Genomic DNA, 115,343 nt, shown 5'->3' on the forward strand with positions numbered 1-115,343 from the left:
CGGCGGGCGGCTGGGCTATGCCGCTTTCTACACCGGCGGCGACAGCGACCAGCCGAGCCTCTTCACCAATTTCACCCCCACCGAAACCGTTAGTTGGGACCTGCTTCGCCTGTGGGACGGCGGAATGAGTTTCCACGGCGGAGTAATCGGGGTGCTCCTGGCGATCACCTGGGTCGCATGGCGTGGCAATCTCAACTGGCTGCGCATTTGCGACTACATATCGGTCAACGTGCCAATGGCCTATATGCTTGGCCGGATCGCAAATTTCATCAATGGTGAGCTGTGGGGCCGGCCGAGCGACGTGTCGTGGGCGATGGTGTTCCCCGGCGGCGGCGATGTGGCGCGACACCCCAGCCAGCTCTATCAGGCGGGCTTCGAGGGCCTCTTGCTCGCTATTCTGGTGATGAGCCTCTTCTGGAAGACCCGCGCCCGTTATCGGCCCGGCTTGTTGGTCGGCATCTTCACCGTTGGCATGGGGCTCGGCCGCTTCGTCAACGAATTCTTCCGCCAGCCCGACGCACAGCTGGCCGATTTCACGGCGCAGACCGGCCTTTCGATGGGCCAGTGGCTCAGCCTGCCGATGATCGCGGTGGGCATCGCGGTGATGGCTTACGCCCTGATCCGCCCGCCCGTCGGGGGAACGCGAACCGGCGCGCCGCACCCGGCATGACCGACGGGGCCGACCGGTTCGTAAGGCTGATCCGCCAGTTCGGCCCGATCCCGGTCGCGCAATATATGGGCGAGAGTAACGCGCTCTATTACGCCGCGCGCGATCCGCTGGGTGCGGCGGGCGATTTCGTGACCGCGCCCGAAATCAGCCAGATGTTCGGCGAGATGATAGGGCTGTGGTGCGCAGACCTGTGGCAACGTGCGGGGCGGCCAGAGCAAGTCGCCTATGCCGAACTCGGCCCTGGACGAGGCACGCTGGCGGCGGATGCGCGGCGCGCCATGGCATCGCAGGGCCTTGCCGCCGATATGCGTCTCGTCGAAGGATCTCCGGCCCTTCGCGCCGAACAGGCGAAGCGCGTTGCTGCGGTTTTTCATGACGGGGTGGACGACCTGCCGGACAATCGCCCGCTTCTCATCGTCGCCAATGAATTCTTCGATGCCTTGCCGGTCCGCCAACTGGTCCGGACCGAGGAAGGATGGCGCGAACGCATGGTCGGCTTGAAGGACGGCGCCCTGCATTTCGAAAGCGGCACCAAGCCGATGGACGAAGCAGTGCCCCTTTCGATGCAGGATGCCGAGGTAGGAACGATCCTCGAGACGAACCCATCGGCAGCGGCCCTGTGGCGCGACCTGTGCGAACGCATCGCGAAGCAGGGCGGCGCGATGCTGGCGATCGATTACGGGCATCTCGACGCTCGTACCGGGTCGACGCTTCAGGCCGTGAAACGCCATGAAAAGGTCGGTGTGTTCGATGCACCCGGCGAGATGGACCTCACCGCCCATGTGGATTTCGCGATGCTGGCGGAGATCGCCGCTGAGGTCGGTTTGATCGGCAAGACTGCCGAACAGGGCGCATGGCTGAATGCGCTCGGCATGGGTCAGCGCGCCCGGATGCTCGCCGAGGCGACGCCGGAGCAAGCGCAGGACGTTGCCACAGCATACCGGCGCCTGACGGCGCACGACGAGATGGGCGCCCTGTTCAAGGTAATTGCCGTCACTGCAAACGATTGGCCACAGCCTTCCGGATTCACCTAGTTCATTTGCCATCCAGCGAAATTGTGCGACACATTGCGCACACTATCGGGAAAAGATCGTATGAAGAAAACTCTCGCCGCCCTCGCCTTGCTGGCCCTCGCATCCCCCGCATTCGCGGCCGACCCGATCGACGGACGCTGGATCACCGAAGAAAAAGATGCCGTGATCACCATCGGTGACTGCGGCAGTTCGACGTGCGGCAAGATCACCAAGTTTCTGAAAGCCCCGCCCCAGGGCGCTGGCCAGCGCGATGTGAACAATTCCAATCCCAAGCTGCGCTCGCGCAAACTGCTGGGCATGCCGGTGCTTACCGGCTTCACCGAAGAGAGCGATCTGTGGCGCGGCGAGATTTACGATCCGAAGGGCGGCAAGACGTACCGTTCGGTCATTCGGCGCAAGGGCAATACGCTCGAGGTGAAAGGCTGCCTCGGCCCGTTCTGCCAGACGCAGATCTGGCGCCGCGCGGGTTGATCAGTCGCGCGCCAATTCCCGCGCGGCTTCGTCGAAGCTAAGTTTGTTCTCCGCCCGGTCGACCGAATAGTTCGCCCGCCGCATCGCCTCGACCGAAATCGAATCCAGAAGCGGACGCAGCGCCGCCGTCAACCGCTCATTCCCGGCCGCCCGTTCGCTGAGCATCAGGACGGCATCGTAGCTCGGCAGGGCGCCTTCGGGATCCGCGAGGATGACGAGATCGTCCGCTGCGATCCGGCCATCGGAGGTGTAGGCGCTGATCACGTCCGCCTCGCCCGATTGCAGGGCGTTGTACATGAAGGTGGGCGAGAAATTGCGCAGGTTCGCAAAACGCAGACCATAGGCGCCGCGGACCGAAATCCATTCCGGCCGCTCGAAGAATTCGGGGTCGCCGCCCATGGTCAGGCTGGAGGATGTGCCGGCCAGGTCGGCCAGGCTTTCCACGGCGAGCGCCTGCGCCCGGTCCCGCCGCATGGCGAAGCCGTAGGCATTCTCGAACCCCAGCTTGCCGAACACGCGGGCCCCGCCTGCATCGCGCTCCCACGCAGCGATCGCCTCGTACATCGCATCGCGCCCGGGATTGTCGGTCCGGCCCATCTGGTTCGCCCATATCGTGCCGGTGTAATCGACATAGATATCGATCGCCCCGCTCGCCGCCGCGCTATGCGCAACCGCCGAACCCAATCCGTCGCGATATTCCACCGCGAAGCCTTCGCCTTCCAGCTGCTGCCCGATCAGACGGGCGAGCACGTATTGCTCCGAGAAGGTCTTCGCACCGATCACCACCGTGTCGCTTCGTTGCGCTCCGAACTGCGCGACCAGCGCAGCAGTGACGCCGAGCGCCGCGACGATCATGCCGCCTGCCCAGACCGGTTTGCGTCGTTCGCGAAATCCGCGCTCGACCACGCCCAACAGCAAGTCGGCAACTAACGCCAAGCCCGCACTCGCCACGCATCCGGACAGCACCAAGGCCCAGTTCTGGGTTTGCAGCCCGGCAAAAATGGGGTCGCCGAGGCTCTTCTGTCCTATTGTAGTCGCGAGCGTTGCCGCCCCGATCGTCCACACCGCAGCCGTACGGATGCCGGCCATGATGTACGGCGCGGCAAGCGGCGCCTCGACCAGCCGCAGACGCTGTGCAAACGTCATCCCCATCCCATCCGCCGCCTCGATCACGCCTGCATCGAGGTTCGCCTGCGCCGTCACCGCATTGCGCAGGATCGGAAGCAGGGCATAAAGCGACAGGGCAAGCAAAGCGGGCAGGAATCCGAGGGTCGGCAGCCCTTCGCCGAAAACGGCCCGCAGGCTCAGCAGGATCGGGAAGAACAGCGCCAGAAGCGCCAGCGCCGGGATCGTCTGCACCAGGCTCGCGAAGCCGAGCGCAAGGCGCGCCACCGTCCGGCTGCGGCTCGCCCAGACGGCCAGCGGCAGCGCGACGAGAATGCCGAGCGCAATGGCCGCCGCCGAAAGAACGACATGCGCCGTCAAGGTATCGCCCTGATCGAGCAGCGCGGACCAGAACCCGCCCATCAGCCGATCCCCGCCAGCCGCCGTGCCTGATGGCGCGGCACTTCGACCAGTTGCTGCGCCACCGGGCCGCCCTCGCCTGAAAGAAGCGCTTTCGGCGTATCGTCCGCGACGATCCGCCCATCATCCATCACCAGCACGCGGTCCGCCAGCAACAGAGCTTCGGCCATATCGTGCGTCACCATCAGCGTAGTGAGATCGAGCCGGTCATGAAGGTCGCGCACCCGGTCGCCCAGTGCATCGCGCGTGACGGGATCGAGCGCGCCGAAGGGCTCGTCCATGATCAGCAGCTTCGCCTCGCCTGCCAGGGCTCGCGCCACGCCGACCCGCTGGCGCTGTCCGCCCGACAGCGCATCCGGCATGCGGTTAGCCAACACAGGGTCAAGATCGACCAAGTCCAGCAATTCTGCGATTCGCGCATCAGGCAGCCGCTCGCCAGATAGGCGCGGGCCGATAGCGATGTTCTCGGCCACCGTCATGTGCGGGAACAGCCCGATGGACTGGAACACGTAACCGATCCTGCGCCTGAGATCGTACGGCGCGAAGGCACCTGCCTCTCGTCCGTCGAGAAAAACCGTGCCGGCGCTTGGTTCGATCAGGCGGTTGACGGTCTTGAGCAAAGTCGATTTGCCTGATCCCGATGCGCCGACCAGGGCGACGAACTCGTCTTGTCCTATGTCCAGCGTGACGCCGCGAACCGCCTCCGTGTCGCCGTAGGATTTGCGTACATCGCGAAACGCGATTTTCGGGGCGCCGGCCCCCATCACGCCGGCGCTTCGGCGTCCTCGACCGGGTCGTCTTCCGGCACCTCAGGCGCACTGTAATCGACCCGCTCCAACCGGATGCGCTGCGTTTCGTTGCTGGCGAACAGCGCCTCGCCGTCCATCGCGCCAGGCTCCCAGCACGTCTCCCGCGTATTCTCGCCATCCGGCGTGAAGCAAATCTGCCTTCCGTCTACGTCGTTGAAGGCCCATGACCCTTCCTGCCACGGTTCACCATTGCGCAGGTCGCGATACCGCCCACCCGGATCGAAATAGGTGGTGTAGCGAGCGCCGTCTTCCGCGATTGCACGCCACGCGGTCCCGGAAAACTGGTCCGGCGCGCTCGAGGTTTGTGGCACGGCAGCTTCGGCCTGCTCGCTCGTTCCGCTTGCCGCGGGCGCCGGGTCCTGCGGAGAAGAGCAGGCAGCCAGCATCAAGACGAGGACCGAAGCGACCCGCCGCATCAGGCGGACACCGTTTCGATAGGCACGGCGATTTCGACGTGCAGGCCCTTCTCGGTATAGGTCCGGTCGAAGTCTCCGCGCAGCTGGCTTCGAATAGCAAGATCGATCAGGCGCGACCCGAAACCCTTAGCCGCTCCATCGTCGGGCGAAACAAAGTTCGGACTGTCCTCGCTCCAGGAAAAGCAAAGATTGCCATCATCGTTGCATTCCGGATTGATGGCGATCTCGACCGTACCCTCGTTATGCGAAAGTGCGCCGTATTTCGCTGAGTTAGTGGCAAGTTCGTGAAACACCAAAGCCAGCGGCGTAGCGGCTTTGGAACCGATCGGCAGCGATTCTCCCTTCACCCTAATACGGGTCGAATCGCCGTTCTGGTAAGGCGCGACCAGTTCGCGCAGCATGGCCTTCAGGCTATCGGCGCTGCGCCCGTCGACCGGCCGCACGAAATCGTGCGCAATGCCGAGCGAGCGGATGGTTTCGGTGATGTCGGTTGCGAAGGCCTGCACATCGTCGTGGTTACGCGCGCGCATGGAAATCAGACTGGATACCACCGCGAAGATGTTCTTGATCCGGTGCGACAATTCACTGGCCAGCAGTTCGCGCGCGTCGGACTGGCGATGCGCCTCGTCGACATCCACAGCCGTGCCGAACCAGCGCGTCTCCGCGCCGCCTTCCTGTAGAACGGGAACGGCGCGTGCGAGGACCCAGCGATACGTGCCGTCAGCGTGCTTCAACCGGTATTCGTCACCATAAAGCGTGCTTTCGGCGAACGCCTTTTCCCATACCGCGAGCGCATCGTCCCAATCCTCCGGATGGAGAAACGGGCGCCATTCTTCGGCGTTTAGAGGCGGCTTCGCGCCCGTCAGTTCTTCCCAGCGGGCGTTGAACATGTCGAACACTCCGTTCGACCGGGCGGACCATGCGATTCCCGGTACGCTGTCGAGCATGTGCCGCAATTCCTGCTCGCGCTGCTTTATCGCCTGCATCGCCGCGCGGTCCTGCCGTTCGGTCAGCAAGCGTTGCATGACGCCGCGCGCCAGCACTTCGAGACCCTCCAGCTGAAGCTCGGTCAATCCCTGCGGGCGGGGCTCGGTATCGATGATACACAAAGATCCGAGCGGTGCGCCTTCCGCCGAAACCAGCGGTGCGCCCGCATAGAACCGTATATTCGGATGGCCGGTTACGAGGGGATTGCCGCTGAAGCGCGGATCCTCCGTCGCATCGGGCACAACCATCGTCTCGGATTCGAGCATGGCGTGCGCACAGAAGCTCGTCGCCCGCGGCGTTTCGGTTTCGTCGAGGCCAGCCCGGGCGAGGAACCGCTGCCGCTCCTCTTCGACGAGGCTGACAAAGGCGATCGGCGCGGCGCATAGTTTTGCCGAAAATTCGACAATGCGTTGGAGCTCGTCGTCGCCCGTAAGCGCGTCGAGCCCGTAGGATGCCATCACCGACAGGCGATCGCTTTCCCCGCACATGGCTGGGTCGGGCCCGGTGTGCGCCGGCCATAACGGTTTGAGTTCAAAAGGCATGTCCAAGGGCAACCGGATAAGCGAAGCGTTTCGCATTTCCAAGCCTTTCGCATTTCGATGCCGTCGCAATATCGACCGGAAGCGGGAAATTGCCCGTTTGCCCGCGCGCCGCCGCTTCGCTATCGCGCTCGGTATATCAACAGAGCCGCAGCAGGAGAGAGCATGCGCGCGACCCCCGAATTCGATTTTCAGCTCGGCGAAACCGCCAAGATGATCCGCGAGACCACCGGCCGCTTCGCCGACGAACAGATCGCCCCGCTGGCCGAGAAGGTCGACCGGGAGGACTGGTTTCCAAAGGCCGAATTGTGGCCCGCGATGGGCGAGCTAGGCTTGCACGGCATCACGGTGAGCGAGGCGGATGGTGGGCTCGGTCTCGGCTATCTGGAACACGTCATCGCGGTCGAGGAAGTCAGCCGCGCGAGCGCCTCCGTTGGCCTCAGTTATGGCGCGCACTCCAATCTGTGCGTCAACCAGATCGCGCGCTGGGGCAACGAAGCGCAGAAGGCGAAATATCTGCCGAAACTCATCAGCGGCGAACATGTCGGCAGCCTTGCCATGAGCGAGGCGAGCGCCGGATCGGATGTCGTCTCGATGAAGATGAAGGCCGAGAAGGTCGATGGCGGCTATGTGCTGAACGGCACGAAGTTCTGGATCACCAATGCGCCGTTCGCCGATACACTGGTCGTCTACGGCAAGACCGATCCCGAAGCGAAGAGCCGGGGGATCACCACCTTCCTCATCGAAAAGGATTTCGACGGTTTTTCCATCGGCCAGAAAATCGAGAAGGTCGGCATGCGCGGCTCGCCCACTAGCGAAATCGTGTTCGACGATTGCTTCGTGCCGGAAGAGAACGTGATGGGGCCGGAAAACGGCGGAGTCGGCGTGTTGATGAGCGGGCTCGATTACGAGCGCGTGGTGCTCGCCGGATTGCAGCTGGGCGTGATGCAGGCGTGCCTCGACACGGTCATCCCCTATCTTCGCGAGCGCACCCAGTTCGGGAAGCCGCTCGGCTCATTCCAGCTAATGCAGGCGAAGGTGGCGGACATGTATGTCGCGCTGCAATCGGCGCGCGCCTATACCTATGCGGTCGCCAAGGCGTGCGATGCGGACAAGACCACGCGCTTCGACGCAGCCGGCGCGATCCTGCTGGCGAGCGAGAATGCCTTCCGCGTGGCGGCCGAGGCGGTGCAGGCCCTGGGCGGCGCAGGCTACACGCTCGACTGGCCGGTCGAACGCTACATGCGCGATGCCAAGCTGCTGGATATCGGCGCGGGCACGAACGAAATACGGCGGATGCTGATCGGGCGCGAGCTGATCGGGGCGGCCGGTTAGGCGGAATGAGTCAAACGCTTCTCACTATCCTGCAATATTACGGGGCCGGAGCGGCGCTGCTGGCGGCCCTTGTCGTCTCGCTTAACCTCGGCGTCAGGCCGACCGGGTGGGCGTTTGTCGTATTCGTAACCAGTTCCATCGCTTTGATAGCTTGGGGTTTCCTCAACGCAGAAAGCGAAGGCATCGGCTATCAGAATATCGGGCTGCTCATCATCAATGCGATTGGCGTCTACCGCTATCTTCTCGCGGGAGCGCCGCCCGAGCCGGATGCGGAAACCTGATGAGCGCTGCACCTCTCGAAGCGCGCTGCCTTTGCGGGGCAACGCGATACCGTCTCCGGCCGCCCTACGATGGCGTAGTAATCTGTCATTGCCGTCAATGTCGACACGCGAATGGGAGCTATTTTCAACCGGTTGTGCCGGTGCAGGAAACGCAAGTCGAGTGGCTGGCAAAGGACGCCCTTTCCGAGCACGAAAGTTCGCCCGATAAGTTCAGGGCATTTTGTTCTCGGTGCGGAGCGCCGGTCTATAGCCGTCGAAACTATCGACCCGGCCAATTGCGGCTGCGGGCGGGACTCATCGATGAATTTCCGATGCCGGCTTCAATCGAGCAGCAGTTTGAAGAGAACGCGCTCGTTTGGTTGAAACCACTCACGGAATGCTTGGCAAACCTTAACGAAGAGACAGCATGACTGCCCCCACCCTCACATCCCAACTCGACCGCGACGCGCCCGATGCCAAGGCGCGTTTTGAGCATAACCAGTCTCTAGCTCAAGACCTGCGCGACAAGGTTGCCGAGGCGGCGCTCGGTGGGCCGGAGCGGCACCGCGAGAAGCATGTCAGCCGCGGCAAGCTGCTTCCCCGTGAGCGGGTCGAACGGCTGCTCGATCCGGGTAGCCCGTTCCTCGAGATCGGGCAGCTTGCCGCGAACGGAATGTACGAGGGCGACGTCAACGGCGCCTCGATCATCGCCGGGATCGGGCGAGTCAGCGGGCGGCAGGTCATGATCGCTGCCAACGATGCCACGGTGAAGGGCGGCAGCTACTACCCGATGACGGTCAAGAAGCATTTGCGTGCACAGGAGATCGCGCAGGAGAACCGCCTCCCCTGCATCTACCTCGTCGACAGCGGCGGGGCGAACCTGCCTTATCAGGCCGAGGTCTTTCCCGACCGCGATCATTTCGGGCGCATCTTCTTCAACCAGGCGCAGATGTCGTCGCTCGGCATCCCGCAGATCGCCTGCGTGATGGGCAGCTGCACGGCGGGCGGCGCCTATGTCCCCGCCATGTCCGACGAGACGGTGATCGTGCGCAATCAAGGCACGATCTTCCTCGCCGGACCACCGCTGGTGAAGGCTGCGACGGGCGAGGAGATCAGCGCCGAGGACCTTGGCGGCGGCGACCTCCACGCGAAGAAATCGGGCGTAGTCGATCATTTGGCCGAGAACGACGAACACGCGCTCACCATCGTGCGCGATATCATCAGCCATCTGGGTGAAAACACCGGCGCCGCGGCCGGCGTGAAGCTGCGCGAGCCCCGTTCGCCCAAGTTCGACGCCGACGATCTCTATGCGCTCATCCCGGAGGACGTCCGCGCGCCCTACGACGTGCATGAGGTCATCGCCCGGCTGGTCGATGGCAGCGAATTTCACGAGTTCAAGGCGCAATACGGCAGCACGCTGGTCTGCGGATTCGCCCATATCTGGGGCATGCCGGTTGCGATCCTGGCCAATAACGGCGTGCTGTTCTCGGAATCCGCGCAGAAAGGCGCACATTTCATCGAACTCGCTTGCCAGCGGCGCATTCCGCTGCTGTTCCTGCAAAATATCTCTGGCTTCATGGTCGGCGGGAAATACGAGGCGGAAGGCATCGCCAAGCACGGTGCGAAGCTCGTCACCGCCGTCGCCACCGCGACCGTGCCGAAGATCACCGTGGTCATCGGGGGCAGCTTCGGCGCCGGTAATTACGGCATGGCCGGCCGCGCCTACTCTCCGCGGTTCCTGTTCACCTGGCCCAATGCCCGCATTTCGGTGATGGGCGGCGAGCAGGCGGCATCGGTGCTCGCCACCGTCCACCGCGATGCCGATAGCTGGACCGAAGAACAGGCAGAGGAATTCAAGGCCCCGATCCGCCAGAAATACGAGGACGAGGGCAATCCCTATTATGCCACCGCCCGCCTGTGGGACGACGGCGTGATCGACCCGGTGCAGACCCGCGACGTCCTCGGCCTCGCCTTTGCAGCCACGCTCGAAGCACCGATCCCCGAGCGCCCGGCCTTCGGAGTTTTCCGGATGTAGGCTGGCGGCGCAGGAACGCCCCCTCCCTCGGCGCATTTGACTTCAAAAGTTATCCGGACCGCCAAGGAGAGTGCGATGCAGAACCAGGAAACCACGATTGCCATCGTCGCGATCGTTGTCGTTATCATCGCGCTCATCGTCTGGCTGGTCGTGCAACGCCGCAAGTCGCAGCGCCTGCGGGAAAGTTTCGGCGAGGAATACGACCGCACGGTCGAGACCAAGGGCGGCCGCCGCGATGCCGAAGCGGAACTGCTAGACCGGCAGGAACGCGTGAAAAGCCTGGAAATCCGTCCGCTTTCGCCGAACGAGCGGATGCGGTATTCCGCCGACTGGACCGAAACCAAGGCGTTGTTCGTCGATAGCCCGGTCGAGGCGGTCGCGCGCGGCGATCGGATCATCACCAACATGATGGACGATCGCGGATATCCGATGGGCGATTTCGAACGTCGGCACGGAGACCTTACCGTCGAGCATCAGGACGTGGCGAAACATTACCTCGCCGGCCATGAGATTGCCCGACGCTCGGGGGAAGCGACGACCGAGGAATTGCGCCGCGGGTTCAACCATTACGAGAACCTGTTCAAGGATCTGATCGGGACCGACGACGACACGCATGACGATCACGGATATGCGGAAGACCGTCCGGTAAAACCTGAAGCGGCTTCACGCCCTGCGACAACACATCGTACCGATTAGGTTTGGTTTCCCATAAACGCGCGGAGGGGGATAATCGTATCCCCGCTGCTTGCCCGGTCCACCGCGTTCGCCGAACGTAGCCTCATGGCGATTCTCTCAGACAAATGGATCCGCGAAGCGGCGACCACCCGCGCGATGATCGAGCCCTTCGTCGACCGGCAGCAGCGCGACGGCGCAATCAGCTACGGCCTCTCCTCCTTCGGTTATGACGCGCGCGTAGCGGACGAGTTCAAGATTTTCACCAACGTCAATTCCGCCGTAGTCGATCCAAAGGATTTCGATGGCGACAGCCTGGTCGATCGCAAGACCGATGTCTGCATCATTCCGCCCAACAGCTTCGCCCTCGCCCGCACGGTCGAATATTTCCGCGTGCCGGAAGACGTGCTGGTCATCTGCCTTGGCAAGAGCACCTATGCCCGCTGCGGCATCATCGTGAACGTCACGCCGCTTGAACCCGGTTGGGAAGGGCACGTCACGCTCGAATTTTCGAACACCACCCCACTGCCTGCGAAAATCTATGCCAACGAAGGCGCGTGCCAGTTCCTTTTCCTGCAGGGCAACGAGCGACCCGAAGTCACCTATGCAGATCGGGCGGGCAAGTATATGGGCCAGCGCGGCGTGACGCTTCCCCGGCTTTGAGGCGCGCCCGCCTTTGACACGGCTGCTGCCCGCGCGCACATAACGGCGCGAAAAGGAGCATGCGCATGGCAGAGGAACGGGAATTCGACATTATCGTCTTCGGGGCGACCGGCTTTACCGGCAGGCTCGTGGCAGAGCATTTCGTTCGCGAATACGCCTCGAGCGACGATGGGCCGAAATGGGCGATGGCGGGACGCAGCGAAGACAAGCTCGCCGCCGTCCGCCGCGAGATCGGCGCGCCCGATACGACGCCGATGATCGTGGCGAATGCCGAAGATCCCGCTGCTCTCGAACAGATGTGCGAGCGGACCCGGGTCGTCCTGTCCACCGTCGGCCCGTATCAAATTCACGGCGATGCGCTGGTCGCTGCCTGCGCGAAGATCGGCACCGACTATGCCGATCTGTGCGGCGAACCCGCTTGGATGCACGACAAAATCGCGCAGCATCACGACACGGCGAAACAAAGCGGCGCGCGTATCTGCTTTTCCTCCGGCTTCGATTCCATTCCCTTCGATCTCGGCGTCCTGATGCTTCAGAAAGAGGGCAAGGCGCGCTTCGGTGCCCCTGCGCCGCGCGTTCGCGGGAGGGTGCGCGGCTCGAAGGGAACCTTTTCGGGCGGCACGGCGGCCAGCCTCACCGCCACGCTGAAGGCGGCGGCGACAAGTCCGCGCATTGTCGGACTGCTGAACGATCCCTTCGCGCTGACGCCCGGTTTTGAAGGGCCGGACCAGCCGAACGGCATGATCCCGCATTACGAAGACGACCTCGGCAAATGGGCCGCGCCTTTCGTAATGGCACCGATCAACACCAAGAACGTCCACCGCACCAATTTCCTGCTCAACCATCCGTACGGCACCGATTTCCGTTACGACGAGATGATGCTCACCAGCCCCGGCGATGCCGGCCGAGCGGCGGCCGATGCCGCGGTCAAGCTCATGAAGAACCCGTTCGGCGCGAAACCGCCCAAGCCCGGCGAGGGGCCGAATGCCGAAGAGCGTGAGAACGGCTTTTACGATATTGTTTTTGTCGGCGAATGGCCGACCGGCGATCGGCTGCAATATGCCGTAAAGGGGCGCTACGATCCGGGTTACGGTTCCACCAGCCGGATGCTCGGCGAGACTGGGATGGCGCTGCTCCGAAGCGACGGGCCGGGCGGTTGCGGAACGCCGGGCGCGTTCCTCGGCGAGGACCTCGTGGAACGGTTGCGAAAGCGCGGCGCAATCACTTTCGAAGTGGAGGGCTGAGGAACCGGAAGCCACCTGTCCGACTTAACCTTCATTAGAATAATAAAATGGAGGGTGCGTTATGGCGACATTGGCAGGCATCATCGGGCGGATCCTGATTGCGATCCTGTTCGTGCTTTCGGGCGCGACGAAGATATTCGATCCGGCATCCACGGCGAAGATGATGAATGCGTCGTCGCCCTTCCCCGGGTCATGGGCGCTGGGCGTAGGTATTTTCGAGGTAGCGGCGGGGGTGATACTCACGCTCGGCTTCGCCACGCGGATGATGGCCATCCTGCTGATCGGCTTCACCGCCCTCGCCACACTGTTTTTTCACCGCGAGGTTACCGATCCGACGCAGGCAGCCATGGCCTTGAAGAACCTCGCAATCATCGGCGGACTGCTGATGGTGTTCGCCTACGGACAGGTGCGCGGGAAAATGGGCACATGGCGCGAACGCGACCGGGCGAACGACGCGGAATTGCGCGCCGCCCGCGCCGAAGGCCGGGTCGAGGGGGAGGAGGCCGCGACGACCGCGACCACCCGTGCCCCTGAAAGGCCCGGCGACCGTATCTGACGCCTAGAAGCTTGCGCGAATGCTGGCACTGAAATTGCGCCCGGCGAGCGGTACGAAGTCCTTGGTGAAGCTCGTCGCACGGCGACCGGTCACATCGAAGATGTTGTCGACCGCGACCAACAGACGGATGGCATCGTTGTTCTCGAAAGGACGCCATGCCAGCGAGGCGTTGACGAAGGTGAAACCGTCCGTCGGTGTTTCGAACGGCGCCACCTTCGTCTGATCGTCGAACCATTCGACTTCGCCGCGCGCGTCGAACTGTCCAACCCCTGCAGTCAATGCGCCCGACAGGCCGAGCGGCGGGATACGGGGGACGTCGGTGTCATCGTCGAGCTCGGCGCGTACATATTCCGCGCGCAGATCGGTGCCGAGCCGCAGGTTCTCGGTATCGATGAAGTTATAGACGAGCTGGCCCTCGACCCCGGTATAGGTCGCCCCCTGCTGGAAGAAGGCGTAGACCGGGAGATCGTCTTCCTCCTCACCCGTTTGCGCGAGGTAGATGTAGTCGTCGAACCAGTTGCGGAAACCGGCAATGCTGAATTCGGCATCGCCCAGACGGCCGCGTGCGAACAGTTCGACACCCCAAGCCTTTTCGGTTTCCAGATTAGGATCGCCAATCTCGAAGGCCTGCGTCGCGATGTGCGGTCCGTTGGCGAAGAGTTCTTCCGCCGCCGGGGCACGGGCAACGCGCGAGACATTGACGCCGGTACGGAAGGCATCGAGCGGCTCGTAAGCGATGCCAACGGCGCCCGAAAACGTATCGAACTGCCGATCGATGCCGAGCGCCGCGCTATCGACGGAAGTGTTCTCGTAGCGGACCGAACCCTCGAGCTGGATCGGACCGTCGCCATATTCCTGCAGCGCGAAAAGCGCGAACTGGTCGGTCTGGTTGGGCGCGATGAACGCTTCCTCGCCGATCGCTTCGAAGTCACGCGTGTAATACTGGAAGCCTAGCGAGCCCCGCAGCGCGCCGATCGGGTTCTGCACCAGTTCGGCACGCGCCTCGATACCGCTTACGTCGAACACGGTGCCGACCTCGTCGCCTTCGAATTCGGTGTGGGTGTAGTCCGAATAGCCGGCACGTAGCTTGAGGCGCTGGAAGAATCCGGTACCCAGATCGATATCGCCGCGGAAGTCGGCGCGATACTGGCGAAGGCCGATGCTGACGCGCTCTTCGCCTTCTTCCTCGCCGACTTCTTCCTCGCCGCCCTCTTCTTCACCGTGATGGTGGCCCGCGCCGGGCCGACCGGGCACGCCGTACATGGTATCGTAAACGCCGAAGGAGACGCCCATATTGCTGCCGTTCCGGAAGAAAGCGAAGCCGCCATTCGCGCTCCACGTTTCGGTGGCGCTGTTCGGCAGGAAGCCGCGCTGATTGGCCGCTTCACGCAGCTCGTCGGCTTCGTCGAGATTGCCTTCCTCCTGCTCTTCCGCCGCATCGGCAAGCAGGTCGGCGCGCAATTCTGGTGCGACAGTGAAGCCGGGCACTTCAAGGTCATCCGTCTCACGCCAAGATCCATCGGCATGGACGATGAAGCCGCCACCGAGCGGCGCATCGACGGATCCTCCGAACTGGCGCAGATCGGCAGCCGTATCGGCGCCTGCGAGAAGATCGACATGAATATTGCCATCCGCAGGCAGTCTACGCGGAATGCGCTTGTCGATGACGTTCACCGCACCGCCGATCGCCTGGCTGCCGTATAGAAGGACGGCCGGACCGCGCAGAACCTCGATAGCTTCGGCGGTCAGTGGGTCGATGGAGACGGCATGGTCATCGGAGGTGTTCGAAGCGTCGATCGCGCCGATTCCGTCGATCAATACCTTCACGCGCTCGCCGGAAAAACCGCGCAGGATCGGCCGCGAGGCACCGGGCGCAAAGCCCGAGGCGGAAACGCCGGGCTGGCTTGCAAGCACTTCGCCCAACTGCCCGTCGAGGTTGCGCTGGAGTTCTTCGCCTTCGACGACATCCGTCCCGGCAAGCAGATCGAGCTCACGCAGCCCCGAAGCGGTGACGACGATCCGACCTTGATAATTGACCCGTCGATCATGCAGATCCACCGTCTCGGGCTCGCCGTCCTGATCTACAGCATCTTCGTCGGCAACAGGGACATCCTGTGCCTGAAGCATGGGTGTGAGGGTAAAACCGAGCGCGATTATCGAAGCGCCGGTCAGCGCGCGAATAGATGAACGATACAACATATCGGTTCCCCTAGAAGTTTCATTCGAAGGGTCAACCGAAAGAATCACTGATTTAGCCGAAGAACGACGAACGACATCCATCTCCCGACCGACGACTAGTTCAGATGTGTTCGGAGAATAATGGAGCGGGCGAGGCGATTCGAACGCCCGACCCCAACCTTGGCAAGGTTGTGCTCTACCCCTGAGCTACGCCCGCTCACTGGCGCTACCGAAAGACACGCTTTCGGTGGGGAGGCGCGCAACTAGCAGCGGTTCCGGAAGGCCGCAAGCCGAAAATTCGCAACCTTGCCGCAAGCCGCAGGGTGCTTCACATTGCCGGCTGGCGTGCCCACATGGCGGGGCAGACGAAGACAGGCAGAAAGGCGGATCGCGTGGCGAGCATGGGTTTGAATATGGACGAGCAGAAAGCCGTCGAGCGGTTCAAGACCGAGGTGGTCGAACCCTCGATGACCAAGCTGGTCATCCTCGATTTCTATGCCGACTGGTGCGGACCGTGCAAGGCGATGGCGCCGATGCTGGAAAAGGTCGCCGCCGACTATGCCGACAAGGGCGTCGTCCTGAAAAAGATCGACGTCGATGCCGAGCAGTTCATCGCCGCGCAGTTCCAGGTGCAATCGATCCCCACCGTCTATGCGATGTTCCAGGGGCAGCCGGTCGCCGACCTAACGAATGCCCGGACCGAATCGCAATTGAAGCAGACGCTCGACCAGATCTTGGCGCAGGTGCCGGTCCAAGCGGGCAGCGACGATGCGGCGGACAGCGGACAGCCGCAGCAGGATGTCGCACAATTCGTCGAAATGGCGGAGCAGATCCTGACCGACGGCGATGCCGAGCGCGCCGCAGGCATCTTCTCGCAGGTCGTTCAGATGGCGCCCGATAATGCCGCGGCGCAGGTCGGATTGATCCGTGCCCTCGTGCAGGCCGACCGGACGGATGAAGCTCAAGCCGCTATTACCGCGGCGGAACAGAACCCCGCCCTTGCAAACGATCCGCAGCTAGAGGCCGCCCGCAGCGCGCTCGACCTCGCCGGCAACAAGGTCGACGACGGCGAGCTCGCCGCATTGCGCGATAAAGCGCAGGCCGACCCTGCCGACATGGAAGCGCGCCTTGCCTACGCCGAAGCCGCCTTCGCTGCCGGACAGCGCGACACGTCGGCCGACGAACTGCTAGCCATGGTGGAGCGTGACCGCGAATGGAATGACGGTGCGGCGCGCACCAAACTGATCGACATCTTCAACGCGGTCGGTCTCGAAGACCCGTGGGTTGTCGATACGCGGCGCAAGCTTTCGCGCATCCTGTTCGGATAAGCGGATGAGCGAACGCCTCTCCATCTTCCCCCTCCCCGGGGCGATTCTGTTTCCGGGACTGCAACTGCCGCTGCATATCTTCGAGCCGCGCTATCGCGATCTCGTCGGCAGTGCTCTCGCTAAGGATCGGCGCATCGCGATGATCCAGCCGCAGCGCGGCGGGGAGAACGCGCCGCTCTATTCGGTCGGCTGCGTCGGCAAGATCGGCGACGTCGAAGCGTTGGAAGACGGACGGTACAACGTGGTTCTGGAAGGCCAGCATCGCTTCCGCCTGCTGCGCGAACTCGACGTTACGACCAAGTTCCGCCAGATCGAGGCCGAGAAGATCGAGGAGCCGGAGGAGGAATATCTCTCCAGCGTCGAACGAGCCGGCTTCGAACGCGAGGCACGCCGGTTCGCGACGATCCAGGGCTATCAGGTCGACTGGGAATCGGTCGCACAGCTCGACGATGAAACGCTGATCAACGGCGTCTCGCAGATCGCCCCGTTCGACAGCGCCGCGAAACAGGCCTTGCTGGAAGCGAACACCTTATCCGAACGCTGCGAGCTGATGGTCCAGTTGATGCAGTTCTTCGCCCTTCGCGACGACGATGACGGCGATCATATCGTCACGCTGCAATAGCGGGCGCGAGGTTGAACGAGCCGCGCAGGCCGTCGATCACATATTGCGCAGCCAGCGCTGCCAGCAAGACGCCGAGTACGCGAGTGACGGCGGCCTCCACCTTGTCGCCGAACAGCCGCATCAAGGGACCGGCCGCGATCAGCGCCGCCATGGTGATGAGGAGGACGCTGGCAAGCGCACCCAGCACCATCAGCGTGCCGTTTAAATCCTGCGCCTCGTTCATCAGCAGCATGATTGCCGCGATGGCGCCGGGTCCGGCCAGCATGGGAATCGCCATGGGGAACACCGAAACATCCTCCACCTCGGGCGTGGCCGCCACTTTCTCCGCCCGCTCCTCGCGCCGCTGGGTGCGCTTCTCGAACACCATTTCGAACGCGATCCAGAACAGCATCAAACCGCCCGCGATGCGGAAGCTATCGAGATCGATGTGGAGCGCGCCTAGCAACTGTTCCCCGAACAGCGCAAATACCAGCAGGATGGCGGCCGCGATCAGACAGGCGCGGATCGCCATCGCGCGCCTGTGCACCGCATCCGCCCCCTTGGTCAGCCCTGCATAGATCGGCGCGCAGCCGGGCGGATCGATGACCACGAACAGGGTGATGAAGGCGGAGAGAAAAAGCTGCGACATCGATGCCCTCAGTTGCGCGGAGCCGGGATATCGCCCCGCAGTACCTCGGTCAGCTGACCGCCTTCCATGACGTAGAGCGTCCAATGGCGCGCCATGTCGGCTTCGGCGAACATGTTGAGGAATAGCGTGTTGTCGCGCGAAGAGTTGTCGTAAAGCTGGCCGGAGCCGCGCATCCGCCGGTCCTGCGCGGAGGCATTGGCGGCTTGCAAGGCAAGGCTCGGGTCTTCTTCACCCGTGGCGCAATCGGCGACTGTGGTCTGCACCATGTCGGGCGCGGTCAACGGCGCATCGACCGTATCGGCCTGCGTCTGCACCCACTTGTAGCTGTTGTCATCCTGTCGCCGCCAGACGGTGAGATACTGGCCGTTGCGGTTCTGTCCGATCTGCCAGGCCCCGCGCGTCACCGCGAGCGTTCCGTCGCAGCTCGACCAGACTTGATGTGGCTGCCATTGGAGCGGCGTCGCCGGGTTCTCCTGCTGCGCCAGCCATTCGCGCGCATTCACCGCATCGGGCACGAACATCACGGCATCGTCCGCCGCATATTCGCGATAGGCGGTCCACTGCCCGCTGTCGCGCGCGGCGCGCGAGAAGGCAATGTCGGTCGCGACCAGCTTGCCGGGATCTGCGAGCGTGCTGAGATAGCGGCCCTGCCGGTCGAAGGGGCTGTCGCTCGGCCCGGCACAGGCGGCGAGCGACAGAGCGCTTGCAGCGAGAATGGCGTAGGATAGGGATCGCATCGTGAAGTCTCCGTTCGCCCGGCCCCACCGGCGGACAGTGTGATGATAGGGGAATAGCGCAGGACCGCCCCTGCCGGTTCCACGCCGCGGTCAGAGATCCTCGGGCGGCTCCAGCCCTTCGTTGCGGTAGGCCGCGACCAGCGTATTGCGCAGCAGCACCGCGATGGTCATCGGGCCGACGCCGCCCGGTACCGGCGTGATCGCCCCAGCACGCGCCTTGGCCCCGGCATAGTCGACGTCGCCGACCAGCCGGCCTTTCTCTTCCCCCTCGGCAGGCGGCAGGCGGTTGATGCCGACATCGATTACGGTCGCACCGTCCTTAAGCCAGTCGGCCTTGACCATCTCCGCCCGGCCCACAGCGGCAACGACGATATCCGCGCGCCCCACAACTGCGGGCAGGTCCTTCGTGCGGCTGTGCGCGATGGTGATGGTGGCGTTCGCGTCGAGCAGCAATTGCGCCATCGGCTTGCCGACGATGTTCGAGCGGCCGATCACGACCGCTTCCAAGCCTGACAGATCGCCCAACCGGTCGGTCAGGAGCATCATGCAGCCGAGCGGGGTACAGGGCACGAAGCCGCTCTGCCCGACCGCCAGCCGTCCCGCATTGGTGACATGGAAACCGTCCACGTCCTTGTCGGGACTGATCGCCGCGATCACCGCCTGCTCGTCGATCCCGTCCGGCAGAGGAAGCTGGACGAGGATGCCGTCTACCGCATTGTCCTTATTCAGCCGTTCGACGAGAACCAACAATTCTGTCGCATCCGTATCGGCGGACAGACGATGCTCGTAGCTTTCCATGCCGGCCGCCACCGTCGCGCGGTGTTTGGAGCGAACATAGACCTGGCTTGCGGGATCCTCGCCGACCAGCACCACGGCGAGGCCGGCCTTACGGCCTGCAGCCTTAGTAAAAGCGTGGGCCTGTTCGCCCACACGCTCGCGCAGCTTCGCGGCGAAAGCCTTCCCGTCGATGATTTCGGCGGTCATGCGCTGGCCGAAATGATGCTCGAGAGGACGATGAGGAGGGCGTTCAGCGCCAGGATCAGCACGATGGGCGAAAAATCGATCGCGCCCGTATTGGGCAGGAACCGCCGAATAGGGCGCAGCAACGGATCGAGCAGCCGGTTGATACCTTCGTAGAAGCTCATCAAGAATTCGTTGCGGCTGACCACGTTGAACGCGAACAGCAGGCCGATCACGAACTGGATGATGATCAGCATGATCAACACGTTCACGATCATCGATACGATGTCATAAATTGCGACGAGCGCTTGCATGGGCCCTACCCGTTTCCGTCCTGCATGAGTGAAAGTGTCAGCGTCCTACACATGTAGCACGCCGAGCGCCAACCCCGAATGAACGCTATTCCGCGCGGATCAGCGTACCCGCCCCGCTGGCAGTGAAGAATTCCAGCAACATTGCGTGCGGCACCCGCCCATCGAGCACCACCGCCGCTTCGCAGCCTGCTTCCACCGCCCGGACGCAGGTTTCGAGCTTGGGAATCATGCCGCCGGTAATCGTGCCCTCGCGCCGCAGCTTGGCGATGGCGGCAGGCGTCAGATCGGTAAGAAGCTCGCCGTCCGCATCCAGCACGCCGCTCACGTCGGTCAGCAGCAGCAAGCGGGCCGCGCCGATCGCGGCGGCGAGCGCGCCCGCCATCGTGTCGGCGTTGATGTTGTAGGTATGTCCGTCCTCGCCTGCGCCGATCGGGGCGACCACCGGAATCATGCCCGCCGCCGCCGTCGTCTCCAGCACCGTGACGTCCACCGCGCTCGGTTCGCCGACGAAGCCCAGGTCCAGCACTTCCTCGATCGCGCTGCCCTCGTGCTTCACGGTGCGCGACAGCTTGCGCGCGGTCACCAGTCCGGCATCCTTGCCCGAAAGGCCCACCGCCTTGCCCCCTGCCTTCGCAATCGAGCCGACGATCGCCTTGTTGATCGCACCGGAGAGGACCATTTCGGCGATCTCCGCCGTCGCCTTGTCGGTGACGCGCAGGCCATCAACAAAGCGGCTTTCGACGCCCAGCTTGCTCAACATCGCGCCGATTTGCGGGCCGCCGCCGTGGACAACCACCGGATTGATGCCGACCGCCTTCAAGAGCACCACATCCTCGGCGAATTCGCGAGCTGCCCGCTCGTCGCCCATGGCGTTGCCGCCGTATTTCACAACGAAGGTGCGCCCGGCATAGCGCTGAAAGTAAGGCAACGCCTCGATCAGCGTTTCCGCTTTGGCATGGATGTCGGGTATCATAGACGTCTGCTTCGCGAGATTAGGTCGCGCGCGCCATATCGACCCGACTATCCACGCGCCAGCATCATCGGATAATTTCCGTCAGGTGCAGCGGTAAACGGTCAGACCCTGCGTATTGCTCAGGGCATTGTTCTGCCGACCACGAACGTTGAATGCGCTTTCGTACCGGATCGTCGGAGGATCGAAAAATGCCGTCGAGACGAGGGGCTGATATTTGTATTCGACCTCGACGAACATCACCGCAGTTCCCGTCGCAGCCGTTATTCGTGCCCCTGATCCGAGACCGTCCTTGAGGGATGCATTATTCGCGCCATCGCCTTCTTTCCCGTAAGCGGGTTTGACCGCGCGGTCCTCGCCCCAGCACCGTTGCCATCTGATCGTCTGCCCGCGTCTAGCATCGTTGGTTTGCCGGTTATCTTCCAGCGACGACAGAACCATCCGGCCATGTGGTTTGAAGTTCAGACCTTCGCCAATCACTTCCGCACCGGCGAAAACCTCATGAATATTTGCTTCGTCGATACCGGCGGTAACACGACCAGCGTTATCGGCAACGCTCATTGCCATCTGGCTCACTCGCATATGGCTCAATGCAAGATTGGCGAGTTCGAGACCCGTCAGAACGAGAGTCAGGAACAATGGAACAGCCATCGCAAACTCGATCAGTGCGACGCCATCCTCGTTACGCGAAATCCTCAAAAGCTTACGCACAAATCACCCCCGGTGCGACCTGATCGTCATAGGGCTGGTTGCGCACAGCCGTCTGAAAGCTGTACGAAAGTTCGTCCGGCACGGAAGGAAGAAAGGCATGGACGGGAAAGAGGCGCGGCATTGTCAGAGTCGCAGTATAAAACACCACGTCGTTCGCGCCGCGATTTCCTGATGATCCCGCATCCAGATCGTATTGTCCGTTGCCGTTTGCATCCTCCCAGCAATCGCCATCGCTCGCATCAAACTTCCCATTTTCATTATGGTCGGTCATCAACCGCTCCGGATTGCCGATATCGGAGAAGTCGAAATAGCTTTTCTGTGTAACCTTGATCTCCGAACCGGGCGCCACCACGCTTGCCCGGATCATGTTCTCGACTTGCTCTTCGATACTATCGCCATCGACACCGATGATCGGGTTCTCGACTGATGCAGTACGCGCAGCATCGTTGAGCGAACCCTGCATCATCGCACGCAGGTAGCTTTGATAACCGAAATCGAGGCCGCCAATTACCATCACCAGCATTGGCAGGGCGATGAGTGCGAATTCGACGATTGTGACGCCGGACTCGTCCTGAGCAAAGCGCCGAAGCGGTTTTGAAAGAAGGGTCATCGCGTCAACCTCAAGTTTCCGATACCACGACCGATCGTTTCGAAGACCTGTTCAAGATCGGATCCGTCGGATGTCCAGAAATGCGCGGGGCTCGTCGCGCAGCGTGCAATGTCGTCAGTGTTGTCCTCATCCAAGGCGATCACCCAGACGGTCACGCCGCGCGCACGAACGATGTTGCAGATCGACTGGAAACGCGAGATGTGGATGTCGTCGAGTGTCCCGCTCCCCCGCATGCGGTTTTGCAAAGCCTGGATACCGAAAGCGGAATAAAGGGTTTCGCCAGTGTCGAGAGCACCGTCGGTCATGAAGACGATATGTTGGTCGACAGGAAAATTATTGCGTTCTTCAGGGTTTAGACTGGCAAAGAATCCGGTCCGCGAAATTAAGCGCGCCCCCCAAAGCATACCGATATCGTGATAAGTGCCGCCCGTTACTCGGGCAGTTGCATTATTTATAGCAGTTTTGAAGTCGTTTTCGCTTCCATAAGTAAGGAAATGCGTTGCCTCACTTGGGCAGCCGGTCTGGATCCATCGATTCCCGATGTTCCAGAAAGCTGTTCCCCCGCTTGTCGCCGAACCGTCGTTTTCGTGACGTGAGGAATCCGTTCTCGCGCTGTCGTAGCGCCCGAACTGCCGCTCCGTGTCGTTGTCGGTGCGTGCACGAAGATCGATATCGTTGGTCGAGACACTATTCCCGATCCGGATCGGTGTGTCGCCGTTGCCGATCGACGAGCGCTCTTCGATACACCCATCACCACTCGTCCGGAATGCACTTTTGCTACGCCATTTCGAGATGTTGGCTGCAAACCGCTTCTCTCCCGGAATGAATTCGGCAGCGTAACGATACCCTCGATCACCATTGTAATACCCAGCCGGAGGCGGCTTGTTTTCCTGAACGACTGTCTCGCAGTACCAATTCGAATATGGGCGCTTGCAATCCGTGAACCGCCAGGTGCCATCGACGTATAGTTGGCGATCGATGATATCCCGATCATTCAGCATTCGACCGACATTGACTGTGTGGGAATAGGGCACGATGCCATATCGCGTAGTTGCTCCGGCCAAGGTATCGTCAAGCGCACGGTACAGGCCCATTGCCCCTTTACGTAGCCGTTCGATCTTGGATATCCCGCCGATTGCACTGGGGGGCTCCAGCATCGAGCCGGTCACGTCGAGGACAAGCATCACGTCGTTGTTACCGAAATCGCGCGTCGCGTCGCAGGCGACCGAAACATCGGCTTCGTCAAAGCCGAATATGGACATCAAAGGAGTCGGTACGGTTACGCTGGCGGAGCCATTGATCTGCGCCAGATCCTGATCCTGACTGATCCTGAAAACCAGGTCCTCGGTCCCGAGCGTGCCTTCCGGAAAGTTGAAATTGAAGAACTTGTTCGCTTCCTGCTTGACGCTGTTATCGAAGTTCGTCCCCTGCATGATCTGCCGCCCGGCGAGGGCGGCCGCGTCGCAGGCGTTCTGCAGTTTCGCCTTGGCCATGTAGGCGACCGAGAGGTCGACGGCGGTGCCGATGGTCATCAGCATCGGGACGAGGGCGCCGGCGAAAATCATGAGGGCGTTGCCGCTCACATCGTCGCGAATCTGCTTGAGAAAGTTCTTCATAAGGCCCTGCGCGAAGTGAATAACTCTGCGAAGGTGGGCCAAAGAGGTTGAGAATTTCCCCGCCGGATGTGGTTAACGAAGTCTTGCGGGCGGGGCCGCCCCATGCGTGTTGGACGAATGTCGGACCCGCCCCTCGCCAGGTCCTACCCGATGGAACACATGGAACACGGTCCAAGGGACGAAAACCGCCGGCCCCCGCGCGCGCCCTTTCCCCGATCCGCCCTACGCGCGCGACGCCACCGTAGGAAAGGCGCAGCCCCCGTCGTCGCCACGCAAAAAGGGGCGCCGACCCACGCCGACGCCCCCCTTCTTAAAGCTTGCCAAAATCACACCGTGCGGCGGCGCACTCTGGTGTAGCTTGCGGGCGAGGCGGCAGCCGCATCCCGGTAGATCACGTGGTCGCTGTGAATGTCGATATTGTCGACCGGCACCGTGCGCCCGTCGGTCAGGCGGAGGGCCAGCACGTGCTCGCCGTCCTTGTCGACCAGCATGTCCTCGACCTTGCCGTATTCCTCGCCGGTGGCGGAGCGGACGGGATAGCCGCGAATGTCTTGATCCTCGTTGACCAATTGCCAGTCCGACAGGCTTTCGAGCTTGCCGAACCGGTCGCTATCGAGATCGCTGTTGTGATTGTCGTGATGGGTCATTGTCTATCCTCTTTCAGTTTACGACGTTCACGCTCGATGCGCGGATCATGATTTGCGAATTGTCGCGGACTTCCTGGCTGACCGATGTCGGAACATCGCCTTCGTAATTCTCGACCATGCCTTCGATCGAGACGTTCGAACCGGGGTTCACGTCGACCTGGCCCTCGGTGGGCGTATCGGGCGTGGGATATTCGTCGAACATCACCAGCGTCTCGTTCGCGCCTTCGCCGACGGTGAAGCCTTCATCGCCCACCACTTCGTTCACGGCCACGCTATCGAGGCGGACCTGCCGCCCGACCAGTGCGGTGCCGCCCGAAAGCGCGGCGAGCGTGGTGATGACTTCGCCTTCGGGATTGGTCTGCGTATCGGCGGCCACGGTATCGGTCTCGGTCGCGGCATAATCGACCGCCTCGTCGTCGTTCGCCGCGAACAGCCACCACAGAAGGGCGAGGATGCCCAGTATCAGCAGCACCCACCAGATCCAGCTGGTGGAGGATTTCTTCTCTACGGGAATGTCTGCCATTACGGGTTCTCCTCTCGGAAGCCGCCCGCCGCCCTGTACGGCAGGTTTCGGTCAACCGATGGGAGACCAGCGGGTTGCAGGGCAGCGTTGTTCCGCAAACCTGAGAATGGCAGTGAGAAAGACCTACGGAGAAGGTCGCGCTTGCCCGGTCCGCGACCAGCGGACCGCAAGGGCGACCGCCCGCCCGCAGGCGCCCGCAGCGAAGCGAAGGAACAGCGCCGAGGACGAACCCGCAGATGCGGGTTCGCAAATCAAAAAACGCGCAGCCGGAACGCCAGCCGTCAGAGGAACGAATACAGCGCCAGACCTGCCAGTGACGCTGCCTGAAAGATCGCGATGACGTGAAGCTGGGTGGAGAAAGGCTGCTTGCGTGTCTTGTGCCGGAAGACCGCCCGCCCGCTATAGGCGCCGAGCGTGCCGCCGACGAGGGCGAGCGTAAGCAGATCGGACTCGCTCGTGCGCCGCTTGCCCCGACGCGGACCGGCACCCTCCGCCCGCGCCTTGTCGATCCCGAAGGCTGCGAAGGCCGCGAAATTTATCGCGGTAAGGTAGTAGGCGAGCAGTTCGAGCGTTGGCATGGGTTCTGGACCGGGATTGGCGGATAGTTTCGCGTAGCGTGGAATGATTAAGACCACGCTACCCGTTCGGTGCTCTCGGCTAGCTCAATCACGGCCCCTTCACGATGACTGCCCAGATGGATGACCCGACGGACCGCTGCGGCTGCGAACTCAGGATCATCACCCGCAAGGCGCCGGACGGAACCAGCGAGGCGCTGGCGGACTTTATGATAGCCTATGGCGACGCGCGGCGGTACTATTGGCTTGGGCGGCAGGGGTGGTGTTAGTTGCTATTCTCATCGGTCGGAAGAGACCGAAGGTAAAGCCGAAACACATTCATCATCTGGCTGATAGCAGCCACAATCAATAGGATAGCATAAACAAGAAGAAAATTACCTAAAAGTCCAAATAGCATGTTAGTCGTCTTAAACGCGAATTGACATTCGCCAACATAGATCGTTAAATTACAGAAATAAGGAACAGGCTTTGCAGAGAAGAATATAGCGAGTAATACAGCAAATATCTGTACGACGATAAACCAACAAAAATTTGCGGTAATAGTTGTCAGGTCCGACTCGCCTTTGGTAATCACATCAATCTTCGACATTTTACGACGAAATTGATCGTCTCCTATTGCTGTCAGGATAGCCAAAGCCGCAAAAGAAAACCCTAATACCGGCGGCAGGTAATCTGCAATTGTACGACTCCACGCGCCAGAGACAGCATCTCGCCATAGGAGAAAGCTTAAAAACATTGAGATTATGACGTAGGAGGAACTGCGAAAAGCTTTCCAACCTCCATAGAGAATGAAAATCTCTTTGAGATTGGCCAGCACGGCTTAGGCTCGATTCTCGCGGACTCTTGCAACAAGGCGAAGAGCGAGAGATATAAATTTAGAGATACCGGACACCTCGTCGGGATCGAACATCTCCTGCATTTGCATCGGGTGGTTTGCCGTTCTTATGGTTTTCATCGCCCCATCCTCCTGCAAATGGCCTTCCACGCTCCCATTTTCAGCTCCTACCTTAGCTAATGCCTCAGTCTTTTCATCGAGATTCAGGTAGCCGTCTTCTTGCGATTTGTATTCGATCTTCTCCTCGCGAGCGTTCAATGACGTCAGGCGTGCCTCAACTGCATCGAATTGGAGCGCGGTTAATTCGTCGGGGTTTGGCTTACGGATCGTAATTTCTATTCTTCGAAGCGTTTCCGACTCTAAGATACGGTCAAGGACACCATAGTCAGGGATAAGATCAACCTCTACGGGGCCAAATCTTTCAAGGGTTCGTGAGGATTTTGTGGCTTCTCTGAGCCATTTTAGTACATGGCGTGGGGATAGTCTTTCTGAGTCCGAAAACGTCTCGAATGTAAAAATATGTTCTTGAACGAACAAACCACAGTAAAATGCTTCGTAATTCGGCTTTAGGTTCTCTGGAATGTGGATTGCCGCCTTATCGTCATCGTCAGCCTCTTCAAGACTGTTGGTGTCCAACCAATCTGCGTCTTCAGGGATATCAGTGAAGCGACCCAGCGCGCCCTGAAGGCGCATCCGATCGACCCCTGAATTACCAAAGGATGTTAGAATAAGATAATCGTTATTGTAAACTCGCACCGGACGACGCTGGCGCAGAAGCGAGCGGAAAAGAGCTTCATAGTCTCTCTTATCTTTATCAACGATGCGTACATTTAATGCACTAACCGCTAACTTCTGCTCTTGAGCCAAATGCGCCCCCCAGTTTTCGGATTTGTCATCTCATGCGATGCGCACAGAAGGTCACTCCGCCGCCTCAACCTCACCGAACAGCCCCGGACCGTCGCTCTCCGCCACTTCCTCGTTCGCGGGCTTGGCCTTGCGGCGCTTGTCGAAACTCGACCACACGTCCTGCCAGTTGCCCTTGGTCGCGCCCTTGGAATATTCGGTTGCGCGGGTTTCGAAGAAGTTGGCATGCTCCACGCCGTTGAGCAGCGGGGTGAGCCACGGCAGCGGGTGGTCGTCGATCATGTAGAGCGGCTGCAGGCCCAGCTGGCCCAGCCGCCAGTCGGCGATGTAGCGGATGTATTTCTTGATGTCCTTCGCGGTCATCCCGCTCACCGGGCCCATCTCGAAGGCGAGGTCGATGAAGTTGTCCTCCAGCCGCACCGTCTTCTGGCAGATGTCGATGATGTCTTCCTTGACCGCCTTGGTCAGGCAATCGCGCTCGCGCACGAATTCGTGGAACATGCGCACGATGCCTTCGCAGTGCAGCGATTCGTCGCGGACCGACCAGCTGACGATCTGGCCCATGCCCTTCATCTTGTTGAAGCGCGGGAAGTTCATCAGCATGGCGAAGCTGGCGAACAGCTGCATCCCTTCCGTGAACGCGCCGAACATGGCGAGCGTGCGGGCGATGTCCTCGTCGTTGTCGACGCCGAACTGCTGCATGTAATTGTGTTTGTCCGCCATTTCCTCGTAATCGAGGAAGGCCGAATATTCGCTTTCCGGCATCCCGATCGTGTCGAGCAAATGGGAATAGGCGGCGATGTGCACCGTCTCCATGTTGGAGAAGGCGGTGAGCATCATCTTGATCTCGGTCGGCTTGAACACGCGGCCGTATTTGTCGTGGTAGCAATCCTGCACCTCGACGTCGGCCTGCGTGAAGAAGCGGAAGATCTGGGTGAGGAGGTTGCGCTCGTGCTCGGACAGCTTCTGCGCCCAGTCGCGGCAATCCTCGCCCAGCGGCACTTCCTCGGGCATCCAGTGAATCTGCTGCTGGCGTTTCCAGAACTCGTACGCCCACGGATATTCGAACGGCTTGTAGGTCTTGCGGGCTTCGAGCAGCGACATGTTGTGGTTCCCTCAGAATTCGCGTGAACGACTCATATAGGGATTCATGCCCGCAAAACGAAGGCATAAGGGGACGATTCGGCGGGGATAAGCGGTGGATCGCGGAACGGGTATGCGCCGCCGTCCGTATCATCAGCACACACCGATGGAGACGATACGATGGGCGAGTACGAACCGAAAGACAGCCGCAAGGTCCATGCCGGGCAGGAGTCCGGCGATGTCGGCAACGATCACAAGACCTGGCGCGAGATCGATCAGGTCCAGAACGAAGGCGGCAAGCTGACCGAGGACGAGGCCGGCAAGGCGCAGGGCGGCTACGGCAATGCACAGACCGAGCAGGGCACGAGCGAGCAGGACGCGGCGAAGAAGGACGGCGCCAAGGAAGCACGTCCCGCCGAAACCTCCGACCGGCCGGACGAGCGCGCGATGGGCGATGCCAACCGCCCGCTCGGCAAGGACTGAACGCGGAACGGATAGCGGGGCGCATCCGTTAACCAGTCATATTCACTCTCATACGAAGGACACGCAATGTTCGAGAAGCTACGCATCAAGGAACACATGGAAATCGCCGACGCGAGCGGCAATCACGTCGGCACGGTCGACGATACGCAGGACGACAAGATCAAGCTGACCAAGTCGGACAGCAGCGACGATATTCACCACTTCATCTCGCTGGAAGACGTCGATCGGATCGACGACAATCGGATTTACCTGAAGGAGGGCGCGCGTATTCCTGCCGGTCTCGGCAACAAGGCGGGCCAGGTCTAAACCTAGCTTTCCCGATTAATGGAAAGCCCCGCGGTCCCGTCCGGATCGCGGGGCTTTTTGTTTGCGTGTTAGGTCGTTCGTTACCTTTTCGACGCGCGTCGGGTTAACACATTGCGCCGTATCCATGCAGCATGGTCCCGGCCTCCCCTACCCTGTCTCCACTCCGCCGGATGATCGCCACCGCGCTGGCAGAACCGGCCATGTTGCACGAATGGCCGCCCCTCCTGCGCAGCGTTTGGGAAGAGGAGAAGCGGGATAGCGTCGCCGGTGAGCTCGGCTTCCTGTTGAAGCTTGGGTTCGCGCTGGCCGTCGCCGCGAGCGCTTCGGACGCCCTCATCGCCCCGTCGGTCACGCTGGCCGCGCTTGCCTTGCGCATCGCCATCCTGTTGCCGCTGACCTTGCTCGGCCTGCGCCTCGTACGACAGCTTCGCCTCGGCGAAGCAAAGGCGCTGATCACCGTCAACATGACCATCTTCGGGGCGATCGCCATGTGGGTGGCGGCGCATGGTTCGGCGGACGACATGGTCCGTTACAGCATGTCGACCGTCGTCACACTGCTGATCGGCCTCCTGATCCTGCCCTTTACCGTCGCGGAAAAGATCCGCGCCGCGCTGATCTTCTGCCTCGGCACGTGGGCGGCCACCCTCTATCCCGCCGCCTTTCCGGTGATCATCGTCTCGCAGCACATCGTCGCCTGCATCACCGCCGGGATCGGCGGCGTGCTTCTGGCGCGGCGGACCTGGCGGCTGGAATCGCGCGAATTCCTCTACGGCCTGCAACAGCGGTTCGACCGCGAGGAACTGGAAGAAACCAATGCCCTGCTGCGCGAATTATCGGAGAGCGATCCGCTGACCGGCCTCGCCAACCGGCGTAATCTGGAGCGGATGTTTGAACGCCAGATGGCGCAGGCGGCGAACGATTCCCTCGCTTTGCTGATGATCGATATCGATCACTTCAAGGCGTTCAACGACAAGCACGGGCACCAGGCCGGCGATCGCTGCCTGATGGAAGTCGCGCGCCTGCTCGAACGCAAGCTGCTCGCATGCGGCGGCCACGTCGCCCGGTTCGGCGGTGAGGAGTTCGTGGCATTCTTCCGCGAATGCGACCTGCGCGACGGACCTTCGATGGCGGAGGATATCCGTATGGCGCTGGCCGCGTTGCCGATCGCCACCGGACAGAAGCGCCCCAGCACGATCACTGCCAGTATCGGCGTGGCCCGGTCGCGAGGGAAGGACGATATGGGAGATTTGATCGCCCGCGCGGACGAAGCGTTGTATCGGGCGAAGAACCGCGGTCGCAATCGGGTGGAGCGCGCTTACGAACCTGTCCGTCAGACGACCGCCTAACTTGTAATAGGGCCGGCGACGATACTGCAGTCGGCCGCTTTAAGCTACGATAAGGTCGTAAACACCGAGGCCGACAGTCAGGGCCGCCAGCAGCATCGATGTCCTGCGCCAACGCGTCGCGCCGGGTTCAGGTCGCCGCCGCGAGAGGAGTACGGCGAGGAAGGTCAGCAGGGCGAGGACCACAACTCCGAAATAGATCGGCATGGTCCCGCCCTATCCGTTCCGCCTTACTGGCAGGCGAGGCATTCTTCGTAATCGGTCTGCTCGCCCATACCCGCGGTCAGCTCGTATTTCGCGGCATCGGCGGTATTGTCCGCTTCCACCCCGCCCGCGAAACCGGCGCGCTGCACGCTCTTGGAGCGAAGGTAATAGAGCGACTTGATGCCCTTCTCCCACGCCTGGAAGTGCAGCATCATCAAGTCCCACTTATCGACATCGGCCGGAATGAACAGGTTCAGCGACTGCGCCTGATCGATATACGGCGCACGATCGGCGGCGAATTCCAGGAGCCAGCGCTGGTCGATCTCGAAGCTGGTCTTGAAGGTCGCCTTCTCGTCCGGTGTGAGGAAATCGAGATGCTGGACGCTGCCGCCCTTCTCCAGGATCGAGTTCCAAACGTTGGTCGAATCCTTGCTCTTCTTCTTGAGCAGTTTTTCGAGATACGGGTTCTTCACCACGAAGCTGCCCGACAGGGTCTTGTGGGTGTAGATGTTTGCCGGGATCGGCTCGATGCAGGCGCTGGTGCCGCCGCAGATGATGCTGATCGAGGCGGTCGGCGCGATCGCCATCTTGCAGCTGAACCGCTCCATCGCACCCATTTCTTCGGCATCGGGGCAGGCGCCGCGTTCCTGCGCGAGCAGCATCGAAGCCTCGCTGGCGCGCGACTGGATATGCTTGAACATCTTCAGGTTCCACACCTTCGCCATCGGGCTTTCGAAGCCGATATTCTTGGCTTGGAGGAAGGAGTGGAAGCCCATGACGCCGAGGCCGACCGAGCGTTCGCGCATGGCGGAATACTTGGCGCGAGCCATTTCGTCGGGCGCGCGGTCGATATAATCCTGCAGCACGTTGTCGAGGAAGCGCATGATGTCTTCCACGAACTGCTTGTCGCCATTCCACTCGTCCCACTTTTCAAGGTTGAGGGAAGAAAGGCAGCATACAGCGGTGCGATCGTTGCCGAGATGGTCACGGCCCGTGGGAAGCGTGATCTCGCTACACAGGTTCGAGGTCGAGACCTTGAGGCCCAGTTCGCGGTGATGCTTGGGCATCATGCGGTTCACTGTGTCGGAAAACACGATGTAGGGCTCGCCCGTTGCCAGACGCGTTTCGACGAGCTTCTGGAACAGGCTGCGCGCATCCACCGTCTTGCGGACGCTGCCGTCGCGCGGCGATACGAGGTCGAATTCCTCGCCGGCGCGGACCTTTTCCATAAACTCGTCGGACAGCAGCACGCCGTGATGGAGGTTCAGTGCCTTGCGGTTGAAATCGCCGCTGGGCTTGCGGATCTCGAGGAACTCCTCGATTTCCGGGTGGCTGACATCGAGATAGCACGCCGCCGAACCGCGCCGCAGCGAACCCTGGCTGATCGCCAGCGTCAGGCTGTCCATCACGCGGACGAAGGGGATGATCCCGCTGGTCTTGCCGTTGAGGCCCACCGGTTCGCCGATGCCGCGCACATGGCCCCAATAGGTGCCGATGCCGCCGCCCTTGGAGGCCAGCCACACATTCTCGTTCCAGGTATTGACGATGCCTTCGAGGCTGTCGTCCACCGAATTGAGATAGCACGAAATCGGCAGGCCGCGATTGGTGCCGCCGTTCGAAAGGACGGGCGTCGCGGGCATGAACCACAGGTTCGAGATGTAGTCGTAAAGCCGCTGCGCATGCTCCGCATCGTCGGCATAGTAATCGGCGACACGGGCGAACAGGTCCTGGTAGCTTTCGCCTGGTAGCAGGTAGCGATCGGTCAGCGTTTCCTTGCCGAATTCGGTCAGGAGGGCATCGCGCGCGGCATCGGTCTTCACGTCGAAGCGGCGGTCGAGCACCTTCTTGCTGTCGGGCTCCTGCTTCTGGGCCTTGAGCACTTCGGTCATCGCGCCGGCGAGCGCGGCATCGGCCTTTTCGCCGACCAGATCGGCACTGGCGTCCGCCTTGCGCGGCTTTGATGCGATCAGCGTATCGGCAGTGTCGCTATCGGTGTCCGTCTCGAATGCCATTGCCGTCTCGTCTCCGCTCTTGAAATCCATCATGCCCTCACCGCTTTCGCGTTCGTATCGAGCGCTTCGAACGCCCGAATGTTCCATTTACGTTCGACTCGCGCCGCGAGCCGTTCGCCTACCATGTTCGCCCCTGCGGAGGTCGAAAACTTCTCCACGATTTGCCCACAGGCATCGTCGATCAGGCCTCTGTAATATATGGGCCGTCTCAGCAGAAACGCTAGGTCTTGTGGTCGGACCCCTCCAACCGACCACTAGATACTGAATCAGCAGGTCGGCACGTGCAAGAGGGTTTATGGATTTTTAACGGGTTCGGCGGGCAGTAGGCCTTCGTGTCTTACCCAGCCCAGACACTGCGACGCGTGGAGCGACCTACACTTCTCGGTTGCGCAAGCCCGAACATCGAAGCGGGGAAAAATTTTTGCGGGTGCCGAACCGCCTTCCTGCCCACGAATCGAAAGAATCGGGATCGGTAATTTTGTAATCCTGCGAAGCGCCTCATGCGGAATGCGCGTTCGCGTGGGACGCGATTTCCCGAGCCAGCTCGTCCACCAGTTCGAGCGGCAGGTCGTGCCCCCAGCCGGGAATGGTCCTGATCTTTGCACCCGGAATGCAGGCCGCCGTATCTCGGCCGCCTTCGCACGGTACCAGCGGATCGGCCTCGCCGTGCAGCACCAACGTGGGCACGGTGATATCACGGACCATTCTGCTGCGGTCGCCATCAGCGAGGATCGCGGAGAGATGCCGGGTAGGCCCTTCGGGATAATAACTGCGTCGGATCGTCCCCTCCACCCGCTCGCGCAAGCGGCCATCCTCGGTTGGATAAGCGGGGCTACCAATCGTGCGCGCCAGCATCATGCCGTGATCGATCAGCGCCGCCTCGTCCTCGCTTTTCGGACGGGTGACGAGCGCATTCAGCGCTTCCTTCTTCGCCTGCGGCAGCTTGGGATTGCCGGTGGTGGAGAAAACCTGTGTGAAGCTGAGGCAACGCGCGGGATACTTTGCCGCCATATGCTGGGCGATCATTCCGCCCATGCTAGCGCCCACGATGTGCGCTTTTTCGATACCGAGCGCATCGAGCAGGCCGACCCCATCCTTGGCCATGTCGGCAAGCGTGTAGGGGACCTTTGGCTTGAGACCGATTTTGGAAAGCAGCGTCAGCTTGATCGGGCCAGGCGCTTTCATCCCGTCGAACTTTTCCGAAAGTCCGATATCGCGATTGTCATAGCGAATAACGCGGAAACCTTCGTCCGCCAGCGCATCGACCAACTCGTCCGGCCATAGAGTCAGCTGCGCACCAAACCCCATGACCAGCAGCATGGCGGGTGCGGACGGATCGCCGCCCTCCTCGTAATGTAACTCGATCCCGTTCGCTTTGGCCTTTGGCATGGTCGTCTCCCTGTACCGCGGCATCAAAGCATGGCGAGGACTGCCCTGTCCATCGGTGCGGCACGTTTTCGCAGGTTGCAGGTTATGGCAGGCAACACATACGCAATCAGGGAAGGCGACGAATGCTGAACATCATCGGGGCGGTCATCACCGGGCTCATCGTCGGGGCGCTCGCACGGTTCTTCTATCCGGGCGAGGTCGATATGGGCTTCTTCATGACGATCCTGCTGGGCGTCGGCGGTTCGCTTCTTGCCGGGCTCGTGGTCCATCGCGGTCGGCCCGGCGTGCACCGTGCAGGCTGCCTCGCCAGCATATTGGGTGCGATGGCCCTGATCCTGCTGGGCCGCGTATTCCTTTAAGCCGCCGCGCGGTCCAGCCGGCGCACTGCGCGTTCCTGCCCGATAAGGGGCAGCAATTCTCCCATGTCCGGGCCGTGATCGCGGCCCGTCAGCGCGCGGCGTAGCGGCAGGAACAGCGGCTTGCCCTTCCGGCCCGTCCGCTCCTTGAGCGCGGCCGTAAGATCGCGCCAAATTTCGGGCGACCACTCAAGCGTGTTCAGCGTCGCCTTGGCTTCTGCCAGATAGGCCCTGTCGTCGTCTTCGAATGCCGGCGTGTCTACCGGACCCGTAACCAGGCCCCACCAATCGCTCGCTTCACCGACCGTGGTGAGGTTCGGGCGGATGGCATGCCAGCCGGCCTCGTCCATCCCGTCCGGCAGCCTGCCCGCCACCTCGGCATAATCGAGTTGGTGGACGATCGCCGCATTCAACCGGTCGAGCTCGGCATCGTCGAATTTGGCGGGCGCGCGCCCGAAAGTGGCGAGGTCGAACGTTTCGATCAGCGCGCTGCGATCCACGATGGGTTCGACGGGCTGCGAGGTACCCAGCCGCGCGAGCAGGGCGAGGATGGCTTCGGGCTCGATCCCGCGCTCGCGAAACGCATCGCAGCCGAGCGAACCGAGCCGTTTGGAAAGCTTGCCCTCCCGCCCGACCAGCAGCGCTTCATGGGCGAAACGCGGCATTTGCTGCGAGGAATAGCGCGCAGCAATAAGTGCGGTAAACATCTGAATTTGCACGGCTGTATTGGACACATGATCTTCGCCGCGCAGCACATCGGTGATGCCCATGTCAAGATCGTCCACCGCGCTCGGCAGCATGTAGAGCCAGCTGCCGTCGGCCCGGCGGATGACCGGATCGGAAAGTTGCGCGGCATCGAAAGCCTGCTTGCCGCGAACGCCGTCGTCCCACTCGATGCGCTCGCCGTGATCGAGCTTGAAGCGCCAATGCGGCGCCTCGCCGCCCGCTTTCTTCTCCGCGATCTCCTCGTCGCTCAGTGAAAGGGCCGCGCGGTCGTAGATCGGTGGCAGCCCCCTCCCGAGGGCGACCTTGCGCTTGAGTTCCAGTTCCTGCGCGCTTTCGAAGGCGGGATAGATACGGCCCGCTTCGCGCAAGGCATCGAACGCGGCCTCGTATATTTCCAGTCGCGCCGACTGCCGCTCTTCCCCGTCCGGTTCGATCCGCAGCCATGCGAGATCGTAGCGGATTATTTCGACGAACTCCTCGCGGCTGCGCGCAGCGTCGGTATCGTCGATCCGCAACAGGAAACGCCCCCCGGCTTGCTTCGCGAGCATCCAGTTATGGAGTGCGGTACGAATATTGCCGACATGTAGCCGGCCGGTCGGCGAAGGGGCGAAACGGGTGGTAACGGTCATGATGCCGCGCCGATAGCGCAGTGCCATGCCAATGGCGAGAATTGGTTCAGGCTTTGGCGGGCCGGGAATTGCGCCGGGCGTTGGCTCGTTTTAGCCCATAATCCACTACACCCGTGTGCGATGCGTTCGCGGCAGCGTCTTCTGCCGCGATGAGATCGACGCGGTCGCCCGGTTGGGGCTTGCCCAGATAGAAGCCCTGCGCCTCGCCGATGCCAAGCTTGCGCAAGGCTTCGAGCTGTTCCAGCCGCTCCACGCCCTCGGCGGTGGTCTGCATGCCGAGCGCCGCGGCCAATTGGACAACGCTCGATACGATGGCGCGATTGTCCGCATCGGTATCGACGTTCTCGATAAAATGACGGTCGATCTTGATCCGGTCGAACGGGAAGCGGCGCAGATAGCCGAGCGAGGAATAGCCGGTCCCGAAATCGTCGAGCGCAATCCCGACGCCGATTTCGTGCAGCCGCTCGAGCGTGACGAGATTGCTTTCGCGCGCATCCATCAGGACATGCTCGGTGATCTCGAACTCGACCTGTGCGGGCCGGATGTCGCTCACATGCAGGGCCTGCGCCACGGTTGCCAGAAGGCCGGGATCCTGCACCTGTGTCGGCGACAAATTGATTGAAAGCCGCAGGTCGGATGCGCGCATCGACATTTCGTGCAGCGCCTGCCGGATGACCCAGGCACCGATCGGTACGATCAGGCCGGTCGTTTCCGCTACCGGCAGGAAATTGGCCGGCGATACGAGGCCGCGGCGCGGATGGTGCCAGCGAAGCAAGGCTTCGAGCGCGGTCACCCGCCCGGTTTCGAGGCAGACGATGGGCTGGTAATGCAGCTTGAACTCGTTGTTCTCCAGCGCATCGGCCAGATCCGCCTCGATCTCGCGGCGTGCACGGGCCGACCGGTCGAGCTGCGTTTCGAACATGGCGAAACTGTCCCGCCCCTTCGACTTGGCAGCATACAGCGCCAGATCGGCGCGGCGCATGAATTCCTCGGCATCGCATTCGCCATCGGCGCAGCGTGCCACGCCAATGCTTGTGGATATGCGATAGGTCTGGCCATCTATGGTATACGGTTCGCGGATGGCGGCAAGAAAGCGGTGGGCTCGCTCGATCAGCAGGCTGTCCCCCGCCCGGGTCGCCATGCTGACCGCAAATTCGTCTCCGCCGAGCCGCGCGACCATATCGTTGCTGCGTACCTCGCCCTTCAACCGCTCACCGACTTGCTTAAGCAGCTGATCGCCGACCTGGTGACCGCGCGTATCGTTGATCGCCTTGAAGTCGTCGAGGTCGAGATAGAATAGCGCACAGTTGCCGCCGTGTTCGGCGGTGGGCAGCAGACTCTCGCGCAAGTTCTCGTTGAACAGGTGCCGGTTCGCGAGGCCCGTCAAATTGTCGTAATGGGCCATGAAGGCCACGCGTTCCTGGTTCCGCCGGTCGGCCGTGATATCGCGCGCAACACCGCTGAAACTGCCATCGGCCCGAGGCCGTGCGGAGATACGCCATTCCCGGGTCGTGTCGCCTGCGTTCACGCCGACCACCAGGTCACGGACGGTTTCGCCCTTTCCGAAGGCGGTCATCAAATTATCGTAGGCTGTATCCTTGACCAGCAGATCGGCAAGAAAGGTTGCCTCGAGTTCATGGGGATCGCGGCCACAGGCTTCGCCGAAGCGCTCGCCTATATCCCGCAACCGGCCTTCCCCATCGACCGTCCAGAGCCAGTCCGACGATTGCTCCTCATAGTCGTTGAGAAGCATGCGAACGGTCTCCGCAGCCTTTTCCCGATCGGTCTCCGTGCGCACGGTCTCGACGAGATCGCGCTCCATCCGGGCGACCGCCGTGACGAGGGTAGCCGCGTAAATTGCCAGCAATAGCTGGACGGGATGGGAGGAGAAACCGAGCGACATGGCCGCACCTGCGCCCAGCGCAATGGTCAGCATGGCGATATGGAAATAGGCCAGAAAGGGCACGGCCCGATGGATCAGGAGAACGCCGACGAAGATCGCGGTTCCGACGATCGCGATTACCGGGATTTCGATCCCGCGCGCGATGATGGACAGGCCGAGCAGGCCCGCTGCCCAGACGAGACTGGCAAGGGCAAGGAATATCCGTCCGACGTGTAGCGGTTGGGCAGGGTCGGAGCCGGGCGGGATCGGGCGGAGAAGTCCGCGAAGGCCGCTTAACGAAACAGCGGCATTGGTTAGTCCCCACAGGGCGACCGGGCCGAAATAATCGGAATTGCGAAAGGCGATGAGCAGGACGAGGATCGAAGCAATCGAGGAGGCGACGGTAAGCGGCGCGCCGCGTGCAAGGATATCGAGCCTGTGCGCCGTTAACGGATCCCCAGCCTCGGCGTTATCGGCCTGTCGCTTCGTCATTCACGTCCCCCGTCACCCTTCCCCTGGATGATCTTACGGATGCTCTAATCAAATATCTGGGGAAAAGTATACAGTTTCCTCAAATGTTGGAACGGGGTGGAAATACGGGTTGCCGGAGGACCACATGAAAAGCCCCGCCGGATCGCTCCGACGGGGCCAATCTTAGCGCCGCTTAGACTTCGGCTTATTCGCCGTCGGCAGCGCCTTCGTTCAGGTATTCGCCTGCATCGGCATCGGTGCCGTGCGTTTCGCCTTCCATCCGGCCGAGCGGATCGTCACCGATCGCCGCAGCGCTATCCTGCGCCAGTTCGGCTTCGTGCTCTTCCTCCGCCGTCTGCGCGGCGACGATGGCTTCCTGGGCCTTCTTCCATTGAGCGCGCAGGGCAGCGTCGCGGCTGGAGGCGGTGATGCGCATGCGGTTCATGCCCGCGCCGGTTCCGGCGGGGATGAGACGGCCCACGATCACGTTTTCCTTCAGACCGACCAGCGTGTCCTTCTTGCCCTCGACCGCCGCCTGCGTGAGCACGCGCGTGGTTTCCTGGAACGAGGCGGCCGAGATGAACGAACGCGTCTGGAGCGAGGCCTTGGTGATGCCGAGCAGGATCGGGTTGCCCTTCGCAGGCTCCTTGTTCCGGCCTAGCTTCGCATTGGTCTCGTTCAGCTCTTCCAGATCGACCTGTTCGCCCGGCAGCAGCACGGTATCGCCGCTATCGGTGATCTCGACCTTTTGCAGCATCTGGCGAACGATCGTTTCGATGTGCTTGTCGTTGATCTTCACGCCCTGCAGTCGGTACACTTCCTGGATCTCGGTGCAGAGATACTCGGCCAGCGCCTCGACCCCCAGAACATCGAGAATGTCGTGCGGGTTGGGCGAGCCCGAAATGAGCGTATCGCCCTTCTTGACGAAGTCGCCCTCCTGCACGTCGATGATCTTGGTCTTCGGGATCAGGTACTCGACCGGATCGCCCTCTTCCGGAACGATCGCGATCTTGCGCTTGGCCTTGTATTCGCGGACGAATTCGATCTTGCCGGAAATCTTGGCGATGATCGCATTGTCCTTCGGCACGCGGGCCTCAAACAGTTCGGCAACACGCGGCAGACCGCCGGTGATGTCGCGCGTTTTGGCGGCTTCGCGCGAAGCACGGGCGAGGATGTCCCCCGCCTCGACCTGCTGACCGTCCTCGACCGACAGGGCCGTGCCGGGCGCGAGGAGGTAGCGCGCGGCTTCCGTCTCGTCGCTCTGGCCTTCGCCTAGCAGGGTAAGGCGCGGACGCAGATCGTCCTTCTTCTTGCGGCCTGCAGTACGGATTTCCGTCACCACACGCTGCGCGATACCGGTCGCATCGTCGACCCGCTCTTCCATCGAAGTACCGTCGATCAGGTCCTGATAGCGCACGGTACCGCTGGTTTCGGTGATGATCGGCAGCGAGAACGGATCCCATTCCGCCAGCCGGTCGCCTTCCTTAACCTTCTCGCCATCCTTGTGCATCAGCACCGTACCGTAAGGCACCTTGTGGATTTCGCGCTCGCGGCCCTCGGCATCGATCACCGCCAGTTCGCCATTGCGCGCAAGCGAGAGGATGCGGCCCTTCTTGTCGGTGATGGTGGGCATGTCGCGATATACGACCTTGCCGTCCGATACCGCTTCCAAGTGGCTCGTCTCGTTGAGCTGCGCCGCACCGCCGATGTGGAAGGTCCGCATCGTCAGCTGCGTGCCCGGCTCCCCGATCGACTGAGCGGCGATAACGCCAACCGCTTCGCCGATATTGACCGGAGTACCGCGGGCAAGGTCGCGGCCGTAGCAGGTCGCACAGACGCCCTGCTTGGCTTCGCAAACCAGCGGCGAACGGATCTTGGCGACCTGTACTTCGGCCTCCTCGATCAGCTTCACCAGCGGCTCGTCGATCAGCGTACCGGCCTTCGCGATGACCTCGTCGGTCGCTGCGTTCTTGATATCCTCGGCCACGGTACGGCCCAGGATACGCTCGCCGAGCGAGGCGATCACGCTGCCGCCCTGCACGATTGCACGCATTTCGAGCGCGTTGTCGGTCTTGCAGTTCTCCTCGACGATGACGCAGTCCTGCGACACGTCGACGAGACGGCGGGTGAGGTACCCCGAGTTCGCCGTCTTCAACGCCGTATCCGCGAGACCCTTGCGGGCGCCGTGGGTGGAGTTGAAGTATTCGAGGACGTTCAGGCCTTCCTTGAAGTTCGAGATGATCGGGTTCTCGATGATCTCGCCCGAAGGCTTGGCCATGAGGCCGCGCATACCGGCGAGCTGCTTCATCTGCGCGGGGCTACCACGCGCACCGGAGTGGCTCATCATGAAGATCGAGTTGATCTCGGCCTGCTTGCCGTCCTTGTCGATCGGGCGGGCCTTGATCTCTTCCATCATGGCATCGGCCACCTTGTCGCCGCACTGGCTCCAGGCGTCGATGACCTTGTTGTACTTTTCCTGCTGCGTGATCAGCCCGTCCTGATACTGCTGCTCGTAATCGGCGACGAGGCTCTTGGTTTCCTCGACCATGCCTTCCTTCGATTCCGGAATGATCATGTCGTCCTTGCCGAACGAGATGCCGGCCTTGAACGCGTGGCGGAAGCCCAGAGTCATGATGGCGTCGGCAAACAGCACCGTGTCCTTCTGGCCGGTGTGGCGATAGACCTCGTCGATCACGTCGGCGATGTCCTTCTTCGTCAACAGACGGTTGACGATGTCGAACGGCACCTTGTGGTTCTTGGGTAGGCATTCGCCGATCAGCATGCGGCCGGCGGTCGTCTCGAAGCGCTGCATCGAGATGTTGCCCTTCTCGTCGGCCTGCGGAACGCGGGCGAGGATCTTGGTGTGGAGCGAAACCTGCTTCGTCTCCAGCGCCTGATGCACCTCAGCCATGTCGGAGAACATGGGCAGCTTCTCGTGCTCGTTGCCGTCGTCGTCCTTGACGAATTCGGGCGTCTTTTCCTGCCGTTCCATCGACAGGTAATAGAGACCCAGAACCATGTCCTGCGAAGGCACGATGATCGGCTTGCCGTTGGCGGGTGAGAGGATGTTGTTGGTCGACATCATCAGCACGCGCGCTTCCAGCTGCGCCTCGAGGCTCAGCGGAACGTGAACGGCCATCTGGTCACCGTCGAAGTCGGCATTGAACGCGGCGCAAACCAGCGGGTGAAGCTGGATGGCCTTGCCCTCGATCAGCACGGGCTCGAACGCCTGGATGCCGAGCCGGTGCAGCGTCGGCGCGCGGTTGAGGAGGACCGGGTGTTCGCGAATGACTTCATCCAGGATATCCCAGACTTCCTTGCGCTCCTTCTCGACCCACTTCTTCGCCTGCTTGAGGGTCATGGAAAGACCCTTGGCGTCGAGGCGGGCGTAGATGAACGGCTTGAACAGCTCGAGCGCCATCTTCTTCGGCAGGCCGCACTGGTGCAACTTAAGTTCCGGGCCGGTCACGATGACCGAACGACCCGAATAGTCGACGCGCTTGCCGAGCAGGTTCTGACGGAAGCGGCCCTGCTTGCCCTTGAGCATGTCGGAGAGCGACTTCAGCGGACGCTTGTTCGCGCCCGTGATCACGCGGCCGCGCCGGCCGTTATCGAACAGCGCGTCGACGGCTTCCTGCAGCATGCGCTTTTCGTTGCGGACGATGATGTCCGGCGCGCGCAGTTCCATGAGGCGCTTCAACCGGTTGTTGCGGTTGATGACGCGGCGATAGAGGTCATTGAGGTCGGACGTCGCGAACCGGCCGCCATCGAGCGGGACGAGCGGACGCAGCTCCGGCGGGATGACCGGCACGACTTCGAGGATCATCCATTCCGGACGGTTGCCGGACTCAATGAAGCTTTCGACGACCTTCAGGCGCTTGATGATCTTGGCGGGCTTGAGCTTCGACTTGGTGGTCGCGAGCTCTTCCAGAAGATCCTCTTTCTCCTGTTCGAGATCGAGGTCCATCAGCATGAACTTGACCGCTTCCGCGCCGATGCCGGCGCTGAACGCATCTTCGCCGTACTCGTCCTGCGCTTCGAGCAGTTCGTCCTCGCTAAGCAGCTGGAACTTCTCTAGTGGGGTCAGGCCCGGCTCGGTGACGATGTAGCTTTCGAAATACAGCACGCGCTCAAGCTGTTTGAGCTGCATGTCAAGCAGCAGGCCGATGCGGCTCGGCAACGACTTCAGGAACCAGATATGCGCGACCGGAGCGGCCAGCTCGATGTGGCCCATGCGCTCGCGGCGGACCTTGGTCACGGTGACTTCGACGCCGCACTTCTCGCAGACGACGCCCTTGTACTTCATGCGCTTGTACTTGCCGCACAGGCATTCGTAGTCCTTCACCGGACCGAAGATGCGCGCGCAGAACAACCCGTCACGCTCGGGCTTGAACGTGCGGTAGTTGATCGTTTCCGGCTTTTTGATCTCGCCGAAGGACCACGAGCGGATGCGCTCGGGGCTGGCGATGCCGATCTGGATCTCGTCGAAGGTTTCGGGCTTCGCGAGCTGGTTGGTGAATTTGGTCAGTTCGTTCATTTTTTTGATTCCCTTGAGGGAGAAATTTCAAGCAGCGTGCTGGTCGGTCGACGGCGGGATTTGAACCCGCAACCTCGTCCACTCCGACGTCTGTCTACCAATTCCAGCACGCCGACCGATAAAGCTTACTCCGCCGCGATCGCCAGACCGTCGTCGTCCTCATCTTCGGCGAGGTCCTTTAGTTCGACGTTCAGGCCGAGGCTGCGCATTTCCTTGACGAGCACGTTGAAGCTCTCCGGAATACCCGCCTCGAACGTATCGTCGCCCTTGACGATGGCTTCGTAGACCTTGGTCCGCCCGATCACGTCGTCCGACTTCACGGTGAGGATTTCCTGCAAGGTGTACGCCGCGCCGTAGGCCTGGAGCGCCCAGACCTCCATCTCGCCGAAGCGCTGGCCGCCGAACTGCGCCTTACCGCCCAGCGGCTGCTGGGTGACGAGGCTGTAGGGGCCGATCGAACGCGCGTGGATCTTGTCGTCGACCAAGTGGTGCAGCTTGAGCATGTAGATGATGCCCACGGTCACCTTGCGGTCGAACGCCTCGCCGGTGCGCCCGTCGTAAAGGACGCTCTGGCCCGATCCGTCGAGCCCGGCCTTTTCGAGCTCGACCGTCACGTCGCCTTCGCGCGCGCCGTCGAACACCGGGGTGCCCATCGGAACGCCCGTGCGCAGGTTACCGGCCAATTCCACGATCTCTTCGGTCGAGCGACCGTCGATCGCGCCGTGATACTGCTCGCCGTAAGCATCCTTAAGCCGTTCGATCACGGCTTCGGGCGGCTTGGCGTTGGCGTAATCCTCGGCTGCATTCGGATTGGCGTCGCGCCAGTCCTCGAGCGCGCCCGCAATCTGGTGGCCCAGATTGCGCGCTGCCATGCCAAGATGGGTCTCGAAGATCTGCCCGACATTCATGCGGCTCGGCACGCCTAGCGGGTTGAGCACGAGATCGACCGGCGTCCCGTCTTCGAGGAACGGCATGTCCTCGATCGGAAGGATGCGGCTGATGACGCCCTTGTTCCCGTGACGACCGGCCATCTTGTCGCCCGGCTGCAGCTTGCGCTTCACCGCGACGAAGACCTTGACCATCTTGAGTACGCCCGGCGCGAGTTCGTCGCCCCGTTCCAGCTTCTCCCGGCGATCTTCGAACTTGTCGTCGATGATCTTCACGGCTTCGTCGTATTGCGACTTCACCGCCTCGATCTGCTGCTGCCGGTTGTCGTCCGCCACGGCGAACTTGAACCATTCGTGCCGATCGATGCCGTCGAGCACCTCGTCGGTGATTTCGCTGCCCTTCTTCACGCCCTTGGGCGCAGCCGACGCGGTCTGGCCGGTCAGCATGTCGCGCAGGCGATTGTAGGTCGCACGGTTGAGGATCGCGCGCTCGTCGGCGGCGTCCTTGCGCAGGCGCTCGATCTCGTCGTTCTGGATCGCACGGGTACGGTCGTCGATCTCGATGCCGTGGCGGTTGAACACCCGCACCTCGACAACCGTGCCGGCGACGCCCGGCGGCAGGCGAAGCGAGGTGTCGCGCACATCGCTCGCCTTTTCGCCGAAGATCGCGCGCAGGAGCTTTTCTTCCGGCGTCATCGGGCTTTCGCCCTTCGGCGTGATCTTGCCTGCCAGGATATCGCCCGGATGCACTTCGGCGCCGATATAGACGATGCCCGCCTCGTCGAGGTTGCGCAGCGCTTCCTCGCCGACATTGGGAATGTCGCGGGTAATGTCTTCCGGCCCAAGCTTCGTGTCGCGCGCCATCACTTCGAATTCCTCGATGTGGATCGAGGTGAAGACGTCGTCCTTCACGATGCGTTCGGAGATGAGGATCGAGTCCTCGTAGTTATACCCGTTCCAGGGCATGAACGCGACAAGGCTGTTGCGGCCCAGCGCCAGTTCGCCGAGATCGGTCGAGGGACCGTCGGCGATGACGTCGCCCGGCTCCACCGTCTCGCCCACCTTCACCAGCGGACGCTGGTTGATGCAGGTGTTCTGGTTGGAGCGCTGGAACTTCTGCAGCGTGTAGATGTCAACGCCAGACTGGCCGGCCTCGACGTCGCCGATCGCACGGATCACGATACGGGTGGCGTCCACCTGGTCGACGATGCCGCCGCGCTTCGCGGTGATCGCCGCGCCGGAATCGCGCGCCACGGTTTCTTCCATGCCCGTGCCGACGAACGGCGCCTCGGCCTTCACCAGCGGCACGGCCTGACGCTGCATGTTCGAACCCATCAGCGCGCGGTTGGCGTCATCGTTTTCCAGGAACGGAATAAGCGAGGCGGCGACCGAGACGAGCTGCTTGGGGCTGACGTCCATCAGCGTGATCTGCTCGCGCGGAGCCATCAGGTTGTCGCCATTGTGGCGGGCCGACACGAGTTCTTCCACGAAGCTGCCGTCCTCGGTCAGCTCGGCGGAAGCCTGCGCCACGGTGTGCTTCTGTTCTTCCATCGCGGACAGGTAGATCACGTCGCTAGTGACCTTGCCGTCCTTGATCTGGCGGTACGGCGTTTCGATGAAGCCATACTTGTTGACCCGCGCAAACGTGCTGAGCGAGTTGATCAGGCCAATGTTCGGGCCTTCCGGCGTTTCGATCGGGCAGATGCGGCCGTAGTGCGTCGGGTGAACGTCGCGGACTTCGAAGCCGGCACGCTCACGCGTCAAGCCGCCCGGGCCGAGTGCGGAGACGCGGCGCTTGTGGGTGACTTCCGAAAGCGGGTTGGTCTGGTCCATGAACTGCGAGAGCTGGCTGGAGCCGAAGAACTCGCGCACCGCAGCCACGGCGGGCTTCGCATTGATGAGATCGTTCGGCATCACGGTGCTCACGTCGACCGAGCTCATCCGCTCCTTCACGGCGCGCTCCATGCGCAGCAGGCCAACGCGGTACTGGTTTTCAAGCAGCTCGCCGACCGAACGGACACGGCGGTTGCCGAGATTATCGATATCGTCGACTTCGCCCTTGCCGTCCTTCAGATCGACCAGCTCCTTCACTACGGCAAGAATATCTTCCTTGCGCAGCGTGGTGACGGTGTCTTCAGCGTCGAGGTCGAGGCGCATATTGAGCTTCACGCGGCCGACGGCGGACAGGTCGTAGCGCTCGCTATCGAAGAACAGGCCTTCGAACAGCGCTTCGGCGGTTTCCTTGGTCGGCGGTTCGCCGGGGCGCATGACCTTGTAGATGGCCTCGAGGCCCTCGTCGCGGTTCTCCGCCTTGTCGACCTGGAGCGTGTTGCGCATCCAGGCGCCAGTGTTGATGTGATCGATGTCGAGCAGCTCGAGCGCGTCGATGCCGGCATTGTCGAGTACTTCGAGGTTCTCGGCCGAGACTTCCTCGCCCGCTTCGATGTAGATGCGACCGGTGCCTTCGTCGATCATGTCGTGCGCGGCATAGCGGCCGAAGATTTCCTCGGTCGGCAACAGCAAGGTTTCGAGACCGTCCTTGGCCGCCTTGTTCGCGGCACGCGGGCTGATCTTGTGACCAGCAGCGAACACTTCCTCGCCCGTCTTCGCATCCACGAGCGGGAAGGCCGGCTTCTGGCCACGCCAGTTTTCCGGCACGAACGGGATCTGCCACCCGTCCTTCGCGCGGTTCCAGGTCACGGTGTCGTAGAAGTGGTCGAGAATGTCTTCGCTATCGAGGCCGAGCCCGAACAGCAGCGAGGTGACCGGCAGCTTGCGCTTACGATCGATGCGGACGTTGACGATGTCCTTCGCGTCGAACTCGAAATCGAGCCAGCTGCCGCGATACGGAATGATGCGCGCCGCGAACAGCAGCTTGCCGGAGCTGTGCGTCTTGCCGCGGTCATGGTCGAACAGGACACCCGGCGAACGGTGCATCTGCGATACGATGACGCGCTCGGTGCCGTTGATGACGAAGGTGCCGTTCTCGGTCATGAGCGGCATGTCGCCCATGTACACGTCCTGCTCCTTGATATCGAGGACGGAGCGGGTTTCGGTTTCCTGATCCACTTCGAACACGATGAGGCGCAGCGTGACCTTCATCGGCGCGGCGTAGGTAATCCCGCGCTGACGGCACTCGACGATGTCGTATTTCGGCGGTTCAAGTTCGTAATGCACGAAATCGAGTTCGGCCGTACCGGCGAAGTCGCGCAACGGGAAGACCGAGCGCAGCGTCTTTTCCAGACCCGAGACGTACCCCGTTTCCTTGTCGGAACGCAGGAATTGCTCGTAGCTTTCGCGCTGCACCTCGATGAGATTGGGCATGTCGACGACTTCGTGAATGTCGCCGAAGATCTTGCGGATGCGGCGCTTCGCCGTGCCCGAAGCCATTTCGCGGGGTGCCTTAGCCTTGGTAGCCATGAAGGAGCTGTGCCTCTTTTTATCGTGTGCTGCGTGCCCGACCTGCCGGACGAGGCAGTGGGGCGAAATTTTGTCTCATGCGCGTGAGAACCTTATCCGACGCAGAAAAGCTGCAGCGAATGCACACCGGTAGCGGAGGCAGCTGCAGCTCGTAAAAAGCGTCGCGATATGGAAACGCCGCTTCCATCCTGTACCCGGTCCCCGCGCATGGACCGGATTCGCTCGAAGCGTGCGGTTGCGATGCATGTAGGATTGTGGGCAGGGAAAGTCAAACGACATGCGGGAGGAAAGGGTGGCGCAACAAACCGACCGGGCGAAGCGAGTTCGCTTGGGCTCAGCCCTCACCTACACCCTTGGACGCAGCTTCGCCTTCGTCGCGCGATTCCCGGTGCTGACCGCTCTCCTGTTCCTCGTCCAACTGGGCCGGCATTTCGCAGAGGCCATGGTCCGGGAGGAAACCGCACTCTCGCTCGTCTCCCTGCTAGCGGCGCTCACCTTGACCCTGCCCGCCTATCCGATGGTGCGCTGGCTGCATTCGGGCGGAGACCGAACCTACGCGCGCCGATTGGAGACGAAAGCCGTCGCCTGTTTCGCATTGGTGATGGCATTGCAGGCCGTGTTCCATGCGCTGGCGCTGTTCGTCTGGACGCGGGGGCCTATGGCGGTCGGCTTTGCGGGGTTCGGCCTCTTGTTCGTTCCTTTGATCGTGCGCTTCCTGGTCGCGGCGCCGCTCGGCATTCTGATACCGCCACGCGATTCCATGCGGGTCATGGTGCGCGATTATGGGTTCGCACTGGCCTTCACGATCTTCGCCCCTCTACCGCTCTTGTGCCTGCAATTCTTACTCGATTGGATCGCCAGTGAGACGACATCGGAAAACTTGCACTGGATTTTGTTCGCCGCTGAAGCCGCCGCGACCGTTGCCCTCGCCCTGGTCACGATCATGTCGCAATATGTTGTCGCAACGCGCCCTGCCCCTCTAGCCCCCGTTTCCAAACAAAATGAGGGCGCCGTATAGAATGTGTTTGCATCATAGCGAGAATGAGGCCATTTTATGGCGGCCATATTGAGGCACAAAGGAATCACTCATGAAAAAGTTTGCTCTTCTCGCTCTCCCGCTCGCTCTCGGCGTCGTCGCTTGCGACAACTCGGCCGAAACCGAAGCCACCGATCCGATGGCGACCGACACGATGGCTGCCGATCCGATGGCCGCTGATCCGATGGCGACCGATACGATGGCTGCTGATCCGATGGCGACCGACACGATGGCCGCCGATCCGATGGCGACCGAAGGTGCGATGACCGACGACACGATGACCGAAGACAACACCATGACCGACAGCGAAATGTAATCGGTTTGGCGGGGCCGTCTGGTCTTGCCGTACGTGTAATTCGCGAAACAAGGGGTCCGTCGCTGATGCGGCGGGCCCTTTTTCTTTACCCGTTCATCCGAACGCAGGAGTACGACCCATGAAACCGTCCTTCCCGATCCTCAGCCTCGCCCTGGCATTCTCGCTTGCCGCATGCGGCGGTCAGTCCGAAAGCGTCACCGTCGAAGAGGAAGATGCCGCCATGCCGATGGACGGCGGCGGCGACCAGGCCGAACAATACGGCGAGGTGGTTGCCGAAGAAGCGGCCGCCGGTGAAGCGACGCAGGATACCGCCGAGCCGGGCGATATGGAGACGGTCGAGTCCGAAGACACCGGCATGTAAACCCTACGGGTCGAGCCTTGACTCGGCCTGTGATTGCTTTAGAGGCTCGCCCCGACCGGTAGCCGGTTCGCTCTGTGCGATCCGGCATGCCGTTCGACCGTCCAAGACAGCTGGTGGCAGGGATTTGGTCCTGCCTTAATTTCCGGCCTAGACGGGGAAATGAGATTTTTCGGGCAGCCCCGCTGCCCTTCGCGCTGATTGCGCACCTCCTTCCCTGATCGACGGACTCGCTCGTATGCGGAGCCTTGCGGCTCCGCGTGCGGACACATGGAGCCGGCCGTATCGGGAGCCATCCCGGCGCGGCCATAGTGAAGGAGTATGGCATGGATCGTTCGCAGAAAACCGATGCGGTCGCCCAGCTCAACGACGTCTTCAACCAGGCGGGCGTGGTGGTTGTCACCCGCAACCTGGGCCTTTCGGTCGCGCAATCGACCGAACTGCGTTCGAAGATGCGGGAAGCCGGTGCGTCCTACAAGGTTGCGAAGAACCGTCTCGCCAAGCTCGCCCTGAAGGACACCGACTACGAGGGGCTCGACGAGTTCCTCACCGGTCCGACCGCTCTCGGATATTCCGAGGATCCGGTCGCCGCGGCGAAAGCCGTGGTGGACTTCGCCAAGACCACCGACAAACTCGAAATCGTCGGTGGATCGATGGGCGCGCAGAAGCTCGACGAAGCAGGGGTGAGGTCGCTGGCCTCGATGCCCAGCCTCGACGAACTTCGTGGCACGATCGTGGGTCTGGTCAACGCGCCGGCGACGAAAGTCGTCCGCACGATCAACGAAGCCCCGTCGATGCTTGCCCGCGTCTTTGCCGCCTACGGCGCCAAGGAAGCGGCATAAGCCGAGACCATTCGCACGAAGCACGAATTCATCGGGGCCGCATTCGGTGCACCCCGGCCTAGTTACTGGAGTGAAATATCATGGCAGACATCGCCAAGCTTGTTGAAGAACTTTCCAAACTGACCGTCATGGAAGCCGCCGAGCTCGCCAAGGCGCTTGAAGAAGAGTGGGGCGTTTCCGCCGCCGCTGCCGTCGCAGTTGCCGGCCCCGCCGGTGGCGGCGATGCCCCGGCCGCCGAAGAGAAGGACGAATTCGACGTCATCCTCACCGGCGACGGCGGCAAGAAGATCCAAGTCATCAAGGAAGTCCGCGCGATCACCGGTCTCGGCCTGACCGAAGCCAAGGCGCTCGTCGAAGGCGCGCCGAAGCCGCTCAAGGAAGGCGTGAACAAGGCGGAAGCCGAAGAAGTGAAGGGCAAGATCGAAGCCGCCGGCGGTACCGTCGAGCTCAAGTAAGCTTCGTTCGAGCTATCGCTCGCAAACGGAAAAAGGGCGGTGCCTCGCGGCACCGCCCTTTTTTCATGCGTTCGAGCAATCCCGGATCAGCCGAAATCGATGTCGATCGAAACCTTATCCGTCGATACGCCGGCGAGCTCTGCGATAGTAGAACGACTATGTGCTATCGTTTCCGCCAGGTTCGCCGTCTCTTGCGAACCAAGGCCTGCTTCTCCGTCACCGATGCCGAACAGAAGATAGGATTCACTGACGTTGAGTACGCTAGCCAGATTAGCGAGTGCCTTCTGACGCGGGCGCACGCGCTCGGTTTCCCATTTCCACAGCGTCGGCTTCGTCACACCGGTAGCGGCGGCAAGACCGACCATCGAATAACGGGAGGCCATTCGAAGCCGCTTGAGGCGCTGGCCGAAAGTTTCGTCGTTCATTTGCTGAGGCTGTGTTGGCTTCTTACTTTCGCTGATGGGTCGGCTTCGCAGTTCGATCGCACTCAATTCCGCCTTGGTAAGCTTTTGCGCGAAGCGGCAGCCGTAAAGATCTTCCGAAGTCCAGACGATTTGCGCTTCGCGCTCGCCTGCCTCGGGCAGCACGACCATCAGACCTTCTTCGATTGAGAGCCGGGCATCCGTCTGCAGCAACATGCCGCTTGCCGAAATATTCAACACTTCGACACGAGGGCCGACCTGTTCCTGTATTGCAGTAGTAGTAAGAGCGAGCGTACGACGCGGTTCGCCGCGTCTCGTTTGGGTATCCAGCGGTCGATCCAATTTGCCGACGGCGATCACACCGAATTTCGATTGCCCCGGGGGGCCCGCTGATACCATGTAAATTTTCCCACCATGTTAAATAATGTCAAAAGCTAAACATTGAGTTCCGGTTCCGCAACGGTAAACTTTTGATTTTCCACCTTTTGACATTTTGTCGCATCGATCCAACAGCATGTGGATCGCTTTTGCACGAGCCTAAGCGATACCTTACTGCGCCCCAGCAAACCCGCTATCCGGGCCGGCTTTATGCCTGATTCGCACCCCTCCCCGTCCCTGCCGATCGACCGCCGCGGATGGCGCGGCGAACTCGGAGCGATGCTGCGGCTGAGCTGGCCGCTGGCGGCGGCGAACCTGTTGCAGATGCTCACCTATGCGGTCGACGTGATCTTCATCGCACGGCTCGGGGAGGAACCCCTTGCCGCATCGGCGCTTACGGTCGCCCTGTTCGGGCTGGTGCTGTGGGCCTTGAGTGGCCTGACTGCCGCGGTCGCTCCGGTGATAGCGGCGGAGCTCGGTGCGCGGGCGCCCGCGCTACGCCCCGTGCGCCGCGGTGTGCGCATGGCGCTGTGGCTCAGCGTCTTTTCCGGCGTGTTCGGCATGGGACTATGCCTTCTCCTCGATCCGCTTATGCGCGCAACGGGGCAGGCACCAGGCATTCGCAGCCTTGCGAACGAGTACAATCTCGTCGTCATCTTTTCGCTCATTCCCATGTTGGCGAACAATGTTCTGCGCAGCTTCGTCTCCGCGCTCGATCGTCCGGTGGTCGCCACGCTGATCACGGCGGGCGGCATCGGGGTGAACGCGCTGGCGAACTACGCCTTCATCTTCGGCAATTTCGGTGCGCCGGAGATGGGCCTGCGCGGTGCGGGTATCGCCACGATTCTCACCGCACTCACAACCGTTGCCGCCTATGTCGCCGTGATCCGGTTCGATACGCGGCTCCATCGTTACCGCATCTTCGGGCGATGGTGGGCGCCCGACTGGCATCGCTTCATGGAAATCTTGCGCATCGGCACGCCCATAGCGCTGACGATCACGGCGGAAGCGGGCATATTCGGAGCGGCGGCGTTCCTGATGGGCAATATCGGCGCAAGCCAGCTCGCCGCGCATACCGTCGCGCTCCAGATTGCCGCTCTCGCCTTTCAGGTGCCGTTCGGCGTGGGTCAAGCCGCAACCATCCGGGTCGGCTATTTCTACGGCGCGCGCGACCGGGTCGGGATGGCCCGGGCGGGATGGAGCGCGATCGCGATCGGAACCGGCTTCATGGCGTTCACGGCGATCCTGATGCTTACGATCCCGCGATACCTGCTGGCGATCTATGTCGACCCGTGGGCCCCGTCCAATGCCGTGCTCGTCGGCTTCGCGCTGCAATACATCGTGGTCGCTGCCGCGTTCCAATTGGTTGACGGCGTGCAGGCGGTGACGGCGGGCGCGCTGCGCGGATTGCAGGATACGCGCATTCCGATGTGGATCGCCGCCTTCTCCTATTGGGTGCCGGGGATCGGCACGGCGCTCGTGCTCGGTTTCGCCAGCCCGCTCGAAGGGATCGGCGTGTGGATCGGCCTCGCCACGGGCCTGACCTTCGCGGCGGTCCTCCTCGGCTGGCGCTGGGCACGTCGCGAGCGCTTGGACCTGACCGTGAGAGAGGACATCGTCCCGCTCAGGCCGAGCGCTGCGTGACCTCGCGCTGCGGGAAGGGGATGGTGATGCCGACATCGTCGAAGCGGGCCTTGGCCTTCTCCGTCAGGTCCCACGACAGCGCGAGATAATCGCCGGTCGCGCACCAGCAGCGAAGTCCGATGCCGACCGAACTGTCGTCGAGCGAACTGACGAAGGCCTGCGGGGCGGGATCGTCCAGCACGCGCTCATCCGCCGCAGCCAGCGCCAGCAATTCCTCGCGCGCCTGAGCCATGCTGTCATCGTAGCCGATGCCGACGATCAGTTCGAACCGGCGGGTCGGATGGCGATTGAGATTGACGATCGCCTGGTTCCACAATTCGGAATTGGGCACCATCACGAACAAACCGTCGAACTGCTTCAGTTCGGTGGTGAACAGGCCGATCTGCTGCACCGTCCCCGTGATCGATCCGGCCGTAATGCCCTCGCCGATACGGAACGGACGCTGCACCAGGATCATCACGCCCGAAGCGACATTGCTCAACGTGCCCTGCAGGGCGAGCCCGACCGCCAGTGCCAGCCCGCCGAGCGCGGCCAGAATACTTGTCGTCTGCACCCCGAACTGCGCCAGCACAGTGACGATGACCAGCGCCCACAGCGAATATTTTACCAGGTTGGAGAGGAAGGTGCTGACCGTCGGATCGAACTTCGGATGGCGGGTCAATGCCCGGTCGACCAGACCCGAAACGATCTTCGCCACCAGCAGCCCGATAATTAGCACGGCGAAAGCGCCAGCGATCTCGACGATGTTGTTCTTCACCCATAACAGGGCCTGTTCGGGTATCGATAGGTTGGCGAAGGTGTTGCCGCTTGCCATAGAGCGCTGATCCTCGTGGTACGAATGGCGGATTTCGGCGGCTCTTAGCGGTTCGAACCCAGTCTGGCCACCCTCGCGCACGCTTCGAGGAACACCGACAATTTTTTCGCATCGCCCCCGTTGACTCGGCATTGCCGCATTCACATATGCGCCGCGCTGGCACTCTCGATCGGGAGTGCCAAGTTCATCATTCACACCTTATTCGAAGAGGTTCAAACATGGCATTTCGTCCGCTGCACGACCGCGTGCTGGTCCGTCGCATCGAAGCCGAGGAAAAGACCGCCGGCGGGATCATCATCCCCGACAGCGCCAAGGAAAAGCCGAGCGAAGGCGAAATCGTCGCCGTCGGTTCGGGCGCGCGTTCGGAAGACGGCAAGGTCACCCCGATGGATGTCAAAGAGGGCGACCGCGTCCTGTTCGGCAAATGGTCGGGCACCGAAGTCAAGGTCGACGGAGAAGACCTGCTCATCATGAAGGAAAGCGACATCATGGGTGTGATCGGCTGAGCCGACACCTCTGACGCTTTCCCAGTTACAGTTACATTCCAGGAGAAACACCAATGGCAGCCAAGGACGTAAAGTTCAGCCGCGACGCGCGCGAAGGCATTCAGCGCGGCGTCGACACCCTCGCCAACGCCGTGAAGGTCACGCTGGGCCCGAAGGGCCGCAACGTCGTGATCGACAAGAGCTTCGGCGCCCCGCGCATCACTAAGGACGGCGTCACCGTCGCCAAGGAAATCGAACTCAAGGACAAGTTCGAGAACATGGGCGCGCAGATGCTCAAGGAAGTTGCCTCCAAGTCGAACGACGCGGCGGGTGACGGCACCACCACCGCCACCGTGCTCGCCCAGTCGATCGTGACCGAGGGCATGAAGTCGGTCGCGGCCGGCATGAACCCGATGGACCTGAAGCGCGGCATCGACCTCGCGGTCGATAAGGTCGTAGCCGATCTCAAGAACCGTTCGAAGGACGTGTCGGGCTCGGGCGAAATCGCTCAGGTCGGCATCATCTCCGCCAATGGCGACCGTGAAGTCGGCGAAAAGATCGCCGAAGCCATGGACAAGGTCGGCAAGGAAGGCGTGATCACCGTCGACGAGAGCAAGGGCCTCGAATTCGAGCTCGAAACCGTCGAAGGCATGCAGTTCGATCGCGGCTACCTCTCGCCGTACTTCATCACCAACCCGGACAAGATGACGGTCGAACTCGAAAATCCGTACATCCTGATCCACGAGAAGAAGCTGTCGAACCTCCAGTCGATGCTTCCCGTGCTCGAAGCTGCGGTCCAATCGGGCCGTCCGCTGCTGATCATCGCAGAAGACATCGAAGGCGAAGCGCTGGCCACCCTCGTGGTCAACAAGCTGCGCGGCGGCCTCAAGGTCGCAGCGGTCAAGGCTCCGGGCTTCGGCGATCGCCGCAAGGCGATGCTGCAGGATATCGCGATCCTGACCAAGGGCGAGATGATCTCTGAAGATCTCGGCATCAAGCTCGAAAACGTTACGCTCGGCATGCTCGGCGAAGCCAAGCGCGTCACCATCGACAAGGACAACACCACGATCGTCGACGGTGCCGGTGATGAGGGCGACATCAAGGCCCGCGTTTCGGAAATCCGCACGCAGATCGACAACACCTCCAGCGATTACGACCGCGAGAAACTGCAAGAGCGTCTTGCCAAGCTTGCCGGCGGCGTTGCCGTGATCAAGGTCGGCGGTGCTACCGAAGTCGAAGTGAAGGAGCGCAAGGACCGTGTCGACGATGCGCTGCACGCGACCCGCGCTGCGGTGGAAGAAGGCATCGTTCCGGGCGGCGGTACCGCGCTGCTCTATGCCTCGAAGGCCCTCCAGGGTCTTTCCGGGGAAAACGACGACCAGACCCGCGGCATCGACATCGTCCGCCGTGCGCTGACCGCTCCGGTTCGCCAGATCGCCAGCAATGCCGGCCATGACGGCGCAGTCGTTTCGGGCAAGCTGTTCGACGGCAACGATGAAAACCTCGGCTTCAACGCGGCGACCGACACGTACGAAAACCTCGTACAGGCCGGCGTGATCGACCCGACCAAGGTCGTGCGTACCGCGCTGCAGAACGCCGCTTCGGTTGCCGGCCTCTTGATCACCACGGAAGCTGCCGTGGTCGACAAGCCGGAAGACAAGTCGAATGGCGGCGGTGCCGGCATGCCCGATATGGGCGGCATGGGCGGAATGGGCGGCATGGGCTTCTAAGCCTCACCCGTTCCTCTGCGAACAATAAGAAGCCCGGCGGGAGCGATCCTGCCGGGCTTTTTCGTATCTTTGGTCAGTCCGTAAGCGCAGCGGCGAGAAGATCGGCTATTCGCCTCACCCCGGCCTCGTCTGCCAGACAGTCCTGCCGGACCTCGATCTCGATATAGGGCAGATCGCGCGGATAGGCGTGGCGCGGCACGGTGTAGTCGGTTTCGTCCATGTCGTACGGTTCGTTGTCGCCGACGTGCAGGCCTTCGACGTCGCGCAATCTCTCCAGAACCTTCAGCGCCAGCGCATCCTCGCGCCCGTCATGCAGAATGCCGATTTCCCACGGCCGGTCCCCGCCGTTCATGCTGGGTGTGAAGCTGTGCAGGGAGATCAGCGCGGTGCTCGCACCGTAGAAACGCCGCGCTTCCAGTGCCTGCTCGATCGCTAGGTGATAGGGTTCGAAGATCTCATCGAGCCGCTGTTGCCGCGCCCCGTCCGACAGATCGGTATTGGCGGGGACCTTGGTCCCATCACTCTCGGCTGCGGCCCAGCTAGGGTCGTCGGGATGGCGGTTGCAGTCGCACACCAGCCGCGAGAAATGCTGCGCGAGGAACGGCGCCTGCAAACGCTCGCCAAGGACCAGCCCGAGCTCCCGCGCGCCGAGATCGACTGCGATGTGCCGCCCCCGGTCTTCCTCGCTCAAACCCATATCGCCAAGCGACGCCGGGATCGCCCGCCCGGCGTGATCGCCGATCAGCAGGAACGGGCTGCGGGTGATCTCGATACCGTTGGTGCGGACCGGATCGCCGTCTTGTTCGTTAAGCAGCATGTGATTTCGTCCAAATAACTGAAAAGGGTCGCTCGCGCGCCGCAGCGCACCGTCATGCCCACCGTATCGATCAACCATGTCACCCGCTACCGCTATCGCCGCGACGTGGCGTTCGGCGAACATCGCATCCTCGTGCGTCCGCGCGAAAGCTACGACCAGCGCGTGCTGGAAGCGTCGCTGGAAATAACGCCCGAACCGCTCGCCCTGCGTTGGCTGCAGGATGTCTTCGGCAACGCCGTCGCCGTCGCCACCTTCGATGAGCGCGCGGACGAACTGGAAGTGCGCGGCACGGCGGAGGTCGAACATCTGCCGCTGGCGGAAGAGGATATCGCGGTCGAGGAGTACGCCGCAACCTATCCCTTCACCTATTCGGCGGAGGACATGCCCGACCTGTTGCGGTCGATCGAACGGGAATACGCCGATAGCGGCCGCACGATCGATGCCTGGGCGCGTGGGTTCGTAGGCGAAGGGCAGACCGGCACGCTCGACCTGCTGCGCCGCATGACGCAGACGATCCATACCGAGTTCGAGTACGAACCCCGTTACGACAAGGGCATTCAGGACCCGCTCGATACCCTCGCGCTGAAGAAGGGCACCTGCCGCGATTACGCGGTCCTAATGATGGACGCGGTAAGGGCGCTGGGTTTCGCGGCTCGCTTCGTTTCGGGCTATCTCTATCAACCGGACAATGAGCGCGCGCGGATCGGCGGGCATTCGACCCATGCCTGGCTGCGCGTGTTCCTTCCGGGCTCGGGCTGGATCGAGTTCGACCCTACCAATGGTATCGTCGGCAATCGCGGGCTGATCCGCGTCGCCGTCGCACGCGATCCCGTGCAGGCCATCCCCCTATCCGGCACGTGGGTCGGCATGAAAGGCAGCCACATCGATATGGAAGTCGACGTACGCATCAAGCAGCTCGATCTCAGCACCAGCCACCCCCCGCAGCCGGCAAAGGAACCCGCATCATGCTGATCCGCACCGGATACGATTTGCGCTTCGAATGCGACGTGCCCGTCCCCATGCTGGCGCTGCTCAATGTCAGGCCGGAGCGGCAAAGCGACTTGCGCACGCCTGAAATGCTGAAGACCGATCCGCCGATCCCGGTGCATCAATATATCGACCATTTCGGTAACGTTTGCAGCCGCTTCGTCGTGCCCGAAGGCGGCGTCACCCTGTCGGCGGATTTCGTGATCGAGGACAGCGGCGAACCCGATCCGGTGGCGGAGGATGCCGCGCAGGTACCGATCGAGGACCTGCCCGACGACGTCATGCAGTTCCTTCTCAACTCCCGCTATTGCGAGGTCAGCAAGCTGATCGACCAGGCTTGGAATGTCGCGAAGGATCATCCGCCCGGCTGGGCGCGGGTACAGGCGCTGGTCACTGCCGCGCATGAACGGATCGAGTTCGATTACATGAAGGCGAGCACCGAGCACAGTGCGGCCTCGGTCTTCGATCAGCGCTTCGGCGTATGTCGCGACTTTGCGCATCTCGCGATTACGTTATGCCGCGCGGCGAACATTCCGGCGCGCTACTGCACCGGCTATCTCGGCGATCTCGGAATCGAACCGGTGGACTATCCGATGGATTTCTCCGCTTGGTTCGAAGCGTATCTGGGCGGGAAATGGTATACCTTCGACGCGCGCCACAATACGCCGCGGATCGGCCGGATAGTGATGGCACGCGGGCGGGATGCGACCGATGCGGCGCTCACCACGCAATTCGGCGCGGCGACGCTCGCAAAGTTCCACGTCCATACCGACGAGGTGGCGGACACCGACCTTTCGCGTCCGCCGGAAGAAACCGCCCTGCCACAGTCGGCCCGTTAGGACGCGGGCGTGTCCACGCACACGGTCGCAATCAGCGGCAAGTGATCGGAGCCGACATCCGGCCCGCGTTCGAATTTCGAAACGTGGACGCCGCTGCGGACCAGCAATTGGTCGAGCGGCCAGCCTGCCAGCGTGTACGGCACCGGAAACGTCGCGAAAGTCCCCCGGCCCGCCCGCGGATCCAGGAAGTCGCCTTCCTCGCGGAAGCGAGTGGTCGTGCGCGACCATGGAACGTCGTTGAAGTCCCCGATCACCAGCACGTTCTCCAGCCCGTCCGGTGTGCGCGAACCTGCGCGGGCGATGTTCTCATCGCGGCTCTCGCTGCTCTCTCCGGGGCGCGGCGGGCGCGGGTGCAGGCCAACCAGTTCGAACCGTGCATCGTTCGGCATGCGTAGGGTGGCGTAAAGCGTCGGCGTATTCGCGCTGGTATTGGCGACCATGCTCGCATTCTCCACGGCAAGGCGGGTAGCGAAGATCTTTCCGTAGCGATTCTCAAGCGGCATCGTCCGCATGTTCGGATAGCGCGCCAGTTCCGGCTGCAGCGCCGTCAGCCAGTCCCGATTGGTCTCGGTCAGGAACAGGATGTCGGGATCGACGTCGCGGATCAGCGCCGCGGTCCGGTCGTATTGGTCGTTCGCCTGCTTCACGTTGAACGACAGGACCCGAACGCAAGCTTCCTCTTCCGCCGGAGTTAGCGCGAGCGTCGTGGGCGCGAACAGGGAATAGGGCCAGATGCGAACGAAATTCACCAGCGCCGCAGTGCCGAACAGGCCGATCGCCAGCCACTTCCCCCGCCCCGCAAAGAACAGTGCCAGCACGCCGAGCAGCGCCGCGAGATAAATCGATGGTTCGCGCACGAAATCGAGCACACGCACGAGCCCGCGGTTGGTCGGCCATAACGATACCAGCGCGAGCGCCGTCATAACGAGGCCGAGCGCGACGAACGCCCAGCCTCTCCACCCGAATGTCTTCATCTGCGGCCCCCTTTTCGCAAGGCCGCGGATGTGCAGCCTTAGCCGCCCTTGCGGCTCGCCTCCGCCGCGTCAACCGCAGCTTGCGGCCAGGTTACCTGCGTCTGGGTCTGCGGGTTCAGCACGTCGCCCGGATATTGGGCCTGTTTGGCAGCCTCGATTTCCTCGGCGGTAAGGAACTCGCTCGGCTCCAGTGCGAAAACGTCGAGCCCACGGCTGATCTCGGTCGCGTAGATATGGCCGTTATACCAGTAGGCCGACCAGTAGCCGCCGGTCACGAGTTGGTCCTCATCCACCGGGCCGCGGTCGAAATAGGCGATTTCGACCGGGTTCTTCGCATCGGTAAAATCGATCACCGAAATGCCGCCCTGATACCACGCCTGCACGAAGATATCGCGGCCCGGCACCGGGATGATCGAGCCGTTATGCGCGACGCAATTCTCCTTGTCCGTCTGCGGCGCGGGCATCTTGTAGAGGCTGGCATAATCGAGTTTGCCGTCCTTCAGTTCGTAGATCGCGTCCGCGCCCCAATCCATCGGATCGCCGGCTTGGCACCGCGGTCTTCCGCCGCCGCCCCACTCGTCGGTGAAGAGCACTTTCGTGCCGTCATTGTTGAACGTGGCGGAATGCCAGTAGGCAAAACCGGTTTCGGTTACGTCATCGATCCGCGTCGGGTTGAGCGGATCGGAAATGTCGAGAATGATACCGTTCCCCGAACATGCACCGGCGGCAATGTTCTTCGCGGGGAAGACGGTGATGTCGTGGCAGTGATCGGTGATACGGGTGTCCTGCGTACCCTCGCCGTGGTCTCCGCCGAGCCAGAGCCCCGCAATCCGTTCGTCTTCGGCAAATACGCGGGCCGACGAAGTGATCCGCGAAGCGCCGGGATTGGCAACCGGCACCTCGATCACGTCGATGCTGAACAGCGCGGTGTTGTCGCCGCCTGTTTCGAAGCAGCCCGCAAGCTCCTCGTTCGGGCGGACATAGGACGTACCCGAATTATAGACGACGACCCGGTCCGCATCCGCGCTTACGATCGAGTGCGTGTGGCTGCCCCGGCATGTCTGCACCTGACCAACCTGAACCGGGCGCGCGATATCGGAAATATCGAAGATGCGAAGTCCGCGGAACCGTTCGTCGCTGACCCGCTCTGCCACTCCGCCAAGGCCGCAATCGACCCGGGCACGGCTGTCCTGCACGCTCATGAAGAGAAGATTGCCGACGATCGAAACATCGCCCTGCCCGCCCGGACAGACGACGGAGCTGACAAGCGAGGGCATACCGTCTTCGCCGAGACGATAGGCATTGAAGCCATGGTAATTGCCCGCCACCATCATATCGCCGGAAAATGCCATGTCCGTATTGGCAAAGCTGAGGAGCGACGAGCGCTGGCCGAACCGATCCTGATCGTCCTCATCACCTTCCGGCTCGGTCGAACCTTCGGCATCGACGCGCTCGCCGTCCGCGGCAGCATCTTCGCCCGCATCCTTATTCTCGAGTGCCGGCTGCAATTGCGCGGGGTTCTGGGGGTCGAAGAAACCGGTCGGCTTCGGCAGCGCCGCAATGAGGCGCATATTGCTGATCGCCTCGCCTGCATCGCGGAAGCCTGCCGCCAAACCGACGCGCGGATCGCCGGAAAGCCCGGCCAACAGCACGTTCATCCGTTCGATCTCGGTTTCCTGATCGTTTACGATATCGTTGGTGAACTCGAACATGACCGGATCGTAGGCGCTGCCCGGTTGACGATGGAGATCCTGAACCATTTCGATCGCGCCCTGATGATGGCGGATCATCAGATTGAGGAACATGCGGTCGAATTCGGCACCGTCGGCATCGGCCAGTGCAGCCATCTGTTCGGGGCTCGCCATGCCCATCATGTCCATGTGCTCGGCATGGTTCATGCCCGCATGGTGCTGCATGCCGCCCATGCCCTGCATCGCAATCGGCTCACCCCGGCTCTCGAGCCACTCGGTCATGAACGCGATCTCGTCGGCCTGCGAACCATCGATCCGGTCCGCGATCGCACGGATCTGTTCGTTGCTGGTTCGCTGATCGACCAGCGCCGCCATCTCAACCGCCTGGCCATGATGGACGATCATGCCCTGCATGAACGAGACGTCGGCCGGCGAGTACCGCGTATCTGACAGGGCAATCGCTTCGTCCGCGCCGATCACCTTGGATTGCGCACCGGGCGCCCCCGGCAGAACGATGGACGCTTCCTGTGCCAGGGCCGGAACCGATGCGGATAGAAGGAGGCTGCAAGCGAGCGCACGAAGCGGATGTGTCATGATGTCGATCCCCGAATAATTTCGTGTCATAGCAAGGCCCGCAGAGGCGGCGGGTCAAGGGAATTCTCTACGAACGGCCGTCATTGTCGCACCAAGGAGGCTACTTCGCTTGCAATCGGCCACCATTCCCGATTTCACTGCAGAAGCAGCCAATTCGTCGAAGGATCACGAGATGAGCGAATTCGAAACTATCAAAGCCTCGCGCGATAACGCCGTTCTCACGGTTACGCTGAACCGTCCCGAGCGGCTTAATGCCTGCCCGCCGCAAATGGCCGAGGAACTGTTCGCCGCCGTCACCGATCTCGGCGATGCGCGGGCCGTTCTCCTGAAGGGCGAAGGGCGCGCGTTCTGCTCGGGTGCCGATCTCGCGAGCAATGCGCGAAGCACGCAAACCGGCGGCGAACGCGCGAAAGCCTCGCTCAGCCGGTACTACAACCCACTGATACAGGCGTTGACAAACCTTCCGGTTCCTGTGGTCGCGCAAGTCCAGGGGCCGGCGGCGGGCGTGGGCTGTTCGATTGCGCTAACGGCGGACTTCGTCATCGCCGGAAAGAGCGGCTACTTTCTTCAGGCCTTCGTCAATATCGGGCTTGTTCCCGATGGCGGATCGAGCTGGATGCTGCCGCGCCTCATCGGCAGCGCGCAGGCGGCACGGATGATGATGCTGGGCGAGAAGGTTCATGCGGAAGAGGCCGAGCGGATCGGTCTGATCTATCGCTGCGTCGAGGACGACGCACTCGAAAGCGATGCACGCGCCTTGGCCGAACGGCTGGCGAACGGCCCTACGGTCGCGCTCGGCGCAATGAAGCAGGTCATGCGGCAGGGTCTGCAAGCCGACCTTGCGACCACGCTGTCCGCAGAAGCCGAAGCGCAGCGGCAGGCCGGCAATACCCAGGATGCTGCGGAGGGTGCCATGGCCTTTCTTCAGAAACGCAAAGCCGAATTCAAAGGCGCCTGACCACCAGCCCATTGATTTTATGTTAGCGCTCTCATACGAGATCCCGAAAGAGCGGGATCCGCCGGGAGGATTGCATGGGGAATATCAGTCGTACGTTCTGTCTGCTCGCGTCGAGCGTTTCGCTCGCCGCGTGCGCCACCATGGCGCAGGACGATATGGCCACGTCCGTACCGGCCGCGGATGCGCCCGATGCCGCGACGCAAGCGAATGGCGTCGCCAATCCGGAAATCTGGCCATCCTACGATTACCCGGTGCCGGTAGTGCCTGCACAGGAACAGCGCATCGCCGACATTATCTCGCGCATGACGCTGGAAGAGAAGATCGGCCAAGTCGTGCAAGCCGATCTGTGCTGCGTCACGCCGGAAGACGTTAAGACCTACAATCTCGGTTCAATCCTGGTGGGCGGCAATTCCGGCCCGTATGGCGACGATTTCGCTCCCGCCCCGCAGTGGTTGAAAGCGGCGGATGAGTTCTACGAAGCCTCGATCGACAAGAGCGACGGCGGCGTGGGCGTGCCCGTGGTCTGGGGGACGGACGCGGTTCACGGGCACTCGAACATCATCGGGGCGACGCTCTTCCCACACAATATCGGGCTCGGCGCGATGCGCGATCCCGCGCTGATCGAGAAGATCGCGCAGGCGACCGCCAAGGAAATCCGCGTCACGGGGCAGGAGTGGACCTTCGCGCCCACCGTCGCCGTGCCGCAGGATTTCCGCTGGGGCCGCGCCTATGAAGGTTATTCCTCCAACCCGCAGCTGGTTGCCTCCTATGTCGGCGCGATGGTGCGCGGACTGCAGGGTCCTCCGACAAACACCAACCTTCTGGCTGGCCCCTATGTGATCGCCTCGACCAAGCACTTCCTTGCCGATGGCGGCACGGATCGCGGCGTCGATCAGGGCGATGCCTCGATCAGCGAAGCGGAGCTGCGCAACATTCACGGCGCACCCTACGGCCCCGCGATCGCAGAAGGCGTGGCCACGGTGATGGCGAGTTTCTCCAGCTGGCAAGGCGTGAAGATGACGGGCAATGAAAGCCTGCTTACCGGGGTCCTGAAAGACCGGATGGATTTTGGCGGCTTCGTCGTTTCCGACTGGAATGCCCACGGGCAGGTCGAAGGCTGCACCAATGAAAGCTGTCCCAAGGCTATCGAGGCTGGGATCGACATGTACATGGCGCCCGATACGTGGAAGGCGATCTACGACGACCTTTTGACCAAGGCGCGTGCCGGAACCGTCCCGATGGAACGGATCGACGACGCCGTCGCTCGTATCCTGCGGGTGAAGATGCGGCTCGGCCTGTTCGAGGCGGGTAAGCCTTCGACCCGGCCGCTGTCGGGGCAATACGAGCTGCTCGGCGCGCCTGAGCATCGCGCGGTTGCGCGCGAGGCGGTGCGCAAGTCGCTGGTGCTGCTCAAGAACCAGGGCGTCCTCCCGATCGCGCCGGGCGGCCGCCTGCTCGTAGCGGGTGACGGCGCGGACGACATCGCGCGTCAGAGCGGCGGGTGGACGATCACATGGCAGGGTACAGGTCTCGAGAACGATCTCTTCCCCGGCGCGACTTCGATCTACAGCGGTCTTAAGCAGGCGGTCGAGGCGGGCGGCGGCACCGCCACCCTGTCGGCCGACGGCAGCTATATGCAAAAGCCCGATGCCGCCGTGGTGGTGTTCGGCGAAGAACCCTATGCCGAATTCCAGGGCGACCGCGCACAGCTGACGCTCGATCCGCAGCTTACCGCGCCGTACGAAACGATGGCGAAGCTGAAGGCGGAAGGCATTCCGGTCGTCGCGGTGATGATTACCGGCCGCCCGCTCTACGTGAACCCTGCCCTGAATACCGCCGATGCTTTTGTGGTCGCTTGGCTGCCGGGTAGCGAAGGAGGCGGCGTGGCCGATTTGCTGGTTGCCAGCGCCGACGGGAATGCCGCGTACGATTTCACCGGGAAGCTGCCCGCCGCCTGGCCCCGCACACCCGATATGAGCGACGGCGCGTTGTACGAGTACGGCTACGGCCTCAGCTACGCATCGGGCGCACAAAGTGCCTGGAGCGCCCTTCCCGAAGTCGACATGACCGAGGCGGAGGGCGACAGCCGCGTGTGGTTCCGCGCCGGTTCTCCGGCAGCGCGCTGGTCGCTGCTGGTGAAGGGTCCGGCCCAGGCCGACCAGACCCGCATCACCACCGTGCCCGCCGAGGCGCTAGGTGGCCGGGCGCGCGTGACGGCGGAGAACTACATCGTGCAGGAAGGCGCACGCCGCTTCGCCATTTCCGGCGGCGATGCCGAAGTGTCCCTCAGCAATCTGGAAGCGCAGGATATCGACCGCGAAACCAATGCCGACGTGCTGCTGCTGACGACGCTGAAGGTTTGGGACGCACCCGATACCGCGCAGCTCGGCGCGATCGGCCCGGACAGCCGCGGGTTCACGGCCATCGATATGCCGGTATCGGACGATTTCGTGACCTACGGTCTGCCGCTGAAGTGCTTGCGGAGCAAAGGTGCGGACGTCGCCAATCTGACCGAACCCTTCGTCATCCGCACCACCGGACAGGCGGACTATGCCATCGGCGAAGTTCGGTTGGGTACGGATGCCGACGTGACGCTGCCCTGCAATTGACGTCATGACGCCGGTCGCCCAAATCGACCCGGTCGATGCCGAAACCTTCGAGCGGGACATTCGCCCGCTTTACAGGCCGGTGGTCATGCGCGGTCTTGCGCAGGACTGGCCGGCGGTTTCGGCCGCGCGACAGGGGAGCGATGCGGCACTGCGCTATGTCGAAGAGTGCGACAGCCGCCAGCCGGCGGACATCATGCTCGCCCCTGCAGCGGAAAAGGGGCGGTTCTTCTACGCGCCCGATATGCGGGGGTTCAATTTCCGCCGCGAAAGGCTCGACCTAACGGGCCTTGCCGAACATTTGCGCAGGATCGCCCATCAAGACGATCCCATCGGCATCTATGCGGGCGCGGTCGATGCGCGCTCCCACCTCCCCGGTTTTGCCGAGGCCAATGCCCTGCCGCTGCTGGATACGGTCGAAGCGGTGCCGCGTATCTGGCTCGGGAATGCGAGCCAAGTCGCGACCCATTTCGACCTGTCGGACAATGTCGCGGTCTGCGTGCTCGGCACGCGCCGCTTCACCCTGTTCCCGCCCGAACAGACGGCGAACCTCTATGTCGGCCCGCTCAACGTGACGCTGGCGGGCCAGCCCGTCAGCATGGTCGATCCCCTCGCGCCGGATACGGATCGCTATCCCCGGTTCGAGGAGGCGGAAGCGCATGCCCAGACGGTCGAGTTGGAGCCGGGCGATGCGCTCTATATCCCGACGCTGTGGTGGCATCACGTCACGGCCACCGCGCCGGTCAACATGCTGATGAATTACTGGCACAATGATGCGACGCGCGGCGGCGGCTTCCTCGCGCTGATCCATGCCATGCTCGCGATCCGCGAACAGCCCGCCTACCAGCGCAAGGCGTGGCGCGCATGGTTCGACCATTTCGTGTTCGACGATGATGCGTCCGATGCCGCCGCGCATCTGCCCGATCACGCGAAAGGGGTGAACGGCCCCGCTACGCCCCAGCGCGAGGAGCAAATTCTGCGCTTCCTCGTGCAGGTCCTCACGTCACGATAAAACCGAAAGGGAGAGCCCGATGTACAAACAGATCCTTCTCGCCGCCGCTTTTGCTAGCGCTATCATTCCCCTGCCCGCCTTGGCGCAGCAGCCCGCGGAAGTCACCGCTCCGGCCACCCTGCCGGTCGGCACGTGCATCAATATGGGCAATTCGCTCGAGCTGGAAGACGAGGGGATGCACGGCACGAAAAGGATCGATGCGGCCGATTTCGAGCGCATCGCGGCAACGGGCTTCCAGACCATCCGCCTGCCGGTGCGCTGGGATACGCATAGCAGCAGCGAGGCGCCTTATACCATCGAACCGGCTTGGCTCGACCGGGTGACCGAGGTGGTCGACATGGCGCTGGCGTCCGGCCTCAACGTCATTCTCGACAGCCATCATTTCAATCCGATCCACGAAGATCCCGCTGGGGTCGCCCCGTGGCATGGCGGCGTGTGGCGGCAGGTCGCAGCCCGCTTCGCGGGCTATCCCGAAGACACACTGTGGTTCGAGCTGGAGAACGAACCGCATAACAAGTTCACCAATGACAATCTTCTCGAAACGCTCGCTCCGGCGCTTGCTGCCGTGCGTGAGACGAACCCGACGCGGCCGGTCATCTATGGCGGCGGAAACTGGAGCGGGGTGGATTCGCTCGCGACCCTGCCGCTGCCCGAAGACCCCAACGCCTATCCGACATTTCATTATTACGAACCCTTCGCTTTCACCCATCAGGGCGCATCGTGGGTCGAGCCCGAAGCTCCGCCGGTCGGTCGCAGCTACGGCGAAGCGGGCGATGCGGCGCAGCTCGCCGGCGATGTTGCCAAAGTCCGCGCCTACGCCGAACGGACGGGCAAATTGCCCTTCATGGGCGAGACGGGCGCGTATGAGGAACACGTGCCGCTCGCGCAGCGGGTCGCCTATGCAAAGGCGGTGCACGAGGCTTTTGCGCCGCTCGGTGTCGGCATCTGCACTTGGGCCTACACCAACACCTTCCCGTTCTACGACGCGCAGAAGGGCGAATGGCTCGCGGGCATGCGCGGCGCGCTCGGGCTTGCGGACGACACGACTGCCCCGCCCATGTCCACCGCTGGCCCAGCTCCGGCTTTCGATACGAGCAGGGAACCCAAAGCCCGGCGGCTGCCTTCCGAACTGGCAGCGTTCGACGACCAATTGCCTGGCTGGCTGGTCAACGATCCCTCGTCCTTGGAATGGACGAGCTACGGCCCCGCGCTGAAGCGATCGGTAAACGCGCAGGCGGAGGTTCCGAACGGCGGTGTCGCCTTGACGTTCGAGGTCACCCGCGCAGGCGATCCGTGGTCGGCAGGCGCGAACATCCCGCTGATCGCCGACATCGAAGAGGGTCGCCGATACACGATCGGTTTCTGGGCGCGGGCGGTGTCGAGCGAGGCACCGGATGGCAAGGGTATGGTACAGGTACGCTTCCAGCGCGACCGCGAACCTTATCCCGGATTCGGCGATACAACCGTATCGGTCGGCCCCGACTGGCAATTCCATGAAGTCAGCGCCGTTGCCGATGCCGATATCCCGCGCAAGGATGCCCTCGCCGTGATGCAATTCGGAAGCGCGGTGCAAACGCTCGAAATCGGGCAGGCTATCGTGGTTGCGGATGCCGCCTCCATCACGCAGTAGAAACAGAAACACGAGCATGGCTTGCCGGGCGCAAGTCTCCCGCATATGGTAGCGGTATCAAAGGGAGTGGGGCCAAGTGGCCGAGACATTGCACGACATTCTGCCCGGCGATTTCGCCGAAGGGCGTTTCATCGGACGGGTGCATACGCCCGCCGGGCCCTGCGTGGTGGCGATCCGCGGGGGCGTTCTTTTCGACCTGACCTGCGAAGTTTCCAGCGTGAGCGGCGCAATTGTGCGGCGAGCGTTCGACGGCGGTGAACGGATCGGGGCGATCGAGGATGGCTTGCCTGAAGGATGGTCGCTCCTCTCCCCGATCGATCTCCAATGCATCAAGGCGAGCGGCGTCACCTTCGCGCTGTCCGCCCTCGAGCGGGTGATCGAGGAACGCGCGCGCGGCGATGCGGCGAGGGCGGCTGAAATACGCGGCCAGCTCGAGGACAAGGTCGGCTCCGGCATCCGCTCGGTCGTGCCCGGCAGCCCCGAAGCGATGCAACTGAAGGACGCGCTGATCGCGGAAGGCATGTGGTCGCAATATCTCGAAGTCGCAATCGGGCCGGATGCGGAGATCTTTTCCAAGTCGCCCGTGCTAAGTTCGGTCGGCGCAGGACAGGAGATCGGCGTCCGCTCCGATTCCAGCTGGAACAACCCCGAACCCGAAGTGGTGCTGGTCTGCGATGCGCACGGGGAAGTCGTAGGTGCGGCGCTCGGCAACGATGTGAACCTGCGCGATTTCGAAGGGCGCTCGGCGCTGCTGCTTTCGAAAGCGAAGGACAACACCGCAAGCTGCGCCATCGGCCCGTTCATCCGCCTGTTCGATCAAAGCTTTGGGATCGACGATGTGCGAAATGCAGTGGTCGAACTGACCATCGAGGGGTCGGAAGGCTATCGGCTCGAAGGGACGAACGAGATGGCGCAAATCAGCCGCGATCCGCTCGATCTGGTGGCGCAGTGCCTCTCGGAACATCATTATCCCGACGGCTTCGTGCTGTTCTGCGGTACGCTGTTCGCGCCGACGCAGGACCGCGACGAGCAAGGTGCCGGCTTCACCCATAAAATCGGCGATCGCGTTACCATCGCATCGCAGCGTATCGGCCGGCTGACCAATACCGTCACCACATCGCGCGATGCGCCTGCCTGGACGATGGGTATCGGCGCATTCGTCCGCAATCTGGCGAGCCGCGGGCTCGTCGACACGATCTGAACCTTCGGAGGTCATGCTGGAGAATCTGGACACCCGCGCGCTCTATCCGAGCCTAAAGGACAAGCGCGTCATCATCAGCGGCGGCGGCTCCGGCATCGGGGCCGGACTGGTCGAGGGCTTTGCACGGCAGGGCGCACGCGTGGCCTTCGTCGATATCGCCAAGGATGCGAGCCGCGACTTGTGCGAAAGCCTCTCCGGCGCGGCCCATGTACCGGTGTTCCGCGCCTGCGACATCACCGATGTCTCGGCCTACACCGATGCGCTCGGCGAAATGGTGGAGGCGATCGGCGGCTGCGACGTCCTCCTCAACAATGCGGCGAGCGACGACCGGCATACGGTCGCCGAGGTGACACCCGAATACTGGGACCAGCGCATGGCGGTGAACCTCAAACACCAGTTCTTCGCCGCACAAGCGGTCGCGCCGAAGATGAAAGCGTCGGGCGGCGGCAGTATCGTCAATCTCGGTTCGATCAGCTGGCATTTGGGGCTGGAAGACCTAGCTCTCTATCAGACGGCGAAGGCCGCCATCGAAGGTCTGACGCGCAGCCTCGCGCGCGAATTCGGGCGCGACAATATCCGGGTCAACACCATCGTGCCGGGCAATGTGAAGACACCGCGACAGGAGAAGTGGTATACGCCCGAAGGAGAGGCGGAGATCGTCGCCGCACAGTGCCTCGACGGGCGCATCCTGCCGATCGACATCGCGGCGATGGCGCTGTTCCTCGCCAGCGACGACGCGCGGTTCTGCACCGCGCACAATTACTGGGTGGATGCGGGATGGCGATAGATAGGAACGTTCGGCAAGCGCTCGCGCTAGACGCCAAGCTCGGCGAAGGCGTCGTGTGGGATGCCGGACGACAGGTCGTCTGGTTCGTCGACATCAAGCGCCAACAACTCTGGCATTTCGATCCGGCGACCGGCAGCAATGCGGTGAGCGAAGCGCCGGGCCAGATCGGCTGGGCGCTTCCGGCGGAAGGGGGCCTGCTGCTGTGCGGCTTGCAGGAGGGGCTCTACACGTTCGATCCCGAAAAGCAGCGTTTCGATCGCCTGATGGCCGTGCCTGGCGAGCCATCCGGCAACCGCCTCAACGACGCGTGCACCGATCCGTGGGGCCGGGTGTGGTTCGGCTCGATGGACGATGCGGAGGGCGATGCGAGCGGACGTTTCTATGTCTTCGATCGCGGTGATATCCGCCCCGCCGGTCCGAGCGGCATCACGATTACGAACGGCCCTGCGGTGAATGTGGACGGCTCGCGCATCTATTTCACCGATACCGCCAAGCAGACGATCATGGTCGCCGACCTTTCGGCCAACGGCGTAAGCGAAGCGCGCGATTTCGTCCGCACCGCAGATCGCTTCCCCGATGCCTTTCCCGACGGCCCCGTGGTGGACGCGGAAGATAATGTGTGGACCGGTCTTTACCTCGGCGGCCATGTCGCGCGCTATTCGCCCGACGGAGAGTTGGTCGAACGGATCGAGATGCCGGCGCGCGACATAACCAAGCTCGCATTCGGCGGTGCGGACCTGCGCACCGGATACGTCACAAGCGCGACCAAGAACATGGAACCCGCCGACATGGAACGGCATCCGCGAGCCGGCAGCCTTTTCGCCTTCGACGCCCCCGTCGCAGGCTTCGCGCAGCCTCGCGTAAAGCTCGGCTAGGCCCGCGGGATCAATGATTGTGCCGCGGCAGTTTCCGTGCGGTGCCGCGATATTTCAGGGCAAAGTCCATCACGCCCCCTTCGCCGAGCTGCCCGCTTTTCTCGCGGAACAGCTCCTCCCACGGCGTATTGCTTTCCGGATAAGGCGGAGCGGGCTCTTCCTCCAGCCGTCGCCTGATTTCCGCATCCTCGACCAGCGCATTGCATGATCTCGCATTGAGGTCGACGCGGATTGTATCACCGGTCCGCAGCCAGGCGAGGCCGCCGCCCACCGCGCTTTCGGGCGAGACGTTGAGGATGGAGGGGCTGTCGCTGGTGCCCGACTGGCGGCCGTCCCCCAAGGTAGGCAACCACTGAGTCCCGCTGCGGATCAGCGCGTCGGGCGGTTGCATGTTGACCACCTCGGCGCTGCCCGGCCAGCCGACCACGCCCGATCCGCGCACGACGAGGATGCAGTTCTCGTCGATCCGAAGCGTGGGATCGTTGATGCGGTGGTGGTAATCGTCCGACCCGTCGAACACCACGGCGCGCGCTTCGAAGATGCCTTCGTTCCCAGGGCGGGAGAGGTAGCGCTGGCGGAATTCGTCGGAGATCACCGATGTCTTGAGGATGCCGAAATCGAACAGGTTTCCGGAGAGAACAAGGAATCCCGCCTTCTCCATCAGCGGATCGGCGAAGGGCCGGATCATCTCCCTGTCCTTGCTTTCGCGCCCTTCGAGGTTTGCCGCCAGCGTCGTGCCGGTGCAGGTGCGCACGTCGCCGTGCAGCCTGCCCGCCTGCAGCAACTCCCACATTGCCGCCGGTACGCCGCCCGCGCGGTGAAAGCGCTCGCCGAGATAGGCGCCTGCCGGCTGCATATTCACGAGCAGCGGCAGGTCGTAGCCATGCTCCTGCCAGATCGAAGGGGGGAGCGGCACGCCGGCATGGGCGGCCATCGCCTGGATATGCGGCTGGGCGTTGCTCGATCCGCCGATCACGCTGACCGTGGCGATTGCATTGAGGAACGCCTCGCGCGTCAGGATGTCGGAAGGCTTCAGATCCTCATGTACCATTTCGACGATCCGGCGACCGGTGCGATAAGCCATCTGGCCGCGCTCGCGATAGGGCGCGGGAATGGCGGCGCACCCGGTAAGGCTTAGCCCCAGCGCTTCGGCGACCGCATTCATCGTGCTCGCCGTGCCCATCGAATTGCAATGCCCGGCGGACGGCGCGCTGTCGGTCGCGCGGTTGAGAAATTCCTCTTCGTCGATCTCGCCCGCGGCAAGCTTTCTGCGGCTGCGCCAGATTACCGTACCACTGCCGACCAGTTCGCCTTCGTGCCACCCATCCAGCATCGGCCCGCCGGACAGGACGATGGCGGGAATATCGACCGTGCTTGCCGCCATCACCTGGCTCGGCGTCGTCTTGTCGCAGCCGGTGGTGAGAACGACGCCGTCGATCGGGTAGCCGTTCAAGAGCTCGACCAGCCCGAGATAGAGCAGGTTGCGATCGAGCGCGGCGGTGGGGCGGCGACAGTTCTCGAAGATCGGATGGACCGGAAATTCGATGGGAATGCCGCCCGCATCGCGAATGCCGTCGCGCGTGCGTTTGGCGAGTTCGAGATGGATGCGGTTGCACGGGGACAAGTCGCTGCCCGATTGCGCGATGCCGATAATGGGCTTGCCGCTACGCAATTCCTCTGGCGTAACGCCGTAATTCATGAAGCGCTCGAGATAGAGCGCGGTCATGTCCATGCGTTCGAGATTGTCGAACCAGTCGCGGCTGCGCAGGCGCTTGGGAGACTGGTTCGTATCTGTCATCGCGGCGGTGTTTCCGATCTGTTGGCGAGCGAGGGGCCGGCGTCCGAATTGCGGCGCACCAGCTTGTAGGGGAATGAAACGTGTTCGGCCTTCGTCCGCTCGCCATTGCGACGCGCGCGGCTGATGCCGGCGATCATGGCTACCGCCTTCGCCGTCATCTCGCGGATCGGCTGGCGGATGGTTGTAAGTTCGGGCCAGATCGAACTGGCAAGGTCGGTATCGTCGAACCCGCACACCGTGATATCGCTCGGTACGTCGAGATGCAATCGATGGGCGACGGCGACGGTCGCCGCGGCCATATCGTCGTTCGAGGCAAAAATGGCCGTTGGGCGCTGCCTGGCCGAAAGGAGCTTTTCCGCGGCCGTCATACCGGATCGGTAGGTAAATTGGCCTTGGGCCACGAGGCCGTCCGAAACGTCGAGACCCGCTTCCTCCATGGCCGTGCGATATCCCTTCAGCCGCTGCCCACTCGCCACTTGTTCAGGATTGCCAATGATGAAGCCGATCCGCTCATGGCCCAAGGAAAGGATGTGCCGGGTCATGTCATAGGCCGCGCGATATTCGTCGATCAGCACCGCGCCGCAGGTGCCGCTCGCCCGGCCGGGGCCGACCGCGATGGCGATGCCGCCTGCATCGCGGATGAGGTCGAGCACGCCTTGGTCGTCGCATAATGGCGGCGGCAGGATGAAGCCCGTGATACCGCCTTCCACCATCTTGGAAATCAGCAGCGCATTATCGGGCGCATTGTCGCAGCTCTGCACTTCGAGATGGATGTCGCGCCGGGTCGCCTCTTCCAGCGCACCCATCAGGAATTCCGCCAGATAGGATGAAGACGGATTGTCGAACAGCATCCCGATCCGCACCTGGTCGCCCCCTGCGAGCGAGCGCGCCGCGCGGTTGGGCGAATAGTTCAGCTTGGCGATCGCCTCGCGCACGGTCTCGCGCGTTGCTTCGCGAACATTGCCCTCGCCGTTGATCACACGGCTCACCGTCATGGGCGAACACCGTGCTTCCCGCGCAACATCCGCAATTGTGGGAGCGGTATTACTGCGCCGTGTCGCGCGCTTGCGCGAAGGGGCGTCTGCTTTTGCGGAGGATGCGGTCATGAACATTCGCATACCGCGTGTTCCGAACTTCCGGCAAGAGGGCTTGGCACAGCCGTGCCTTCCTCGGTCAAACCACCGATACGTATCGCGCTGCTGATAGGTCGACGGATACTTGACAGGCTTCCCCCCGCTCATCATGGTAGCGCTAACAGATACAAAGCCTCAGTCAAGCGACCGGGGTCAGGGAGAGCTTCGATGAACTTTGCAATCCGCGCGGCGCTTGTAGCCAGCGCAGCCGCCATGGCGTTCACCGCGCCGCTCGCTCCGCAGGCATCGGCACAGGACATAACGGCAGATATTAGCACCGAAAAGCCGATGGCGGATGCGCCGTACTGGGACGCATCCCTGCCGGTGGAACAGCGCGTCGCCGATCTGATGCAGCGCATGACGCTTGAGGAAAAGCTCGCGCAAATGATCGCAACCTGGACCAACAAGGCCGAGATACAGGACGACGCGAACTTTTTTGATCCCGCCAAGGCGAGTGCGCGATATCCCGACGGAATCGGCTTCTTCACCCGCCCGTCGGACCTGAAGGGCCCCGGAAGTCCGCGGCAGAATACGCCGCGTTCGATCGAGGAAAGCATCCGGTATGTGAACGCGCTTCAAAGCTGGGCGCGGCAGCAGCGGCTCGGCATCCCGATCATGACGCATGAAGAATCGCTGCACGGTCTTGCTGCGCTCGATGCCACCAGCTTTCCACAATCGATCGGCCTCGCCTCGACATGGGATCCGGACCTTGTGCGCGATGTGAACGATTACATCGCCAGCGAGGTTCGCGCGCGCGGCGTCCACCAGGTGCTCTCTCCCGTGGTGGATGTCGCGCGCGACCCGCGCTGGGGCCGGATCGAGGAGACCTTCGGGGAGGACCCGTACCTCGTTTCGGAAATGGGCGTCGCCGCGGTGGAAGGGCTGCAGGGCGTTGGCACCGGTCGCAAACTCCGGCCCGGCCAGGTGATGGCGACGTTGAAGCACATGACCGGGCACGGCCAACCGGAAAGCGGCACCAATGTCGGCCCGGCGCAGATCTCGGAACGCACCCTGCGCGAGGATTTCTTCCCCCCGTTCAAGGAAGTGATCGACCGTACGGGGATCGACGCGGTAATGGCGAGCTACAACGAGATCGACGGCATCCCCTCCCATTCGAACCGCTGGCTGCTGGGCGATATCCTGCGCACGGAATGGGGCTATCAGGGCGCAGTCGTATCGGATTATTTCGCGATCGAGGAAATGGCCTCGCGCCATCATATCGCGGAAGATCCGGCCGGTGCCGCAGTCTTCGCGCTGGATGCCGGAGTCGACATCGATTTCCCCGACGGGGTGGCCTACCGCAATCTTGAGCAATTGCTTGCTCAAGGCAAAGTGTCGCCGGAGCAGATCGACACCGCCGTCGAGCGCATCCTCACGATGAAGTTCAACGCCGGGCTGTTCGAACAACCTTTCGTCACCGACGCCGCGCCTGCCATGGCTTCGAACGGGCCCGAAGGCGTGGCCTTGGCGCGCAAGGCCGCCGAGAAATCGCTGATCCTGCTCAAGAACGACGGAGTTTTGCCGCTCGCCATGCCTGACGGCAGCGCGAAGCCGACCATCGCGGTGATCGGACCCAATGCCGATGTCGCGCGGCTCGGCGGCTATTACGGCATACCGAGGGACACGGTCACGCCGCTGGAAGGCATCCGCGCGCTGGTGGGCGATAGTGCGAACATCGTCCATTCGCCCGGTGTGAAGATCACGCTCGACGACGACTGGTGGGAAGACGAGGTCGAGCTTGCCAATCCCGAAGAGAACCGCCGCATGATCGCCGCCGCGGTCGAAGCGGCCCGCGACGCCGACACGATCGTCCTCTTCATCGGCGATACCGAACAGACCAGCCGCGAGGGCTGGGCTGACGAGCATCTCGGCGATCGCACCAGTCTCGATCTCGTAGGGGAGCAGAACGAGTTGTTCGCCGCCATGAAAGCGCTCGGCAAACCGATCGTGACGGTGCTGATAAACGGCCGGCCCCCGAGCTATCCGGCGGTGGCGGAACAGTCGGACGCCATCCTCGAAACCTGGTATGCCGGCGAACAGCAAGGCACCGCCATCGCCGATGCATTGTTCGGCCGCGTCAATCCGGGCGGCAAGCTGCCGGTTACTGTCGCCCGCAATGTCGGCCAGCTACCGAACTTCTACAATTACAAACCGAGCGCGCGGCGCGGCTATCTGTTCGACGAGGTGACCCCGCTCTACCCCTTCGGTTACGGGCTGTCCTATTCCAGCTTCACCATGGGCGCGCCGACGCTTTCGTCTGCCACCATCGCGGCAGGGCAGGGCGTGACCGTCCGCGTTTCCGTCACCAATACCGGCGCCATGGCAGGCGACGAGGTGGTGCAGGTCTATTTGCGCGACGAGATCAGCTCGGTCACCCGCCCGGTAAAAGAGCTTGCCGGCTTCAAGCGCGTCACCCTCGAACCCGGCGAGACGCGGCAGGTCGATGTCGCGATCCGTCCCGATGCCTTTGCATTCTGGGATCGCGACATGAAACGCGTGGTCGAACCCGGCAGCTTCCAAATCATGGTCGGACCGAATTCGCAAGATCTTCAGACAGTCGAACTGACCGTTTCCGAATAAGGGGCAGGATCATGGTTGATATCTCACGCCGCGCCGCGCTTGCAGGCCTGTGCAGCCTTCCGCTGGCCGGTTGCGCCACATTACCGTCGTCACGCAGCGCCGCAAACGTGCCCGCCGGCCCCAGCCTCGATGCCATCGCCCGGCGCAGCGACCGGCGGTTCGGCAGCGCGGTCGCCTGGAATGCGGACGGCACCGGAATGTCGATCACCAATCCGCGCTATGCCGATCTGGTGAAAGCGGAATGCGGGGTGGTGGTGCCGGAAAACGAACTGAAATGGCAGAGCCTGCGCCCTTCGCCCGATACTTACAATTTCAAACCGATGGATGCGATCGCCGAATGGGCGCGGGCGAACGGGCAGGACTTGCGCGCCCATGTCCTGCTATGGCACCGGCCCGAATGGTTTCCCGAATGGCTCAACACCTATGATTTCGGCGCGACGCCGGTGCGCGAGGCGGAGCGGTTGCTCGGCGAGCATATTCAAACCGTAACGCAGCGCTATGGCAGCCAGATCAAGAGCTGGGACGTCGTCAACGAAGCGATCGATCACGATGCGCGCAAACCCATCGAAACCAGCCTGAGCCGTGTAATGGGCAGCCCGGAAGCCGTGATCGACTATGCGTTTCATCAAGCGCGCGAACAGCTTCCCGACGCGCAGCTCGTCTATAACGATTACATGAGCTGGGAGCCGCAGCACGAAGGCCATGTCGCCGATGTGCTGCGCCTGCTCGAAGGGATGAAGGCACGCGGCGTTCCGTGCGATGCGCTCGGCATCCAGTCGCATATCGAGATGTTCGAACTCGATCAGGCGACCGGCGTCGGGGTGTACGACGAGGCGGGATGGCGCCGCTTCCTCGACGAAGTAACCGGCATGGGCTACCGGCTTGTCATCACCGAATTCGACGTGAAGGACACCGCCCTGCCCGCCGATCTCGCCGCGCGAGATGCGGCGGTCGCGGACTATACGCGGCGCTATTTCGACGTAATGATGGATTACGACGGCATGCTCGACGACGTACTGGTCTGGGGCATGGTCGATGCCTTCAACTGGCTCCAGTATTTCGAGCCGGCACGACGGGCGGACGGCCTCGAAGTGCGCGGTGCGCCTTACGACAACCAGTATCGCCCCAAACCGATGCGCGGTGCATTGGCCGACGCCTTGGCAACCTCTTAGGTCAGGCTTGTCGCGCGCCGAGCCGCTGCATCATCCATTGGCCGTAAGGCGGAAGCTGCGCGAGGGCAGCCTTTGCGGACCGTTCGAACTCCGCTTGCAGTGCCGCCACATGGCGAGCATCGCCGCTGCGTTCCTGCGGCGGTATGCCGCGCGTAAAGCCAAGCGCCTCGTAAAGGCCGATCCGTTCCTCGGCCTCGAACGCATATTCTTCGCGAAAGGGCAGTCGGCCCCGACGCGTATACTGGTCGATGGCAGAAAGGACGGCATCCGGCGGATCGTCTCCCGCGAATACCTGCCGCGCGAACGGTGCGGCGCGATGGAGGGCAAGAGATTCGTGCACGCCGTCCAACATCAGGCGGGCGCGGCGGTTGAACTCGGATCGTTCGCGCGGATCGATAATGCGGCCGGGAAGAAGTTCCAGCAGCAGATCGAGCATCCGGTGCGCGAGGTCGATCGGCAGGAAGGCGAGCGGTTCCATGCACGCCGCGGCGTCCCCGATTGCAATCACATTGCCGATCCAGGGCTCGCGCACGGCATCCTCGTGCAGCGCGACCTTCGCCGCCGGTTGCGTTTGCAAGGCCCGCGCCGCCGCTTCCTCGTGAATATCGGCTCGGGCCCCCAAGATGGTTTGCAGACCGCTCCGGCTCGCCAATTCGAGCAGCCAACCTTCCGGCAACAGGGACAGGCGGTCCTCCAGAGCGAGCATCCCCTGCCCCAACGGTGCGTAGTAGAGAGTTCGTTCGGTGCCTTCGCGCCATTCGGCCTCCGGATGCGCACCAATGACGCTGCGTGCGATACCGCTGCAATCAACATACAGGTCTGCCGTCATGCGCTCGCCTTGCGTCGACGATATCGCCGCAACTCCGCCCGCGCCCATCTCGACCCTCGCGATGCCTCCGGAAACGAGCCGCACTCCGATCCTCTGCGCCTCGGCTGATAGAAGTGCGCGATAGGCGGCGGGATCCCAGCGCATCGCGTAATCGAGCTTATCGACGGGACCGGTCCCCTCGCCCTGGTGCACAGCGAAGCGGCCCGCATTCGCAAGAACTTCCGCCAGCGAGCCCGGCGCTCGCGCGGCTCCCGCACTGCGCGAACCCCCGCCCCATTGCGCCGCGAACCGCGCCTGCTGCGGCACGCCGCTCGCAGAGCCGTAGGCCATAGCGCCGTGCTGCCCCGCCCCGCCCCAGCCGATGTAGCGCAGTATCAGCCGGTGGCTCCCACCAGCCTGCCCGATAAGGACGTCCTCCGTAATGCCGAGCCGGTGATGCAGGCGATTGGAGAAAGGCAACGCGCTGGCCGCATGGTCCGCGAAATCGCGCGGGTCGCCCTGCGTGACCAGCACAACCACTTCGCACCCGGGCACCGCGCGCTTCAGTCCGATCGCGGTCAGGATGGCAACCTGGCCCCCGCCGACGATCGCGATGCGGCGCAGCGGTTCGCCGGCGGCGCTCACGCGGGCTGCGCCGCCAACCGTGCGGCCTCGCGTTTCAGGTAGGCGACATGGACCGGCATGCGGGCGACTTCCCCATCGATCTCCTGCCGCAACCGCTCCAGCGCGGCTGCGACCCGGTGCGGGTCCGCGAAGGCGGTGCGAGTATCGTGCTTGTCCGGCAGCAGGCCCTGCCCGACATAGACCGCAATCCAGCTCGCATCGTAGAACAGGCCGTCGGCGTATTTCTCTATCCGCCCGGCCTTGCGCCAAAGGTCCATCTTGGCGGCGAGGCTATCGGGCACCGCCATCGTTCGCACGTGGTTCCAGAACTCGGAATCGTCGCGCGTCGTCACGTGATAATGCAGGATGAGGAAATCCCGCACCCGGTCGTATTCGATGTCGACCAGCCGGTTGAACTCGTCGCGGTCCCGCCCATCGATCGCACCGCCTTCGGGGAACAGTTCGATCAGATAGGTGATCGCCATCTGCGCCAGATAGATCGAGGTGGATTCGAGCGGTTCGAGGAATCCGCTGGCCAGCCCGACGCCTATGACATTGTGGCTCCAGCTGTGCTTGCGCCGCCCGGGTCGGAAGCGGAGCACGCGGGGATCGGCGAGCGGCTCGCCCTCCGCCGCAACGCGGATCGCTTCGCAGGCCTCATCCTCGCTCAGATGTGCGCTCGAGAACACGTAACCGTTGCCCATGCGGTGCTGGAGCGGGATCTGCCAGCGCCAGCCGGCCGGCATCGCGGTCGCGGTTGTATAGGGCCGGATGTCCTCCGTTTCGTGCGTGCACGGCATGGCGGCGGCCCGGTCGCAGGGAAGCCAGTGGGTCCAGTCCTCCCATTCTTCGCCCAGCGTTTCGCCCAGCAACAACGAGCGGAAACCCGAGCAGTCGACGAACAGGTCGCCTTCGATCCGACGCCCGTCTTCCATGACCAGCGCGCGGACATCTCCGCTGTCCCCGTCGCGCTCGACCGATGTGACGCGGCCTTCGTGCCGGGTCACACCGTTGGCGAGGCCGAACTCGCGCATGAACGGGCCGAACAGCGTGGCGTCGAACTGATAGGCGTAGCCATAGGTCGAGGCCAGGCTCGTTCCCTCGGCGGGCGGGGCGAAGCGGTTGGCTTTGGCGGCGGCGACGGCGAAGGAATAGTCGCCCAGGGGCGCGGCCATGCCTTGCCGTTCAAGCTCGAGCCACCAGTGGTGGAAACCCACCCCGGCCACCTCCTCGCCGAAGCTGCCGAAGGGATGGATGTAGCTCGTCCCGATGCTGCCGAAATCGCGGAAATCGATGCCGAGCTTGTAGGTTGCATGGGTGGCGCGCATGAACGTCGCCTCGTCGATCCCCAGTCGTTCGACGAAGCCGCGGATGTGCGGCAGCGTTGCCTCGCCCACGCCGACGATGCCGATATCCTCGCTCTCGACAAGCGTCACTTCGGCAAGGTCGGGCAGAAGCTTGGCAAGCCCGGCCGCCGTCATCCACCCCGCCGTCCCGCCACCGAGGACGACGACGCGGGTTTTCGGTTTCCCTTCGCGCTGCATCGGCCGATCCTAGCGCATCGACGAAGGAGCGCACACCCGCGGCGCTTGCAAGTTCATTTGATGCGCGTCGTCGGCGCGATCGCGTCGCCGACGCTAGCCGGTGCGTCCCAGCCTTCCATTTCCTCCAGCTCCTTGCCTTTGGTCTCGTTGATGAACCGTTTGACCAGAAAGAAGCTGATCGCCGCACTGATCGTATAGATCGCATAGGTGACCGCAAGGCCGAGACCGTCGGCCATCAGCGGGAAGGTCTGCACGACCAGAAAGTTCGCCCCCCACTGTGCGAGGCCCGCCACCGCCAGTGCCGACCCGCGGATCTGATTGGGGAACATCTCGCCCAGCATCACCCACATCACCGGGCCCCAGCTCATGTTGAAGAAGATGACATAGAGATTGGCGGCAACCAGCGCGATGTTGCCGGCCATCCCGCTGAGCACGAGGTTGCCGGACGCATCGGTACCCGCGCCGGAAAAGGCGAACGTCATCGCCCCGAGCGATACGGCCATCCCTACCGATCCGATCATAAGGAGCGGCTTGCGCCCAATCTTGTCGATGAACAGGATCGCCACGAACACCGCCGCGATCGAGACCACGCCCGAGACGATATTGATCAGCAGTGAGTCGCTTTCGGTGAAGCCGGCGAGCTGCCACAGCGTTTCGCCGTAATAGAAAATCACGTTGATGCCGACGAATTGCTGGAACGTCGCCAGCAGCAGCCCGGCCCATACGATCGGGCGGAAGATCGTTCCGCTTGCGGTCACATCAGACAGGCGGGGGCGATGCTCGTCGCTGAAGCTCGCTTCGATCTCGCCGATCTTGCGATTGGCGGTTTCCGTGCCGAACAGGCGGGTTAGAACCTTCCGCGCATCCTCGCTATGGCCCCGGCTGACGAGATAGCGCGGGCTCTCCGGAATGAAGAACAGCGCAACCAGGAAGATCGCGGCGGGAACGGCTTGCGCGAGATACATCCAGCGCCATGCCGGCGTCCCGCCGATTTCGGCCAGCGAGTCTCCGGCGGCTGCCGCGAGAAAGTAATTAACGAGGAAGGCGGCGGTGAGACCGGTGATGATCATTACCTGCTGCACTGTCGTCAACCGGCCGCGGATATTCGCGGGCGCGACTTCCGAAATATATAGGGGCGAGAGCACGCTTGCCGCACCCACCGCCATGCCGCCGGCGAACCGCGCGATGACGAAGAATGTATGATCGGCCGTCGTCCCTTGGATGAGCGCGCCGACGACGAAGAGGACCGCCGAGACGATCATCACGCGCTTGCGTCCGATTACATCCGCCAGCCGGCCGGCGAAGAAGGCACCGAACGCACAGCCGATGAGCAGCGATCCGACGGTAAACCCGAGCTGTGCCGGACTGAGATCGAACGCCGCGGTCAGGCCGCCTTGCGTTCCGTTCACCGCGCCGCTGTCGTAACCGAACAGCAAGCCGCCGATCGTCGCGACGGCGACGATTGCCGATATCAGCGCCATGTTGACGCCGCTGCGTGTCGTATCCATGTTCCCTCTCCCTCACCCATTTCCATAACGGGCCGCTTATGTTAGCGCTAACTATGACGTAAACATTGGCGAACGCAAGCGCGGTTTTAATCATTTCAGCCGCGCAAACCGAAAAGGAATTCCATGCTTACAGGCACCAATCTCATCGCCGGCGAACAACGCCAATCCGGACAGACCTTTCAGGCCGTCGAAGCTGCTTCGGGCACCAAGCTCGATCCCGCCTTTCATGAGGCTAGCGAACAGGACGTTGCAGATGCCTGTGCGGCTGCCGCCGAAGCGCAGAAAGTTTTCGGTGCACTCTCGCCCGCGAAGCGCGCCGCCTTCATCCGCCTCGTCGCCGAGAAGATCGACGCGCTGGGCGATATGCTGACGCAGCGCGCGATGCAGGAAAGCGGCCTTCCCGAAGCGCGCCTTAACGGAGAGCGCGGGCGCACAGTCGGCCAGCTCCGCCTCTTTGCGGACGAAGTGGAACAGGGCGAATGGCAGCGCCTGCGGATCGATCATGCCGATGGCGGCAAGACCCCGTCCAAGCCCGATCTACGCTTGAGGATGATACCGCTGGGCCCGGTCGCCGTGTTCGGGGCGAGCAATTTCCCGCTCGCCTTCTCCGTCGCGGGCGGCGACACCGCCTCGGCCTTCGCTGCAGGGTGCTGCGTGGTGGTGAAGGGCCACCCGGCGCATCCCGGTACCTCCGAACTGGTTGCGGGCGCGATCAGGGAGGCGGTCTCTGAAAGCGGTCTGCCTGCCGGGGTCTTCTCGCTCGTCAACAGCACCAGCAACGCGATCGGCGAGGCGCTCGTGACCGACCCGCGCATTGCCGCTGTCGGCTTTACGGGATCGCGCGCGGGCGGCCTCGCCCTTATGCGCCATGCGGCAGAGCGACCCGTGCCGATCCCGGTCTATGCCGAGATGAGCAGTATCAATCCTGTCGTCCTCATGCCGAACAAGCTTGCCGCCGACGCGGAAGCCCTTGGACAAGCCTATGTCGGCTCGCTTTCGCTTGGTGCAGGTCAGTTTTGCACGAATCCCGGTATCGTCCTCGGTGTGGAGAGCGACGCGCTCGATACCTTCGTCCGTACCTCCGGCAAGGCACTTGAAAGCGTCGCTGCACAGACCATGCTGACGTCCGCGATTCGTGGGAGCTACGATGAAGGCATCGGCAAGCTTGGAAAGCTGAAAGGCGTCGAGCTGGTCGGAACCGGAGCGGAAGGGTCCGGCAATTGCGGCAGGGCTCAGGTTTTCACCGTATCGGGCGACGATTTCCTCGGCGACGACACGTTCTCGCACGAAGTCTTCGGTCCGAGTTCGGTCGTCGTGCGGTGCCGCGATCTTGATCAGGTGCGGGAAATCCTCACGAAGCTCAAAGGCCAACTCACCACCACCCTTCACATGAACGAAGCGGATCACGATGCCGCGCGCGAACTTCTTCCGGTTATGGAGCAACTTGCAGGCCGCATCATCGCCAATGCCTGGCCGACCGGTGTCGATGTGACCCATGCGATGGTCCATGGCGGGCCATTCCCGGCGACTTCGGACGGACGCAGCACCTCGGTCGGCACTTTGGCGATCGATCGCTTCCTGCGTCCGGTTTCCTATCAGGACATGCCGAGCGATCTCCTGCCGGAAGCCCTGCGCGAAGACGGCGGTTCCGCGCCGCGCCGCGTCGATGGACAGCGTGCCGGCTGATCGCGCCACTCTGCGACAATGAAAAAAGGCCGCCGCATCCGAAAATGCGGCGGCCTTTTTTTTGCTGAGTTCAGTTAGAAATTGCCGCGAACGATGAACGAGAACCTGCGGTCGTTCACAAAGAAAGAACGCGGCGCGAGCCGGTCCGGATCTCCGGTAAAGGCCTGCGAAGTCTTGGTGACCTCGTTCAACAGGTTCACGCCCTGTACCCCGACCTTGATCGCGTCGCTCACGTCGAAGAAGATCGACGCATCCAGCTGTCCAGTCGGCTCGTTGAAGATCGAATAGAACGGGAAGATTGCATCCGAAGCCGTAAGCAGGAAGCGAGAGCGCCAATTATATGCTGCACGCGCCGAAATCGGACCTTTCTCGTAGAACACCGTGGCGTTCACATTATGCTTCGAAAGCTGTTCGAGCGGCAAATTACCCGGCGCAACAGTGGATGGGCTTTCCACCGTATTGTTCGCGATATTTCCACCGTTCAGGAAGCTGCTGGGCAGGCCTTCGCTGTCGATATAGGTATAGTTCGCCGCCACGCCGAGACCGTCGAACGGCGCGGGGAGGAAATCGTACGTCTGCTGGTAAGCCGCTTCGAAACCCTTGATCTTTCCGGTGCCATCGAAGTTTTCCGGCCGGCGGGTTGGTACAACGACTTGCGTTCCGTTGAATTCATACGCGATGTCCGTCACGTTCTGGAAGAAGAACCCTTCGACTTCCTTGTAGAACGCATTGAACGTCAGCGAGCCCACGGTATCGAAATACCATTCAGCCGAAGCATCGAACTGCCACGCTGTTGCGGGCCTGATCGAGGGATTTCCGGCTTGTGCAAACAGGCCACCGCTATTCGCATCGAGCTGCGTATTGAGGAAGTTTCGGATATAGGCATTATCCGGCCGGGTAAGCACTTTCGAAGCCGCAAACCGCAGCACGAGATCGTCGCCAACGCCGAAGCGCAGGTTCAGGCTCGGGAGCCAGTAATCGTATGTGTCGCGCGAAGGCACATAGATTGGATCCAGATCGGCGATCGCCTGTAGCGCCGCATAACCGTCCGGCCCGAGGTTGCAGATGCCGCCCGGTGAGACTTCCGTTCCGTCCGGCCGGGTAATCGGGGTGAGGCACCGTGTGTCGAAGTCTTGTGTAAGGTTCAGGCTCTCTCGCGTACCGAGATCGAACGAACCCGGCGAACTTACGTCGGTTCGAACGTAGCGAACGCCGGCATTACCGCCGAACCGGACGTCGCCGAAAATCGGATCGTACGGTTTGCCGAACGAAAGCATCGCATAGCCGGCATAATCGTTCTGCTTTATGTTCTGGATATCGGTCGGGAGGAACGGCGTTCCCGCGATCACGCCTCCACGCTGTTCAAGGGGCACGAACCCGGTCAGCGTATCATTGTCGGGATCGTTCTGACGGTCCCATTCGCGGATGATGCCTTGGGTGAAATCCTGGAAACCCTGATAATCGTCGATCAGGTCGCCCGAATAATAGTAACCTCCGACCGGTCCGTTGGTATCGCCGCGGAAGAAGTCGGGGAATTCGTAGAATTCCTGCTGGTCCTGCCCGAATTCGTCGAACGAGACCGCCGTCCCGGCCCATACTTCGCTGAGTACGCCCCAGTTATAGGTCGTATAGCGGACCTGCTGGTCCTGCCGTTGGTACCGGCCGCCAACCTTCGCGTAGCGCAGGAAGGAATCGTCGTCGAATTCGTAATTGAGGTCGGCCCGGAAAGCGAACTGATCGCCTTCACTGTCCTCGATGTGATCCATGGCCGCACGCCAGTATTGCGAGCGCGGATCCATGAAATATTCCGCATCGGTCTGGTTCGCCAGCTCCTCGTTGACGCCGCCCCAAGTGTAGGTCGTGATGTCGGGGCGATGCGGGATGACGGTCGGCAGATCGCCCGTCAGGTCGAGCTCCTGATCGGCGAAAGTCGAACCGAAGATGCTGACATCGAGGTTTTGCTTCTTCGAACTCGCATATTGCGCATCGAGTTCGAGTGACAGGCGGTCGGTGAACTTTTGTGAGAAGTGTACGCCGTAATCGTAATTGGTGGTCTCGTCGTCCACCTGACGCCGCGCGAGATGCTGCTGCATGCCGCCTGCAGTTACGAAACCGCCATTGGCGTCGTTTCCGCGAAAGGCATCGCTGGGACGCGTGATGTATCCTGACTGGAACAGCCCGTCGTCGTCGTAAAGATAGTCCTGGAATTCCCCGATCGGACATTCAGCCCGCGGCGTCGGATCGCCGCTGACGAATCCTCCACGGCCATCCGGCGTAAGAATGTTCGGACCATTTGCGTTTTGAAGGCAGCCCTGCGGAAACGTATTGTACTCGGACTGGTCGGGTAGGGTTTCGAACGTGTATTCACCCCAGCGATTGGTCGAATGCGAACGGATGAACTGCGCCGTCAGCAAGGAACGTTCGTCGTTCGACTCCCACTGGAACGTTGCCGCGACACCGTCGCGCTTGCGGTCGAATTCCTGCGTGCGGAATTGTCCGCCAATGGGTGCGTAGCGGACATCGGCGTAGTCGGCGAAGCCATCCGCTCCGGGAGTTCCCGCCGTTCCGCATGCCGAGTTCGGCGGCGGGAGAGTGTTGTTGTCCACGCCGGCAAGCGGCAACGGATTGCGGCAGACCCGCGCGCCGTCGGCAAACGCCTGTTCGACCAGTTGCCCGTCGCGCGTCTGGAAGTTGGTGATCTGCAAGCCGTCCGCACGGCTCTTGATCTGGGAGTAGGATGCACTGACCAGGAAGCCAAACGTGCCCGCATCGGTTTCCCATGTATTGCTGATCAGGCCGGAAACCGTCGGCGTCCACTTCTCGCGGAAGTCGCCGTAGTTCGCTTCGGCGCTGAAGGCGATCTTGAGACCGTAATCGTCGAACGGCTTGCGGGTGTTCAGATTGACCGTTCCGGCAAGGCCGCCTTCGATCATGTCGGCGGTCGAGTTCTTGCTTACGATTACCGATCCCAGCAGTTCGGACGGGACATCGGCGAAGTTCAGTGCCTGCCCGCCGACCCCTGCGACGAACGCGGTCCGCCCGTTGAATTCGGACCGCACGAAATTGAGGCCGCGCACAACGACGCCGGAACCTTCGACCGAGAAGTGATCCGGATCGCTCGACCCGGCAAAGCGGTTGATGGCGAGACCCGGCACCCGCTGCAGCGCTTCGGTAACGGAGCGGTCGGGAAGCGCGCCGATATCGGCGGCGGTAATGGCATCGACCACGGTATCGGCTTCGCGCTTGATGTTTTGCGCATTTGCCAGCGATTGGCGGATGCCGCTGACGATGATGACGTCGCCGTCGGTCTGATCCGCGTCGGGCTCACCGGTTTCCGCATCGACCGGATCTTCGACCGGAGCGGTCTGCGCATAGGCGGCATTCGCGGCCAGCAGCCCGGACAGCGCCATGGTCGACGCACCTGCACGCAGCAGGTTGCGGAATAAAAATTCGTTGCCTGCGCCCAAGCGGCCGCGCGGCGTGATCGCCTTAGTCACTGTATCCCTCTCCCTGTTAGCGCTACCAAACAATGTTAGGCGCGCATTACTTTCGGGTGGCGGGGAATATCCAACGGGGGCAGCCTTTGCAATACCCTGCGGTAAAGATAGAGGGAGGTGTTGCAAAAATACGCAAGTCGCGTGGGAGGCGCACGATTCCATATGGCCGCAGGTAACGGTAACAGTCGACGGATCGAACGCGTCGTTGTGGTAGGAGGCGGTACGGCCGGCTGGATGGCGGCAGCGGCCCTTTCGCGGTTCTTCGCCGATGGGACGCGGCGGATAACGGTCGTGGAGTCGGATGCGATCGGCACCGTAGGCGTGGGAGAGGCGACGATCCCGCCGATACGCAATTTCAACGCGATGCTGGATATCGACGAGAATACCTTCCTTCGCGAGACCCGCGGCACATTCAAGCTCGGCATCGAATTCGTGAACTGGGGCCGCCAAGGCGACCGGTATTTTCATCCCTTCGGCACCTATGGCCGCGACCTTCACGGCATCCAGTTCCACCAGCTATACCTGCGCGAGGCGGCGCGCGGCGGTTTGGCCGCCGGCTCGATCGAAGACTATTCGATGAGCACGGTCGCTGCGAAACTCGGCCGGTTCGCGCGTCCCTCCGCCGCTGCGAAATCGGCGGTGTCGGAGATGTTCTTCGCCTTCCATTTCGACGCGGGCCTATACGCCCGCTTCCTGCGCCGCATGGCCGAGCGACAGGGGACCGAGCGCATCGAAGGTAAGATCGTCGAAGTGCTGCGCGATGACGAAAACGGCGATGTCACGGCCGTTCGCTTGGAAGGCGGCAACACGGTCGCGGGCGATCTGTTCATCGACTGCTCCGGCTTTCGCGGCCTCTTGATCGAGGACACGCTCGAAACCGGATACGAGGACTGGAGCCATTGGCTGCCGATGGACCGTGCCATCGCCATGCCAACGGCAAATGTCCGGTCGCCCGATCCGTTCACCCGCGCAACCGCGCACGGCGCAGGCTGGCAATGGCGCATCCCGTTGCAGCACCGCACTGGCAACGGCCACGTCTTCTCATCCTCTTACATGGGGGAAGACGAAGCACGCGACATCCTGCTGCGCAATGTCGAGGGCGATGCCATCGCCGAACCGCGCACACTCCGGTTCACCACCGGTATGCGCAAGCGGCTCTGGTCGCACAACGTCGTCTCGCTGGGCCTTTCGGGCGGCTTCATCGAACCGCTGGAATCGACCAGTATCCACCTCATCCAGAACGGTATCGCGCGCCTGTTCGCGCTGTTCCCCGATTGGCCGATCAACCCGCTGGAGCGAGACGAATACAATCGCGGCATGCGTGAATTGTACGAGGATGTACGGGATTTCGTGATCCTGCATTACAAGGCGACCCAGCGTGACGACACACCCTTCTGGCGCTATGTCCGCGATATGGACGTGCCAGACAGTCTCGCCAGACGCATGGAATTGTGGCGCCGGCGCGGGCGGGTGTTCCGAGAGAATGCCGAACTGTTCTCGCAGCCGAGCTGGGTTGCGGTGATGCTCGGCCAGAACGTCTGGCCCGAAGGGCACGATCCGATCGCCGACACGCTCGACGAGCGCAAGGTCGCCGCCGCCATGACGCAAATGCGCGAGGGCTACCGGGCAACGGCAGAGCGCCTGCCGACGCAAGAGCAATTCCTGCGGCAGGCCGGCGCTTGGCACGAAGACACTCCGCCGCAAATGACTGCGCAGTGGTGAGCGCACCACCGATCCGCAGGATCGTCATCGCCGGCGGGGGGACCGCCGGATGGATGACCGCTGCCGCGCTCGGCAAGGTGCTGGGCGGCATCCCCGGCCTGTCGATCACCCTGATCGAAAGCGAGGCGATCGGCACGGTAGGCGTGGGCGAAGCGACGATCCCGCGCATCCACGCGTTCAACGCGATGCTCGGCCTCGACGAGAACGCCTTCGTCCGCGAAACCTGCGCGACGTATAAACTCGGCATCGAATTCGTCGACTGGCTGCGGCCCGGCCACCGCTACGTCCACCCGTTCGGACGCTACGGGCTTGATATGATGGGCATCGAATTCCATCATTTCTGGCTCAAGGCGCAGGAGGCCGGCGAATCGGAACCGCTCGACAGCTTTTCGATCGCGGCGATGGCCGGGAAGGCGGGCAAGTTCGCGCGCCCGCGTCCCGATCAGCCGAATTCGCCCCTGTCCAAACTTGCCTATGCTTTCCAGTTCGATGCCAGCCGCTATGCCCACTTCCTGCGTGGCTATGCCGAGAAGCTCGGCGTGCGGCGGATCGAGGGCCGGATCGTCGATGTCGTGCAGGATGGGGAAAGTGGGTTCGTCGATGCGGTCCGGCTGGAGAACGGCGAAACCGTCGCGGGCGAATTGTTCGTCGACTGCTCCGGCTTTCGCTCGCTGCTCCTCGGGCAAACGCTTGGTGTGCCGTTCACGGACTGGACCAAATGGCTTCCCTGCGACCGCGCGATTGCGGTCCCCTGCGAGCTTGGCGGGGATCACGAACCGCTCACCCGCTCAACTGCGCGGCCCGCCGGCTGGCAATGGCGCATTCCGCTCCAGCACCGGATCGGGAACGGGCACGTCTATTCCTCGGCGCATATGGATGACGGCGAGGCCGAAGACCTGTTGCTAGCCAATCTCGATGCAGCACCGATCGCCGAACCAATTCGCCTGCGCTTCACCGCAGGCTATCGCACACGGGCGTGGGAAAAGAACGTCGTGGCGCTGGGCCTTGCCGCCGGCTTCCTCGAACCGCTGGAATCGACTGCGATACATCTGGTCCAGGTCGGTATCGCGCGGCTCCTGACACTGTTTCCGACCACCGCGTTCACACCGAACGAGATTGCGCGTTACAATCTCGAACACGAAAACGAATATCGCGACATCCGCGATTTTCTCGTGCTGCATTACCTCGCGACCGAGCGCGACGATACCGAGTTCTGGCGCTATTGCCGGAATCTCGAACCACCGCCGGCCGTCGCGGAAAAGATCGCCATGTTCGAAAGTTCGGGCCGGGTATTCCGCGAGAACAACGAGCTTTTCACGGAAACGAGCTGGCTGTCCGTAATGGCGGGACAGGGCATTACGGCGGGCGGCTATCATCCGATGACCGACACGCTCGGCCTCGACGAGACCCGCAAGCGGCTCGCTCATATACGGCAGGTGGTTAGCGCCGCAGTCACGCAGATGCCGACTCAGGAGGAGTTTCTCACGGTCAATGGCGGCGCGATCCGATGAGCCCCTTGCCTATTCCGGCTCCAGTCCGCGAAATGGAAGGTCCGGTTTCTGCAGAAATCCTCGCAGATATCCGGGAGCGTCGCCAACCGGTCGTGATGCGCGGCCTCGTCGCCGATTGGCCGGCGGTGGCAGCGGCCCGGCAGGGGGATGAGGCTTTATGCGCGGCGATCGCGCAAGGTGGCTCGACGCGCCCGGTGCAGGCCATCGCGGCCAAGCCCGAGGAAGGCGGCCGCTTCTTCTACACCCCCGGTCTGACGGATCTGAACTTCATTCGCGGCAAGGGCCGCTTGGAGACGTTTCTCGGCGATCTCCTGCGGTTGGCAGGTCGGGACGCGGTACCGGCCATGGCCGTTCAGTCCGAAGATATCGGCGAAGTCATCCCCGCTTTTGCGCACGCCAACACGCTTGGCCTCCTGCCCGGTGTACGGCCACGCATCTGGATCGGCAATCGCATCCGCGTCGCCCCGCATTTCGACGTGAAGGAAAACATCGCCTGCTGCATCGGCGGGCGCCGCATCTTTACCATTTTCCCGCCCGACCAGACCGCCAACCTCTATCCTGGTCCGTTCGAGCTGACGCCGGCCGGCACGCCGATCAGCCTGGTCGATCTGTCCGCCCCCGATCTTGATGCATTTCCACGCTTCGCCGATGCGCAAGCAGCGGCGCAGGAAGCGACGCTGGCGCCGGGCGATGCGATCTACATCCCCTATTGCTGGTGGCATGGCGTCGCATCGCTGGACGACATGAACGTGTTGGTGAACTACTGGTGGAACGACGGCGAGCCCAAAGGCATAGGCGGCGGGTACGAAGCGATGCTTCACGCCCTCTACGCCTATCGCCACCTACCGCCCGAGCAGCGCGACGTGTGGCGCGACCTGCTCGACTATTACGTGTTCGAGCGCTCCGGCGACCCCGCGGCCCATCTGCCTGACGATGCGAAAGGCGTACTGGGGCCGCCCTCGCCCGGCCTGTTCGCCCGGATGCGCGGCACAATCCGGGACGCACTCGCCCGCTGATCAGGCGACGGCGGGCAGCCGGTCGAGATACTTGTCGAGCGTGAGGGGATAATCGCGAACGCGAATGCCGGTCGCATTGTAGAGCGCATTGGCGATTGCTGCGCCAGGGCCGCAAATGCCGAGTTCGCCCACACCCTTCGCCTTCAGAGGCGAAATCATCGGATCGAGCGTATCGAGGAAGATGCATTCCTGCGGCGGGATGTCGGCATGGACCGGCACTTCGTAGCTCGCCAGATCGTGATTGGCGAAATAACCGAAGCGCTTGTCGACATGGAGATCCTCGGTCAGCGTGGCGCCTGCCGCCATCACCATCGCACCGATCACCTGGCTACGCGCTGACAACGGGTTGAGGATACGCCCGGCATCGCAGACCGAGAGCATCCGGCGGATACTGGCCTCGCCGGTGTACATATCGACCGCGACCTCCGCGAAATGCGCGGCGTAAGTGCCGATGTCGTAATCCTTCTGGAAGTCGCCGAACTCCATCTCTCCCGTGGCGGTCACCGCACCGGCATCGGTCAGCGCATGGCTTTCACCATCGATGCTGGCCTTGCCGCCGGAAAAAGTCGCGGCATCGCCGTCGAAGCCGAGCTTGTCGCCGATCATGCGGCGCAGATTGACGCAGGCCGCATAAACCCCGGCGGTTGAACTCGCCGCGCCCCACTGGCCGCCCGAACCGGCGGACACGGGGTAGAGCGAATCGCCCAGTTCGACGCGCACCCGATCGAGCGGGACGCCCATCGCCTCGGCCGCGGTCTGGGCGATGATCGTGTAGGTCCCGGTGCCGATATCGGTCATGTCGGTCTCGACCGTAACCGTGCCGTCCGCGCCCAGCTTTACTCGTGCCGCCGATTTCATCGTCGGCGCTGCGCGATAGCCTGCCGCGACGCCCATGCCGACCAGCTTGCGCCCATCGCGTATCTGTGCGGGTGTGGCATTGCGTGCGGACCAGCCGAAGCGATCCGCGCCGGTGCGCAGGCAGCGTTCGAGATTGCGGTCCGAAATTTTGGTCTCCGGCTCGCCCGGCACATTGGCCTGTGCATCGTTGACGATCCGCACTTCGACCGGATCCATGCCAAGCGCCTCGGCCAGTTCGTCCATCGCGACTTCGAGCGCCATGTGCCCCGGCGCCTCGCCCGGCGCGCGCATCGCGTTGCCTTCTGGCAGATCGAGCTGCGCGGTCCTATTTTCCAGCAGCCGGTTCGCACCGGCATAGAGCTTGGGGGTTTGCAGCGTGCCGTTCTCCCCATCCTTGCCGGTGATATTGCCCGACCAGTTCTCATGCGCGATCGCGGTGATCCGGCCATCGCGCCCCGCGCCCAGCCGCACACGCTGGATCGTCGCGGGGCGATGGGTCGAATTGTTGAACATCAGCGACCGATGCATCGCGATCTTTACCGGGCGACCGACCGCCTTGGCACCGAGCGCCGCCATGACGGCATCGGAGCGTACGAACAATTTCCCGCCGAAGCCGCCGCCGATATAGGGCGAATCCACGCGTATTTTCTCTGCGGGCATCCCGAGGATCGAACCGAGCGCGCGCTTGGACCATGCGACCATCTGGTTCGAGGTCCAGACGGTCAGCTCGTCGCCTTCCCATGCAGCGATCGTGGCGAACGGCTCCATCATCGCATGGGCTTCGTCCGGAGTGGTGTAGCGCTGGTCCACTTTCACCGCGGCGTTGGCGAATGCCGCATCGAAATCGCCGAGGCGGTTGTAATCCGGCAGTTCCTCGCTCGCGAGGGGCGCGCCCGGCGCGACTTTCGCCAGATCGAACGCGCCTTCGCTGTCCGCATATTCGGTGCGGATAAGGCCCGCCGCTGCGCGTGCCTGTTCGAAGGTCTCGGCGACAACCACGGCGATCGCCTGATGGTAATGCGCGATCTCGCTACCGCCGAACAGCGGAGCGTGATTGAAGCTACTGGAGCCGACGGGCTTGTGCTCGGTCGCCGCGACGATGCCCAAGACACCCGGCGCGCGGCGGGCATCGGCAAGGTTCATGGAGCTGATGCGGCCCTTCGCAATGGCCGATCCCACGATCCAGCCATAGGCCTGGTTCGGCGCGACATCGTGGCGTTCTGCGGCATAGGGCGCCTGACCCGAAACCTTGAGCGGGCCGTCTATCCTTGGGGTGGACTTGCCCACCACAGTCGCCGTGTCGAAAAGGTTTTCGCCTGCGGGTGCTTCGAATTTCATGGGTGCGGCTCCGATCAGGCTTTGGCATCGGCGAGCACGCCGGCGAGGGTACGCTCGGCGAGCGGAATCTTGAAGGCGTTGTCTTCGGTCGGCCGGGCATCGGCGAACGCGGTACGAATCACGGCGGTGGCTCCGTTGGGCAATTGTGCGTCGGCCTCCGCCAACCGCCACGGCTTGGGCGCCATACCGCCGAACGCGACGCGTCCGGTACCGTCGGGCTGGATCACCGCGGCAACCGATATCAGCGCAAAGGCATAGGAACGCCGGTCGCGGACCTTGGCGTAGAAATGCTTGCCGCCGAGCGGCGCGGGCAGGCGCACATGGGTGATGATTTCGCCCGGCTCCAAGGCGGTCTCGATCTCCGGAGTATCGCCCCACAACCGGTGAAAGTCCGCCGCCGGGATCGCGCGGGTCGTGCCGTCGGCCTTTACGGTTTCCACCGTCGCATCCAGTACGCGCATCGCCACCGCCATATCGCCCGGATAGGTCGCGATACATTTGTCGGAGGTGCCGATCACGCCGAGTTGGCGTGAAACCCCGCCGATCGCTGCGCAGCCGCTTCCGGGCTTGCGCTTGTTGCAGGGCATATTGGTGTCGTAAAAATAGACGCAGCGCGTGCGTTGCAGCATGTTGCCGCCGGTGGTCGCCTTGTTGCGAAGCTGTCCGCTCGCCCCGGCCTGGATCGCGCGGGTAAGGACGGCATAATCCTCGCGCACCCGCGGATGGGCAGACAGCGCGGTGTTGCTGACCAGCGTTCCGATGCGAAGCCCGCCATCTTCGGTGCCCTCGATCCGGTCGAGGCCGAGCCTGCCGACATCGACGAGATGCGACGGCATCTCGATCTCCAGCTTCATCAGGTCGAGCAGGTTGGTCCCGCCGGCGATGAACTTGGCATTCGGGTTGGTAGCAACGGCCTGCGCCGCGGTGACGGGCGAGGTGGCGCGCTCGTAGGTAAAGCTTTTCATCGGATCAGGCTCCCGCCACTTCGGCCATCGCGTCGGCGATGTTGGAATAGGCGCCGCAGCGGCAGATATTGCCGCTCATCCGCTCGCGCATTTCCATATTGGTCGGGCGCATCGGGCCGGTAAGGTCCTCGGTCACGTGGCTGGGGATGCCCTTGCGGATTTCCTGCAGCGTGGCGACTGCGGAGCAGATCTGCCCCGGCGTGCAATAGCCGCATTGATAGCCGTCATGCTTCACGAACGCAGCCTGCATCGGATGGAGATCGCCCGGCATGCCGAGCCCTTCGATGGTCGTAACCTCGTCGCCGTCATGCATCACCGCAAGGGTCAGGCAGCTGTTGATCCGCTCGCCGTTCACCATCACGGTGCAAGCGCCGCATTGCCCGTGGTCGCAGCCCTTCTTCGTGCCGGTCAGCTGCATGTGTTCGCGTAGCGCGTCGAGCAAGGTTGTGCGCGTATCGACTTCGAGTTCGCGCCGTTCGCCGTTCACCGTAAGCTCCAGTGCCATCGGATCGGTATCCGTTTGGGCGTTACTCACAGTTTGGGCTACGGCGAACGAACTCTGCCCGATAGCCACCCCGGCGGCGCCTCCTGCAAGAACCCCGCGGCGCGATACGTTGAGAAAACCGTTGCTGTCCATTTTTCGCCTCTATCGACCCACTATGCCGACGTCTGTAGAGCAAGGGTGGAAGAATGTCAGGAGGCATTAGGGAGAAATGGCTTCCCGATCGCCTATTGGCCCTTCTGATCGCTTCGGCTGGAATCGAAGGGGACGTCCTGCACCGCTTAATAAGATAAGGTATGGTCAGATGCGGAACCGTACGAACTCAGACAGCGGATCAAATCGACCTCACGATTGCATCCGACCTTCTCATACACGGACTTGATTTGCGATTTGATCGTTTCTTTCGAGACCCCCCGCCTCTTGGCAACCTTTTTTCGATTTTCCCCTTTATAAATCGCCAAGGCAACATCGCATTCCGCTTCTGTCAGGCCGAATTCTTCGACTAACTTCGATTCCAAAAGATTATCGCTTGTCTGCCTGAACACAGCAATGACCGCCTCGGGAATAGCAGTATCTCCCAAACCTTCCAAAACACGCATTTCGACCTCAGCCGATTGTGAAATCGGAACGACAGTTGGTGACTGTTGCAAGGTCGCGGCTAGATGCTGAAGATCTATCGCTTGTCGTGTGTTGCAGTTAAGAACGGACAGGCCATCGCCTTCCAACTGAAGGTCATTCTCGCTTAAAAACGTCGCTAGTTTTTCAGATACGTTCTCACGCTCTCTTTCCGGCGAAACGATAAGCGCCGGAATGTCCAACGCATCGAGAGTACAGGCGATAGCGTGGAGATCGATACGATCGTTCGTATGCTCCCTATCCGGAGGTGATCGCAACGCTTTCTGTACAGACATCTTTGGACCTTGCCTTTGAAGCCATCATCTCACTCGGTGAAAACGCCCGCCGATTTCTTAAGAATCGCACCCGCTTGATTATTAGCAGCATTCTTGAAAGGCAACTTGCAGTTTAATTACCTCCAAACTCGACATTCAATTGAACTGTATCAGCGCGACACAAAGTGCCCCCTTCACCCTCCGGGGGGATGCGACTCGCACTTCGACTGGTTAATAAGCAGTTAACTCTTGAGGTGGGGCAAATTCAGAACATGCAGTCGGTCGTACCGTCGCCATGAGAGTTCGAAGCCGCTGCAATTGTGCATGCGGTGTAATTCTTGCTGAGGAAATACGATGAAAAAGATTGCTGCTTTCGGCGCCATTGCTGCCGCTGCCACGATGGCCACTCCAGCTTCTGCCGACGTACTGAACCTTTCGGGTGAAATCGATTACCAGTGTGATCTCACCCTCGGTGGTCAGAACTCGACGAGCCTGAATCTCAACAACACCAACCAGAACGTTGGCAATTTCACCATCACCTGCAACGACCCCGACGGTTTCACCGTCGTAGTCGACTCGAACAATGACGGTTCGCTCGACAACGGCACGTTCTCGGTCGAATATAAGTGGAAGATCGACCCCGCCAGCGGCGAGCCGACTCAGGTTCAGCAAGGCTTCCAAAGCCCCGACAACACCTTCGTCGTGACCGGCTTCGAGCCGGGCTACGCCAATGGTGCCCTGCACTCGATCACGGCGAAGCCCGAAGCCGACACGGTTCTTCCGGGTGGTCTCAAGCTGAGCGATACCGTGACCTTCACGATCGACGGCAACGCTTGATCTTTTAAGCAACTGAATGCTTAAACGGCTGGCGGGGTCGCGGGATCGACCCCGCCAGCTTTATTACTTCGAGGGGGAAATCATGAAGCGTATTCTCAAAGCCGCCGCCGCCCTGTGCGCAGTCGTGGCCGTTCCTGCGGCTCTTTCGGCGTATTCGGTTTCTCCTTTGCGTATCCAGATCGAACCGACGGGCGGCGAAGCGACCGGTCGATTGACGATCAACAATACGGATGCAAAACCTGCAACCCTCTCCATGACGGCGTTCAAGGTGCTGATCGATGAGAACGGGTCGGTAACACGAGAGGAAACCAACGATCTTCTGGTCTTCCCTCCCCAAGCAATCCTGAAACCCGGTGCCAAGCAGGCCGTGCAGATACGGTTCCGTGGGGATCCCGCGACAAAGTCGGCGCTGTATAATGTTCTGATTTCGCAAGTCCCCGTAGTCGCGAACGATAGCGAGGAAGCGCAGCTCAAGGTCGGCGTACGCTTTTTCACTGCTGTGGTTGTCGAGCCGAATGATGCGGCGGGCCAGTTGGAAATGACGGGTTCCGAGCCGGTTGCAGGGACGACGAAGCACCGTCTGACGTTCGTAAACCGTGGCAATGGTATCGCTCGTCTTGCCGACGGCGTTCTTCAGGCAGACGCTGGCGGCAGTGCTGTCGAGGTCTCCGATAAAGCCCTCATGCAAAGCGATACCTCTTATGTCATGCCGGGTGCGACGCGCTATGTCGAACTGGACATGGGCGATAATGCGGGCGCTATTGCGGCAAACGGCTTTACGTACTCTCCCACCGCTTCGTAAGGTCTCGCACGGCGTTATGCGATGGGCAGCCGCTCCCTCTATCTGACGGCATTAAGCTCCGGATTGTTGTTGATCGGGGGCGGATGGCCCAATTGCGCCTCGGCTCAAGTAGACAGTGCGCCTGTCGAGGACGACCTTACCGGATTAACCGGACCATTAATCATCGGCGGCGCTTATGTAGGCGACATCGATTTCCGTGTTTCTCCAGAAGGCGACGGGGTTGTCGACCGCGCGAGGTTGCTCGATCTTCTCAAGCCCGTCGCCAGCGTAGAGCTTCTGGAAACCTTGGCGGCGGTCGAACCCGAAGCGGAATATATTTCGTTCGAGCAGGCATCGGTCGGCGGGATGGAAGTCATCTTCGATCCCGGCGAACTGGGCGTAACCGTATCCCTGCCCGGTTCCGCTCGACTTCGCTCTACCTTGCGCTTCTCGGGTTTCATTGCCCCGGACCCCGAAAATTTCGACCAACCTGCGGAGTTAGCCGGGGGGGTCCAGCTGTTCCTTTCCGACGTGATAAATCACGGTATCGATCAGGTTGGCGACAATCTTGCGTTAAGAGCGGAAGGGTTCGTAACCCTCGGCGGCTTCGACGGGCTGACGCTTTCATCGGCGCTCGATTATCGCCGCAACGCGATCGACAGGTATGCCGTAGAGGGCGTGACCCTCACTTACGATGATTTCGATCGCGCGCTAAGGTTTCAGGCCGGAAGCGTCTTGCCGGTACCCATCGCGCTTCAATCCAGTTTAGAAATCTTCGGCGTTGGCGTATCCCGACGTTACAATGAAATTCGCCCTTTCCAGAACATTCGCCCGAGCGGCCGGCAAAGCGTCATCCTCGAACGTCGTTCGACCGTAGAATTCTACGTCAACGGTCTGCTGGTCGAAACCCGAACGCTCGAACCGGGTCCCTTCGATTTCGACGATCTTCCTCTCCTGCGTGGCAATAACGACGTACGCATCGTCGTTCGCGATGGTGCGGGCAACGAACAGGTTATTGACAGGAGCGCGTTCTATTCGCCCGTCCTGCTTGCCCCCGGCATTACCGACTTCGGCGGCTGGGTCGGTGTTCCAGAAGATCCTTCGGTTCGACAGAGTGGGGGCCTGCCTATCGGAAGCTTCTATTTTCTTCGCGGAGTGGAACAGGGAACGCTTGGCGCGACACTGCAGGTTGCAGCAGATGGCGCCCAGATCGGGGCAACCGGGACCCTCGGCCTGCCATTCGGCTTCGTGAATGCGGACATCGCCTACGGGTCGGGAAGCGGAGGACGCGGCTTCGCAGCAGCGATCGACAGCGAGCTGAATTTCAGCGTTCGTGACCAGGACGATCTTCGTTTTCGATTCAGGGTGCAGGCGCAGCAGCCTCGTTTCGCCGATCCCCTGCGCCTTAATGCCGATAATCCTGAACGCTGGGCCGGCTTCGCCAGCACGACATGGCGATTGGACGACAAGACGAGTTTCAGCCTTGGCGGTGCTTACAGCAGCGGACGTGGGGAGCGTCCCGACACTTGGACAGCTAACCTGGGCGCGTCACGCAGTATCGGCAGGTTCCGGCTGAACCTTTTCGCCTCGCATCGCGAAGTTACAGGTCGCGCACCGGAAACGGGTTTAAGGATCGGCCTATCGCTTCCCATCGGCTCCTCGGCGCGCGCTTCGGCCCGATACGATACCCTGAACGAGCGGGCCGAAGTCGAATTATCGCGTTTCCGAATAACGCGCGGGCGCGATTGGGACGGCCGAGTTCTTGTCGCACGAGACGGAGAGACGACCGACGTCTCGGCAAGGGGCACCTATTACGGTCAGCGTGTCCTCGCATCCGCGTCTCACGATACGGCGTTCCTGCGGCGCGGTTTGCCGAATACCCAGACCTCGACAGTTGGGCTGTCGACTTTCGTCGGATTTGCTGATGGCCGCGTTGGGTGGGGCCGCGAAGGTATCGAAGGTTTTACCCTGATCCGTCGCCACCCCAGTTTGTCCGGAATGCCGATCGTGCTGAAACAGGGCAGCGAGGAAATTTTTAAATCCGATGGTCTGGGATCGGCGGTCGTACCCGTTTTCCGCCGTTATCAAAGGATGGCCCAGGAAGTTCTGATTGAAGACCTGCCGCCGGGCTATTCACTCCCGCAAGTGACCTGGGACCTTCTGCCTGCCTTCGCCAGCGGCTACCTTCATACCGTCGGATCGGGGGCAAACCTGTCCATCATGGGCAGGCTTGTGTTGAACGATGCGCCGGTTTCCTTGGCGATCGGCTTGTTGCTGCCCGAGGACGATGCGATGCAACCGATCGAATTCTTCACTTCGGACGATGGAAGTTTCTTCGCCGAAGGATTGGCACCGGGCACATACGACGTCATCCTTCAGGATGTACCTGCAGGCTCACTAAAAGTCGGTAAGGCCGAAGCAGGGTCGATTGTTGAACTGGGAGACATCGTCTTGGAAGGAACCGATCGATGAATGCATCTTATGTTCTCGCGCTGCTAATGCAGACAATCGAACCGAGTATGGAAGATGTCGGCCAATGCGATGTTCCGATTCCGACCGACATCGTACCGATATCCATAGATTACGAACCGTTTGATTTTGTCCCTGCTTCGGGTTCGTCATCTATCGTCTTGCGAAGCCCGGCGGACAACGAAGGCGAATTCGAAATAGCCCTGGTCGCGGAAAATACGCCGAACGATTTCGCCCTTACTTTCGAAGCCTCGTCGAACGAAGCTGCTGTTACGCGTGTAAGCGACAGCGCATTCCTCGTCCGCTCGAAGGCTGACAGTGTCTTTTCACTCGACATCACGTCTCGGGTATCGATCCACCAACCGCCTGCCCCGGGGGATTACGGTGCGACCTATCGTATCGATGTTCGCGACACGCTATCAAACGTCGAATGTCTTGGACGGGCGAGCCTGCCCATCGCCATACGCGTTCCACCGCGGGCGCAGCTCAATATAGCTGGCGCCGATAGCCCGTTTTCCGATGGGCCGGATCTCTACACCGTGTCGTTCGACACCATGGAAACAGGAGCGGAAAGAACCGTATTCATCCAGTTGCGGTCGAATTCCGACGCCGTACTGGAATTCGAGTCGGAGAATGCAGGATCGATGAAATCGACGACCGGTCATTCGGTGTCATATACCGCTTCGCTGAATGGCAGTATCCTTGACCTAAGCTCATTGTATAGCATGTCCGTGCCCTCCGCACCGACGGCTCGGGGCACCAACCAGCCCTTGACGATCAGACTCGACGATGTTTCGGAAGCTCCGGCCGGAAAGTATCAAGACCGTGTTACGATTACGGTTTCCGCATTCTGAATGCGTTTAAAAAGAGGCATCGAATGCCTTGATATTTTTTACACGGATTCGTGATTAAGACGAATGCAGAGCTAATGCCGCACCAATACTTTAGCTGAATATTTTACGCGAATGTGCTTGCCACTGAAAAACGAATGGCGAAAAGTATAAGTCTGCAAGACTCTTTGAAATGGTGCCCAGAAGAGGACTCGAACCTCCACGGGGTTGCCCCCGCCGCCACCTGAAGACGGTGCGTCTACCAATTCCGCCATCTGGGCACACAAGCGATCTCGCCGGCTTACGCGGATCGCGGGTAGGGGCGGGCCGATAGCGAAGGGGTGCGCGGGTTGTCAACGCGAATTCGCCCGAAGCGGAGCGGCGCTTGCGGTCGTGCGGGGCATGGGGCAAGAGGCGCGCAACGGTTTACAGGAAGACAATACGACAATGGCGAAGAGCAGCTCCCTCAACGGCAAGCTGGTGGTTCTGATAGGCGGCAGCGGCTTCGTCGGCAATTACGTCGCGCAGGCCCTGCTCGAACGCGGGGCGCGGCTCCGGATCGCCAGCCGCAATCCCGAACAGGCCTTCAATCTCAAGCCGCTCGCCAATCTTGGCCAATTGCAATTCGCCCGCTGCGACGCACTCGACCGTCAGAGCGTGGAGCGATGCATCGAGGGGGCGGATGCGGTGGTCAATCTTGTTGGAGCCTTTGCCGGCAATCTGAAGCGTTTGATGGGCGAGGCGCCGGGCTGGATGGCCGAAGCGGCCAAGCAAACCGGGGCCGATGCGTTCGTCCATGTCAGCGCCATCACCGGCCGCCTGCGAGGCGAGGACGACGAGATCATCGAATACGCCGCCGCCAAGCAGCTCGGCGAGGAGCGTGCGCGCGAAGCGTTCGACCGAACGATCGTTATGCGGCCGAGCATCGTGTTCGGGAAGGACGACGATTTCCTCAACATGTTCGCCAAGCTGATCCGCACTTTTCCCGTCCTGCCGGTATTCGGTCCGGATGCGCAGCTGCAGCTCGTTTATGTCGATGATGTGGCCGAGGCGATTGCACGGGCGCTGGAAGACCCGGCGGCGCATGGCGGCAAGGTTTTCGAACTGGGCGGTCCCGAAAAGCTGACGATGATGGACATCAATCGGCGGATCGCCGCCGCACAGCATAGAAAGCGGACATTTCTCGCCGTACCCGATCCGATTTCAGGCGTTTTCGCCGCCCTTCCGGGCACGCCAATGGGGCGCGACCAGTGGGAAATGCTTAAAGGCGGCAATACGGTTTCAGGCGAGTGTCCGGGCTTCGAAGATCTAGGCATCGAGCCGCGGCCGCTAAGCCTGTTCCTCGACCGCTGGATGACGCGCTATCGCAAGCACGGGCGGTTCGCCGAGCGGCTCAGTGCCTAGGCGAGCTGGCGCTCACAACGCGTCGGAATAGATCGCCAGCAGGCGAGACCACGCGCGTTCGGCCTGCGCCTCGTTGTAAGCGGGGCTGTCCGGCACGCACCACCCGTGATCGGCGGGATAGACGTCGATCTCCGCTTCACAACCCACGCGGTCCGCCGCCTGGCGCAGTTCGGTCTTGGCGTTCGGGCTCTCGGCGTCGTCGTCCTGCGCAATGGCGATAAGATAGTGGACCGGCTCGCGCAGCATGCGGTGCGGGCTGTTCTCGCCGTCGCGCACCAGACCGCCGCCGTGGAAAGACGCCGCCGCCTCCAGCCGAGGCACTGCCGCCGCGCTCCAGATGGTGAATGGGCCGCCCATGCAATAGCCTTGCGTGCCCATGCGGCGATCGGGGTCGACCGCATCCTGCCCGGCGAACCACTGGGCTACGGCGGACGCATCGACGCCGATCGCGGCGGCATCGAGCTTCTCGCGCCACGGTTTGACCTTCTGGAACCCGTCCTGCGCCGCGAAAGTGGCGAAATCGGCAAATTGCTCGCCGGTCACGTCGCGGTAGTAGGGATTGGCGACGAAGACGGCATAACCTTGCCGCGCGAGCCGTCGTGCCATCTGCCGCTTCGCTTCACGCAAACCCGCGATGTCGGGCCAGAACAGGACAGGCGCATGCTTGCCGTCGGACGGATGGACGAAAAAGCCGTCCATGGTGCCGGCGGAGGTGGCGAAGGAGACGGAGGTTTCGGCCAGATTGGTCGAGCCCGAACCCATATTCGCGTCCATGGGTGCACAGGCAGCCGTGGCGCCTGCGGTGATCGTCGCCGCACCGAACGAACGACGTGTAAGGGATTGGCGGCCCCATTCGGCGAGTTGGCGTTTGTTGCACATAATCTTCTCTCCTTATCGCCGGGACCGGTATCTCATTCAGAAATTGTCGGAACTTCGGTCAATCCTCGCGCAGCTCGAACACTACATCGCTGATCCCCGCATCGCGCAAGGATTGCTCCACGACCTCACGATCAGTTTCCGACAGAACTCCATCGAACCTGACGACGTGGGCGATGGGATAGCGGAGCGAGAATGCACCTTCTTCGAGAATCTTCCGAATGGCGCGAACCAAGGTGTCTTCGAAAAACGGACGGCTGGCGATGACCGCCTGTTCGGAAGAAAATGGGTAGGCTGCCGGTTGATCGACGAAATCGTTCGATCCACGCTGTTCGAGCTGAACTCGATCCCGATAGATCGATACGTCGAGATCGAGCCAGCGAATATTTCCTAGCGGCGAGCCAGCGCTTCTTCGCTCTGGCTCATCAGCTTGGAGAGAATATCCGCTGCGGGCTCCTCCTCCTTGAGCATTCCCACCGACTGGCCCGCCATAAGACTGCCGCGTTCGATGTCCCCATCGATCACTGCCTTCTTGAGTGAACCGGCCCAGTAATGCTCGATCTGTAATTGCGCTTCTTCCATCGCGATTTCATTTCGGTCCAGAACGCCTGCGACTTCGGTTTGTTTCCGTGTGAATTCTTCGGTGCCTTTGTTCTTGAGCGCGCGAACCGGAATAACGGGCAGCCGCGCGTCGACCTGAACACTGGTAACGGCATCGCGTGCATTGGCACGGAAAAATGCCTTCTTGAAATCGGGATGGGCAATACTTTCGGTCGCACAGGCGAAGCGAGTGCCCAATTGGACGCCCGCCGCCCCCATTTCGAGATAGCCAGCAATGGCCTGACCACGACCAATCCCTCCGGCGACGAAAATCAGGTGGTCTTCCGACAATTCCGGCAGCATTTCTTGTGCGAGTACGCTGGTCGAGACCGGGCCGATATGTCCGCCCGCCTCCATGCCTTCGATGACGAGCGCATCTGCCCCTGAGCGAAGCAGCTTTTTGGCCAATGCCAGTGTCGGGGCAAAGCAGATGACCTTTGCCGGATTTTTCCCGCCCTTGATCGCCTCGACACTGCCTTTCGGCGGTATCCCGCCAGCCAGCACGACATGGGTGACGCCGTGCCGTTCGCACACAGCAATAAGGTCGAGCAATTGCGGATGCATGGTGATGAGATTGACGCCGAACGGCTTGTCGGTCCTGGCACGGGTCGCCGCGATCTCGGCATCGAGCAGTTCGGTCGTCATGGCGCCGCAAGCGATCACGCCGAAGCCGCCGCCGTTAGAGATTGCGGATACGAGATTGCGCTCCGAGACCCAGCTCATCGCGCCGCACATGATGGCATAGTCCGAACCGAGGAAGTCGCGGCCGCGCTGCATGAGGCGCGCCGTCTTTGGAAATTGCGTCATGACCGAGGCGCTTATATCCACGCGGCAGTAGGGGCAAGCGACCCAATGCGCGACGCGTTTCGCGGTTTTGCTTTCCGGCGGAAAAAAAGCCGCTAGCAATCGCATAAATGCCCAGTCTGCTTCCCGAATCGCTAGCCGCGTATCACCCGCAGATCGGGCTGTTCCTGCTCGTTGCCGTTTTCGTCGGCTTCGCGCTCGAACGGCTGCCACCCGTTGTACTGGCCGCGGTCTCGGCGCTGGTTATGCTATTGTTCGGCTTCATTTCGACCGACGAGCTTCTCGGCGTGTTCTCCAATCCGGCGCCCATCACGATTGCGGCGATGTTCGTGCTTTCGGGTGCCTTGCTGCGGACGGGCGCGCTGGAGGAGGTCTCCGGCTGGATTGTCCGGCGCACCTTGCGGCGGCCCAAACTGGCGGTGGCGGAGATCGGCGCAGGCACGCTCGCAGCTTCGGCCTTTATGAATAACACGCCGGTCGTCCTAGTGATGATCCCTATCGTGCGGCGCCTCGCGAAGGCGCTTGGCATCGCGGCGACGCGAATGCTGATCCCGTTATCGTACCTTACGATCCTCGGGGGAACGCTCACCCTCATCGGTACATCGACCAACCTGCTGGTCGACGGGGTAGCGCAGGAGGCTGGACTTGCCCCATTCGGAATGTTCGAAATCACCGGCGTCGGCATTTTCGCGGCGCTCGCGGGGGTGGCGACACTGGCGCTTCTCGGGCCACGCCTGCTACCCGACCGCCAGCCGCGCGCGCTCGACGAGGAGGCGGAAAGCGACGCCTATCTCTCTCATCTCGTCCTCCTCGCCGACAGTCCGTTGATCGGCCAGAAGGTGCGCGATCTGCGCATCGCGCGCCGACCGGGAGTGAAGCTCCTCGGCCTCAAACGGAGCGGGCAGATCGTGCGGAAGGGTTTCGGCAAGCACGAACTCGCAGCCGGTGATCAATTGGTGGTGGCCGCCAGCCCCGCAGAACTTGCCTCGCTCGCAGAGGCGCACGATTTTCGCACCGGCCTGACAGGTGTGGGCGGCGGAGTTACGACCGCTGGACCGGACCGGCCGAAGGATCTCGCCATGGTCGAGGCGATCGTATCCTCTTCTCACCCGATCATCGGGCGGCGGTTGGCTGACATTCCGCTGCTCTCCCGCCTCAAGGTTCGCGTTCTCGGCTTGAGCCGTCCGCGGCACAATGCCGGGCCGGAGCTTGCCGAGGTGCGTGTGCGCGCGGGCGACCGGCTGTTGATCGCAGCAGGGACCGATGCGGCGCAGGCCCTGCAGAGCAACGTGATGCTTGGCACGGTCAGCCAAGCCCCGGCCCGCGCGTTCCGGAGGCGGCAGGCTCCGATCGCCATCGCCACGCTGGCTGCCGTCGTGATCGTGGCGGCCGTTTTCTCCCTGCCCATCCAGGCTCTTGCCCTGCTGGGCGCAGGTATCGTGCTGGCGACCCGCTGCCTCGAACCGGAAGAGGCTTGGTCGGCTATCGACGGCAATACGCTGGTGCTGATCTTCGCAATGCTGGCATTCGGAGCGGGGCTGGACAATGCCGGAACGGTCGAATTGATCGTCAACGCGCTCGAACCGCTGTTTGCCGCCGCCTCGCCCCTCGTCCTGCTGATCTGCGTTTATGCCCTGGCCAGCGTCCTGACCGAAAGCGTGACCAACAACGCGGTGGCAGTTATCCTAACCCCAATCGCGATCGGCCTGGCGCAGGCTATCGGGGCCGATCCGCGCGAACTGACGGTGGCCGTCATGTTCGGCGCGAGCGCGAGCTTCGCCACTCCGATCGGCTATCAGACCAATACGCTGGTTTACGGCGCGGCGAATTATCGCTTTGCGGACTTCCTGAAGATCGGCGTGCCGATGAATATCATCGTCGGGCTGGCGACCTGCTTCGCAATCTACTTCATGTTCGGCTGAGCGGGTTCAGGCCGCTTCGTCTTCCGCATCGAGCCCATAGGCCGTGTGAAGGACGCGCACGGCAAGTTCCGTCTCGTCCTCATCGATCATCACGCTGACCTTGATTTCGGACGTCGAGATTGCCTGGATGTTGATCCCACGGTCCGACAGCGCGCGGAACATCGTACTGGCGACGCCCGCATGGCTCTTCATGCCGACGCCGACTACGCTGATCTTGGCGATGCGGCTGTCGGTGATGATGCGGTTGAAACCGATCTCGTCGCGTTTGTCCTCTAGAAGGGCCTGCGCTCGGGCGAGGTCGGCCTGAGGCACGGTAAATGTCACGTCGGTCTCGCCCTTGTCGCGGCCCACGTTCTGGATGATCATGTCGACGTTGATCGACGCGGCGGCAAGCGGTTCGAAGATATGCGCCACCGCGCCCGGTTTGTCGGGCACGCGGGTGAGGATGATCTTGGCTTCGTTCTTGTCGTGCGCGATGCCGGTTACGTGCTGGCGTTCCATTTCGCCCTTCTCCACCAGTTCGTTCATTTCATCTTCCGACACGATCAGCGTGCCGGGAATGTCGTCCGCCGGGACTGCGTCGTCGCCGACGAAGCTGGAGAGGACCTGCACGCGCACGCCCTCCTTCATCGCAAGGCCAACGCTGCGGGTCTGGAGCACTTTTGCACCCACGCTCGCCAGTTCCAGCATTTCCTCGTACGTAACGGCCTTAAGCTTGCGCGCTTTGGCGACGATGCGCGGGTCGGTCGTATAGACGCCATCGACATCGGTATAGATATCGCAGCGGTCCGCCCCGATCGCGGCGGCTACGGCTACGGCAGAAGTGTCGGACCCGCCGCGCCCCATCGTGGTGATGCGCCCCTCTTCCGAAACGCCCTGAAACCCCGGAATGACCGCGATCTCGCCCCGCCCCATCGCTGCTGCCAATGCGTCGCCGTCGATCGCATCGATCCGTGCCTTTGCATGGGCCTCGATCGTGCGGACCGGCAATTGCCAACCGAGCCAGCTGCGCGCCTTGCAGCCCAGCGATTGCAGGGTAAGCGCAAGGAGGCCGCTCGTCACCTGTTCGCCGCTGGCAACGACCACGTCGTATTCGGCCGGATCGTGCAGCGCATTGGCTTCCCGGGCGAAATTCACCAGGCGGTCGGTCTCGCCCGCCATGGCAGAAACGACCACGGCCACCTCGTTGCCGCCCGCTTGTTGCTTGCGCACGATATTGGCTACGCGGCGGATACGCTCCGTGCCGGCCATCGACGTGCCGCCGAATTTCATCACGATCCGGGCCACGCGCGCTATCTCCAAGCTGGAATGGTCACCGCGAGGCTGCTAGCCACCGTCTATGAGCGATGCAACCATGGCCACGCCAAGCAATACTTCGGCAGGGGCAACCATTCGCCCCGACGAGGCCGCCCATTTCGGCAAACTGGCACGCGACTGGTGGGATCCCAAGGGATCGAGCGCTATGCTCCATCGGCTCAACCCCGTGCGGCTGCGCTTCATCCGGCAGGCGATCGACATGCATTGGGGCGGCGATGTCGAAAGTGCCAAACCGCTGGCGGGCAAGAGCGCCCTCGATGTCGGCTGCGGCGCGGGACTGTTGACCGAACCGCTTCACCGCCTCGGCGCGGATGCGACCGGGGTGGACGCGGCGCCTGAAAATATCGGTGCCGCGGCGGCCCATGCGGACCGCACGGGGCTCGACATTCGTTATCTCGCGGGCGAACTTGGCAGTCACGATCTCGGACGGTTCGACCTTGTCTGCGCGATGGAGGTGCTGGAGCATGTCGCCGACAAGGCGGTGTTCCTGCGCGAACTGGTGCTGCATCTGGAGGAGGACGGTCTGCTGATCCTCTCCACGCCCAACCGCACGGCGCAGTCGCGCATGCTGATGGTCGGCGCGGCGGAGCGGATCGGGCTTATCCCCGCCGGCACGCACGACTGGAACGACTTCGTGACGCCCGACGAACTTCGCGAACTTCTGCGCTTTTCAGGACTGACGATGAGCGAGCCGAAGGGCATCGCCTTCGGCGTTAGCAAGGGACTGCATCTGTCGGACGATCTTTCGTTGAATTACATTGTCACGGCGCGGCGGGCCTGATCGCCCCGTCATGAAGAAACTGCCGGAATTGAAACCGAGCGAGGAGGACGCGCGGTTCCTGCGGCGGGTGTTTCTGCTGGTCGTCGTCGCGGCGGTGCTCGCCGTCGTCGTGATGGCGCACAACCTGCTGCTGCTCGCTTTCGGATCGCTGCTGGTTGCTCTCCTGCTCATCGTCGTGAGTGAATTCCTCGAGCGGAAGCTGGGGATCGCCTACAAAATCGGGCTGACCCTATCGACCTTGCTCCTGCTCGGCATCATCGCCCTGCTCGGCTACATGTTCTACGCCGAGATCGCGTTCCAGGGCGAATTGCTTGCTCGGGAGTTGCCCCGCGCCTGGGCGCAAACGGAAACGGCCCTTCGGCAAGGCGTCATCGGCCGCCTGCTGCTTGATACGGTGCAGAACCGTGATACGGTCACATTCGTCACCAACGAGGCACAATCGATTGTCAGGGGCGCGGCGGTGGCGCTCTTCAACTTGCTGATCGTCCTGTCCGCCGCGGTATTCTTCGCCGCCGATCCGACGCGCTATCGCAAGGGTCTCGCCATGCTCAGTCCACAGAGCTATCGCGCGCTGACCGATCGGACGCTTGGCGAAATCGGCACGGCGCTGCGCCTGTGGCTGATCACGCAGAGCATCTCGATGCTGGTAATGGGCGCGTTGTTCACGGTGGGCCTATGGCTTTCGGGCGTTCCAGCCTATGTTGCGCTGGGTGTGCTCGGCGGCCTCGCCGAATTCATTCCCTATGTCGGACCGATCCTCGCCATGTTGCCGGCGCTCCTGCTGAGTTTCGCGGGCGAGGGTTCGTTCGGCGGTGTGCTCGCGACCTATGCCGTCGCCCGCGTCGTGCAGGCCAATATCGTGACACCGTGGGTCACCGGCCGCGTCGTTTCGGTACCGCCAGGCTGGTACATCTTCCTCATTCTCGGCGCGGGCTACGTGTTCGGCACGTTCGGGCTATTCTTTTCCGGCCCTCTCGCCATCGCGGCCTATACCGCGTGGCTGGCGCTGTATTCGCGCGAGACGCTGGGCGACGATATCCTCATGCCGAGCGAGCATGCCGCAGAGCACTTCGGCGACGAGGAGGACGAACTACCGAAACGGGAGCCACCGCCCGGCTGATCAGTCGTTGGCCTGCATCTCTTCCGGGACGTCATCGTCCGGTCCGAAATACAGTTTCGCACATTCGGCTTTCAGCACGCCGCCATCCAGCTCCAGATCCTTCTTATAGGCATCGGCGATGTAATCGAGTGTCGAGAGATGTCGGTCCTCGAAATACATTTCGTGCACGTCTTCGCGGCCCGCACCGTAGACGATGCGGCTCACTCCCGCCCAGATGCATGCGAACGTGCACATGCCGCAGGGTTGCAACGTGGAATAGAGGGTCGCGCCTTCGATCCGCATATTGCCGTGGGCCGGCCCTCCGGCGCGCAGGGTCACGATTTCGGCATGGGCGGTTGCATCGCAATCGTGATCCGTGCGGTTGACCCCGCGCGCGATTTCCACCCCGTCGAGAACGAGGATCGCACCGATGGGCGTATCTGCGGGATCCTCTCCCTTGATCGCTACGGCATGATCGCGCGCCTTGCGCATCCAGTCTTTGTCGGTTTGCTCGTCCATAGAGAATGAACGTACCGTACAAAGTTAGGGCAGGACTTTACCATTTATTGACCGCTGGCACGTAAGATGGAGACGTCATGGTCAAGAAAACGGTCCTAGGTCTCGCGATCGTAAACCTGCTTATTTACAGTTACGGCAGCGATTTCGGCTCGATCAAACACAACATCCTGAATTCCGCGAAGTCGAACGGTCAGACGGTGATGGCACGCGACGATGGCGGTTGGGGTCGCTGAAACCTCGACGATAGTCGTTCGCCAGATATGGCGGGGTCGCATCCATCGCGGTCTCAGGCTATCGACTGGGCAACCATGCAGCTGAACGATCGCATTTATCGGATTGCCTTGATCGAGGACGATGGACCGCTGCGAACCCTGCTCGTCCGGCAGATCAAGCAAAGCGGCTTTCCGATCCGCGCCTATGCGACGGCCGCCGAGTTCAAGGCAGCGGACGATCCATACGATTTGGTCATCCTCGACATCATGCTTCCCGGCACAAGCGGGCTCGACCTGTGCCGGACACTGCGCCAAACCAGCGAAGTTCCGATCATCTTCATCAGCGCCCGTTCTTCGCCGACCGATCGTATCGTCGGTCTGGAGCTCGGTGCGGACGATTATCTGGTCAAACCCATCGACCCTGCCGAATTGATCGCGCGTATCCGGTCCGTTCTTCGCCGGTCCGAACGAGAAGGTGTCGGGAGCGGCGGGGATCGCGAAAACGTCGTGCGGTTCGACGGATGGACGATGGATCGGCGCAGAAGGGAACTCACCGCCCCGGAGGGTGGCCGCGTCTCGGTTTCGGATGCGGAATTCGATCTGCTCGGCGTTATGCTCGATATGCCGCAGCGCGTGATAGGGCGTGAAACTCTGCTCGAAAAATCGCGCGATCGCTTGCCCGGAAGTGACACCGGAGACCGCAGCATCGATGTGCTCGTAAGCCGGTTGCGACGGAAACTCGGCGTCGTGGACGGGGGGCGCGATCTCATCCGTACGGTGCGCGGCGTCGGCTATGTTTTTACCGGTCAGGTAGAACGTTGAAGGGCATCCGCGCGTGACGAAGCGCAGCCTCTGGCCCGCTGGCCTGACGGGCCGGGTGATCCTGGTTTTGATCCTCGCGGTGACCGTGCAATTCCTGGCCGCCAGCCTGCTGATCCGCGCAGGCGAATCCCATCTGCAACGCCAGGATCTCGGCAAACGGATCGCCGAACAATTACTCATCGCCGAACGAATCGTCGAATCCGCTGATGATGCGGATCGGGAGGCGTTGCTCGACAACCTCTCGACCATTCATACGCGATTGCGTCTCGTCGCTGGACCGCCGGACCTTCCGAGCGGCATGGCTCCGGGAACGCAGGAAGTTGCTCGCTCGATCATTGCGTTCGAGCCTGCCCTGGCGGACAAGAACCTGCGGCTGATGCGCGAAGGCAGCGGTTTGCTCGACTTTGAGAGGAAGCTGGAAGGCGCGATCGAGATCGACGATGGCGTATGGATACGCTTCACGACGGAAGAGCCGGTCGCCGAATGGTTGGTTTACCTGGAATCGTCGCTTCGCATTGGGTTCGTGGCGTTGCTCGTCCTCGGATCGGCCGTCGTCCTCGTTCGAACTCTCGGCGCGCCGCTACGAAGACTGTCCGCAGATGCGCTGCTGATCGGCACATCGTCGCGCATCCCGTTCGACGAGGATGCGGGCCCACGCGAACTCCGCGAAGTGTCGCGTGCGCTGAATTCCATGCAGGAGCGGCTCGCCGACGAAGCGGACCGACGCACCCAGGCTCTCCTTGCCGTCGGCCACGACTTGCGCACTCCGCTTGCGCGGCTTCGATTGCGGATCGCCACTATCGACGATGCGGAAGAGCGAAGTGCGGCGCAGAACGATATCGACCAGATGACGCGGATGCTGCAGGAGTTGCTGGATTTCTTCGAGACCGGCGAAACCCGGCAGGCGCGCGAACCGAGCGACCTTTCAAGCTTGTGCCAGACCGTTGGCGAAATGTTCGCCGATCTGGGACACGAGATCGAGTTTTCCGGCCCCGAACGCCTCACCGTTCCCGTGGTGCACGATCATGTCGTTCGCGCCGTCGAAAATCTGGTCGATAACGCCATCAAATACGGCGGAAGCGCGCGCATCGTCCTTACGGAACAGGGCGAATATGCAGTCATTGCGATTGAAGATCGTGGCCCCGGCATTCCGCCAGAGGATATCGTCCGGGTCATGCGGCCGTTCGAACGGCGCGACGTTTCCCGACAGGACCGTCATCAGGGGATGGGGCTCGGCCTCAGTATCGCCGACAACGTGGCAGTGACGCATGGTGGAAGGCTAGAACTCGCCAATCGCCAGATCGGCGGCCTGCGCGCCGCGCTCCTTCTGCCGAAAAAGTGACCTCGGAAACAATTTGTTACAATTCGGACGCGCTGCGGAAACGAAACGCGTCCATTAAGCACTGCAACTTTGGAACCCATGCAGGAGCTATCCATGGACAAATTAATGAAAGGCCTCTCGCGCTATCGCGAAGGTGCCTATCCCAAGCACGCCCAGCTTCTCGAAACGCTCGGTCGCGAAGGGCAGAACCCTAAAACCCTCATGATCAGCTGCTCCGACAGCCGCGTCGTGCCCGAGCTTATCACGCAATCCGATCCGGGCGACCTGTTCGTGATCCGCAATGCCGGCAATATCGTACCGCCGTGGCAACGCCTCAATGGCGGCACCACGTCGACCATCGAATTTGCGGTCGTTGGCCTGGGTGTGACCGATATCGTTATCTGCGGCCATGCCGATTGCGGTGCCATGAAAGCGCATTTCGCTCCCGAAGGCGCGCTCGACGCAATGCCGTCGGTGAAGGAATGGATCAGCCATTCGACCGCGGCCCATTCGGCGGTGGAAGCATGCTGCGGGTCTGCCGACGACGGCGAGAAGATGGACATGCTCGTCGAGGAGAACGTGAAGCTGCAATTGACGCATCTGCGCAGCCATCCGTGCGTGGCGGCGGCTCTTGCCAAGGGCGATTTGCGGCTGCACGGCTGGGTATTCGAGATCGGCGCCGGGGCGGTTCGCGCTCTCGACGGCAAGACCGACACATTCCGTTCGATGGACGAAGTCGGCGAAGATATTCCCGTTGCGGTCACCGGGCCGCAGGCTCGTTCCAACCAGAAAGCGGCGTAACCTCCCCCTGTGGCCGCTTTCGGGCCGGCACGCATGACCGCACCAAGGCCATGCGTGCCGGCCTCCCCGTTTCGTTTATTCGCGATACGCGCGCACCGGCGCAGATAGTCGCAGACTTTTGAGCCAAGGAACCAACGTGGCAGAACAAACCAAATTCCTCTCCTCGCTCGGTCGGGATCTTCCCGCCTCGATCGTGGTCGCGCTGGTGGCCCTCCCGCTATGCCTCGGTATCGCACTGGCATCGGGGGCACCGCTCTTTTCAGGCCTTATTGCCGGGATCGTAGGCGGCATCCTCGTCGGCGCACTTTCCAAATCGCAGCTTTCCGTCAGCGGTCCTGCCGCAGGTCTGACCGTGATTGTGCTCGACGCACTGGAAGTTCTGCCGAGCTGGGAAGTTTTCCTCCTCGCCGTGATGCTCTCCGGCCTGCTTCAGGTCGCTCTCTATTTCACCCGATCCGGCACTTTGTCGGAATTTGTGCCGAGTTCGGTCATTACCGGGATGCTTGCTGCGATTGGCCTCATCTTGATACTCAAGCAAATCCCTCATGCCTTGGGCTATGACGGCGACTTCGAAGGAAGCCTGAGCTTCCTCCAGCCCGATGGCCTCAACACGCTATCGGCGCTGTTTTACTCGGTGTGGGATTTCTTCCTGCCCGGACCTATCATCGTCGCCCTCATCTCGTTGGTGTTCCTGTTCTGGTGGGATGCGTCCAAGCCCAAGGAAGGGCCGCTGCGCCTGCTGCCGGGTCCGCTGGTCGTGGTTATCTTCGGCGTCCTTGCCAATGAGGCGTTCAAGCTTATCGCCCCGGGTCTGGTCATCGATCCAAGCCATCTCGTGCAGGTGCCTGTTTCCGGCTCGCTCGGCGAATTCGTCGGCCAGTTCCGTACCCCCGATTTCTCCGCCATCGGCATGGCCGACGTTTGGATCGTGGCCGCAACGCTTGCGATCGTCGCCAGCCTCGAATCGCTTCTCTGCGTCAAGGCTGTCGACGAGATCGATCCGCAACGTCGCACGACAGACAAGAATCACGAACTGCTTGCACAGGGCGGCGGCAACTTCCTGTCCGGTTTGATCGGCGGGCTTCCCTTGACCTCCGTGATCGTTCGCTCGTCGGCAAACGTCGCCGCCGGTGCGGAAACGAAGGCCTCGGCAGTCCTGCACGGTTTCTGGCTGCTGCTGAGCGTCTTGCTCATCCCGTTCGTGTTGAACCTCATTCCGCTCGCAGCGCTTGCTGCCATCCTCATTCAGGTCGGTTACAAGCTGAATACGCCCGAACTTTACAAGCGGCGCTGGGCGCAGGGTTGGCACCAGTTCGTGCCGTTCATCGCGACGATCGCCGCTATCCTGTTTACGGATCTGCTGCGCGGCATCATCATCGGTCTTGTCATCGGCTTCGTCTTCGTGGTTGCACGGAACTTCCGCACCGCGGTCAGCGTGGCGCATGACGATGATTTCTGGATGGTGAGCGCGCGCCGTAACCTGTATTTCATTCACAAGTACGAGTTGCAGAATTCGCTCGGCCGTGTGCCGGAAGGCGCTACGGTCGTGATCGATCTGGAACGGGCCGAATTCGTCGATCCCGACAATATCGACATCATCAACAGCTTCTCGAGAAATGCGCACTTCCGCGACATCTCGGTCAGCATTCGCGGCGATGTCGATAATCTTGCCGACGTGCAACTCGAAGCGCCCTCCAAAAAGGTGGCCTACTCATGAAAACCATTCGCGAACTGATGCTGTCGAACAAGGCCTGGGCCGCCGAGAAACGCGAGATAAAGAAGGATTATTTCGCGCAGCAGGCGGCGGGCCAGAACCCGGAAGTGTTCTGGATCGGCGGATCCGACAGCCGCGTATCGCCGCAGCACATCACCCAGACACGGCCGGGCGAACTCTTCATCCACCGCAATCTGGCCAATCTCGTCTACGATAACGACGATAACCTTCTCGCCGATCTGCAGCACGCGGTCGACGATTTCGAGGTCGGTCATATCGTATTGTGCGGTCACTATGGCTGCAGCGGGCTTCGCAGTGCGATGGATGACGACGTCACCGGCCACATGAAAGCGTGGCTGCGCGGTGCACGCGACGTGTATGACGCCAATCGCGAGGAACTGGATGCGATCGCGGATCCGCTCGCCCGCCAGAACCGACTGAGCGAGTTGAACGTGCGCGAACAGCTCATCAGGCTGTCCCGCATCGATATCGTGCGCGCCGCCTTCTCGCGGGGGCAGGATCTGACCCTGCATGGCTGGATATACGACGTGCGCAACGGGCAGTTATCGG

At 62.2% G+C, this 115,343-nt stretch carries 101 protein-coding genes and 3 tRNA genes (1 of these 104 running past the window's edge); 56 read left to right on the forward strand and 48 right to left on the reverse strand.

Annotated elements, in window-relative coordinates; genetic code table 11:
• The 3 genes from lgt to E3U23_RS08390 all read left to right on the forward strand — a co-directional run.
• Positions 1-670, forward strand: a 670-nt coding sequence (lgt, locus tag E3U23_RS08380) for a prolipoprotein diacylglyceryl transferase (protein WP_279350798.1), incomplete at its 5' end; no start/stop codon positions are given.
• Positions 667-1,704: a class I SAM-dependent methyltransferase gene (locus E3U23_RS08385; protein ID WP_279350799.1), complete on the forward strand. Its 1,038-nt coding sequence runs from the start codon at positions 667-669 to the stop codon at positions 1,702-1,704. The genes lgt and E3U23_RS08385, both read left to right, overlap by 4 nt.
• A 60-nt stretch (positions 1,705-1,764) precedes the next feature.
• Positions 1,765-2,175, forward strand: coding sequence for a DUF2147 domain-containing protein (locus tag E3U23_RS08390; protein WP_279350800.1), 411 nt, complete (start codon positions 1,765-1,767; stop codon positions 2,173-2,175).
• Here E3U23_RS08390 and E3U23_RS08395 read toward each other — a convergent pair whose 3' ends face one another.
• The 4 genes from E3U23_RS08395 to E3U23_RS08410 are packed head-to-tail and all read right to left on the reverse strand — an operon-like array spanning position 2,176 to position 6,453.
• Entirely contained in the window at positions 2,176-3,702 is a 1,527-nt protein-coding gene (locus tag E3U23_RS08395; RefSeq protein WP_279350801.1) for an ABC transporter permease/substrate-binding protein, read from the reverse strand. It lies immediately after the preceding gene.
• Complete coding sequence (locus tag E3U23_RS08400; protein WP_279350802.1) at positions 3,702-4,463, reverse strand: ATP-binding cassette domain-containing protein; 762 nt, start codon at positions 4,461-4,463, stop codon at positions 3,702-3,704. The genes E3U23_RS08395 and E3U23_RS08400 overlap by 1 nt, the downstream gene beginning before the upstream one ends.
• A complete protein-coding gene (locus tag E3U23_RS08405; protein ID WP_279350803.1) occupies positions 4,463-4,924 on the reverse strand; it encodes a hypothetical protein in 462 nt (153 codons plus the stop codon). The genes E3U23_RS08400 and E3U23_RS08405 overlap by 1 nt, the downstream gene beginning before the upstream one ends.
• Positions 4,924-6,453 carry a sensor histidine kinase gene (locus E3U23_RS08410; protein ID WP_279351118.1) on the reverse strand — a complete coding sequence of 510 codons (1,530 nt, stop codon included), beginning with the start codon at positions 6,451-6,453 and terminating at the stop codon, positions 4,924-4,926. The genes E3U23_RS08405 and E3U23_RS08410 overlap by 1 nt, the downstream gene beginning before the upstream one ends.
• Positions 6,454-6,615: 162 nt before the next feature.
• On the opposite strand from E3U23_RS08410, the gene E3U23_RS08415 reads away from it, so the two are divergent.
• The 8 genes from E3U23_RS08415 (at position 6,616) to E3U23_RS08445 (ending at position 13,215) form a co-directional block, all read left to right on the forward strand.
• Positions 6,616-7,785, forward strand: a complete 1,170-nt coding sequence (locus tag E3U23_RS08415; RefSeq protein WP_279350804.1) for an acyl-CoA dehydrogenase family protein — start codon at positions 6,616-6,618, stop codon at positions 7,783-7,785.
• Positions 7,786-7,790: 5 nt separating this feature from the next.
• Entirely contained in the window at positions 7,791-8,066 is a 276-nt protein-coding gene (locus tag E3U23_RS08420; protein ID WP_279350805.1) for a hypothetical protein, read from the forward strand.
• On the forward strand, positions 8,066-8,476 hold the full coding sequence (locus E3U23_RS14345) for a GFA family protein (RefSeq protein WP_431732672.1): 411 nt from the start codon (positions 8,066-8,068) through the stop codon (positions 8,474-8,476). The genes E3U23_RS08420 and E3U23_RS14345 overlap by 1 nt, the downstream gene beginning before the upstream one ends.
• Entirely contained in the window at positions 8,473-10,080 is a 1,608-nt protein-coding gene (locus E3U23_RS08425; RefSeq protein ID WP_279350806.1) for a carboxyl transferase domain-containing protein, read from the forward strand. The genes E3U23_RS14345 and E3U23_RS08425 overlap by 4 nt, the downstream gene beginning before the upstream one ends.
• 75 nt (positions 10,081-10,155) lie before the next feature.
• Positions 10,156-10,776, forward strand: coding sequence for a hypothetical protein (locus E3U23_RS08430; protein WP_279350807.1), 621 nt, complete (start codon positions 10,156-10,158; stop codon positions 10,774-10,776).
• 84 nt (positions 10,777-10,860) lie between these two features.
• A complete protein-coding gene (gene dcd / locus E3U23_RS08435; protein WP_279350808.1) occupies positions 10,861-11,415 on the forward strand; it encodes a dCTP deaminase in 555 nt (184 codons plus the stop codon).
• 65 nt (positions 11,416-11,480) lie between these two features.
• Positions 11,481-12,659: a saccharopine dehydrogenase family protein gene (locus E3U23_RS08440; RefSeq protein WP_279350809.1), complete on the forward strand. Its 1,179-nt coding sequence runs from the start codon at positions 11,481-11,483 to the stop codon at positions 12,657-12,659.
• A gap of 61 nt (positions 12,660-12,720) precedes the next feature.
• Complete coding sequence (locus tag E3U23_RS08445; RefSeq protein ID WP_279350810.1) at positions 12,721-13,215, forward strand: DoxX family protein; 495 nt, start codon at positions 12,721-12,723, stop codon at positions 13,213-13,215.
• 3 nt (positions 13,216-13,218) lie between these two features.
• On the opposite strand, the gene E3U23_RS08450 is transcribed toward E3U23_RS08445, so the two are convergent.
• On the reverse strand, positions 13,219-15,414 hold the full coding sequence (locus E3U23_RS08450) for a TonB-dependent receptor (protein WP_279350811.1): 2,196 nt from the start codon (positions 15,412-15,414) through the stop codon (positions 13,219-13,221).
• A 121-nt stretch (positions 15,415-15,535) separates the two neighbouring features.
• Positions 15,536-15,610, reverse strand: a tRNA-Gly gene (locus tag E3U23_RS08455).
• A gap of 184 nt (positions 15,611-15,794) precedes the next feature.
• Here E3U23_RS08455 and E3U23_RS08460 point away from each other — a divergent pair.
• Positions 15,795-16,721, forward strand: a complete 927-nt coding sequence (locus E3U23_RS08460) for a tetratricopeptide repeat protein (protein WP_279351119.1) — start codon at positions 15,795-15,797, stop codon at positions 16,719-16,721.
• A gap of 4 nt (positions 16,722-16,725) precedes the next feature.
• On the forward strand, positions 16,726-17,343 hold the full coding sequence (locus E3U23_RS08465) for an LON peptidase substrate-binding domain-containing protein (RefSeq protein WP_279350812.1): 618 nt from the start codon (positions 16,726-16,728) through the stop codon (positions 17,341-17,343).
• Here E3U23_RS08465 and E3U23_RS08470 read toward each other — a convergent pair.
• The 11 genes from E3U23_RS08470 to E3U23_RS08520 form a co-directional block, all read right to left on the reverse strand.
• Positions 17,330-17,971, reverse strand: coding sequence for a MarC family protein (locus E3U23_RS08470; RefSeq protein WP_279350813.1), 642 nt, complete (start codon positions 17,969-17,971; stop codon positions 17,330-17,332). The two genes, E3U23_RS08465 and E3U23_RS08470, sit on opposite strands and share 14 nt — an antisense overlap.
• Positions 17,972-17,979: 8 nt before the next feature.
• Positions 17,980-18,708, reverse strand: coding sequence for a DUF4440 domain-containing protein (locus E3U23_RS08475; protein ID WP_279350814.1), 729 nt, complete (start codon positions 18,706-18,708; stop codon positions 17,980-17,982).
• 90 nt (positions 18,709-18,798) lie between these two features.
• Positions 18,799-19,692, reverse strand: a complete 894-nt coding sequence (gene folD, locus E3U23_RS08480) for a bifunctional methylenetetrahydrofolate dehydrogenase/methenyltetrahydrofolate cyclohydrolase FolD (RefSeq protein ID WP_279350815.1) — start codon at positions 19,690-19,692, stop codon at positions 18,799-18,801.
• Positions 19,689-19,982, reverse strand: coding sequence for a YggT family protein (locus tag E3U23_RS08485; RefSeq protein WP_279350816.1), 294 nt, complete (start codon positions 19,980-19,982; stop codon positions 19,689-19,691). Before E3U23_RS08485 ends, folD begins: the two co-directional genes overlap by 4 nt.
• A gap of 85 nt (positions 19,983-20,067) precedes the next feature.
• A complete protein-coding gene (argB, locus tag E3U23_RS08490) occupies positions 20,068-20,955 on the reverse strand; it encodes an acetylglutamate kinase (protein ID WP_279350817.1) in 888 nt (295 codons plus the stop codon).
• Positions 20,956-21,036: 81 nt separating this feature from the next.
• The gene (locus tag E3U23_RS08495; protein WP_279350818.1) at positions 21,037-21,663 is read right to left on the reverse strand and encodes a TadE/TadG family type IV pilus assembly protein; all 627 of its coding nucleotides are present in this window, start codon (positions 21,661-21,663) and stop codon (positions 21,037-21,039) included.
• Positions 21,656-22,273 carry a TadE/TadG family type IV pilus assembly protein gene (locus E3U23_RS08500; RefSeq protein WP_279350819.1) on the reverse strand — a complete coding sequence of 206 codons (618 nt, stop codon included), beginning with the start codon at positions 22,271-22,273 and terminating at the stop codon, positions 21,656-21,658. The genes E3U23_RS08495 and E3U23_RS08500 overlap by 8 nt, the downstream gene beginning before the upstream one ends.
• Complete coding sequence (locus E3U23_RS08505; protein ID WP_279350820.1) at positions 22,270-23,889, reverse strand: TadE/TadG family type IV pilus assembly protein; 1,620 nt, start codon at positions 23,887-23,889, stop codon at positions 22,270-22,272. The genes E3U23_RS08500 and E3U23_RS08505 overlap by 4 nt, the downstream gene beginning before the upstream one ends.
• A 326-nt stretch (positions 23,890-24,215) precedes the next feature.
• Positions 24,216-24,536: a PRC-barrel domain-containing protein gene (locus E3U23_RS08510; RefSeq protein WP_279350821.1), complete on the reverse strand. Its 321-nt coding sequence runs from the start codon at positions 24,534-24,536 to the stop codon at positions 24,216-24,218.
• A 13-nt stretch (positions 24,537-24,549) separates the two neighbouring features.
• Entirely contained in the window at positions 24,550-25,059 is a 510-nt protein-coding gene (locus E3U23_RS08515; protein ID WP_279350822.1) for a hypothetical protein, read from the reverse strand.
• 281 nt (positions 25,060-25,340) lie between these two features.
• Positions 25,341-25,637 carry a DUF1294 domain-containing protein gene (locus tag E3U23_RS08520; RefSeq protein ID WP_279350823.1) on the reverse strand — a complete coding sequence of 99 codons (297 nt, stop codon included), beginning with the start codon at positions 25,635-25,637 and terminating at the stop codon, positions 25,341-25,343.
• A gap of 116 nt (positions 25,638-25,753) precedes the next feature.
• Between E3U23_RS08520 and E3U23_RS08525 the strand changes: the two genes are divergently transcribed.
• Entirely contained in the window at positions 25,754-25,903 is a 150-nt protein-coding gene (locus tag E3U23_RS08525; protein ID WP_279350824.1) for a hypothetical protein, read from the forward strand.
• On the opposite strand, the gene E3U23_RS08530 is transcribed toward E3U23_RS08525, so the two are convergent.
• From E3U23_RS08530 to E3U23_RS08540, 3 genes are read right to left on the reverse strand one after another with little or no spacing between them, the layout of a single operon-like run.
• Complete coding sequence (locus E3U23_RS08530) at positions 25,900-26,451, reverse strand: hypothetical protein (protein ID WP_279350825.1); 552 nt, start codon at positions 26,449-26,451, stop codon at positions 25,900-25,902. The genes E3U23_RS08525 and E3U23_RS08530 overlap by 4 nt on opposite strands.
• Before the next feature lie 3 nt (positions 26,452-26,454).
• Positions 26,455-27,336, reverse strand: coding sequence for a DUF4747 family protein (locus tag E3U23_RS08535; protein ID WP_279350826.1), 882 nt, complete (start codon positions 27,334-27,336; stop codon positions 26,455-26,457).
• 51 nt (positions 27,337-27,387) lie between these two features.
• Positions 27,388-28,437 carry a ribonucleotide-diphosphate reductase subunit beta gene (locus E3U23_RS08540; protein ID WP_279350827.1) on the reverse strand — a complete coding sequence of 350 codons (1,050 nt, stop codon included), beginning with the start codon at positions 28,435-28,437 and terminating at the stop codon, positions 27,388-27,390.
• Positions 28,438-28,596: 159 nt separating this feature from the next.
• On the opposite strand from E3U23_RS08540, the gene E3U23_RS08545 reads away from it, so the two are divergent.
• The 3 genes from E3U23_RS08545 (at position 28,597) to E3U23_RS08555 (ending at position 30,551) form a co-directional block, all read left to right on the forward strand.
• Entirely contained in the window at positions 28,597-28,899 is a 303-nt protein-coding gene (locus E3U23_RS08545) for a hypothetical protein (RefSeq protein WP_279350828.1), read from the forward strand.
• Between the two features lie 66 nt (positions 28,900-28,965).
• Complete coding sequence (locus E3U23_RS08550; protein WP_279350829.1) at positions 28,966-29,205, forward strand: DUF2171 domain-containing protein; 240 nt, start codon at positions 28,966-28,968, stop codon at positions 29,203-29,205.
• A gap of 131 nt (positions 29,206-29,336) precedes the next feature.
• Positions 29,337-30,551 carry a GGDEF domain-containing protein gene (locus E3U23_RS08555; protein WP_279350830.1) on the forward strand — a complete coding sequence of 405 codons (1,215 nt, stop codon included), beginning with the start codon at positions 29,337-29,339 and terminating at the stop codon, positions 30,549-30,551.
• Positions 30,552-30,590: 39 nt separating this feature from the next.
• Here the strand turns inward: E3U23_RS08555 and E3U23_RS08560 are convergent, their stop codons facing one another.
• The 3 genes from E3U23_RS08560 to E3U23_RS08570 form a co-directional block, all read right to left on the reverse strand.
• Positions 30,591-30,755 (reverse strand): hypothetical protein, encoded by a 165-nt coding sequence (locus E3U23_RS08560; RefSeq protein ID WP_279350831.1) that lies wholly within the window; start codon positions 30,753-30,755, stop codon positions 30,591-30,593.
• A 23-nt stretch (positions 30,756-30,778) separates the two neighbouring features.
• On the reverse strand, positions 30,779-32,794 hold the full coding sequence (locus tag E3U23_RS08565; RefSeq protein WP_279351120.1) for a ribonucleoside-diphosphate reductase subunit alpha: 2,016 nt from the start codon (positions 32,792-32,794) through the stop codon (positions 30,779-30,781).
• A gap of 468 nt (positions 32,795-33,262) precedes the next feature.
• Complete coding sequence (locus E3U23_RS08570) at positions 33,263-34,153, reverse strand: alpha/beta fold hydrolase (RefSeq protein WP_279350832.1); 891 nt, start codon at positions 34,151-34,153, stop codon at positions 33,263-33,265.
• Positions 34,154-34,275: 122 nt separating this feature from the next.
• Between E3U23_RS08570 and E3U23_RS08575 the strand changes: the two genes are divergently transcribed.
• Complete coding sequence (locus E3U23_RS08575; protein ID WP_279350833.1) at positions 34,276-34,512, forward strand: GlsB/YeaQ/YmgE family stress response membrane protein; 237 nt, start codon at positions 34,276-34,278, stop codon at positions 34,510-34,512.
• On the opposite strand, the gene gltX is transcribed toward E3U23_RS08575, so the two are convergent.
• The 5 genes from gltX to rpoB all read right to left on the reverse strand — a co-directional run bounded on the left by gltX (position 34,509) and on the right by rpoB (position 47,061).
• On the reverse strand, positions 34,509-35,864 hold the full coding sequence (gene gltX / locus E3U23_RS08580) for a glutamate--tRNA ligase (protein ID WP_279351121.1): 1,356 nt from the start codon (positions 35,862-35,864) through the stop codon (positions 34,509-34,511). The two genes, E3U23_RS08575 and gltX, sit on opposite strands and share 4 nt — an antisense overlap.
• A gap of 46 nt (positions 35,865-35,910) precedes the next feature.
• On the reverse strand, positions 35,911-38,238 hold the full coding sequence (locus E3U23_RS08585) for a putative bifunctional diguanylate cyclase/phosphodiesterase (protein WP_279350834.1): 2,328 nt from the start codon (positions 38,236-38,238) through the stop codon (positions 35,911-35,913).
• 184 nt (positions 38,239-38,422) lie between these two features.
• Positions 38,423-42,754 carry a DNA-directed RNA polymerase subunit beta' gene (rpoC, locus tag E3U23_RS08590; protein WP_279350835.1) on the reverse strand — a complete coding sequence of 1,444 codons (4,332 nt, stop codon included), beginning with the start codon at positions 42,752-42,754 and terminating at the stop codon, positions 38,423-38,425.
• Between the two features lie 40 nt (positions 42,755-42,794).
• A tRNA-OTHER gene (locus E3U23_RS08595) sits at positions 42,795-42,872 on the reverse strand.
• 7 nt (positions 42,873-42,879) lie between these two features.
• The gene (gene rpoB / locus E3U23_RS08600) at positions 42,880-47,061 is read right to left on the reverse strand and encodes a DNA-directed RNA polymerase subunit beta (protein ID WP_279350836.1); all 4,182 of its coding nucleotides are present in this window, start codon (positions 47,059-47,061) and stop codon (positions 42,880-42,882) included.
• 292 nt (positions 47,062-47,353) lie between these two features.
• On the opposite strand from rpoB, the gene E3U23_RS08605 reads away from it, so the two are divergent.
• The 5 genes from E3U23_RS08605 to rplL all read left to right on the forward strand — a co-directional run bounded on the left by E3U23_RS08605 (position 47,354) and on the right by rplL (position 50,068).
• Positions 47,354-48,079: a hypothetical protein gene (locus tag E3U23_RS08605; protein WP_279350837.1), complete on the forward strand. Its 726-nt coding sequence runs from the start codon at positions 47,354-47,356 to the stop codon at positions 48,077-48,079.
• A gap of 70 nt (positions 48,080-48,149) precedes the next feature.
• Positions 48,150-48,413 carry a hypothetical protein gene (locus tag E3U23_RS08610; RefSeq protein WP_279350838.1) on the forward strand — a complete coding sequence of 88 codons (264 nt, stop codon included), beginning with the start codon at positions 48,150-48,152 and terminating at the stop codon, positions 48,411-48,413.
• Positions 48,414-48,531: 118 nt separating this feature from the next.
• Entirely contained in the window at positions 48,532-48,774 is a 243-nt protein-coding gene (locus E3U23_RS08615; protein WP_279350839.1) for a hypothetical protein, read from the forward strand.
• A gap of 323 nt (positions 48,775-49,097) precedes the next feature.
• Positions 49,098-49,613: a 50S ribosomal protein L10 gene (gene rplJ / locus E3U23_RS08620; RefSeq protein WP_279350840.1), complete on the forward strand. Its 516-nt coding sequence runs from the start codon at positions 49,098-49,100 to the stop codon at positions 49,611-49,613.
• Positions 49,614-49,693: 80 nt separating this feature from the next.
• Positions 49,694-50,068, forward strand: coding sequence for a 50S ribosomal protein L7/L12 (gene rplL, locus E3U23_RS08625; protein ID WP_279350841.1), 375 nt, complete (start codon positions 49,694-49,696; stop codon positions 50,066-50,068).
• An 86-nt stretch (positions 50,069-50,154) separates the two neighbouring features.
• Here the strand turns inward: rplL and E3U23_RS08630 are convergent, their stop codons facing one another.
• Positions 50,155-50,889, reverse strand: coding sequence for a helix-turn-helix domain-containing protein (locus tag E3U23_RS08630; RefSeq protein ID WP_279350842.1), 735 nt, complete (start codon positions 50,887-50,889; stop codon positions 50,155-50,157).
• Between the two features lie 189 nt (positions 50,890-51,078).
• Here E3U23_RS08630 and E3U23_RS08635 point away from each other — a divergent pair, with 189 nt between their 5' ends.
• On the forward strand, positions 51,079-52,512 hold the full coding sequence (locus tag E3U23_RS08635; RefSeq protein WP_279350843.1) for an MATE family efflux transporter: 1,434 nt from the start codon (positions 51,079-51,081) through the stop codon (positions 52,510-52,512).
• On the opposite strand, the gene E3U23_RS08640 is transcribed toward E3U23_RS08635, so the two are convergent.
• Positions 52,493-53,326, reverse strand: coding sequence for a mechanosensitive ion channel family protein (locus tag E3U23_RS08640; protein WP_279350844.1), 834 nt, complete (start codon positions 53,324-53,326; stop codon positions 52,493-52,495). The genes E3U23_RS08635 and E3U23_RS08640 overlap by 20 nt on opposite strands.
• A 218-nt stretch (positions 53,327-53,544) precedes the next feature.
• Here E3U23_RS08640 and groES point away from each other — a divergent pair, with 218 nt between their 5' ends.
• Both groES and groL read left to right on the forward strand, forming a co-directional pair.
• Entirely contained in the window at positions 53,545-53,832 is a 288-nt protein-coding gene (gene groES / locus E3U23_RS08645) for a co-chaperone GroES (protein WP_279350845.1), read from the forward strand.
• Positions 53,833-53,885: 53 nt separating this feature from the next.
• Positions 53,886-55,541: a chaperonin GroEL gene (gene groL, locus E3U23_RS08650; RefSeq protein ID WP_279350846.1), complete on the forward strand. Its 1,656-nt coding sequence runs from the start codon at positions 53,886-53,888 to the stop codon at positions 55,539-55,541.
• 73 nt (positions 55,542-55,614) lie between these two features.
• Here groL and E3U23_RS08655 read toward each other — a convergent pair whose 3' ends face one another.
• On the reverse strand, positions 55,615-56,358 hold the full coding sequence (locus E3U23_RS08655) for an N-formylglutamate amidohydrolase (RefSeq protein ID WP_279350847.1): 744 nt from the start codon (positions 56,356-56,358) through the stop codon (positions 55,615-55,617).
• 54 nt (positions 56,359-56,412) lie between these two features.
• Here E3U23_RS08655 and E3U23_RS08660 point away from each other — a divergent pair, with 54 nt between their 5' ends.
• Both E3U23_RS08660 and E3U23_RS08665 read left to right on the forward strand, forming a co-directional pair.
• Entirely contained in the window at positions 56,413-57,330 is a 918-nt protein-coding gene (locus E3U23_RS08660) for a transglutaminase family protein (RefSeq protein WP_279350848.1), read from the forward strand.
• Positions 57,324-58,184 carry a transglutaminase-like domain-containing protein gene (locus E3U23_RS08665; RefSeq protein ID WP_279350849.1) on the forward strand — a complete coding sequence of 287 codons (861 nt, stop codon included), beginning with the start codon at positions 57,324-57,326 and terminating at the stop codon, positions 58,182-58,184. Before E3U23_RS08660 ends, E3U23_RS08665 begins: the two co-directional genes overlap by 7 nt.
• Here the strand turns inward: E3U23_RS08665 and E3U23_RS08670 are convergent.
• Positions 58,181-59,158 (reverse strand): endonuclease/exonuclease/phosphatase family protein, encoded by a 978-nt coding sequence (locus E3U23_RS08670; RefSeq protein WP_279350851.1) that lies wholly within the window; start codon positions 59,156-59,158, stop codon positions 58,181-58,183. The two genes, E3U23_RS08665 and E3U23_RS08670, sit on opposite strands and share 4 nt — an antisense overlap.
• Before the next feature lie 38 nt (positions 59,159-59,196).
• On the reverse strand, positions 59,197-61,443 hold the full coding sequence (locus tag E3U23_RS08675) for a DUF305 domain-containing protein (RefSeq protein WP_279350852.1): 2,247 nt from the start codon (positions 61,441-61,443) through the stop codon (positions 59,197-59,199).
• 172 nt (positions 61,444-61,615) lie between these two features.
• On the opposite strand from E3U23_RS08675, the gene E3U23_RS08680 reads away from it, so the two are divergent.
• From E3U23_RS08680 to E3U23_RS08710, 7 genes are all read left to right on the forward strand, one after another.
• Entirely contained in the window at positions 61,616-62,401 is a 786-nt protein-coding gene (locus E3U23_RS08680) for an enoyl-CoA hydratase-related protein (protein WP_279350853.1), read from the forward strand.
• 74 nt (positions 62,402-62,475) lie between these two features.
• Positions 62,476-65,010 (forward strand): glycoside hydrolase family 3 protein, encoded by a 2,535-nt coding sequence (locus tag E3U23_RS08685; RefSeq protein ID WP_279350854.1) that lies wholly within the window; start codon positions 62,476-62,478, stop codon positions 65,008-65,010.
• Between the two features lie 4 nt (positions 65,011-65,014).
• Positions 65,015-66,019, forward strand: coding sequence for a cupin-like domain-containing protein (locus E3U23_RS08690; RefSeq protein WP_279350855.1), 1,005 nt, complete (start codon positions 65,015-65,017; stop codon positions 66,017-66,019).
• Positions 66,020-66,038: 19 nt separating this feature from the next.
• Positions 66,039-67,649 carry a cellulase family glycosylhydrolase gene (locus E3U23_RS08695; RefSeq protein ID WP_279350856.1) on the forward strand — a complete coding sequence of 537 codons (1,611 nt, stop codon included), beginning with the start codon at positions 66,039-66,041 and terminating at the stop codon, positions 67,647-67,649.
• 76 nt (positions 67,650-67,725) lie between these two features.
• A complete protein-coding gene (locus E3U23_RS08700) occupies positions 67,726-68,850 on the forward strand; it encodes a fumarylacetoacetate hydrolase family protein (protein WP_279350857.1) in 1,125 nt (374 codons plus the stop codon).
• 13 nt (positions 68,851-68,863) lie between these two features.
• Entirely contained in the window at positions 68,864-69,637 is a 774-nt protein-coding gene (locus tag E3U23_RS08705; protein ID WP_279350858.1) for an SDR family NAD(P)-dependent oxidoreductase, read from the forward strand.
• Complete coding sequence (locus tag E3U23_RS08710; RefSeq protein ID WP_279350859.1) at positions 69,628-70,512, forward strand: SMP-30/gluconolactonase/LRE family protein; 885 nt, start codon at positions 69,628-69,630, stop codon at positions 70,510-70,512. Before E3U23_RS08705 ends, E3U23_RS08710 begins: the two co-directional genes overlap by 10 nt.
• A 10-nt stretch (positions 70,513-70,522) precedes the next feature.
• Here the strand turns inward: E3U23_RS08710 and E3U23_RS08715 are convergent, their stop codons facing one another.
• Together E3U23_RS08715 and E3U23_RS08720 are read right to left on the reverse strand one after the other, a co-directional pair.
• Positions 70,523-72,310: an IlvD/Edd family dehydratase gene (locus tag E3U23_RS08715; RefSeq protein ID WP_279350860.1), complete on the reverse strand. Its 1,788-nt coding sequence runs from the start codon at positions 72,308-72,310 to the stop codon at positions 70,523-70,525.
• A complete protein-coding gene (locus E3U23_RS08720) occupies positions 72,307-73,416 on the reverse strand; it encodes a LacI family DNA-binding transcriptional regulator (protein ID WP_279350861.1) in 1,110 nt (369 codons plus the stop codon). Before E3U23_RS08720 ends, E3U23_RS08715 begins: the two co-directional genes overlap by 4 nt.
• A 195-nt stretch (positions 73,417-73,611) precedes the next feature.
• On the opposite strand from E3U23_RS08720, the gene E3U23_RS08725 reads away from it, so the two are divergent.
• Together E3U23_RS08725 and E3U23_RS08730 are read left to right on the forward strand one after the other, a co-directional pair.
• Positions 73,612-76,023 (forward strand): glycoside hydrolase family 3 N-terminal domain-containing protein, encoded by a 2,412-nt coding sequence (locus E3U23_RS08725; RefSeq protein WP_279350862.1) that lies wholly within the window; start codon positions 73,612-73,614, stop codon positions 76,021-76,023.
• Between the two features lie 11 nt (positions 76,024-76,034).
• Complete coding sequence (locus E3U23_RS08730; protein ID WP_279350863.1) at positions 76,035-77,195, forward strand: endo-1,4-beta-xylanase; 1,161 nt, start codon at positions 76,035-76,037, stop codon at positions 77,193-77,195.
• A 1-nt stretch (position 77,196) separates the two neighbouring features.
• Here E3U23_RS08730 and E3U23_RS08735 read toward each other — a convergent pair whose 3' ends face one another.
• The 3 genes from E3U23_RS08735 to E3U23_RS08745 are packed head-to-tail and all read right to left on the reverse strand — an operon-like array spanning position 77,197 to position 81,679.
• Positions 77,197-78,648, reverse strand: coding sequence for a tryptophan 7-halogenase (locus E3U23_RS08735; RefSeq protein ID WP_279350864.1), 1,452 nt, complete (start codon positions 78,646-78,648; stop codon positions 77,197-77,199).
• The gene (locus E3U23_RS08740) at positions 78,645-80,171 is read right to left on the reverse strand and encodes a tryptophan halogenase family protein (protein ID WP_279350865.1); all 1,527 of its coding nucleotides are present in this window, start codon (positions 80,169-80,171) and stop codon (positions 78,645-78,647) included. Before E3U23_RS08740 ends, E3U23_RS08735 begins: the two co-directional genes overlap by 4 nt.
• Before the next feature lie 53 nt (positions 80,172-80,224).
• Positions 80,225-81,679: a sugar porter family MFS transporter gene (locus E3U23_RS08745; RefSeq protein ID WP_279350866.1), complete on the reverse strand. Its 1,455-nt coding sequence runs from the start codon at positions 81,677-81,679 to the stop codon at positions 80,225-80,227.
• A gap of 123 nt (positions 81,680-81,802) precedes the next feature.
• Here E3U23_RS08745 and E3U23_RS08750 point away from each other — a divergent pair, with 123 nt between their 5' ends.
• Entirely contained in the window at positions 81,803-83,365 is a 1,563-nt protein-coding gene (locus tag E3U23_RS08750) for an aldehyde dehydrogenase (NADP(+)) (protein ID WP_279350867.1), read from the forward strand.
• A 74-nt stretch (positions 83,366-83,439) separates the two neighbouring features.
• Here E3U23_RS08750 and E3U23_RS08755 read toward each other — a convergent pair whose 3' ends face one another.
• Positions 83,440-86,862: a TonB-dependent receptor gene (locus tag E3U23_RS08755; protein ID WP_279350868.1), complete on the reverse strand. Its 3,423-nt coding sequence runs from the start codon at positions 86,860-86,862 to the stop codon at positions 83,440-83,442.
• Positions 86,863-87,024: 162 nt separating this feature from the next.
• Between E3U23_RS08755 and E3U23_RS08760 the strand changes: the two genes are divergently transcribed.
• The 3 genes from E3U23_RS08760 to E3U23_RS08770 are packed head-to-tail and all read left to right on the forward strand — an operon-like array spanning position 87,025 to position 91,111.
• A complete protein-coding gene (locus E3U23_RS08760) occupies positions 87,025-88,584 on the forward strand; it encodes a tryptophan halogenase family protein (RefSeq protein ID WP_279350869.1) in 1,560 nt (519 codons plus the stop codon).
• Positions 88,578-90,095, forward strand: coding sequence for a tryptophan halogenase family protein (locus E3U23_RS08765; protein WP_347710016.1), 1,518 nt, complete (start codon positions 88,578-88,580; stop codon positions 90,093-90,095). Before E3U23_RS08760 ends, E3U23_RS08765 begins: the two co-directional genes overlap by 7 nt.
• The gene (locus tag E3U23_RS08770) at positions 90,092-91,111 is read left to right on the forward strand and encodes a cupin-like domain-containing protein (protein ID WP_279350870.1); all 1,020 of its coding nucleotides are present in this window, start codon (positions 90,092-90,094) and stop codon (positions 91,109-91,111) included. Before E3U23_RS08765 ends, E3U23_RS08770 begins: the two co-directional genes overlap by 4 nt.
• Here the strand turns inward: E3U23_RS08770 and paoC are convergent, their stop codons facing one another.
• The 4 genes from paoC to E3U23_RS08790 form a co-directional block, all read right to left on the reverse strand.
• The gene (gene paoC, locus E3U23_RS08775) at positions 91,112-93,307 is read right to left on the reverse strand and encodes an aldehyde oxidoreductase molybdenum-binding subunit PaoC (RefSeq protein WP_279350871.1); all 2,196 of its coding nucleotides are present in this window, start codon (positions 93,305-93,307) and stop codon (positions 91,112-91,114) included. It abuts the gene before it with no gap.
• Positions 93,308-93,321: 14 nt separating this feature from the next.
• Entirely contained in the window at positions 93,322-94,272 is a 951-nt protein-coding gene (locus E3U23_RS08780; RefSeq protein ID WP_279350872.1) for an FAD binding domain-containing protein, read from the reverse strand.
• Between the two features lie 4 nt (positions 94,273-94,276).
• Positions 94,277-94,909 (reverse strand): aldehyde dehydrogenase iron-sulfur subunit PaoA, encoded by a 633-nt coding sequence (gene paoA / locus E3U23_RS08785; RefSeq protein WP_279350873.1) that lies wholly within the window; start codon positions 94,907-94,909, stop codon positions 94,277-94,279.
• 146 nt (positions 94,910-95,055) lie between these two features.
• Complete coding sequence (locus E3U23_RS08790) at positions 95,056-95,685, reverse strand: helix-turn-helix transcriptional regulator (protein WP_279350874.1); 630 nt, start codon at positions 95,683-95,685, stop codon at positions 95,056-95,058.
• Positions 95,686-96,018: 333 nt separating this feature from the next.
• On the opposite strand from E3U23_RS08790, the gene E3U23_RS08795 reads away from it, so the two are divergent.
• From E3U23_RS08795 to E3U23_RS08810, 4 genes are all read left to right on the forward strand, one after another.
• Complete coding sequence (locus E3U23_RS08795; RefSeq protein WP_279350875.1) at positions 96,019-96,501, forward strand: hypothetical protein; 483 nt, start codon at positions 96,019-96,021, stop codon at positions 96,499-96,501.
• Between the two features lie 82 nt (positions 96,502-96,583).
• Positions 96,584-97,303: a fimbrial biogenesis chaperone gene (locus tag E3U23_RS08800; RefSeq protein ID WP_279350876.1), complete on the forward strand. Its 720-nt coding sequence runs from the start codon at positions 96,584-96,586 to the stop codon at positions 97,301-97,303.
• Positions 97,304-97,324: 21 nt separating this feature from the next.
• A complete protein-coding gene (locus E3U23_RS08805; protein WP_279350877.1) occupies positions 97,325-99,754 on the forward strand; it encodes a hypothetical protein in 2,430 nt (809 codons plus the stop codon).
• Positions 99,751-100,605 (forward strand): hypothetical protein, encoded by an 855-nt coding sequence (locus E3U23_RS08810; RefSeq protein WP_279350878.1) that lies wholly within the window; start codon positions 99,751-99,753, stop codon positions 100,603-100,605. The genes E3U23_RS08805 and E3U23_RS08810 overlap by 4 nt, the downstream gene beginning before the upstream one ends.
• Before the next feature lie 170 nt (positions 100,606-100,775).
• Here E3U23_RS08810 and E3U23_RS08815 read toward each other — a convergent pair.
• Positions 100,776-100,862 (reverse strand) — tRNA-Leu (locus E3U23_RS08815).
• A gap of 121 nt (positions 100,863-100,983) precedes the next feature.
• Between E3U23_RS08815 and E3U23_RS08820 the strand changes: the two genes are divergently transcribed.
• Entirely contained in the window at positions 100,984-101,985 is a 1,002-nt protein-coding gene (locus E3U23_RS08820) for a complex I NDUFA9 subunit family protein (RefSeq protein WP_279350879.1), read from the forward strand.
• A gap of 12 nt (positions 101,986-101,997) precedes the next feature.
• Here E3U23_RS08820 and E3U23_RS08825 read toward each other — a convergent pair whose 3' ends face one another.
• On the reverse strand, positions 101,998-102,864 hold the full coding sequence (locus E3U23_RS08825; protein WP_279350880.1) for a dienelactone hydrolase family protein: 867 nt from the start codon (positions 102,862-102,864) through the stop codon (positions 101,998-102,000).
• Between the two features lie 43 nt (positions 102,865-102,907).
• Here E3U23_RS08825 and E3U23_RS08830 point away from each other — a divergent pair, with 43 nt between their 5' ends.
• Positions 102,908-103,255, forward strand: a complete 348-nt coding sequence (locus E3U23_RS08830; protein WP_279350881.1) for a hypothetical protein — start codon at positions 102,908-102,910, stop codon at positions 103,253-103,255.
• Here E3U23_RS08830 and E3U23_RS08835 read toward each other — a convergent pair.
• On the reverse strand, positions 103,252-104,268 hold the full coding sequence (locus tag E3U23_RS08835; protein WP_279350882.1) for an NAD(P)H-dependent flavin oxidoreductase: 1,017 nt from the start codon (positions 104,266-104,268) through the stop codon (positions 103,252-103,254). The two genes, E3U23_RS08830 and E3U23_RS08835, sit on opposite strands and share 4 nt — an antisense overlap.
• A gap of 107 nt (positions 104,269-104,375) precedes the next feature.
• On the opposite strand from E3U23_RS08835, the gene E3U23_RS08840 reads away from it, so the two are divergent.
• Complete coding sequence (locus E3U23_RS08840; protein WP_279350883.1) at positions 104,376-106,187, forward strand: SLC13 family permease; 1,812 nt, start codon at positions 104,376-104,378, stop codon at positions 106,185-106,187.
• Positions 106,188-106,193: 6 nt separating this feature from the next.
• Here E3U23_RS08840 and E3U23_RS08845 read toward each other — a convergent pair whose 3' ends face one another.
• Entirely contained in the window at positions 106,194-107,474 is a 1,281-nt protein-coding gene (locus tag E3U23_RS08845) for an aspartate kinase (protein WP_431732673.1), read from the reverse strand.
• A gap of 52 nt (positions 107,475-107,526) precedes the next feature.
• Here E3U23_RS08845 and ubiG point away from each other — a divergent pair, with 52 nt between their 5' ends.
• Both ubiG and E3U23_RS08855 read left to right on the forward strand, forming a co-directional pair.
• Positions 107,527-108,285, forward strand: coding sequence for a bifunctional 2-polyprenyl-6-hydroxyphenol methylase/3-demethylubiquinol 3-O-methyltransferase UbiG (gene ubiG / locus E3U23_RS08850; protein ID WP_279350884.1), 759 nt, complete (start codon positions 107,527-107,529; stop codon positions 108,283-108,285).
• Positions 108,286-108,295: 10 nt separating this feature from the next.
• On the forward strand, positions 108,296-109,405 hold the full coding sequence (locus E3U23_RS08855; protein WP_279350885.1) for an AI-2E family transporter: 1,110 nt from the start codon (positions 108,296-108,298) through the stop codon (positions 109,403-109,405).
• On the opposite strand, the gene E3U23_RS08860 is transcribed toward E3U23_RS08855, so the two are convergent.
• A complete protein-coding gene (locus E3U23_RS08860; RefSeq protein ID WP_279350886.1) occupies positions 109,406-109,903 on the reverse strand; it encodes a nucleoside deaminase in 498 nt (165 codons plus the stop codon). It lies immediately after the preceding gene.
• A 77-nt stretch (positions 109,904-109,980) separates the two neighbouring features.
• Here E3U23_RS08860 and E3U23_RS08865 point away from each other — a divergent pair, with 77 nt between their 5' ends.
• The 6 genes from E3U23_RS08865 to E3U23_RS08890 form a co-directional block, all read left to right on the forward strand.
• Entirely contained in the window at positions 109,981-110,136 is a 156-nt protein-coding gene (locus tag E3U23_RS08865) for a hypothetical protein (RefSeq protein ID WP_279350887.1), read from the forward strand.
• Between the two features lie 75 nt (positions 110,137-110,211).
• On the forward strand, positions 110,212-110,937 hold the full coding sequence (locus tag E3U23_RS08870) for a response regulator transcription factor (RefSeq protein WP_279350888.1): 726 nt from the start codon (positions 110,212-110,214) through the stop codon (positions 110,935-110,937).
• A gap of 13 nt (positions 110,938-110,950) precedes the next feature.
• Positions 110,951-112,279, forward strand: coding sequence for a sensor histidine kinase (locus E3U23_RS08875; protein ID WP_279350889.1), 1,329 nt, complete (start codon positions 110,951-110,953; stop codon positions 112,277-112,279).
• 93 nt (positions 112,280-112,372) lie between these two features.
• A complete protein-coding gene (locus tag E3U23_RS08880) occupies positions 112,373-113,059 on the forward strand; it encodes a carbonic anhydrase (protein WP_279350890.1) in 687 nt (228 codons plus the stop codon).
• Between the two features lie 136 nt (positions 113,060-113,195).
• The gene (locus tag E3U23_RS08885) at positions 113,196-114,776 is read left to right on the forward strand and encodes a SulP family inorganic anion transporter (protein ID WP_279350891.1); all 1,581 of its coding nucleotides are present in this window, start codon (positions 113,196-113,198) and stop codon (positions 114,774-114,776) included.
• Positions 114,773-115,343, forward strand: the 5' portion of a protein-coding gene (locus E3U23_RS08890; protein WP_279350892.1) for a carbonic anhydrase. The gene runs 95 nt beyond the window's last position; the window shows 571 of its 666 coding nt (coding positions 1-571); it begins with the start codon at positions 114,773-114,775; the stop codon falls past the right edge of the window. Before E3U23_RS08885 ends, E3U23_RS08890 begins: the two co-directional genes overlap by 4 nt.

It is taken from the genome of Erythrobacter litoralis (genome assembly GCF_029760855.1).
Taxonomy (GTDB): domain Bacteria; phylum Pseudomonadota; class Alphaproteobacteria; order Sphingomonadales; family Sphingomonadaceae; genus Qipengyuania; species Qipengyuania litoralis_A.

Excerpts from the sequence above, each read along its gene's own strand:
- E3U23_RS08670 (WP_279350851.1), bottom strand. The coding sequence starts at position 59,158 with ATGAAGACATTCGGGTGGAGAGGCTGGGCGTTCGTCGCGCTCGGCCTC.
- rpoC (WP_279350835.1), bottom strand. The coding sequence starts at position 42,754 with ATGAACGAACTGACCAAATTCACCAACCAGCTCGCGAAGCCCGAAACC.
- E3U23_RS08795 (WP_279350875.1), top strand. The coding sequence starts at position 96,019 with ATGAAAAAGATTGCTGCTTTCGGCGCCATTGCTGCCGCTGCCACGATG.
- E3U23_RS08510 (WP_279350821.1), bottom strand. The coding sequence starts at position 24,536 with ATGACCCATCACGACAATCACAACAGCGATCTCGATAGCGACCGGTTC.
- E3U23_RS08610 (WP_279350838.1), top strand. The coding sequence starts at position 48,150 with ATGAAAAAGTTTGCTCTTCTCGCTCTCCCGCTCGCTCTCGGCGTCGTC.
- E3U23_RS08685 (WP_279350854.1), top strand. The coding sequence starts at position 62,476 with ATGGGGAATATCAGTCGTACGTTCTGTCTGCTCGCGTCGAGCGTTTCG.
- E3U23_RS08710 (WP_279350859.1), top strand. The coding sequence starts at position 69,628 with ATGGCGATAGATAGGAACGTTCGGCAAGCGCTCGCGCTAGACGCCAAG.
- E3U23_RS08820 (WP_279350879.1), top strand. The coding sequence starts at position 100,984 with ATGGGGCAAGAGGCGCGCAACGGTTTACAGGAAGACAATACGACAATG.
- E3U23_RS08445 (WP_279350810.1), top strand. The coding sequence starts at position 12,721 with ATGGCGACATTGGCAGGCATCATCGGGCGGATCCTGATTGCGATCCTG.
- E3U23_RS08575 (WP_279350833.1), top strand. The coding sequence starts at position 34,276 with ATGCTGAACATCATCGGGGCGGTCATCACCGGGCTCATCGTCGGGGCG.
- gltX (WP_279351121.1), bottom strand. The coding sequence starts at position 35,864 with ATGACCGTTACCACCCGTTTCGCCCCTTCGCCGACCGGCCGGCTACAT.
- E3U23_RS08640 (WP_279350844.1), bottom strand. The coding sequence starts at position 53,326 with ATGGCAAGCGGCAACACCTTCGCCAACCTATCGATACCCGAACAGGCC.
- E3U23_RS08880 (WP_279350890.1), top strand. The coding sequence starts at position 112,373 with ATGGACAAATTAATGAAAGGCCTCTCGCGCTATCGCGAAGGTGCCTAT.
- E3U23_RS08460 (WP_279351119.1), top strand. The coding sequence starts at position 15,795 with ATGGGTTTGAATATGGACGAGCAGAAAGCCGTCGAGCGGTTCAAGACC.
- E3U23_RS08665 (WP_279350849.1), top strand. The coding sequence starts at position 57,324 with ATGCTGATCCGCACCGGATACGATTTGCGCTTCGAATGCGACGTGCCC.
- E3U23_RS08465 (WP_279350812.1), top strand. The coding sequence starts at position 16,726 with ATGAGCGAACGCCTCTCCATCTTCCCCCTCCCCGGGGCGATTCTGTTT.
- folD (WP_279350815.1), bottom strand. The coding sequence starts at position 19,692 with ATGACCGCCGAAATCATCGACGGGAAGGCTTTCGCCGCGAAGCTGCGC.
- E3U23_RS08565 (WP_279351120.1), bottom strand. The coding sequence starts at position 32,794 with ATGGATTTCAAGAGCGGAGACGAGACGGCAATGGCATTCGAGACGGAC.
- E3U23_RS08770 (WP_279350870.1), top strand. The coding sequence starts at position 90,092 with ATGAGCCCCTTGCCTATTCCGGCTCCAGTCCGCGAAATGGAAGGTCCG.
- E3U23_RS08560 (WP_279350831.1), bottom strand. The coding sequence starts at position 30,755 with ATGCCGATCTATTTCGGAGTTGTGGTCCTCGCCCTGCTGACCTTCCTC.
- E3U23_RS08425 (WP_279350806.1), top strand. The coding sequence starts at position 8,473 with ATGACTGCCCCCACCCTCACATCCCAACTCGACCGCGACGCGCCCGAT.
- E3U23_RS08825 (WP_279350880.1), bottom strand. The coding sequence starts at position 102,864 with ATGTGCAACAAACGCCAACTCGCCGAATGGGGCCGCCAATCCCTTACA.
- E3U23_RS08500 (WP_279350819.1), bottom strand. The coding sequence starts at position 22,273 with ATGACCCTTCTTTCAAAACCGCTTCGGCGCTTTGCTCAGGACGAGTCC.
- E3U23_RS08440 (WP_279350809.1), top strand. The coding sequence starts at position 11,481 with ATGGCAGAGGAACGGGAATTCGACATTATCGTCTTCGGGGCGACCGGC.
- E3U23_RS08505 (WP_279350820.1), bottom strand. The coding sequence starts at position 23,889 with ATGAAGAACTTTCTCAAGCAGATTCGCGACGATGTGAGCGGCAACGCC.
- E3U23_RS08410 (WP_279351118.1), bottom strand. The coding sequence starts at position 6,453 with ATGCCTTTTGAACTCAAACCGTTATGGCCGGCGCACACCGGGCCCGAC.
- E3U23_RS08395 (WP_279350801.1), bottom strand. The coding sequence starts at position 3,702 with ATGGGCGGGTTCTGGTCCGCGCTGCTCGATCAGGGCGATACCTTGACG.
- E3U23_RS08725 (WP_279350862.1), top strand. The coding sequence starts at position 73,612 with ATGAACTTTGCAATCCGCGCGGCGCTTGTAGCCAGCGCAGCCGCCATG.
- E3U23_RS08540 (WP_279350827.1), bottom strand. The coding sequence starts at position 28,437 with ATGTCGCTGCTCGAAGCCCGCAAGACCTACAAGCCGTTCGAATATCCG.
- E3U23_RS08405 (WP_279350803.1), bottom strand. The coding sequence starts at position 4,924 with ATGCGGCGGGTCGCTTCGGTCCTCGTCTTGATGCTGGCTGCCTGCTCT.
- E3U23_RS08680 (WP_279350853.1), top strand. The coding sequence starts at position 61,616 with ATGAGCGAATTCGAAACTATCAAAGCCTCGCGCGATAACGCCGTTCTC.
- E3U23_RS14345 (WP_431732672.1), top strand. The coding sequence starts at position 8,066 with ATGAGCGCTGCACCTCTCGAAGCGCGCTGCCTTTGCGGGGCAACGCGA.
- E3U23_RS08485 (WP_279350816.1), bottom strand. The coding sequence starts at position 19,982 with ATGCAAGCGCTCGTCGCAATTTATGACATCGTATCGATGATCGTGAAC.
- rplJ (WP_279350840.1), top strand. The coding sequence starts at position 49,098 with ATGGATCGTTCGCAGAAAACCGATGCGGTCGCCCAGCTCAACGACGTC.
- E3U23_RS08515 (WP_279350822.1), bottom strand. The coding sequence starts at position 25,059 with ATGGCAGACATTCCCGTAGAGAAGAAATCCTCCACCAGCTGGATCTGG.
- E3U23_RS08855 (WP_279350885.1), top strand. The coding sequence starts at position 108,296 with ATGAAGAAACTGCCGGAATTGAAACCGAGCGAGGAGGACGCGCGGTTC.
- E3U23_RS08690 (WP_279350855.1), top strand. The coding sequence starts at position 65,015 with ATGACGCCGGTCGCCCAAATCGACCCGGTCGATGCCGAAACCTTCGAG.
- ubiG (WP_279350884.1), top strand. The coding sequence starts at position 107,527 with ATGAGCGATGCAACCATGGCCACGCCAAGCAATACTTCGGCAGGGGCA.
- E3U23_RS08450 (WP_279350811.1), bottom strand. The coding sequence starts at position 15,414 with ATGTTGTATCGTTCATCTATTCGCGCGCTGACCGGCGCTTCGATAATC.
- groL (WP_279350846.1), top strand. The coding sequence starts at position 53,886 with ATGGCAGCCAAGGACGTAAAGTTCAGCCGCGACGCGCGCGAAGGCATT.
- paoA (WP_279350873.1), bottom strand. The coding sequence starts at position 94,909 with ATGGACAGCAACGGTTTTCTCAACGTATCGCGCCGCGGGGTTCTTGCA.
- E3U23_RS08470 (WP_279350813.1), bottom strand. The coding sequence starts at position 17,971 with ATGTCGCAGCTTTTTCTCTCCGCCTTCATCACCCTGTTCGTGGTCATC.
- E3U23_RS08780 (WP_279350872.1), bottom strand. The coding sequence starts at position 94,272 with ATGAAAAGCTTTACCTACGAGCGCGCCACCTCGCCCGTCACCGCGGCG.
- E3U23_RS08400 (WP_279350802.1), bottom strand. The coding sequence starts at position 4,463 with ATGGGGGCCGGCGCCCCGAAAATCGCGTTTCGCGATGTACGCAAATCC.
- E3U23_RS08520 (WP_279350823.1), bottom strand. The coding sequence starts at position 25,637 with ATGCCAACGCTCGAACTGCTCGCCTACTACCTTACCGCGATAAATTTC.
- E3U23_RS08655 (WP_279350847.1), bottom strand. The coding sequence starts at position 56,358 with ATGCTGCTTAACGAACAAGACGGCGATCCGGTCCGCACCAACGGTATC.
- E3U23_RS08745 (WP_279350866.1), bottom strand. The coding sequence starts at position 81,679 with ATGGATACGACACGCAGCGGCGTCAACATGGCGCTGATATCGGCAATC.
- E3U23_RS08740 (WP_279350865.1), bottom strand. The coding sequence starts at position 80,171 with ATGCAGCGCGAAGGGAAACCGAAAACCCGCGTCGTCGTCCTCGGTGGC.
- E3U23_RS08660 (WP_279350848.1), top strand. The coding sequence starts at position 56,413 with ATGCCCACCGTATCGATCAACCATGTCACCCGCTACCGCTATCGCCGC.
- E3U23_RS08630 (WP_279350842.1), bottom strand. The coding sequence starts at position 50,889 with ATGGTATCAGCGGGCCCCCCGGGGCAATCGAAATTCGGTGTGATCGCC.
- groES (WP_279350845.1), top strand. The coding sequence starts at position 53,545 with ATGGCATTTCGTCCGCTGCACGACCGCGTGCTGGTCCGTCGCATCGAA.
- E3U23_RS08760 (WP_279350869.1), top strand. The coding sequence starts at position 87,025 with ATGGCCGCAGGTAACGGTAACAGTCGACGGATCGAACGCGTCGTTGTG.
- E3U23_RS08800 (WP_279350876.1), top strand. The coding sequence starts at position 96,584 with ATGAAGCGTATTCTCAAAGCCGCCGCCGCCCTGTGCGCAGTCGTGGCC.
- E3U23_RS08705 (WP_279350858.1), top strand. The coding sequence starts at position 68,864 with ATGCTGGAGAATCTGGACACCCGCGCGCTCTATCCGAGCCTAAAGGAC.
- E3U23_RS08790 (WP_279350874.1), bottom strand. The coding sequence starts at position 95,685 with ATGTCTGTACAGAAAGCGTTGCGATCACCTCCGGATAGGGAGCATACG.
- E3U23_RS08730 (WP_279350863.1), top strand. The coding sequence starts at position 76,035 with ATGGTTGATATCTCACGCCGCGCCGCGCTTGCAGGCCTGTGCAGCCTT.
- E3U23_RS08475 (WP_279350814.1), bottom strand. The coding sequence starts at position 18,708 with ATGCGATCCCTATCCTACGCCATTCTCGCTGCAAGCGCTCTGTCGCTC.
- E3U23_RS08835 (WP_279350882.1), bottom strand. The coding sequence starts at position 104,268 with ATGACGCAATTTCCAAAGACGGCGCGCCTCATGCAGCGCGGCCGCGAC.
- E3U23_RS08715 (WP_279350860.1), bottom strand. The coding sequence starts at position 72,310 with ATGACAGATACGAACCAGTCTCCCAAGCGCCTGCGCAGCCGCGACTGG.
- E3U23_RS08390 (WP_279350800.1), top strand. The coding sequence starts at position 1,765 with ATGAAGAAAACTCTCGCCGCCCTCGCCTTGCTGGCCCTCGCATCCCCC.
- E3U23_RS08870 (WP_279350888.1), top strand. The coding sequence starts at position 110,212 with ATGCAGCTGAACGATCGCATTTATCGGATTGCCTTGATCGAGGACGAT.
- E3U23_RS08860 (WP_279350886.1), bottom strand. The coding sequence starts at position 109,903 with ATGGACGAGCAAACCGACAAAGACTGGATGCGCAAGGCGCGCGATCAT.
- E3U23_RS08545 (WP_279350828.1), top strand. The coding sequence starts at position 28,597 with ATGGGCGAGTACGAACCGAAAGACAGCCGCAAGGTCCATGCCGGGCAG.
- E3U23_RS08720 (WP_279350861.1), bottom strand. The coding sequence starts at position 73,416 with ATGACCGCATCCTCCGCAAAAGCAGACGCCCCTTCGCGCAAGCGCGCG.
- E3U23_RS08810 (WP_279350878.1), top strand. The coding sequence starts at position 99,751 with ATGAATGCATCTTATGTTCTCGCGCTGCTAATGCAGACAATCGAACCG.
- E3U23_RS08695 (WP_279350856.1), top strand. The coding sequence starts at position 66,039 with ATGTACAAACAGATCCTTCTCGCCGCCGCTTTTGCTAGCGCTATCATT.
- E3U23_RS08555 (WP_279350830.1), top strand. The coding sequence starts at position 29,337 with ATGGTCCCGGCCTCCCCTACCCTGTCTCCACTCCGCCGGATGATCGCC.
- E3U23_RS08585 (WP_279350834.1), bottom strand. The coding sequence starts at position 38,238 with ATGACGAAGCGACAGGCCGATAACGCCGAGGCTGGGGATCCGTTAACG.
- E3U23_RS08750 (WP_279350867.1), top strand. The coding sequence starts at position 81,803 with ATGCTTACAGGCACCAATCTCATCGCCGGCGAACAACGCCAATCCGGA.
- argB (WP_279350817.1), bottom strand. The coding sequence starts at position 20,955 with ATGATACCCGACATCCATGCCAAAGCGGAAACGCTGATCGAGGCGTTG.
- rplL (WP_279350841.1), top strand. The coding sequence starts at position 49,694 with ATGGCAGACATCGCCAAGCTTGTTGAAGAACTTTCCAAACTGACCGTC.
- E3U23_RS08430 (WP_279350807.1), top strand. The coding sequence starts at position 10,156 with ATGCAGAACCAGGAAACCACGATTGCCATCGTCGCGATCGTTGTCGTT.
- E3U23_RS08840 (WP_279350883.1), top strand. The coding sequence starts at position 104,376 with ATGCCCAGTCTGCTTCCCGAATCGCTAGCCGCGTATCACCCGCAGATC.
- E3U23_RS08615 (WP_279350839.1), top strand. The coding sequence starts at position 48,532 with ATGAAACCGTCCTTCCCGATCCTCAGCCTCGCCCTGGCATTCTCGCTT.
- E3U23_RS08550 (WP_279350829.1), top strand. The coding sequence starts at position 28,966 with ATGTTCGAGAAGCTACGCATCAAGGAACACATGGAAATCGCCGACGCG.
- E3U23_RS08415 (WP_279350804.1), top strand. The coding sequence starts at position 6,616 with ATGCGCGCGACCCCCGAATTCGATTTTCAGCTCGGCGAAACCGCCAAG.
- E3U23_RS08675 (WP_279350852.1), bottom strand. The coding sequence starts at position 61,443 with ATGACACATCCGCTTCGTGCGCTCGCTTGCAGCCTCCTTCTATCCGCA.
- E3U23_RS08420 (WP_279350805.1), top strand. The coding sequence starts at position 7,791 with ATGAGTCAAACGCTTCTCACTATCCTGCAATATTACGGGGCCGGAGCG.
- E3U23_RS08385 (WP_279350799.1), top strand. The coding sequence starts at position 667 with ATGACCGACGGGGCCGACCGGTTCGTAAGGCTGATCCGCCAGTTCGGC.
- E3U23_RS08570 (WP_279350832.1), bottom strand. The coding sequence starts at position 34,153 with ATGCCAAAGGCCAAAGCGAACGGGATCGAGTTACATTACGAGGAGGGC.
- dcd (WP_279350808.1), top strand. The coding sequence starts at position 10,861 with ATGGCGATTCTCTCAGACAAATGGATCCGCGAAGCGGCGACCACCCGC.
- paoC (WP_279350871.1), bottom strand. The coding sequence starts at position 93,307 with ATGAAATTCGAAGCACCCGCAGGCGAAAACCTTTTCGACACGGCGACT.
- E3U23_RS08525 (WP_279350824.1), top strand. The coding sequence starts at position 25,754 with ATGGATGACCCGACGGACCGCTGCGGCTGCGAACTCAGGATCATCACC.
- E3U23_RS08635 (WP_279350843.1), top strand. The coding sequence starts at position 51,079 with ATGCCTGATTCGCACCCCTCCCCGTCCCTGCCGATCGACCGCCGCGGA.
- E3U23_RS08865 (WP_279350887.1), top strand. The coding sequence starts at position 109,981 with ATGGTCAAGAAAACGGTCCTAGGTCTCGCGATCGTAAACCTGCTTATT.
- E3U23_RS08805 (WP_279350877.1), top strand. The coding sequence starts at position 97,325 with ATGGGCAGCCGCTCCCTCTATCTGACGGCATTAAGCTCCGGATTGTTG.
- rpoB (WP_279350836.1), bottom strand. The coding sequence starts at position 47,061 with ATGGCTACCAAGGCTAAGGCACCCCGCGAAATGGCTTCGGGCACGGCG.